The sequence below is a fragment of the Butyrivibrio sp. MB2005 genome, assembly GCF_000424285.1.
Classification (GTDB): Bacteria; Bacillota; Clostridia; order Lachnospirales; family Lachnospiraceae; genus Butyrivibrio.
Genome location: NZ_AUJP01000009.1, coordinates 115,343 through 230,685, shown reverse-complemented (window position 1 = coordinate 230,685; position 115,343 = coordinate 115,343). Strand labels below are relative to the sequence as shown.

General features: G+C 42.3%; 91 protein-coding genes and 1 pseudogene (1 of these 92 cut by a window edge). 25 read left to right on the top strand and 67 right to left on the bottom strand.

The window, feature by feature from the left end; translation table 11 throughout:
* The first annotated feature begins 146 nt into the window (after positions 1-146).
* Positions 147-314, top strand: coding sequence for a hypothetical protein (locus G610_RS23000; RefSeq protein WP_155830968.1), 168 nt, complete (start codon positions 147-149; stop codon positions 312-314).
* 253 nt (positions 315-567) lie between these two features.
* Here the strand turns inward: G610_RS23000 and G610_RS0105635 are convergent.
* The 8 genes and pseudogenes from G610_RS0105635 to G610_RS23995 all read right to left on the bottom strand — a co-directional run.
* Positions 568-891: pseudogene (locus G610_RS0105635) on the bottom strand (carboxymuconolactone decarboxylase family protein); the annotation flags it as partial.
* A gap of 19 nt (positions 892-910) precedes the next feature.
* Positions 911-1,075 carry a hypothetical protein gene (locus tag G610_RS22990; protein ID WP_155830966.1) on the bottom strand — a complete coding sequence of 55 codons (165 nt, stop codon included), beginning with the start codon at positions 1,073-1,075 and terminating at the stop codon, positions 911-913.
* 195 nt (positions 1,076-1,270) lie between these two features.
* A complete protein-coding gene (locus G610_RS19870; RefSeq protein WP_026524007.1) occupies positions 1,271-2,494 on the bottom strand; it encodes a substrate-binding domain-containing protein in 1,224 nt (407 codons plus the stop codon).
* A gap of 101 nt (positions 2,495-2,595) precedes the next feature.
* Positions 2,596-3,816, bottom strand: coding sequence for a sugar ABC transporter permease (locus G610_RS19865; RefSeq protein ID WP_035793555.1), 1,221 nt, complete (start codon positions 3,814-3,816; stop codon positions 2,596-2,598).
* A gap of 27 nt (positions 3,817-3,843) precedes the next feature.
* The gene (locus tag G610_RS0105615; protein WP_026524006.1) at positions 3,844-5,379 is read right to left on the bottom strand and encodes a sugar ABC transporter ATP-binding protein; all 1,536 of its coding nucleotides are present in this window, start codon (positions 5,377-5,379) and stop codon (positions 3,844-3,846) included.
* A 55-nt stretch (positions 5,380-5,434) separates the two neighbouring features.
* On the bottom strand, positions 5,435-6,655 hold the full coding sequence (locus tag G610_RS0105610; protein WP_026524005.1) for an ROK family transcriptional regulator: 1,221 nt from the start codon (positions 6,653-6,655) through the stop codon (positions 5,435-5,437).
* Positions 6,656-7,024: 369 nt separating this feature from the next.
* Positions 7,025-7,471 (bottom strand): Hsp20/alpha crystallin family protein, encoded by a 447-nt coding sequence (locus tag G610_RS0105605; protein ID WP_026524004.1) that lies wholly within the window; start codon positions 7,469-7,471, stop codon positions 7,025-7,027.
* Positions 7,472-7,753: 282 nt separating this feature from the next.
* Positions 7,754-8,014: a helix-turn-helix transcriptional regulator gene (locus tag G610_RS23995; RefSeq protein WP_442855663.1), complete on the bottom strand. Its 261-nt coding sequence runs from the start codon at positions 8,012-8,014 to the stop codon at positions 7,754-7,756.
* A gap of 44 nt (positions 8,015-8,058) precedes the next feature.
* Here G610_RS23995 and G610_RS23885 point away from each other — a divergent pair, with 44 nt between their 5' ends.
* A complete protein-coding gene (locus G610_RS23885; RefSeq protein ID WP_334291306.1) occupies positions 8,059-8,292 on the top strand; it encodes a hypothetical protein in 234 nt (77 codons plus the stop codon).
* Here G610_RS23885 and G610_RS0105600 read toward each other — a convergent pair.
* Positions 8,219-9,511 carry a hypothetical protein gene (locus G610_RS0105600; protein ID WP_026524003.1) on the bottom strand — a complete coding sequence of 431 codons (1,293 nt, stop codon included), beginning with the start codon at positions 9,509-9,511 and terminating at the stop codon, positions 8,219-8,221. The two genes, G610_RS23885 and G610_RS0105600, sit on opposite strands and share 74 nt — an antisense overlap.
* Positions 9,512-10,467: 956 nt before the next feature.
* Between G610_RS0105600 and G610_RS0105595 the strand changes: the two genes are divergently transcribed.
* Positions 10,468-11,397 carry a DMT family transporter gene (locus G610_RS0105595; protein WP_026524002.1) on the top strand — a complete coding sequence of 310 codons (930 nt, stop codon included), beginning with the start codon at positions 10,468-10,470 and terminating at the stop codon, positions 11,395-11,397.
* A 67-nt stretch (positions 11,398-11,464) separates the two neighbouring features.
* Here the strand turns inward: G610_RS0105595 and G610_RS0105590 are convergent, their stop codons facing one another.
* The 8 genes from G610_RS0105590 to G610_RS22985 all read right to left on the bottom strand — a co-directional run bounded on the left by G610_RS0105590 (position 11,465) and on the right by G610_RS22985 (position 21,100).
* Positions 11,465-13,363, bottom strand: a complete 1,899-nt coding sequence (locus G610_RS0105590) for a family 43 glycosylhydrolase (protein WP_026524001.1) — start codon at positions 13,361-13,363, stop codon at positions 11,465-11,467.
* 20 nt (positions 13,364-13,383) lie between these two features.
* Positions 13,384-14,724 carry a carboxylesterase/lipase family protein gene (locus G610_RS0105585; RefSeq protein ID WP_026524000.1) on the bottom strand — a complete coding sequence of 447 codons (1,341 nt, stop codon included), beginning with the start codon at positions 14,722-14,724 and terminating at the stop codon, positions 13,384-13,386.
* Positions 14,725-14,847: 123 nt separating this feature from the next.
* Positions 14,848-15,735, bottom strand: coding sequence for a carbohydrate ABC transporter permease (locus G610_RS0105580; RefSeq protein WP_026523999.1), 888 nt, complete (start codon positions 15,733-15,735; stop codon positions 14,848-14,850).
* A gap of 21 nt (positions 15,736-15,756) precedes the next feature.
* Positions 15,757-16,683, bottom strand: a complete 927-nt coding sequence (locus tag G610_RS0105575) for an ABC transporter permease (protein WP_155830965.1) — start codon at positions 16,681-16,683, stop codon at positions 15,757-15,759.
* A gap of 27 nt (positions 16,684-16,710) precedes the next feature.
* Positions 16,711-18,273 (bottom strand): ABC transporter substrate-binding protein, encoded by a 1,563-nt coding sequence (locus G610_RS0105570; protein ID WP_026523997.1) that lies wholly within the window; start codon positions 18,271-18,273, stop codon positions 16,711-16,713.
* Between the two features lie 101 nt (positions 18,274-18,374).
* A complete protein-coding gene (locus G610_RS0105565; RefSeq protein WP_196809812.1) occupies positions 18,375-19,163 on the bottom strand; it encodes a response regulator transcription factor in 789 nt (262 codons plus the stop codon).
* Positions 19,153-20,925 carry a sensor histidine kinase gene (locus tag G610_RS0105560; RefSeq protein WP_155830964.1) on the bottom strand — a complete coding sequence of 591 codons (1,773 nt, stop codon included), beginning with the start codon at positions 20,923-20,925 and terminating at the stop codon, positions 19,153-19,155. Before G610_RS0105560 ends, G610_RS0105565 begins: the two co-directional genes overlap by 11 nt.
* Position 20,926: 1 nt before the next feature.
* The gene (locus G610_RS22985) at positions 20,927-21,100 is read right to left on the bottom strand and encodes a hypothetical protein (RefSeq protein WP_155830963.1); all 174 of its coding nucleotides are present in this window, start codon (positions 21,098-21,100) and stop codon (positions 20,927-20,929) included.
* 176 nt (positions 21,101-21,276) lie between these two features.
* Between G610_RS22985 and G610_RS0105550 the strand changes: the two genes are divergently transcribed.
* Positions 21,277-22,395: an AraC family transcriptional regulator gene (locus G610_RS0105550; RefSeq protein ID WP_026523994.1), complete on the top strand. Its 1,119-nt coding sequence runs from the start codon at positions 21,277-21,279 to the stop codon at positions 22,393-22,395.
* A 16-nt stretch (positions 22,396-22,411) separates the two neighbouring features.
* On the opposite strand, the gene G610_RS0105545 is transcribed toward G610_RS0105550, so the two are convergent.
* The 3 genes from G610_RS0105545 to G610_RS0105535 all read right to left on the bottom strand — a co-directional run bounded on the left by G610_RS0105545 (position 22,412) and on the right by G610_RS0105535 (position 29,467).
* A complete protein-coding gene (locus tag G610_RS0105545; RefSeq protein ID WP_026523993.1) occupies positions 22,412-24,862 on the bottom strand; it encodes a glycoside hydrolase family 2 TIM barrel-domain containing protein in 2,451 nt (816 codons plus the stop codon).
* Between the two features lie 38 nt (positions 24,863-24,900).
* Complete coding sequence (locus G610_RS0105540) at positions 24,901-27,678, bottom strand: family 78 glycoside hydrolase catalytic domain (protein WP_026523992.1); 2,778 nt, start codon at positions 27,676-27,678, stop codon at positions 24,901-24,903.
* A 376-nt stretch (positions 27,679-28,054) separates the two neighbouring features.
* The gene (locus G610_RS0105535) at positions 28,055-29,467 is read right to left on the bottom strand and encodes a sensor domain-containing diguanylate cyclase (protein ID WP_026523991.1); all 1,413 of its coding nucleotides are present in this window, start codon (positions 29,465-29,467) and stop codon (positions 28,055-28,057) included.
* Between the two features lie 189 nt (positions 29,468-29,656).
* Here G610_RS0105535 and G610_RS0105530 point away from each other — a divergent pair, with 189 nt between their 5' ends.
* A complete protein-coding gene (locus G610_RS0105530; RefSeq protein ID WP_026523990.1) occupies positions 29,657-30,580 on the top strand; it encodes an ArsR/SmtB family transcription factor in 924 nt (307 codons plus the stop codon).
* A 163-nt stretch (positions 30,581-30,743) separates the two neighbouring features.
* Here G610_RS0105530 and G610_RS0105525 read toward each other — a convergent pair whose 3' ends face one another.
* The 5 genes from G610_RS0105525 to G610_RS0105505 all read right to left on the bottom strand — a co-directional run bounded on the left by G610_RS0105525 (position 30,744) and on the right by G610_RS0105505 (position 37,131).
* Positions 30,744-31,634 carry a carbohydrate ABC transporter permease gene (locus G610_RS0105525; RefSeq protein WP_035797013.1) on the bottom strand — a complete coding sequence of 297 codons (891 nt, stop codon included), beginning with the start codon at positions 31,632-31,634 and terminating at the stop codon, positions 30,744-30,746.
* Between the two features lie 13 nt (positions 31,635-31,647).
* A complete protein-coding gene (locus tag G610_RS0105520; protein WP_026523988.1) occupies positions 31,648-32,565 on the bottom strand; it encodes a carbohydrate ABC transporter permease in 918 nt (305 codons plus the stop codon).
* 95 nt (positions 32,566-32,660) lie between these two features.
* Complete coding sequence (locus G610_RS0105515; RefSeq protein WP_026523987.1) at positions 32,661-34,190, bottom strand: ABC transporter substrate-binding protein; 1,530 nt, start codon at positions 34,188-34,190, stop codon at positions 32,661-32,663.
* Positions 34,191-34,443: 253 nt separating this feature from the next.
* Entirely contained in the window at positions 34,444-36,162 is a 1,719-nt protein-coding gene (locus G610_RS19860) for a glycoside hydrolase family 43 protein (RefSeq protein ID WP_051197684.1), read from the bottom strand.
* Positions 36,163-36,174: 12 nt separating this feature from the next.
* Complete coding sequence (locus G610_RS0105505) at positions 36,175-37,131, bottom strand: glycoside hydrolase family 43 protein (protein ID WP_026523986.1); 957 nt, start codon at positions 37,129-37,131, stop codon at positions 36,175-36,177.
* Positions 37,132-37,456: 325 nt separating this feature from the next.
* Here G610_RS0105505 and G610_RS0105500 point away from each other — a divergent pair, with 325 nt between their 5' ends.
* Together G610_RS0105500 and G610_RS0105495 are read left to right on the top strand one after the other, a co-directional pair.
* Positions 37,457-38,884, top strand: coding sequence for an APC family permease (locus G610_RS0105500; protein WP_026523985.1), 1,428 nt, complete (start codon positions 37,457-37,459; stop codon positions 38,882-38,884).
* 189 nt (positions 38,885-39,073) lie between these two features.
* Positions 39,074-40,789: a leucine-rich repeat protein gene (locus G610_RS0105495; protein WP_026523984.1), complete on the top strand. Its 1,716-nt coding sequence runs from the start codon at positions 39,074-39,076 to the stop codon at positions 40,787-40,789.
* A gap of 120 nt (positions 40,790-40,909) precedes the next feature.
* Here the strand turns inward: G610_RS0105495 and G610_RS0105490 are convergent, their stop codons facing one another.
* The 7 genes from G610_RS0105490 to G610_RS19855 all read right to left on the bottom strand — a co-directional run bounded on the left by G610_RS0105490 (position 40,910) and on the right by G610_RS19855 (position 46,734).
* Positions 40,910-42,412, bottom strand: coding sequence for a mannitol dehydrogenase family protein (locus tag G610_RS0105490; RefSeq protein ID WP_026523983.1), 1,503 nt, complete (start codon positions 42,410-42,412; stop codon positions 40,910-40,912).
* A 2-nt stretch (positions 42,413-42,414) separates the two neighbouring features.
* Positions 42,415-43,491 carry a mannonate dehydratase gene (uxuA, locus tag G610_RS0105485; protein WP_026523982.1) on the bottom strand — a complete coding sequence of 359 codons (1,077 nt, stop codon included), beginning with the start codon at positions 43,489-43,491 and terminating at the stop codon, positions 42,415-42,417.
* 200 nt (positions 43,492-43,691) lie between these two features.
* Positions 43,692-44,516, bottom strand: coding sequence for a hypothetical protein (locus G610_RS0105480; protein ID WP_026523981.1), 825 nt, complete (start codon positions 44,514-44,516; stop codon positions 43,692-43,694).
* Positions 44,510-45,208, bottom strand: coding sequence for an ABC transporter ATP-binding protein (locus tag G610_RS0105475; RefSeq protein ID WP_026523980.1), 699 nt, complete (start codon positions 45,206-45,208; stop codon positions 44,510-44,512). The genes G610_RS0105480 and G610_RS0105475 overlap by 7 nt, the downstream gene beginning before the upstream one ends.
* A gap of 4 nt (positions 45,209-45,212) precedes the next feature.
* Positions 45,213-45,575, bottom strand: coding sequence for a GntR family transcriptional regulator (locus tag G610_RS0105470; RefSeq protein ID WP_026523979.1), 363 nt, complete (start codon positions 45,573-45,575; stop codon positions 45,213-45,215).
* A 147-nt stretch (positions 45,576-45,722) separates the two neighbouring features.
* Entirely contained in the window at positions 45,723-45,965 is a 243-nt protein-coding gene (locus tag G610_RS0105465; protein ID WP_026523978.1) for a hypothetical protein, read from the bottom strand.
* A 25-nt stretch (positions 45,966-45,990) separates the two neighbouring features.
* The gene (locus G610_RS19855; RefSeq protein WP_051197682.1) at positions 45,991-46,734 is read right to left on the bottom strand and encodes a DUF4886 domain-containing protein; all 744 of its coding nucleotides are present in this window, start codon (positions 46,732-46,734) and stop codon (positions 45,991-45,993) included.
* 177 nt (positions 46,735-46,911) lie between these two features.
* Between G610_RS19855 and G610_RS0105455 the strand changes: the two genes are divergently transcribed.
* Positions 46,912-48,228: an MATE family efflux transporter gene (locus G610_RS0105455; RefSeq protein ID WP_026523977.1), complete on the top strand. Its 1,317-nt coding sequence runs from the start codon at positions 46,912-46,914 to the stop codon at positions 48,226-48,228.
* A gap of 46 nt (positions 48,229-48,274) precedes the next feature.
* Here G610_RS0105455 and G610_RS0105450 read toward each other — a convergent pair whose 3' ends face one another.
* The 6 genes from G610_RS0105450 to G610_RS0105425 form a co-directional block, all read right to left on the bottom strand.
* Positions 48,275-49,285 (bottom strand): HD-GYP domain-containing protein, encoded by a 1,011-nt coding sequence (locus tag G610_RS0105450; protein ID WP_026523976.1) that lies wholly within the window; start codon positions 49,283-49,285, stop codon positions 48,275-48,277.
* Between the two features lie 37 nt (positions 49,286-49,322).
* Entirely contained in the window at positions 49,323-50,093 is a 771-nt protein-coding gene (locus tag G610_RS0105445; RefSeq protein WP_026523975.1) for a response regulator, read from the bottom strand.
* Positions 50,094-52,916 (bottom strand): response regulator, encoded by a 2,823-nt coding sequence (locus G610_RS19850; protein ID WP_051197681.1) that lies wholly within the window; start codon positions 52,914-52,916, stop codon positions 50,094-50,096. It lies immediately after the preceding gene.
* An 88-nt stretch (positions 52,917-53,004) separates the two neighbouring features.
* The gene (locus G610_RS0105435) at positions 53,005-54,291 is read right to left on the bottom strand and encodes an ABC transporter substrate-binding protein (RefSeq protein ID WP_026523974.1); all 1,287 of its coding nucleotides are present in this window, start codon (positions 54,289-54,291) and stop codon (positions 53,005-53,007) included.
* Between the two features lie 204 nt (positions 54,292-54,495).
* Positions 54,496-54,888 (bottom strand): pyridoxamine 5'-phosphate oxidase family protein, encoded by a 393-nt coding sequence (locus G610_RS0105430; protein ID WP_026523973.1) that lies wholly within the window; start codon positions 54,886-54,888, stop codon positions 54,496-54,498.
* Between the two features lie 150 nt (positions 54,889-55,038).
* Positions 55,039-56,019: a glycoside hydrolase family 43 protein gene (locus G610_RS0105425; protein WP_035797011.1), complete on the bottom strand. Its 981-nt coding sequence runs from the start codon at positions 56,017-56,019 to the stop codon at positions 55,039-55,041.
* A gap of 316 nt (positions 56,020-56,335) precedes the next feature.
* Here G610_RS0105425 and G610_RS0105420 point away from each other — a divergent pair, with 316 nt between their 5' ends.
* Positions 56,336-57,202 (top strand): AraC family transcriptional regulator, encoded by an 867-nt coding sequence (locus G610_RS0105420; protein WP_026495606.1) that lies wholly within the window; start codon positions 56,336-56,338, stop codon positions 57,200-57,202.
* Position 57,203: 1 nt separating this feature from the next.
* Here G610_RS0105420 and G610_RS21995 read toward each other — a convergent pair whose 3' ends face one another.
* From G610_RS21995 to G610_RS0105400, 4 genes are all read right to left on the bottom strand, one after another.
* The gene (locus tag G610_RS21995) at positions 57,204-59,033 is read right to left on the bottom strand and encodes a sensor domain-containing diguanylate cyclase (RefSeq protein ID WP_081667251.1); all 1,830 of its coding nucleotides are present in this window, start codon (positions 59,031-59,033) and stop codon (positions 57,204-57,206) included.
* Between the two features lie 193 nt (positions 59,034-59,226).
* Positions 59,227-60,648, bottom strand: a complete 1,422-nt coding sequence (locus tag G610_RS21990) for a CapA family protein (protein ID WP_051197677.1) — start codon at positions 60,646-60,648, stop codon at positions 59,227-59,229.
* Between the two features lie 2 nt (positions 60,649-60,650).
* On the bottom strand, positions 60,651-62,999 hold the full coding sequence (locus tag G610_RS19835; protein ID WP_051197676.1) for a DUF3160 domain-containing protein: 2,349 nt from the start codon (positions 62,997-62,999) through the stop codon (positions 60,651-60,653).
* 145 nt (positions 63,000-63,144) lie between these two features.
* Positions 63,145-65,145 (bottom strand): right-handed parallel beta-helix repeat-containing protein, encoded by a 2,001-nt coding sequence (locus tag G610_RS0105400; protein WP_026523971.1) that lies wholly within the window; start codon positions 65,143-65,145, stop codon positions 63,145-63,147.
* A gap of 258 nt (positions 65,146-65,403) precedes the next feature.
* Between G610_RS0105400 and G610_RS0105395 the strand changes: the two genes are divergently transcribed.
* From G610_RS0105395 to G610_RS0105380, 4 genes are all read left to right on the top strand, one after another.
* A complete protein-coding gene (locus G610_RS0105395) occupies positions 65,404-66,453 on the top strand; it encodes a LacI family DNA-binding transcriptional regulator (RefSeq protein ID WP_026523970.1) in 1,050 nt (349 codons plus the stop codon).
* A gap of 16 nt (positions 66,454-66,469) precedes the next feature.
* Entirely contained in the window at positions 66,470-67,378 is a 909-nt protein-coding gene (locus G610_RS0105390) for an ABC transporter permease subunit (RefSeq protein ID WP_026523969.1), read from the top strand.
* Between the two features lie 13 nt (positions 67,379-67,391).
* Positions 67,392-68,315 (top strand): carbohydrate ABC transporter permease, encoded by a 924-nt coding sequence (locus G610_RS0105385; RefSeq protein WP_026523968.1) that lies wholly within the window; start codon positions 67,392-67,394, stop codon positions 68,313-68,315.
* A 217-nt stretch (positions 68,316-68,532) separates the two neighbouring features.
* Positions 68,533-70,359, top strand: a complete 1,827-nt coding sequence (locus G610_RS0105380) for a sugar ABC transporter substrate-binding protein (protein WP_026523967.1) — start codon at positions 68,533-68,535, stop codon at positions 70,357-70,359.
* Between the two features lie 153 nt (positions 70,360-70,512).
* Here the strand turns inward: G610_RS0105380 and pap are convergent, their stop codons facing one another.
* The 5 genes from pap to G610_RS0105355 all read right to left on the bottom strand — a co-directional run bounded on the left by pap (position 70,513) and on the right by G610_RS0105355 (position 76,857).
* Complete coding sequence (gene pap / locus G610_RS0105375) at positions 70,513-71,997, bottom strand: polyphosphate:AMP phosphotransferase (protein WP_026523966.1); 1,485 nt, start codon at positions 71,995-71,997, stop codon at positions 70,513-70,515.
* Between the two features lie 275 nt (positions 71,998-72,272).
* Positions 72,273-73,886, bottom strand: a complete 1,614-nt coding sequence (locus tag G610_RS0105370; protein WP_026523965.1) for an ABC transporter substrate-binding protein — start codon at positions 73,884-73,886, stop codon at positions 72,273-72,275.
* Positions 73,887-73,954: 68 nt separating this feature from the next.
* On the bottom strand, positions 73,955-74,878 hold the full coding sequence (locus G610_RS0105365) for a carbohydrate ABC transporter permease (RefSeq protein WP_026523964.1): 924 nt from the start codon (positions 74,876-74,878) through the stop codon (positions 73,955-73,957).
* A gap of 25 nt (positions 74,879-74,903) precedes the next feature.
* Positions 74,904-75,809 (bottom strand): ABC transporter permease, encoded by a 906-nt coding sequence (locus tag G610_RS0105360; protein ID WP_026523963.1) that lies wholly within the window; start codon positions 75,807-75,809, stop codon positions 74,904-74,906.
* A gap of 22 nt (positions 75,810-75,831) precedes the next feature.
* Positions 75,832-76,857 (bottom strand): LacI family DNA-binding transcriptional regulator, encoded by a 1,026-nt coding sequence (locus tag G610_RS0105355; protein ID WP_026523962.1) that lies wholly within the window; start codon positions 76,855-76,857, stop codon positions 75,832-75,834.
* A gap of 329 nt (positions 76,858-77,186) precedes the next feature.
* Between G610_RS0105355 and G610_RS0105350 the strand changes: the two genes are divergently transcribed.
* Positions 77,187-79,619, top strand: coding sequence for a GH36-type glycosyl hydrolase domain-containing protein (locus G610_RS0105350; RefSeq protein WP_026523961.1), 2,433 nt, complete (start codon positions 77,187-77,189; stop codon positions 79,617-79,619).
* A 154-nt stretch (positions 79,620-79,773) separates the two neighbouring features.
* Here the strand turns inward: G610_RS0105350 and G610_RS0105345 are convergent, their stop codons facing one another.
* The 4 genes from G610_RS0105345 to G610_RS0105330 all read right to left on the bottom strand — a co-directional run bounded on the left by G610_RS0105345 (position 79,774) and on the right by G610_RS0105330 (position 83,030).
* Positions 79,774-80,430, bottom strand: coding sequence for a hypothetical protein (locus G610_RS0105345; RefSeq protein WP_026523960.1), 657 nt, complete (start codon positions 80,428-80,430; stop codon positions 79,774-79,776).
* A gap of 162 nt (positions 80,431-80,592) precedes the next feature.
* Complete coding sequence (locus tag G610_RS0105340; RefSeq protein ID WP_026523959.1) at positions 80,593-82,017, bottom strand: MATE family efflux transporter; 1,425 nt, start codon at positions 82,015-82,017, stop codon at positions 80,593-80,595.
* A 73-nt stretch (positions 82,018-82,090) separates the two neighbouring features.
* Complete coding sequence (locus tag G610_RS0105335; protein ID WP_026523958.1) at positions 82,091-82,603, bottom strand: hypothetical protein; 513 nt, start codon at positions 82,601-82,603, stop codon at positions 82,091-82,093.
* 148 nt (positions 82,604-82,751) lie between these two features.
* Positions 82,752-83,030: an HU family DNA-binding protein gene (locus G610_RS0105330; RefSeq protein ID WP_026495623.1), complete on the bottom strand. Its 279-nt coding sequence runs from the start codon at positions 83,028-83,030 to the stop codon at positions 82,752-82,754.
* A 173-nt stretch (positions 83,031-83,203) separates the two neighbouring features.
* Between G610_RS0105330 and G610_RS22980 the strand changes: the two genes are divergently transcribed.
* Positions 83,204-83,356, top strand: coding sequence for a hypothetical protein (locus G610_RS22980; protein ID WP_155830962.1), 153 nt, complete (start codon positions 83,204-83,206; stop codon positions 83,354-83,356).
* A gap of 101 nt (positions 83,357-83,457) precedes the next feature.
* Here the strand turns inward: G610_RS22980 and G610_RS0105320 are convergent, their stop codons facing one another.
* Complete coding sequence (locus G610_RS0105320; protein WP_026523957.1) at positions 83,458-84,423, bottom strand: tRNA-dihydrouridine synthase family protein; 966 nt, start codon at positions 84,421-84,423, stop codon at positions 83,458-83,460.
* 118 nt (positions 84,424-84,541) lie between these two features.
* Between G610_RS0105320 and G610_RS0105315 the strand changes: the two genes are divergently transcribed.
* A complete protein-coding gene (locus G610_RS0105315; RefSeq protein ID WP_026523956.1) occupies positions 84,542-85,912 on the top strand; it encodes an MATE family efflux transporter in 1,371 nt (456 codons plus the stop codon).
* Here G610_RS0105315 and G610_RS0105310 read toward each other — a convergent pair.
* The gene (locus tag G610_RS0105310) at positions 85,909-86,466 is read right to left on the bottom strand and encodes a GNAT family N-acetyltransferase (RefSeq protein WP_026523955.1); all 558 of its coding nucleotides are present in this window, start codon (positions 86,464-86,466) and stop codon (positions 85,909-85,911) included. The two genes, G610_RS0105315 and G610_RS0105310, sit on opposite strands and share 4 nt — an antisense overlap.
* Positions 86,467-86,790: 324 nt before the next feature.
* Entirely contained in the window at positions 86,791-87,444 is a 654-nt protein-coding gene (locus G610_RS19830) for a GDSL-type esterase/lipase family protein (RefSeq protein ID WP_051197674.1), read from the bottom strand.
* 229 nt (positions 87,445-87,673) lie between these two features.
* Between G610_RS19830 and G610_RS19825 the strand changes: the two genes are divergently transcribed.
* On the top strand, positions 87,674-87,919 hold the full coding sequence (locus G610_RS19825; protein ID WP_035792625.1) for a hypothetical protein: 246 nt from the start codon (positions 87,674-87,676) through the stop codon (positions 87,917-87,919).
* Here G610_RS19825 and G610_RS0105295 read toward each other — a convergent pair whose 3' ends face one another.
* From G610_RS0105295 to G610_RS0105285, 3 genes are all read right to left on the bottom strand, one after another.
* A complete protein-coding gene (locus tag G610_RS0105295) occupies positions 87,920-89,125 on the bottom strand; it encodes a replication initiation protein (RefSeq protein ID WP_026523954.1) in 1,206 nt (401 codons plus the stop codon).
* 881 nt (positions 89,126-90,006) lie between these two features.
* Positions 90,007-90,603 (bottom strand): hypothetical protein, encoded by a 597-nt coding sequence (locus G610_RS0105290; protein ID WP_026523953.1) that lies wholly within the window; start codon positions 90,601-90,603, stop codon positions 90,007-90,009.
* A complete protein-coding gene (locus G610_RS0105285; protein WP_026523952.1) occupies positions 90,603-91,388 on the bottom strand; it encodes a ParA family protein in 786 nt (261 codons plus the stop codon). Before G610_RS0105285 ends, G610_RS0105290 begins: the two co-directional genes overlap by 1 nt.
* Before the next feature lie 1,756 nt (positions 91,389-93,144).
* Between G610_RS0105285 and G610_RS0105280 the strand changes: the two genes are divergently transcribed.
* The 3 genes from G610_RS0105280 to G610_RS0105270 all read left to right on the top strand — a co-directional run bounded on the left by G610_RS0105280 (position 93,145) and on the right by G610_RS0105270 (position 95,672).
* Positions 93,145-93,510: a hydrogenase maturation nickel metallochaperone HypA/HybF gene (locus G610_RS0105280; RefSeq protein WP_026523951.1), complete on the top strand. Its 366-nt coding sequence runs from the start codon at positions 93,145-93,147 to the stop codon at positions 93,508-93,510.
* Between the two features lie 406 nt (positions 93,511-93,916).
* Entirely contained in the window at positions 93,917-94,279 is a 363-nt protein-coding gene (locus tag G610_RS0105275; protein ID WP_026495631.1) for a response regulator, read from the top strand.
* A gap of 526 nt (positions 94,280-94,805) precedes the next feature.
* A complete protein-coding gene (locus G610_RS0105270) occupies positions 94,806-95,672 on the top strand; it encodes a methylenetetrahydrofolate reductase (RefSeq protein WP_026523950.1) in 867 nt (288 codons plus the stop codon).
* Between the two features lie 88 nt (positions 95,673-95,760).
* Here the strand turns inward: G610_RS0105270 and G610_RS0105265 are convergent, their stop codons facing one another.
* Entirely contained in the window at positions 95,761-97,524 is a 1,764-nt protein-coding gene (locus G610_RS0105265; RefSeq protein WP_026523949.1) for a methyl-accepting chemotaxis protein, read from the bottom strand.
* Positions 97,525-97,539: 15 nt separating this feature from the next.
* Positions 97,540-98,844, bottom strand: a complete 1,305-nt coding sequence (locus G610_RS0105260) for an ABC transporter substrate-binding protein (protein WP_026523948.1) — start codon at positions 98,842-98,844, stop codon at positions 97,540-97,542.
* A 291-nt stretch (positions 98,845-99,135) separates the two neighbouring features.
* Here G610_RS0105260 and G610_RS0105255 point away from each other — a divergent pair, with 291 nt between their 5' ends.
* Entirely contained in the window at positions 99,136-100,809 is a 1,674-nt protein-coding gene (locus G610_RS0105255) for a M3 family oligoendopeptidase (RefSeq protein ID WP_026523947.1), read from the top strand.
* Here G610_RS0105255 and pdxR read toward each other — a convergent pair.
* The gene (pdxR, locus tag G610_RS0105250; RefSeq protein WP_026523946.1) at positions 100,806-101,891 is read right to left on the bottom strand and encodes a MocR-like pyridoxine biosynthesis transcription factor PdxR; all 1,086 of its coding nucleotides are present in this window, start codon (positions 101,889-101,891) and stop codon (positions 100,806-100,808) included. The genes G610_RS0105255 and pdxR overlap by 4 nt on opposite strands.
* Before the next feature lie 111 nt (positions 101,892-102,002).
* On the opposite strand from pdxR, the gene G610_RS0105245 reads away from it, so the two are divergent.
* Complete coding sequence (locus G610_RS0105245; protein ID WP_026523945.1) at positions 102,003-102,608, top strand: ECF transporter S component; 606 nt, start codon at positions 102,003-102,005, stop codon at positions 102,606-102,608.
* A 156-nt stretch (positions 102,609-102,764) separates the two neighbouring features.
* Here G610_RS0105245 and G610_RS0105240 read toward each other — a convergent pair whose 3' ends face one another.
* On the bottom strand, positions 102,765-104,417 hold the full coding sequence (locus tag G610_RS0105240) for an alpha-glucosidase (protein ID WP_026523944.1): 1,653 nt from the start codon (positions 104,415-104,417) through the stop codon (positions 102,765-102,767).
* 60 nt (positions 104,418-104,477) lie between these two features.
* Positions 104,478-105,971, bottom strand: a complete 1,494-nt coding sequence (locus G610_RS19820; RefSeq protein WP_051197672.1) for a glycosyltransferase — start codon at positions 105,969-105,971, stop codon at positions 104,478-104,480.
* A gap of 192 nt (positions 105,972-106,163) precedes the next feature.
* Here G610_RS19820 and G610_RS19815 point away from each other — a divergent pair, with 192 nt between their 5' ends.
* The gene (locus G610_RS19815; RefSeq protein ID WP_035797005.1) at positions 106,164-108,626 is read left to right on the top strand and encodes an adenosine deaminase; all 2,463 of its coding nucleotides are present in this window, start codon (positions 106,164-106,166) and stop codon (positions 108,624-108,626) included.
* Between the two features lie 44 nt (positions 108,627-108,670).
* Here G610_RS19815 and G610_RS0105225 read toward each other — a convergent pair whose 3' ends face one another.
* From G610_RS0105225 to G610_RS19810, 5 genes are all read right to left on the bottom strand, one after another.
* Positions 108,671-109,462, bottom strand: coding sequence for a transporter substrate-binding domain-containing protein (locus G610_RS0105225; RefSeq protein ID WP_026523943.1), 792 nt, complete (start codon positions 109,460-109,462; stop codon positions 108,671-108,673).
* A gap of 33 nt (positions 109,463-109,495) precedes the next feature.
* Positions 109,496-110,236, bottom strand: a complete 741-nt coding sequence (locus G610_RS0105220; RefSeq protein WP_026523942.1) for an amino acid ABC transporter ATP-binding protein — start codon at positions 110,234-110,236, stop codon at positions 109,496-109,498.
* A 12-nt stretch (positions 110,237-110,248) separates the two neighbouring features.
* Positions 110,249-110,923, bottom strand: coding sequence for an amino acid ABC transporter permease (locus tag G610_RS0105215; RefSeq protein ID WP_035797003.1), 675 nt, complete (start codon positions 110,921-110,923; stop codon positions 110,249-110,251).
* Between the two features lie 103 nt (positions 110,924-111,026).
* Complete coding sequence (locus G610_RS0105210) at positions 111,027-111,905, bottom strand: helix-turn-helix transcriptional regulator (protein ID WP_026523940.1); 879 nt, start codon at positions 111,903-111,905, stop codon at positions 111,027-111,029.
* 52 nt (positions 111,906-111,957) lie between these two features.
* Positions 111,958-112,959, bottom strand: coding sequence for an AraC family transcriptional regulator (locus tag G610_RS19810; RefSeq protein ID WP_035797001.1), 1,002 nt, complete (start codon positions 112,957-112,959; stop codon positions 111,958-111,960).
* Positions 112,960-113,177: 218 nt separating this feature from the next.
* On the opposite strand from G610_RS19810, the gene G610_RS0105195 reads away from it, so the two are divergent.
* A complete protein-coding gene (locus tag G610_RS0105195; RefSeq protein ID WP_026523938.1) occupies positions 113,178-114,428 on the top strand; it encodes an L-rhamnose isomerase in 1,251 nt (416 codons plus the stop codon).
* Positions 114,429-114,518: 90 nt separating this feature from the next.
* On the top strand, positions 114,519-115,343 hold the 5' portion of the coding sequence (gene rhaD / locus G610_RS0105190) for a rhamnulose-1-phosphate aldolase (protein WP_026523937.1). Its footprint extends 24 nt past the window's final position; the window shows 825 of its 849 coding nt (coding positions 1-825); it begins with the start codon at positions 114,519-114,521; its stop codon lies off the right edge, out of view.

The window sequence follows — 115,343 nt, the reverse complement described above, 5'->3', positions numbered from 1 at the left end:
TGTGCATAATAATGTTTCTTTATAATATTTTATAAATCTTTTATCCCAAATCCTAACTTTGTACACATTTTAGGTTTAATATTGTCAAAACCAAAAGACTGAGTAAGAAACCGTCCCAGTCATTTTGGTTTATGAGGGAACGTATTATGGAAAAATCGAGATATATAAACGCTAAAAAGCCAAAAATAATAGATACTATTGAATATAACGGCAGATATACAGACGTTTCTACCATACGGACAAAGATTATCGCAGCAGGCAGCATAATCATAGCCGCCGTTGCTCTCATTTGTGCGCAGTTGTTCTGGATCTGATTATTCGTGGTAAATAGTATGAAGAAACAGATTTCTTATAACATCACCCCGGAGCAGATTGCCTATATCCAGGACCATACTTTCAATATGGTCTATGACAGGACTCTATACTGGCTTTATTCTGATCGCATGAAAATGCTCCTGCCCTTTCTTCAGAAGAAGAAACACTTTTCTTCATACAAATAAAATCCGGATTCTACGTGACAAGAATCCGGATTTCCTCATTAATCCATATTCATTATTCCATTTAGTTAGCTTCATATACTTCCTTTGCCATTCGAAATGCTGCCCAGGCTTTAGGCCATCCTGAATAGAATGCTGCGTGCGTTATCACAGCTGCGATCTCTTTTTGGGTAACACCATTTTTCTTGGCATTCTCAAGATGATGTTTAAAAGAAATATCTGTAAGACCCTGTGCCATGAGCGCAACCACAGTAATGATGCTTCTGGTCTTTAGGTCAATATCCTCATTATTCCAGTTCTCACCAAAAAGGATATCATCATTGAAATGAGCAAACTCCGGAGCAAAACTCCCAAGCTGATCTCTGCCTGCTGTCTGAACAATCTTCTCTGCCATAGCGATTTTCTCCTTCTAATCAGATAGTAAATGTTGCACCAAATGCCATTATAGCTTTTCTGTTACACATATTTACACAGGAAAGTCTCTCCAAAAGCTGTGAATATATCTTCTGAACAGCTGCATCTCTCTGCTCTTTTCTTACTTCTGCTTTTCTTGTATCCTGAACATCGTTAAATCTCATGGCTCTTCCTCCTCGCTTAACTGGTGTATGGTTGTTTGTGTTTTCCTTATGTCTGTATTATGCTTCTTTTCCACCATCTCTAACACAATATTCATTTGGTTTTATGTTTATTGATTTGTTTTTAGGAAGAGATTCAAAAAAAATGGTACAGGCATTTACACACCTGTACCACTCATATTTTTATGACAAAAACTATTAGTCCATAAGGGCCATACGATCAGGATCGTTTGCGAAAACTTCCTTAGCGTTGTCCTTTGTAACAACTGTAGGATCAAGCTCGTAGATCGGAACTTCCTTCTTGCCGTTGTCTGTTGTTACATCTGTAGCGGGCATTCCCTTACCATCTCTAAGGTCGTTGATGATCTCGATTGACTTAGCAACAAGATCCTGTGTAGGCTTAGCAACTGTGCAGTACTGCTTGCCCTGCCATACCCATTCAACTGACTCGTTCTCTGCATCAAGACCTGTAACTACAGGATTAGGCTGACCTGCATCCTCACAAGCTGTTACGATTGCTCTTGCGATGCCATCGTTAGGAGAAAGAACACCGTCGATCTCTTTATCAGAGTAGTTACCTGCAAGAAGTGAATCCATACGCTTCTGAGCTTTAGCATTGTCCCAGTCCTCTGTAGCACACTGTGTGAATTCTGTCTGACCGGATACTACAACGATATTACCTGCATCAATTTCAGGCTGAAGAACTGACATAGCACCTTTGAAGAAGTTAGGAGCATTAGGATCAGCAGGGCCGCCACCGAAAAGCTCGATGTTGTAAGGGCCTTCGCCTTTTTCTTTCTTAAGACCGTCAAGGAGTGCCTGTCCCTGTAATTCACCGGTACGAACACTACCGAACTGAACTACGCCGTCAACTGCTTCTGTGTTCTCGATGAGGCGGTCATAACCGATTACATAAACGCCTGCATCCTTAGCCTGCTCAAGTACGCTACCAAGCTGTGTTCCATCGATAGGACCTACAACGATAACCTTAGCGCCGTTCTCGATCATTGACTCGATCTGCTGTTGCTGCTGAGGAACCTTCTGGTCAGCTGCCTGAACTAAAGGCTTATATCCTGCTTTTTCAAGCTCTTCTTTGAACATTGTCTCAGCTTCTTTCCAGTTCTGAGTTCCAAGCCAGGGAAGTGAAACGCCGATGGTAGCACCTTCCTCAAAGCCCTCTGTAGCTGCAGGAGTTGCCTCTGCCTCTGAATCTGAAGCAGTCTCTTCTGTAGATTCTGTAGCTTCTGTTGTATCAGCTGCTTCCTCAGTTGACTCAGCTTCAGTAGCTGTTTCTGTTGTAGCTTCTGATTTCTTTTCATCAGATGAACTTGATGAGCCCTCGCGAGCTGAACTACATGCTGTAAGTGTAGTTGCTGTAAGAACTACAGACAGCATCATTGCCATAATCTTTTTCTTTTGCATAACTTTCCTCCTTGGTAAATATAACCTTTTTTCTATTTAAGGCCGGCAGGCAGCGCTACCTGCCGGATACGCCTTACAAATTTACAGATTCCTGTTTATCCTCAGTTCTTTGCTGCTTCCTTTGAAGGGAAGAGTCTTCCTATAATAGAAGCTTTTCCTACCTTCTTGTTGTAAACATCAAATGCTACGGCAATAAGAAGGACAAGGCCTTTTATAACCTGTGTCTTATCAGCACCTACGCCCATGAGCATAAGTCCGTTGTTAAGAACTGCCATAACCATACCACCGACCATGGTTGCAATGATGGTTCCAACACCACCTGAAACAGCTGCACCGCCGATGAATACTGATGCAATAGCGTCCATCTCCCACTGATTACCATCTGCAGGACCTGCAGCTGTAGATCTTCCTACGAAAAGAATTCCGGCAACTGCTGCAAGCATGGACATGTTCATCATTGTAAGGAAATATGTGCGGCTCACATTTACACCTGAAAGAGCTGCTGCACTCTTATTTCCACCTACTGCATAGATGTGGCGACCAAATCTGGTTTTCTGTGTAATAATGTGATAAACGATAACAAGAATAAGGAGAATCAGTCCCGGTATCGGGAAGGAAGTTCCCTCTCTTCCTGTTCCATAGAGCCAGGTAAAGTAAGCTATTATCAGAGAAATCAGAACTGTTCTTGCTACTACAACCCATAAAGGCTGCTTTGCACCGGCGATCTGTCCGGAATTTTTGTACTTTCTGACTTCAACGATTATAAGAGCGATAATACCGATTATTCCCAAAACAAGCGTTGAATTATTCATTCCCGTAGATTTGGGTCCCCACTCAGGCATGTAGCCTGCTCCGAAAAATCTGAGTTCTTCAGGTGCAGGAACTGAGATGGACTGAGATATCCAGATAACTGCACCTCTGAACATCATCATACTTCCAAGTGTTGTGATGAATCCCGGAATACCGAGCTTTGCAAGGAAAAATCCGTTCCAGGCACCAACAAGTGCTCCGATTGCAAGTGCAATGAGCACTGCCAGATACCAAGGAAGATTTAATTCACTTGCTGCCTTAGCCATTACCATTCCGGAGAAACCGGCAACACTACCAACTGACAGATCAATCTGACCTATTACGATAACCATCAGCATGCCAAGCGCCAGAATAAGGACGTAAGCATTACCTGATAAAAGATTCTGGAAATTGGAAGAAGTGAGCATTCTTCCATCAGATATAACATTGAATACAACAATCAGCACAGCCAGTGCCAGAACCATGGTGTACTGACGAAGGTCTTCCCCTAAAACCTGCTTAATATATTTCATGACTTTAAACCTCTTCCCTATTTGTTGTTAAGCGGATGTAACTGTCATTCGCTTCATTAGTGCTTCCTGATCAGCTTCCTCAGCTCTCAATTCCCCTGTGATAGCTCCTTCAAAAATTGTATATATCCTGTCTGCTACCCCTAATAGCTCAGGAAGTTCTGAAGAAACCATTATGACTGCCTTCCCCTGATCGGCAAGTTCATGTATCAGCTTGTAAATCTCATATTTTGCACCTACGTCAATACCTCTTGTAGGCTCATCAAGTATCAGCACATCCGGCTCTGTAAACATCCATTTTGATAGAACTACCTTCTGCTGATTACCACCTGATAAAGTGCTTACTCCAACTCCTACGTCCTTGCATTTGATTTGAAGCGCCTTTCTGTACTCCTCAGATGCCTTAAGCTCTTTTGTCGAATCCAGAAGTCCGTTTGTCAGAATCTTGTCCATGTTAGCTGAAACTATGGTTTTTCTGATGCTGTCCAAAAGGTTAAGTCCCAGATTCTTACGATCCTCAGGCACATAAGCTATTCCATGCTTTATGGCCTCCTGAACGGTCTTCAGCTTAACTTTCTTTCCCTTTATTTTGATTGTTCCTGATTTATAGATTCCGTAGTTTTGCCCGAAAATTGAACGCATGAGCTCTGTTCTTCCTGCTCCCATGAGTCCCGCAAATCCTACGACTTCACCTGAGCGTACATAAAATGAAGAGTTTTTGCAGACCATCCTGCCCTTGACAGCAGGATCCTCAATATTCCAGTTTGATACTTCGAAAATGACCTCTCCCGGATTGGACTTGTGCTCCGGATATCTGTTTTCAATCGAACGACCTACCATCGACCTGATGATCTTGTTCTCATCCACCTGTCCGGCTACTACTTCATAGCTTTCAACAGTCTGTCCGTCACGGATAACCGTAACCGCATCAGATATCGCCGCAATCTCATTAAGTTTGTGAGATATCATGATACAGGTGATGCCCTTCTCCTTAAGACCTCTCATGAGTTCAAGAAGATTGGCCGAATCATCCTCATTAAGTGCTGATGTAGGCTCATCAAGTATGAGAAGCTTAACATTTTTGGAAAGTGCCTTCGCTATCTCAACAAGCTGCTGCTGTCCTACACCCAGGTTCTTAATAAGCGTATCAGGACTGATATTCAGCCCTACCTTGTCAAGAAGCTCCACTGTCCTTCTTCGCTGCTCTGTCCAGTCGATAAGTCCGCCATTTGTCAGCTCATTTCCCATGAAAATATTCTCTGTGATTGACAATTCCGGAATCATCGTAAGTTCCTGATGAATAATTGCAATTCCTGTCTGCTCGGATTCCTTGATATTACGGAATTTCATCTCCCGCCCGTCAAAGATGATCTGACCACTATATGTCCCATAAGGATATACACCGGACAATACCTTCATCAACGTGGATTTACCGGCACCATTTTCACCACATATCGAGTGAATTGAGTCTCTTTTGACTTCGAGTGTTACATCTGAAAGTGCCTTAACCCCGGGAAACACCTTTGTAATTCCTCGCATTTCAAGAATTAAAGGATTTTCTTTCATTGCCGCCTTTAACCTCCCCTTATATCGCTAAAATATCAGGAATTCATATCCTGAATTATTTTGCCGTAAGATATTCACTGGGTTTTCCCAGTACTCTGTCAGTAGCAATCGCTGCTGCTCCATAAAGTGTAGGGTCAACACTTAATTCGGACATCATAATGTCGACCTGTGAAAACAGCTCAGGAATGGTTCTCTCCTCAACTATTCTTTTTATCTGCGGTAATAAAATATCACCCGCTTTCGAAATGACATCGCCTATTACTATGATGTCGGGATTATATGCATTTATTAAGGTAACGCAGCCATAGGCTATGTACTGGGCCATTTCCTTCATGATATCGAGTATGGCGCCATCGCCTTTTCTTGCAGCCTCGAATATCACATCGTAATCATCAATTCTCTTGTGCTTTTTATCAGTAAAAATTGATGGCAAAGCTTCCTTTGCTCTTGCAAGCATTACCCGTGTAGAGCAGTAAAGCTCAAGGCATCCGTAATTGCCACATTCACATCTGGGTCCACGATAGTCTATACTAATATGTCCAACCTCACTTGCTGCACCCTGTTTTCCAAATAAAAGCTTCTCATTCTCAACTATTCCGGAACCTACACCCTCTCCCATTAGGAAGTATGCAAGTGTATTCATGGGCTTTTTATGATTACCAAACCACCACTCTGCCATGGCTCCGGCGTTTGCATCCTGTTCTATGAAAAATGGCTTATCGAATTCATTCTCAAATTCCTTAAGGAAATTTACATCGTGCCACGACATCATGTGTGACACAACAGCTATGTGCCCTTCATTTTTAAGATAAGGCCCCGGAACCGCCATCCCTATTGCCACAACGTTCTCGTTTTTATCAAGATACTCACGGATCAGCTTCTTCATATCCTTAAGGACTATCTTCGGATCATCCGTAATGTCAAACTCGACTTCACTCTGTTTGTAGAACTTACCTGATATATCAAACAAACCAACTGTGTACATATATCTTGAAAACTTGACCCCAATCACACAGTTCTTCTCAGAATTAAGCTTAAGTCCGATCGCACGCCTGTTTCCGCTCCCCTTGATAATACCCGTCTCTAACACAATTCCACTCTCAATAAGAGATGCAACTATCTTGGTTATGGATGCCTGGGTGAGTCCCGTCATTTTCGCAAGCTCTGCCCTGGAACATATTTCGTTTTGTAATTCCTTTTGATGAATAATCTTCAATAACTGCGCTCTGTGAGCTTCATTCATATCGCTGTTATTGATTATCGGATTGTTATCCAATTCACTAACGCCCCCATTGATTTGTTTCTGTTGTTAATGTATTAACTTTGTTAATATATTATGCACATTTATTGCTTGGGTCAACCAAAAATTGCTATTCATTGTATGTTTTGTATACTTGCACTAATCGAATATTAAAATTTTGTGAACTTATTACACAAAGAATTTTGGTTTTCATTCGTTATGTTAACCAAATTACCGTGCAGATATTAATTCCAGACAGAACAGATATTAAGAATTTAAACTTAAAACAAAAAAGATATGTACATTTCTAGTACATACCAAAATTAAAAAAATCCAGAACCGACTTCCTGAAACGAAAGTGGTTCTGGATTTAGGAGTTTATCTATGAGAAGATGCCTTATCTTTTCATGCTATCTGAATATGCTTCTTTTCAGGAAGCTTAGGCTGTTCCTTTTTAGGAATCATCAGCGTGAGAACTCCGTGTTTGAAGGATGCCTTTACATCATCTTCTGTGACCTGCTCTCCAACATAGAAGCTACGCTGCATGGATCCTGAGTACCGCTCCTGCCTTATTAGTCTGCCCTTCTTATCACTCTTATCATTGTTCATGTCCTTCGAAGCGCTGATGGTAAGATATCCATCATTTAATTCAAGGCTGATATCCTCTTTGGCAAAACCAGGAAGGTCGATGCTTACTTCATACTGATTGTCCTCTTCCTTAACATCAGTCTTCATCAGCCTGTCGGCATGTCTTCCATAGAGCTTACGCTCCATGTTATTCTGTTCTCTGAAATCAGGGAAATTAAAAAGATTGTCAAATAGATTTTCTTCAAAAATACTTGGTGCTAACATAGTTTTTTCCTCCTTTGCATCAAAAACATTTATTTTTGAGCATTGGGACGGAGGGAGGGAGCCACCTCAGCAAAGCTGTTTCTCATGTGGCGACCGATATGCCGCCGACCATTGTGAGGGGGCGATTCCACTCTTTGGATCATTGGAATTCATAAGTCCTAACGGTCTTCTCTGTTCCTTTGTTCTATATATGGTATAACACCAAATTAGCACTCTGTCAAGCAGAGTGCTAATTATTTTTCAGTTATTTAACCCTTCCAAAAACAAATATCATACTCCGTCTTATTCTTCTATGCAGTTGTGCTTTTTTCGATATTTCGAGGGCGACATATTATATATTTTCTCGAATAACCGTATAAAAGACTCCGGATTTTCATACCCTGTGATACTGCTTATATCTGCTATGGTAGTATTTGTATTTACTAAAAGTGACTCAGCGTGTTGGAGCCTTATATTTCTCACAAAAGAAGAAAAACTCTCTCCTGTCTCTTCCTTGATAAGTCTGGAGCAATGCGCCAGCGAATAATTAAAATGCTCTGCCACTTCATTTAATGTGACTTTCTTATAATTATCGATTATAAAGCTCAATTGATGTAACCGGGCTAATAGAAAGTCAGAACAAAATAGAGATAACTGTGGCAAACGGATGGTTTAAGGGTATTCTCGGTTTCTATGGTCAGGGCTGTCATTATGGCAACAGGACCGCACTCATTGCTCTGTTCATAAGAAAAGCTCTAAAGAATACAGTTAATTGCTCCTGCGATAGATTATGCTCAGTTCAGACCAGGGAAGCTTTATGTTCGGAAGCTCCAGCTTATTAACATCCTGAAGGTCGTATACAATTCCGTTGTCTTCCAGCTCCTTCAGAAATGCATTTACAAAGACAGGGCTCGAAAAAGTCTGTAGAAAGTCGAGGGTGAATCGTCCGTTTACAGCAGATATTTCAACTGTCAGACCATTTGCCGCAGAAGAAGTCCACACCCGGAAATCACGAATGTACTGCTCGGCTTCCTTGTAGTTTGCCTTACCCACATAGCTGACCGTCGCCGTAATAACTCTGTTCGCCAACGAATTGATATATCCCGCTGCCCCCTGTCGTTCCTGATCACTTTCTTTGGATAGGATCATACGCGTAATTCCTGCCTGCGAAGCCACTCCCATCAGCACATTCTCCTCCTGGCTCTGGACAAAAACCATCCCGCGGTATGCGGTACTCTGCCTCTCCAGGGACCAATCGCGCATTTTGTCCTTGTACTCCAGCATTATTCCACCAACCAGGCTCTGATGCGCCAGTGGCGTGTGAAGGGCGTTTCTCTGGTTCACACAAAGGGCGATGCGAACAGGATCTTTGGAATCAGGATACAGCTTTGCAATGGCTCGGCTTAGGAGCAGAGAAACCATTGTACCGGGACTGCCGTCATTGTCCAGATTGAATCTCATAAATTCGGATTCCGAGATGGAGATACTGTATACGGTGTGCCGGTGATCATACTCAAGGCCCGCAGAAGCGATGAGATTCAGAGCTTTGGGCATTTCATTGCGAGGAGGAATCGGAAGATCGGTCCTGTTTACCACAGGGTCTATCCACTCTTCTGAGATCACATCTCCAACCAGACGAATGCCCTCGTCATTCAACTTGACCTGATACCGCTCAGAACAGTAATAATACAACAATGTCCGAAGCACTTCATACGCGCCTGTTCCGTCCGTCATGCCATGAAATACATCCAAAATGATCCAGTTATCCAGAAAACAAAACGCGATCATATGGAAATTGGAATCCTCTGAATTCAGATCCACCCCGTGAAGAGAGTTTGTAATAACCACAGGTCGATGGTTTTCCGCAAAAAAATATTGCTCACCCTTTTTCAGCAATTCAACGCAGAAATAAGGATATCTTTCCATAGTGGAATCCACAGCATGACGAAGAACATCTGAATAGATCAGGTCACGCATACGAATCCTAATCCTGATCTCATTGGGGCTTTCTTTGCTTGTCGTATATAAAGGCCGTAATTCTGTAAACAGCTTCTGTTCCATTTCCTCCTCCACAAATTCCGATTGGGAATGGTTCATTCCCAAGGACGTTATAACTCATTATTATTTGTCGTTTCATCTGCTATATACAAGAGCCATCTTGTCACCCTTGATAATGATAGCTCTGGCTGATGGCCATCGGAAAACAGAATCCGTTTTTTTATAGTCTTTTAAATCTATTTCAAATAGTCTTTTCATACTCTTTTAGTTCTGTATATTCGCGTTTGTATAATCCATAAACAGCAACTTTCATGTTGGCATCTCCTTGTATAGCGGTAATCAATGGTCTTTCTCATTGTAACATCCAGCACATAAGTACATAAAGAAGCTTTTTTGAAGCCAACGCATCACACATAAAGTTTTTTATTTCATTTTAATAGCCTGTTTACCTCTTCCAGTTTCTATAGCAATGGTTTCTAACTTCTTACCTCTGTAGCTGTCACCTTTTAAATCACTGATTATCTTTCTCAAATATGAAATACCAACTTTTTTGTTTTTTTAAAAAATAACTCTCTTTTTACAAGAGTGTTCCTAAAATATTTATAACGCGTCTTTTTGCACAACATATATAAGAAAAGCTCTTACGTCAAATTTATATACCTATTTCTCCCGTAACTTCTCCGTTCGGTATATAAATTGAAAATGATAATTTGACTTATATACTTTTTCGATAAGCATTTCCTGTAACACTCACCCCTGGTACTTATAAAGCACAGAAAAAAGTATATAAAAGTGCATCATATTTCTATCCTTATATACCTGCCTCGCTCAGTCGCTTACAAAAAGATATATAATTTCTATGTATATTTCTATCTTATATACCTGTCTCCAAGTATTCGTTTTTACAACAACACAAATGTAAAATGGGATAAAAATAAAGTGATTTTTTTATCCTGAAATAAATTGAAAAGGAATTCTGATTGTGTTATATATGTTTTCTGTCAAGGAGCAGTAACACAATGAAAAGAAATTTAAAAGGAATAATATTTACACTACTTGGAGCATCTTGCTGGGGATTGTCCGGATCAATGGGCCAGTACCTTTTTACCGTACAGCAGATGGATAGCAGGTGGCTCGTGCCTATAAGACTTGGTCTTTCAGGAATACTTATCCTTTTGTATTGCCTGATAAGACATAAAGATATCGTGTTCAAGCCATGGAAATCTGTAGAAATGGCAAAATGGATGATTATATATGGAGTTGCGGGTGTAAGTATCTGTCAGTTCCTATATTTTCTAACTATCGAACTTTCAAATGCAGCCATGGGAACAATACTTCAGGATCTATCACCAATATTTATACTTATCTTTACATGCATGACCTCAAAGAGGTTGCCCAGATCTTTTGAAATCATATCCATACTTTTAGCAATAACCGGTGTTTTCCTGTTAACAACTCACGGTGATCTAAAGCACATCTCATTACCACTTCCTGCACTTATTGCCGGTATCGGAAGTGCTTTCTGCGTGATGATATACAACGTACTTGCACCGAAGATTACAAATATCATTCCTGTCATCGTGGCTCAGGGATGGTCATTTTTACTTGGCGGTGCACTCTTGGGAATAGCTTTTAGAACCTGGAAAATATATTACATTCCAAACCTTATGGGAATATTTGGAATACTCTTTGTTGTCGTTATCGGTAATATTTGCGCATTCACACTATACATTAGCGGAGTATCAAAAATCGGTCCGCAAAAAGCAATTCTTTACAGTTTTGCTGAACCAATAACAGCTGCCCTTATCTCAACATTTGTTTTAAAGAGTAGATTCACCATCTACGATGCCATAGGTTTTGGACTCATCTTTATGATGTTATTCTTCATTACCTTTGGTTCAAAAGAAAATACCGTTACATCAAAAGAGACTGCGAAGAATCCTGTATAAGCATTCTTCACAGTCTTTCTTTAAATTCAGATTTTAACGTCAGTTATTTCTCGGTCGCTTCTTCGCATTATTTGAGCTTCCTGACCTTGCCGCAGGTTATGCCGTTCTCATTGAATGCATCAACTCTTACATATACATCCTGTCCGGAAATGAGTGCGCCAATGATGCGCTCAGCCTTGTCAGCGCCTTTCGCAGGGTAAAACATGCAGCTGTGATAGAGCTTATCAGCAGCATGACCCCAGCAGATATTGTAGCCATCTGCACCCTGAGCCTGCATGGATACACGCATATCAAGGTCATCGAGTCTCAACGCTTCAAAGCTCACTTCCTGAGGCTTTTTTCCATTGCCCTTACCGAATACACGAAGGCCTGATATGGCAGCATTTTGATCAAAAGGTGCCTCAAGAATAGTCAGTCTGATATAGCGAAGCTTTTGACCTTCACCATCATTCAAAACTATAAAGTCATGAGGAAGGTTTGTATCCGCATCGGACTTATCCATCAAAACAGCAAAGGTCTCACCGTCCAAGGAGCCTTCCAAAGTCCATCTGGTATGATGTGTCCTGCCGTCTATCTGTCTTGCGCCCATACCCTGACCCGTTATCTCTGTCTCCGGCTGTGCATCTACTCTGTCATCAGCAAAATTGATCTGAATACCACGCACATCCTTCACATCGCCAAGGTCCATCATAAGCCATTCACCGGCGTCCTTCCCGGCAGCTCTCCACCAGGTTCTGTCATCTTCCTCTGAAGCTCTTGAAGGAGCATTGTCCGGTGCGGTTGATATGCTGTCCCATACTGCTACTTTCGTATCTCCTTCGCCGGCGCCGCTTCCCTCGCCTACGCAGTAAGAAGATGCTGTCATCTTCGCGCCGCGGCTAAGCAGGTACCATTCCGGCTCCTGCCAGGGATCAAGCTTTCCTCCATCCACGTACTGAGGCCAGTCACTGTAACCTGTATTACAGAAAAGCTCTCCGTCCTTGTCAAAGCCTGCACGCCAGATGCCACATCTTCTCTCCATGTTATCATTGAGGCTTATGCGACTTGTTGAGGTGTGCCAGAAATTACCGTTTGCATCCTCCATTGTCGAACCGTGGCCTGCCCCCGGCATGAAGCCGCCCGGCTGATAGGAATAAGGATTATTTTCAGCAAGCTCAAAGGGTCCCAGGGGTGAATCCGACACATATACACCGTCACAGTAAACATTGTACTCAGCGCCCGTTGCTGCATACTGAAGATAGTATTTTCCGTCATGCTTATTCATATAAGCGCCTTCAATAAACGGATTATTACTTAGCATGCTCTTGAAAAAAGCCTTGTCCGTATCTGAAGCATTGGCCAGCATCTCTTGACCCATGTTTTTAATAAAGCCCTCAAAAAGTCTGTCCAGCTCTTCACCTTCAATCAGAGGCTTACTGTGGTCCTCTCCCACTCTCTCATAGCCAAGCTCCCTGGGTCTTCCGTGGACAAGCTCCACTCTGTCCGAAAGAGGCTTCATCGTCTCGGGATCCAGCTCTACGCCCCATATGGGAGTCATATTTGAGCAGCCCCAGTATAGATAAACCTTCCCATCATCATCCCAGAAAAGATCAGGATCCCAGAAATCAAAAGTACCCGGGATTTCTTCATAGGGTCCGTTCTCTATGTCCTTGGTGCGGTAGAAATTACAGATCTCGCCCCTTTTGGATGCGCTGAAGTAAACATAATCACCAATCACCCTCACATCAGGTGCATAGTCATTAAGCGGCAGATTATCAGGAAGTCTCACACTCTTCCAATTCGCAAGATCCTCAGACACCCACACAGAGAGATTCATGGATGCGAAAATATAATATTTTCCTTTCCAATATAAAAATGTGGGGTCAGCTGCCTCTCTTGAGATGTGAAGTTCTCCACCTCTAAAACTGTCTTTGATAAACTGATAGTGATAATCGATGTTTATCGGGTTACAAAAATACTTTTTCATTGCTATACTCCTTCCGAAATCTACTCAAATACCCTGTAATAAGGTTCGCTCTTTATGCACCTCTTCCATTCATCATCCCCAAATTGACCTTGTTTCATGAACGTGGTCCAGGCATCCATCATCTCATCAGATAGCTCATAGTCATGCTTATCCATCGGTCTCCAGCATCTGCCAAGTGTTCCGAACATATACCACAGCTCCGCTGAGTGGAAGGCTCCATGATCATCCCCCGGAAGCTTCCTGTTAAAAAAGTACACATAGGCAGGCTGATTTCCCGTCTCCTCAAGTTTTAAGCTATAAGCTACACTTCCTTTATGAAGCGGCTGCTTTTTGGCTATACCGCTCTTATCTTCATCCTGAAGTATATCATCTGCATTTGATCCGATCAGGCATGGCACGTCGGGCATTTTACCCTCATCCATAAGTTTATAGTAGCCATCTTTTAGTACATATCCATCAATTGTCGGAATAAGGAATAAACCGTTAAAAGAGGCTATTCCCTTGCCAATAAATGCTCCCATCTTTCTGATTATTGTCTTTGCATCAAGGCTTCTCATTTCCTCAAGACCGGCTGCGCCAAGTACCTCCGGCAGCATTCTTCCTATTTTTTCCTGTTCCTCCAGGGTTATATCCCTGTGAAGCCCATATTTATAGGAGCCGCCGCTCTGCATTATGGCTTTCGAATAAAGGCCATTTGCAAGCTCACTCGACAGAAGTGTCTGCACGCTCATCGCTCCCGCACTCTGTCCAAAAATAGTAATGTTATCAGCATCACCTCCAAAAGCTGCAATATTATCATGAACCCATCTAAGTGCTGCTATCTGGTCAAGTATCCCGTAATTGCCGGATATCTTTTTCTCATTCTCCTCTGTCAGCCAGGGATGTGCCCAAAATCCAAATACATTGCACCTGTATTCAACACTTACAAGCACCACGCCTCTTTTGCAGTAGGCCTCACCGTCAAACTCCATCTCACTGGCATAGCCGCCCATAAACGCCCCGCCATGAATCCAGAAGGCAACAGGATAGCGCTTATTTTCTGCAGAACCGGGCAAATCCCGCTCGTCTTTTGCTGTCAATGGCGTCCATATATTCAGGTACAGACAGTCCTCGGACATGGTACAGTTGTACTCATTGTTACTGTAGAATTCCTTCGTGTAAAGATCATCTTCGATAATCTCCTGCATGCATCTGTTCCCGAAAGCCGTAGCCTTCCTTACACCGCTATAGTGCTCAGGTTCCACAGGTGCCTTCCATCTGAGATCTCCCACAGGTGGTTTCGCATAAGGTACTCCCAGGAAGCAGGAATACCCCTCCTTATCAAGCCCTTGTATCTTTCCGTATTTTGTATTTATTATCATGATCGCTGCTCCTCAATTAATCTTAATCCTCTACTGTCGGCACATCAAGCCATTATGACTCTTCTTCATATACAAATCATGCCCGAGCCGTAGCCCGGGCATAAAGTATAGTCCCAAATCCTATTATCCCTTCACAGCGCCCATTGTAAGACCTTTTGCAAAGTATTTCTGGAAGAAGGGATATATTATCAGCACAGGAAGTATTCCAACCAGTGCAATAGCCATCCTCACTGTAGTTGTCGGAAGATCTCCTACGTTAACACCGCCTGTCGCATTGGATGCAAGAAACTGGATATTCTCATTTATGTTGTTGAGAATGTTCTGTACCGTATAGAGTTTTGCTCCCTTGGAATCAAGATAGTACAATCCGTTCTGCCAGTCATTCCAGTATGCAAGTCCCGTCATAAGTCCGCTGGTGGCAAGTATCGGAACAGACAGTGGAAGGGCTATATGGAAAAAGTTGTAAAACTCACCTGCCCCATCTATCCTCGAAGCCTCATAGAGTTCTTCGGGAATGCTGTTTTCAAAATAGTTTCTCACCAGCATTACCATGAAACCGCTCAGCATGAGGTTTGGCACTATAAGTCCTCCTATGCTGTTTTTCAGATGAAAAGTTCTCACGTACATGATATAGGTGGGAACGAGGCCTCCGTTAAACAGCATGGTGAATACTACAAGAAAATTCAAAATCTTTCTTCCCGGAAGTTTCCTCTGAGAGAGCATATAGGCCAGCATTGCTGTCATTACAACGCTTGCACCGGTTCCAATTGCTGTGACAATAATCGTCATCAGATATGCTCTTCCTATCATCGCCCACTGCTGTCCAATATACCCGAAGGCTGCCATAGACAGCTTTGCTGGCAGGTATGAAAAGCCGTCATTCATGGCAACTTCCTCATCAGTAAATGAAGCAATCACCAACAGTATGAACGGCAGTATTGCCAGAAGTGAGCTGATTGTCAATATGATATTCGCTGCTAAAGACCAGCGTTTTTGTGTCTTTGTTTTCATATATCCTGTATAGCCCCTTTCTTAGAATACCGAACTGTTTTCATCAAGCCTGCTTACAATCTTGTTGGCAACGACGATGAATATAAAGCCTACAACTGATTGAATAAATGATGCCGCAGATGACATACCCACGTTGTTGAGCTTAAGCAGCGCCCTGTACACATAGGTGTCAATAGTCTGTGTCGCAGGCATAAGCGCACTCTGCATCATGGGAACCTGATAGAACAGACCAAAGTCGGATCTGAAAATCTGCCCCATATTTAATATCAGGAGCATGAGAATAGTCGGCTTTAAGAGCGGTATCGTTATCAGGCGGATTTGCTGCCACTTCGAGGCTCCGTCCAATGAGGCGGCTTCGTAGTATGCGGGATCTATTCCCAGCAGGCTCGACAGATACAGGATCATTCCAAAGCCTATGCCTCTCCACTGATTCACAAAGGTCAGGATAAACGGCCAGTATTTTGGCTCCTGATAAAACTGAGGTATGCTTCCTGTAATTCTCCCGATCATTTTTGATATAAGGCCTGATGTGGGTGATAAGTAAGCATATACAAGGTATGCAATTACAACCATCGACATCAGATAAGGGAGAAGAATCACCGTCTGATAGAATTTCTTTGCCGCAGCATTTTTTACCTCATTTAAGAGAATAGCCGCTCCAACCCCCAGTACCATCCCAAGGAAAATCCATAGGATATTGTAAAGCAGGGTATTTCTGATCATAACGAATGCATCATTGCTCTTAAACAAAAACTCAAAATTCTTTACCCCATTCCAGGGACTCTCCCACATGCCCTTAGCGTAGTTAAAATCCTTGAAAGCTATCTGCAGACCCGCCAAGGGCATATAGTTATTTATAAAAAGATAAGTCATTCCGGGAAGTCCCATAAGATAAAACGGAAGCCAGTGCAGAAGCTGTTTCCCGAGAGATTTTTTATTACCTTTCATGCTCATGCTCCTTCAAAACTCCTGCTCTTAATTACCTGCAAGGTAAGCATCAAGCTGTTCCTGATTGGCTGCTATTACCTCATCAATTCCTGCTGTCTGAAGATCACCGACAAGCTTCTCGATAGCTGCATCCACATCCTCGACCTGTCCTGCATTTAACAGAGGAAGCTGCTCTGCAAGTACTGCAGATATTCCGGCTGCCTGTGTGCTGTAAGCCTCTGCGTCAAATGCATATCCAAAAGCCTTGGAAACAACTGCAGAATCATTGAATGCCTCAAGATCATTCACATACTCATCTGTAAGAGGAGCCACAATATGTCTTGTTATGGGATTACCAAAGTGCATAAAGGATGTGTAATATCCGCTGTGATCTGCATTGGCTGTGCCGTCATATGTGATAACGTTATCCGTTCCATCAACCGCAACATAATCTGTACCCTCAATACCGTAATTAAAGAGGTTGGCAACATCTGCATCAGAGTAGATGAGGTTGATAAGATCCATACATTTGTCAGGTCTCTCTGATGTTGCAGCAATGCCGAGCATCATCTCCTGGACAAAGGATGTCTGGATAATAGGATTATCCATAGATACTATTCCTGTCTCAAAGTCAGGGTTTGTCCATACAGCTATCTGATCAGGTGTATATGCAGTAGATGTTCCAAACACTTTCTGATTGGCAAAATGCTGCTGAACAGAAGTTGTATCTGTCATCTGATCCTCCGGAAGATATCCGTTGTCAAACCATGTCTTTACTGTCTCGCAGTAATGCTTAAATTCATCTGTGGCAAATATATTCTCTACTGTAGTATCATTGGAAGGATCCATAACTACGCCATAGTCTCCCGAAGCACCGTAAACATCTACAGAATTCATAAATTTGAAATTGAGCTGTGCGGAATTGGAAAAGCTTGTAAGATACATGCCATTTTCTTTCAAAGTCTCTCCCACTGCTGTCAGATCGTCGATTGTCATTCCATCATGCATATCGAGTCCGAGTTTATCGGCAACAGTCTTGTTATATACGAATCCTCCTGACACTGCCGGATAAGGGTAGCCTGAAACCGCATAGGTTTTGCCGTTTATTTTCTGAGCTGCCTCAACATTTGAACATACCTCTGAGATAGCGCTTCCTCTCTCTGCGATAAGATCATCAAGCTCAAGAAGCACCCCATCCTTCACTGCTGAACTCATGGCGTATACCAGGCCGACAGTCACAATATCCATCTTCTCACCACCGGCGATACCCATGGAAGTGGTTGTCCCCATATCCCCAATAAAAAGAGGCTGAAGGTCAACCGTCGCATTTATCTTCTCAAGAGTAATCTCATTTATAGCAGCCTCAACTGCCTCCAGATCATTGTTAGACTCATTAAGTCCTATGAACTGAACCGCGATCTCGTAAGGCTCTTCGCTCATATCTATAGCCGCATCAGATGTGCTATCTTCACTACCTGCAGTGCCCTCAGAGGTCTCAGCTGATGCTGTCTCTTCCTCACCTGTTGCAGTATTTGAAGATCCTCCGCAACCGGCAAGAGTCATTGTTGCAACAGCCCCGGCTGTAAGAATACTGACAAGTTTCTTCTTCATAATTTTTGTTACCTCCCATTTACAACTTTGATGTTTGTTACTGCTCAAATGATAACAGGTAAGGATTTTTCAAAATAGAAAAATCCTTACCTGTTATATGTTCAAAAATGACTTTTTGCATTTTCATTCCTATAGCCTTTTGGTCCAACTCCAACGGATTTCTTGAAGATTTTGGTAAAATACGAATAGTTTGGGTATCCCACAAGTTCCGCCACTTTGGTGACCGGATAGTCAGTGGATAAAAGTATCTCCTTCGCAAGCTTTATCCTTTCATTCGTGATATACTCAAGAATCGAAACCCCCGTTCCTTTCTTGAAGGTCCTCATGAGATAACTGGCATTTAGATGTACAGTCATAGCTATATCATCCACGCAGATATCCTCCTGAATATGCTCTAATATGAACCGTTTGGCATCATGGACAGACTGATTATGATTTTCCTGTGATTCCTGCACTGCAACACGTATGACTATATCCCCAGGGATTTCCTCCTTTTCTCTCTCACTTTGGAGCCTCTCCACGAGCTTAGTCAGTATCTCATCAAGTTCACTGTAGTCTATTGGTTTCAATATATAGTCGACACTTCCGAGCAGCATCGCTTTTCTCATGTAGTCGTATTCCGGGTGGCAGGTCACATATATGCACTCTGTTGCAGGGTAGTGAAGCTTCACCCATTCGAACAGTTCAAGCCCCGAGCCCTGCGGCATCTCCACGTCAGATAGCATAAAATCTATATGTTCCCTCTCAAATATCTCCTTAGCTATCGCCATTGAACCCGCTTCATATACATTTTCCACGCCGTATTTATCCCACATGATCCTTTTTTTCATGGAATTTAATACAACAGCTTCATCATCAACGATCAGCGCATTAAGCTTCCTATTCATCATCTTCCTCATCCTCTGCCAGCTTGAGCGGCAATATTATCTCTATTCTTGTTCCGTGAGGCTCATCCCTCATTATCTCCAGTCTGGTCTCTACGCCGTAGAGGATTTTCAGCCTCTCTATGGCGTTCTGAATGCCCACGCCCAGCTGGGATTCCCTGACCCCTGTATCCTGAAATCTGTGAATTACTTCGAGGGTCTCCTCATTGATTCCTTTGCCTGTATCGAGCATAAGCACCTGAACTTTATTCGGGTCCTTATCGTATCTCCTGGCTATTATGATAATCTGAATCTCCTCTCCTATCCTGATAGAGTGTTTTATGGTATTCTCTGCAAAATTCTGGATAAGAAGCGGCGGAATCAGGCAATTTGCCACCTCATCTTCCCACTCTATGATCGTGGAAAAAGTATCGGGATATCTGACTTTTTGGATAGCGAAATAGTTTTGAATATGTTTCATCTCCTCCTTGAGAAGCACCTCATCCCTGCTGGCATTGACTATGTATGCAAAATATCTTGAAAGATTTATCAGCATCTTCTGTATAAGGGGATATTCGTCCTGCTCATAGCTGTATAGGATATTTAGAGTGTTCATGATAAAATGTGGCTGAATCTGCTGGCTTAGAAATTTCAGGCGAACATTCTGCTCCTTGAGACGCTCCTCATAAACTCCCTGCTGGAGACGCTGCACATCATCCATCATCTTGTTAAACTCATGGTTTAGCTTCTCGAATTCTCCTATTGCACCGCTTTCCTTAATTCTGTAGTCCACATTTCCCGAGCCTATCTCATCCATCGCCAGGTTAAGATCTGTGATAGGTCTTACCATCCACTTATTAAGAACATAGATAACGGCCGGGACCATCAGTATAGACAGGACAGTCAGAATAACCAATATCCATATGAGTGACGGAACCCCGCTAAGAACTGAATTTAGAGGAATCAGCTGAGCAATCTCATAATCGGCAACAGCAGATTCAACCCGTGCAACCTCATAGAGAAATCCTTTGGAATTACTCCAGCTGTTTTCCGAAGGGACCTTATCCGGGAAGTTATCCGCAAGCCTGTCAGTCGGCCCTATTACCGTTCCTTCTTTGTCACAAAAAACGCTGATATTCGCCATATCGGTATCATAAAAAGAGAACTCTTTTGCGCAGTTATCAATGTCGAACCACGCACCATAATAAGCATTTCTGAATTGTCTTACATATACCAGAAGCTTCATTTCGCCTGTATCCACAAATTTCCAGGCTCCCTGCGCCTCATCGCTTTTTTCTGTATCCCTGACATACTCTTGCAAGACGACCATGCTGTTTCCTGTTGAATCATTATTGCTTACCAGAAACATATCAATATCCGGATAATCAATATATACTCCTGATACCAGGCCATTTTCCGTTCTGATGTCATCCATTTTGTGCCGGACACTGACAACACTTTCCATCATCTTGTAATAATTTTCTCTTGCAACATCAGCATCATTCAGATATGAAAAATCGTAGTTCTCGGAGGCCTCCTTGGCAATGCGCTTTGTGACCTGCAATATGGAATTGTCCAGTTCAGACACATACACCTTTATGGCAAACTCAGCATTATTTTTCTGCTGGGTATACAATCCATTCATAACAGTAACTACAAGAAAGATTGTGATCATGCATATGACAACCACAAATCCCGACACAAAAAACAAGGCTCTCACGGTGTACATCGAAAGAGCCTTGCGAAAGCTTCCCATATTTGATATAGCTTGTCCTCGTTTTACTTTCACATTAAACTCCTTGGAACGATAATACCCATTCCAATTTACTAATCTCTCCGGTTTTGCTCTTTTTCCCGGGAACAGAATATTCACTCTCTTCAACGGCTCTATATATTGTATCTACAATTTGTAAATAGCTCTGAGCTTTCCTTATCTCTTCTCCCGGACCCTCTCTGTAGAGCATCCCTCCGTATAAACGTTTGCGCTGTGTCCTTATATTAGAGCTATTTTAAAAAAATTCACACAGCATTACCGAACTCCAATCCGACATTTTTTAAGATTATGTAGTACAATTGATAGAAGAAAATACAAACCTGCCCCTTCGGCAGGCGACAGGTCAATTATCCGGCGGAGGAGATCATGGAACAATATATCAGTATCGGAGAATATCAGAGGTTCATGACGGAACGCTACCACAAGATGGGGGAGCGTATGCAGTTTAATGAACTCATCAATTATCTATCCGTTAACCATCTTCTGTCGAATCAAAAGCCAAAGATGCCAAAGCCGGTGTGGAATGAGTCCACCTCAACCGCAGATTTCAACAAAATAATCGACTCTTTATATCTCGTGGTCACCCCTTCTCCCAGCAGATACACTGTGACAGAGAATGAGATCATTCCGCCCAATCGCGATGTATTCATCATAAGGCATCCCAGGTATACGAGACCTTCATCCCATATGCACAACTACTTCGAGCTGGACTACGTTGCAGAAGGCAGCTGCAGCTTTTTCTTCGACGGCGAGACTCACAAGATGGGCGCAGGGGAGATGTGTATAATTGCGCCATCTTCCGAGCATGACATAACGATAGATGATGATTCCTCCACAATATTCTGCATAATGCTCAGAAAAAGTACCTTCAATACCAACTTTTTCTCACTCATGTCAAGAAAGGATCTTTTATCGCAATTCTTCAGGACCATCCTTCAGGATGAATCAAAGGAGAACTATCTTCAGTTTTTTGTCGGGCGGGATACAAATATAGAGAATTACATAAGACATGCAATGATAGAGTGCTATAAGACGGATGATTACAGCAACAACTGCTGCATTAACTGGATAAATCTGATGATGACAGAGCTCCTTCGCAATTATTCAAGTACCATTCAGTTCCATGACTACAAGGTTGGGACGGATTTTTCACTTGTTTTACGATATATAGAGCACAACTACCGAACTCTCACCTTGAAGTCCCTGTCAGAGTTCTTTCATTACAGCGAGCCCCACTTAAGCAGCCTTATCAGACAGAATACGGGCTATAACTTCACCACACTGATAAAACAGCTAAGGCTCTCCGACGCAAAGGAATACCTGCTAAATACAAATATGAAAATCAGCGAAATCGCAGACCGTGTGGGCTACAATTCCGCCGACCATTTTTCAAGGGTTTTCCGTGGTGAATATCATATGTCACCTCAGAGCTACAGGCACAGTAACAGCCATGGAGACAGGCTCATTCCTTTCAGGGAAGAGTAAGCCCGGATTCCCATTTTTATAGCATGAGCTCACCTGTAAGTCCAGACTTTGAAGAGACCTTTACACTGATCTCTTTGTCAGCCTCATCTTCAAGAAGGATTATCTGTGCCCTTCCAAGGAAAGAGTCCGTTACCTTTTCATCATAGTTATGGGAGGGTTTGTGATCTCCGCTTCCAAACCCGAGAACCTCAGCGCCCTCACAGGTAACTGTCAGTTCCTCATCTGCATTTTGGACAAGCTCTCCGCTTTCATCTTCAAGAAGCACGTTCAGGTATATCAGCTTTCCATTGTCGCAAATGGGCTTTAATGTCTCTCCTGCGAAAAAGCTCTCGTCTTCTCTTACTATCGCGAGTTTTGCTGCTTCTTTTGTTGTTTTAAGAGTATTTCTGCCAATCTCTTTTCCGTTCTCATAGCATACGGCTGTGAGCTCACCGGGTTCATATTCCGTCTCGAAAACTGTTATGTAGCCTGCGGCCTCGCCTGATTTCTTTCTTCCAAGAGATTCACCGTTTCTTAATAGTTCCACTTCATCTCCTGCAGCATAGACTTCAACGATGACAGGTTTATTCTCAAATCCCGGATAAGTCCAGGAAGGGATACTGTCACTTATAACCCATGCGGTTTTTATTACTTCCTCACCGTAATGAGAAGGGCTCTGAACCGTAATATAGGGATCTTTTCTAAGACCGAATACAGCCTCCCTGAAATAGGATGCAGGTCTTCTGTAGCCTGTTATGTCAAAATCACCGCAATATGCCAGCTGGCAGGGGAACTGGGCTCCAAAGCCGCCCTCTCCGAATTTATAGGCCGGAATTCCGACTCCGGCTTCTCCTATATAATCCCATCCTGTCCAGGTAAAATCACCGATGACGTGATGATACTTTTTGATTTCTGCCCAGTTTCTTGCGATTTCCGGAGGATAGGTCTCACTTCCGACTATCACTCTGTCGGGATATTCCTTCCCGTCCGGCTCATATCTGGCTGTCATATAGTTGTAGCCAGCAACGTCCAAAGATGCAGTGGCAGCATCAAGTGTTTCCGATATGGCCCTGTGCTTCACTATTTCGTCCATGAAATCATGCATCACACTCATAAAGTCATTGACGTTTCCATCAACTTTTCCATCCTTTTTGAGGTCTGACATAATCTCAGGAATGCGATCGCTTGCTGCAAAAATGCCGTTAATTCCTGCTGTGGTATATCTTGTGTCATCAAGTTCATGGAAAAGAGAGCTTATCTCGTAAGCTGTGCGCGAGCCGTGCTCAAGGCCTATTTCAGGTATCTCATTGCCTATGGAGTAAAGAATAACACAAGGGTGGTTGTAATCCTTTTTTACCATAAGCTCAAGGTCATGTCTCCACGAATCATCAAAGCTCATTCCGTAATCGTACTGGCCCTTGCCGTGATTCCACATATCGGTGAGCTCATCCATAACATAGATGCCAAGTTCATCGCAGGCTCTAAGCATAGCAGGAGACATGGGATGGTGTGACATTCTGATGGCATTAAAGCCCGCTTTTTTCATAAGATATACCCGGCGATACTCAGCCATCTCATAGGTCGCAGCGCCGATTATACCGTTGTCATGGTGTATGCAGGCTCCTCTGAGCTTCACCTCTTTTCCGTTTACACGAAGGCCGCGCTTTGAATCAAGGGAGATGATTCTGATACCGAATGCGCCTTCTTCGCGGTCAATCTCCTTTCCCTGACGGTCAGAAATTGTCATTTCGTAGCGATACATAGCCGGAGATTCATCACTCCAGAGCTTCGGCTTCATCACGGTTATTCTGCGACTCACATCTCTCTTTTCACCGGTCATGAACGTCATAGTAGCAGTGTCTGATGCTACTGCACTTCCATCCGGATCGTAAATTTTTGTGGTTATGAATATTTTCTCTCTTAAGAACCTTCCGTTTACGATACTGCTTCTGACATTGATGACTGCCTCATCCTCATCCGCATTTTCTGTGCGGATCTTCACACCGTCAGGTTTTATGCACAGTTTTTCAGAAGTCAGAAGATATACGTCACGATAGATTCCGCCGCCCGAATACCACCTGCTGTTGGGCATATCCCCGTTATGGACCTGAACCCGGATCTCATTTGTTCCTTCCTTCAGAAAATCACTGATATCCACGTTAAAGGTGGTGTAGCCACTGTGCTCTTTTCCTGCAAATTCCCCGTTAACAAAAACGAATGCATCCTTATAGACTCCTTCAAATTGGAGGATAACATTCTCTCCTGTCTCCGCCGGAGAGTAATTAAGCTCTTTCACATAAGTGTAGTAGTCCCCGTCGCGGTAGCCTGTCATTCCGCTGTTTGGGCTTTCTTTATGAGCCTTCTCATGAATCATGGCATCATGGGGAAGTGTCACGTCCTGCGCGTCCTCCGGCACGCTCCAGATAAGAGCGAATGCATCCCCGCCCTTCCAGAATTTCCAGTTATCGTTAAAAAGCTGTTTTTTCATTTGTTCACTCTCTTTCCTGTATTGTTATTATCTGTCATTCACAGTGCAATAACTTCCTCCAGCTCTGCCACTGCTTTTTTAAGTCCCTCAGGGTCAATCGGCAAAAATCCCATATGGGAAAGCTCTCTGAAGGTATTGCATGCTGTCTCAGGGTCATGCATCATTCCCGCAAGGGGCGGAACATACTTTTTGAGAATGTTCTTAGCATCTGCATTACCTGCAAGTCTTGAAAGTCTGCAATCCCATCCAAAGGGCTTCCTGTAATCTCTGTCAGGTGTGTAGGTAATATCATACACTCCGCTTTCAAGCTCCTTTACCGGTTCGGATGAATTCCCCGGAAGATGAAGAGTTGCATGGGTTCCGAAGGGGATCTCCACATGGAGGCTGATATCTCCATCATCACGAATCTTCCACTCGCATACAATCTTTCCTCTGACACTGTTGTAGGAAGCATTAAGGAACTTTAGTCTCACGTCCGGATGCGGATCTATAATTATCTCTCTGTATCCTGCGGTTTTAGGTCTTATTCCCGCAGCATAAGCGTACATGAATTCCTCGACAGAACCGTAGGAATAATGATTTAGCGAGTTCATGCCTGTAGGAGATATTGTGCCGTCCTCAAGGACAGAGTTCCATCTCTCCCAGATGGTAGTTGCTCCAAGATTCACCTCGTAGAGCCATCCCGGGAAGCTCTCGTTAAAGAGAAAATCATAGGCAATGTCTGACATATCATTCTCACCAAGAACGGTGCACATCATGGTAGCTCCGACAAAGCCTCCCTTGATCTTGTACATATCCTTTTTAAATCTGGCTTTAAGCTGCGATATGAGCTTCTCCCTGTCTTTGCAGATGCCAAACTTAAGTGCCACAAGAATCCCCGTCTGTGAATCCATTGCAAGACGTCCGTTGGGGGTGAAATACTCATTTAAAATTGCCTCACGGATTTTTTCGGCATGGGCTCTGTATTTCATCTCATCCTGCTCATACCCCAGTATTTTCGCCGCATCAGCCACTATGACCGCAGATCTGTAATCATACACAGTACTTAGATATGCATCCTCTGTGCTGCCCTTGAAGCTGGTTTCAGTAGCCCCGTCCAGTGCAAGCCAGTCACCGAAAGTGAAGGAGAAATCATTGATGTATTTTCTTTCACCCCTCTTTGCATCCTCTCTGTCTATATAATCAACCCAGTCCTTCATCATCGGATAGGCTGATCTCAAGAATTCCTTATCCCCATAGGCATTGTAGAGATTCCAGGGTTCAATTGTACCCACATCTCCCCATATAGGACCTGCATCCTTCTTATGGCCTATATTAGGCACATAATTGGGGATTGCACCGTCTATAAGCTCCTGTTCATCCCTCAGGTCTTTGTTGAACTTTCTGAAAAAAGCAAGGGTATCAGTGTGGTAGGTTGCGGTTGCAGAGAATACCTGCGCATCGCCTGTCCAGCCCAGCCTCTCATTTCTCTGGGGACAGTCGGTCGGCATGTCTATAAAATTGGAATACAGGCCCCACAAAGTGTTTTCATAGAGTCTGTTTATCTTTGCATTGCCTGTCTCAATAAACCCGGTTCTTTCTACATCAGAGCACAATACTTTTCCGGTAAAATATTTGGTGCTAATCTCTCCCGGCCACCCTGAGACTTTCATATATCTGAATCCGAAGAAGGTGAAATGTGCTCTTACCGTCTCCTTCTCTCCCCCGGAGACATAAACGTATTCAGATTTTGCCTCTCTGTAATTATCATTGTAGAAATTGCCCTTCTGGAGGATTTCACCGAAGTTAAGTACAATTCTTGTGCCCTTGGGGAAATCGGCCTTAAATTCGACGAATCCTGCGAAATTTTGGCCAAAATCCACCACACTCTCCCCGGAGGGTGTGGCAATAACTTCTTTTGCATTTATCTCTTCTCTGACAACTACGGGGATGGAGAGTCTGTCCCTGAGGTTCTTTTTTACAAGGTTAGCGGTGCCCTTGTCATCCTGAGGTTCAGAAATTACCGACACACTCTTCCATTCGTTTTCTTTTCCATCCCATAGTGTTCTGTTTAATACTTCACCGTCATATATACCTGTATCCTCAAAATCAGAGCCCCTGTATTCCCAGGAACCGTCAGTTTTTATCAGTTCACTTCCGGCTTCATACTCAATGTGAAGCTCAGCGATGGCTGCCATCTGATTCCCGAAGTTTTCTTTTGTCCCTTCAAGGCCAAAGGTTCCCATATACCATCCCTTTGCCAGATATATTTCCAAGGCATTCTCTCTGCCGCCCTGCAGGTACTTTTCTACAGGAAAAGTAATGATCTGAATCCCTTTTTCATAATTGGTCACATAAGGAGTAAGATACTCATCCCCCACCTTCTCACCATTTAGGTATGCCTCAAACAGGCCTACACCGCAGATATAGAGTCTGGCACGTTTTACATCCTTCTCCGTGGTGAAGGTCTTGCGAAGTATGGGATGAAGGTCACCCTTCCCTGCTGTTATCCAGTCCGCAGCCCATTCATCTTCCATTTTACCTGTCTCAAAAAAGGATATTCCTGTCGCCTCATCTCCCATATCTCCCTTGACATAGGCGCGGAAGAAATAACGGCTTCTTGGCTTTAATTCGATATTTATAGCTGTCCCTATAGGGCTGGCATTATCTTCTGTGAAAATGATATCATCAAAATTCTCGTCCTGCGCTACCTCCAGCCTGCATATATCCGCCTTGTGAGATTTAGTATCCGTGATCTTAAAGGTCGCAGTAAGGTATTCTGTAAGGTATCCTATGGGCTCTTTTACCCCATTTATTTTCATCTCTTTAATCAGCATGTTCAGTCCTTTCCGGAATTAGTTCCTATACATTTTGCGGTATCTGTCACCATGACAGGTACACGCACCTCTTATCATACTCTTATCACTTAATGGTACATAAAAACCACTCCTGCTTTCCATAGGTGCTTTTCAGTAAAACCCGACATTTTTTAAGCCGGTTTATCTCATATATTCATTTGAAAATATCAAAAACCATTTTCAAAATATAAAAAAGGAACCTCAGCATCGTGAAGCTCCTTAAAACTCATTTCAATTCAGTTGTGTTGCCATCTGTGACAAATCCCATACATGCGCACACGTTTCCCATGTGGGCTTTACGGCACTCTTGTCCGTTATGTTGGCGTTTATGCTGCCGCCTGCATCCATCGTGACATCACTGCCTTGCCTTTTTCGAAGCTACCTTGTCTTTATACATAGCCTCATCTGCCCGCTTAAATACGTCATTCATCGTCTTATCGGTTGTAGCATCAAATATTGAAACACCGATAGCTGCCGAATAGCAATCCCACGGCTCTCTCTTCGAATCATCTGCAGATTTGGCAAAAGCGTCTTTAAGAGCCTTTATAAGCTTTTCTCTGTCGTCGTAGTCACGATTTTCAAGCAAAACTACAAACTCATCACCGCCAACTCTGAAAACAGGCGAATGATCGAAAATTATACATATCTGGTGGCAGGATCCGAAAATATACTCGTTTCCATGCTCGTGACCATAGGTATCATTGATCTGCTTAAGGCAGTTAAGGTCCACCATAACAATGCCAAACCGGGCTGTGCCATTTTCTATATCATTATTCACACGAGACTCAATCTTGTCATACCACGCCTTGTTTTTTACATGGGTAAGAGCATCCTGATAGGCCACTATATCCATGTGGCTTACCTTGGTCCTCATTACCTGAACCTGACCCTCGGCATCGAGAATATTCTTCGCATAGAGCTGCATGTCATTTGACATCTGATTAACTGCGTTAGCCAGAGATTCAACCTCGTTATGGGAGTGAATATGCGGATCATCATAGCTAAGAAGCTCCGGATTCTTCTGCTCATGACTCCTCATGGCAAAGGAAACCACGCTCTTTTCAAGCTGACCGATAGGCTCTGTAACATTGTGATTCATCCACACGATAAATATGATCATGAAAAGAATACCTAGCGTAACAATCAGAATAATATTAATAATTGTGTAGGTCTGGATTGCTCTCTCCACGTCCTCAACACCAATATCGACACAAAGAAGAGCATAATGCTCGCCCTTACTGTTTATAAGCGGCATTGTGGCTGTATATTCATATCCCCAGGTGGAAAAGTTCTTAAAATATGAGATTGTATCCCTCTGTAACGCATCATTGTATGTGATGATATCCTTTTCCTCATATACATCATCTAATATGAGACCCAAATAATACCCGTCGGGATCTGTTGCCCTGCCTTCAGCCGTATCGGCAGAGAAAATATTCATAACAGTGATAGGATCCCTATCCATCATAGGGCGCACAATATAAAGAAAATCGATTTCAAAGTCTTCCATTATGGAATCCATGAAAGTCATCATCTCTTTAAATTTTTCAGACTCTACACTGGTTTCCACACATACAGACAGATCCTCAACATCAATATTACTGTACACATAATTGAGGATATCCGTCATACGCCTGTCATAAGACTCATAAATGGAAGTATTAAAGGTGCGATATGTCATAACGCTGAGGACAAGGCATAGTAAGGTTATGAATCCAAGAATAAAGAGAAATATGCTTCTTTTCAAAGGTTTTTTTCTAAAACCCATAGAATACCTCTAAGATAAGAAAACATAGAATCTACATCATGTACCACTATAAGTTTATCATAACCGACTTTTCTTCCGTTAATAAACAAATTCTTAAACGTTCATTATATGATTATGTAATGGACGCAAAAGACCCTATATGTTATTATATTTATGTTAAATATTTTACATTTATGTAAAGGAGTTATCATGCTTCACATTAAATCCCTGTCAGAAGGCCTGGATCTTTTTAAGGCTCTTGGGTCTGATGTACGAATTGAGATTATCAAGATATTACTTGAAGATAACGGCATGAACATGAACGAGCTTGCCAGTCGCCTGAACATCACTAACGGCGCTCTTACAAGCCATATCCGCAAGCTTGAAGAATGCGGCATGATTACTGTCAGCAACGAGACAAACGGCCACGGTAATCAGAAAATATGCTCTGTGCACGTTGATAAGATTCTTATAGATATTCAGGATGAGACTAAGGATGAAAACATCTATACTGCAGACATAAAGGTTGGCCAGTTCTCTGACTACCAGGTCTATCCTACCTGCGGTCTCGCCTCCTCCACAAGACTCATTGGAGAGGTAGATGACACCCGTTATTTTTCACATCCCGATCGCTACGATGCAGATATACTCTGGTTTACCAAGGGTTACGTGGAATACGTGGTTCCCAACTTCATTCCCTTCAACCAGAAAATTGACGAGATATGCATCTCCGCCGAGCTCTCAAGCGAGGCCCCCGGAGTTAACAATGTATGGCCCTCAGACATTCACTTTTATCTAAACAATGAATTTCTCGGCACATGGGTTTCACCCGGCGATTTCGGCGATGTAAAGGGCATTTTCACCCCTGATTGGTGGTTCCCCAACTGGAATCAGTACGGTCTTCTGAAAATGCTTGTAATCAACCACCGCGGAACCTTCATCGATGGCCTTCAGATCTCCGATACCACCATCGATCAGTTCCAGCTTACCAGCAAGAGCAGCATTAAATTCAAGATCGCTGTTCCCGAGGATGCAGCTCACGTGGGCGGTCTTACTATCTTTGGCAAGACCTTCGGCAATTACAGCCAGGATATAAATGTTAAGATAGCATACAGCCCTATAGAGCAGGGATGATGAGGTTTCTTACGTGGATAAATATTGTTTTTCACGATACCCACGTAATTCAAAACAGCAACTGTAAAAAACTAAAAAGGTATTTGCACATTTACCTTTATAACGTAGAAAAGGCCATGCACATCATATAGTGCACGGCCTATCGTATTTTTCAATCTGATTTTTATTTAATTCCACTAATAGCAATAGACTCGATGATGACTCTCTGGAACAGGAAGAACAGTACCAGAGTAGGCAGCATTGCTATAACCGAAGCCGCCATGATCAGCGCGTAGTCACTCTGAATTGCATAGTAATGGTTGAAGGAACGGATAACCACCTGCAGTGTCCACTGCTTCTCACTTCTAAGGAAGATTGTGGGTGCAAGATAGTCGTTCCAAATTCCCATGAACCACAGCATCAGCTGAGTTCCAAGGGCGCCCTTCATAAGGGGCAGGAAAATCTTGTAGTAGATTCCAAAATAGTTACATCCGTCGATTTTGGCTGCATCCATCAGCTCTGAAGGAATGCTGTACAGGTTCTGTCTGAGGAAAAAGATCATACCTACGTTACCAAAACATCCCGGAATGATCAGCGGAGCAAGTGAATCCGTCCAACCCAGCTTTGTGAAAAGCACGTACTGAGGGATCATAACTACCGCAAAGGGAATCATGATTGTAGCAAGAAGTGCCAGGAAAAGCACGTTCTTACCTCTGAAATTCATCTTTGCAAAGGCAAAAGCTGCAAGAGATGAAGTGAAACCACCGATGAGCAGAACCGGGATCTCGACGGTAACGGTGTTGATGATACCGCTTATAAACTGGCCCTTACTCAAAACCTGGCTGTATTTTCCAATAAGAATCGGGTTCGGGAAAAGTGTTAATGTGCCCGAAAGAATCTGATTCTTGGTCATAAAAGATGTTGCCACCATGTAAACAAGCGGGAACACCATTGTTATCGCAAATAAGAAAAGCAGTACAAAAACTATAATATTAAAAGTCTTCTCCTTAGAGGACATGACACGGTCTGTCTGATAGTCTTTTGCACTTGTTTTCGACTTTAATGCTAATTCCATGTGCCATACCTCCTTAATCTATAGTCTTAACCCATTTATCCTGACCCCAGAAATTGATGGCCGTGATAATGAATATGATAATCGCAAGAATAACTGCTACTGCACTACCGTATCCGAGCTGTCCGTTGGTGAATGCCTTCTCATACAGATAGAATACAACGGTAGCTGCACTGTAGTTTGGTCCGCCGGAGGGTGTCATAACCTGAACCTCTACGAATACCTGGAAACCACCGATAAGTGATGTGATCAGGATGTAGAATGTAACAGGTGAAAGAAGCGGAAGCGTAATATTTCTGAACTTCTGCCAGCTTCCGGCACCATCGATCATGGCTGCCTCGTAGTAGTCGCGAGGAATGTTCTGAAGACCTGCCAAATACAGGATTATTGTACCTCCAAGGCCCTTCCAGACCATAAAAATAATAAGTGATATTTTAACCATGACCTCGTCGCCAAGCCAGTTAGGGCCGTGCAATCCGGTCAATGCCTTGTAGATTCCGTTAAGTAAACCGTAGTCATAGTTGAAAACCCATGCCCACAGAATTGAAACCGCAACAAGGGATGAAACAACCGGTACATAGTACATGGTTGTAAGTAATCTTTTACCGGGGATTTTTCTGTTAAGTCCCATGGCTACAAGTATTCCAAGGATCATACCTATCGGAATACCTATCATATAAATAATTGTGGTGCCCATTGCCTTCCAGAACTTTACATCATTTATGATCTTGATGTAGTTCCTAAGTCCGACAATATTGCCCCATAATGAGTTAATACCTGTCCATTTGCTTGTGCTGGCAATAAGAGCAAATACAATGGGATAAGCCATGAAAAGCATGAATCCCACAAACGGAGCGGCTATGAAAAGCCATGCCCATCTCTCTTCTCTCTTTGCCATCGCAGACATATGGGTCTTTACTTTTTTAGATGACATACTCAATTCCTTCCTATTGAAGTCCTGCTATTAAATGGAGTCCCTCCGCGTTGCGAAGGGACTCCGCTAATAATTACTTTATAACGCCTGGCAGCTTAGTTTGTAGCTGAGTTCTGAAGCTCGATTGCCTCATCAAGAGCTTCCTGCATCTCAGGCTCTACCTGCTGTAAGAAATCTTCTACAGAGATGTCGCCGTTCTTGATGTTGAATACGCCTGACCAGAAAGGTGTCCACCACTCTGCGTTGTAGGTGTAGTCAAACTCCTGAAGAGCTGCTGCATAGTGATCGTTGCTGTCGAAGTATCCAAAGATAACGTCTAAGTTTGAAGCATAAGGAACTTTGCCACTGTTTACAGCATCCTTGAACTCGCCATATGCAAGCTCTGTGATGTTAGGAAGCTGGATTGACTCACCAGTGGAGATACCTGAAACAGCCTTCTGTCCATTTTCATCTGTTGAAAGCTTAGAAATAAGCTGTGCTGCAAGATCAGGATTCTCAGATGTTGCAGATACGCAGTAACCAACTGAACCCATCCATGTGTGTGATCTTCCGTCACCGGAAGGTCCTACAGGCCATCCGCAAAGGTTCCACTTGTAAGGGAATGTAGCATCATCCATGAATGCTGCAACGTCCCATGTACCACATGCATAGAAACCAACCTGGCCATCAAGCCATCTCTGATATCCGCCAAGAGCTGTATCCTGCTCAACTGAAGGTGTAAGACCGTTCTTTGTAAGGTCTGTGTAGAATGTAAGAGCTTCCTTGAGCTGCTCGTTGTTTGCTACGTTAACCTTGGTCATATCATCGTTAAGGAACTTAACGCCATTAGAATAAAGGAAAGGAGTCATGCCCCACTGATCAGCGTTTGCAACGCCCCACTGGTCGATCTCGCCGTCGCCGTCCTTATCGATTGTAAGAGCCTTACAAACCTCAACGAACTCGTCGTATGTATAAGGCTTCTCAGGATCGGGATAATCAAGGCCTGCTGCATCGAAAAGGTCCTGGTTGTAAGCAAATGCGAAGCAGGAAAGATCCTTAGGAAGTGCATAGAGTGAACCTGATCCGATGTTCTTTCCGTCGTATCTGTAAATCTCCTGTGTTGTTCCCCAAACGCTGCCGATTGTGTCAGCATCTACATAATCGTCAAGAGGAAGAACATAACCGTTATCTACATAAGAACGAACTGCTGCAGGTCCTACATAGAATACGTCAGGCATATCGTTTGCTGTCATGTTAGCGATCATTTTCTGGTTGTACTCATCCTGAGTAGTTACTTCGAAAACAACCTCTTTGATCTCATCCTTGTGCTCATCTACGAACTCTTTTACGAGATCCTCGTAGATCTTCTTCTCATGCTCCTGCATGTAAAGGAAAACATGAAGCTCTTTGTCACCGTTACCTGTAAGTGAATCTGTTGAAGAACCATCTGTTGTCTCTGCTGCATCAGCTGTCTCTTCGGTAGCTTCTGCTGTTTCTTCTGTAGCCTCACCTGCATCTTCTGTTGCTGCTTCTTCAGCAGGAGCTTCAGCTTCGCCGGCTTCTTCAACAGTTGTTGTAGCACAACCTGTCAGGGTACTAAGACCCATGACTGTTGCCATTGCCATACCCATAAATTTCTTTTTCATGTCAAATCCTCCTAAAAAAGTTGTCAAAGTGATTAACTTATATAGCAATTCTAACCAAGGTATTTTACAGCGTCAATAATTATTTTAGATTTTTGTAAAGCATTTTACATTTTTGTCGATTTTAATAAAAACTTAAAATACTTTTTGTGTAATTAAACAAAAGTTATCAATTATTGCTGCATAGTATTTACAAATTGCTTTTTCTGTGTTCTCCATTGCGATAAAGCGATATAAAACAGTGCCATTTTATCTGTCATTTAAGGTACTTTACAGCCCAGACAGTCTCGTTATTGCTGCCCTTGGCTGAAATACACAGGGTTTTGTTGCCTGCTTCATCTGTCATGGAAAATACGCAGCCATCATAGCTCTGTCCATCAATTGTGAGCGTAACGAATGATGTACCTTCCTTAAGCTCATAGCTGCCGCTAAGGCTCTCTTCGCCCTCAGCTGATGCAATATTTCCGCCACTGAAGCTGCATTTTACAGGCTTATTTACTATATTATTCACAGCAAGGCCGTGATTTAACACATAAAAAGTGCCTTCAATGGACGTAACACCTTCAGCCTCGCTATCACCTGATTCTTCAGAAGCCGCACCGCTTCCACTTATTGAGGCGATACTCTCATCTCCCGTATACTCAAAAGGTGCTGCCGTAAACCAGCCATCCTCTGTCATGAAAAGCTTGTGAACTCTGGGCTCATGGAACTCCTGGCCGTCATCGAATCTCTGATGATATACGATGTAGTAATCTCCCGCTTCATCCTGGAAAATAGACTGTCCGCCGGGGGCCATGTATGTCACTGAAAGGCTTGGAAGCGTATAATTTCCCATCATTTTAAGACCGTAATTCATGTAATCTTCTTCATCGCCAAGTCTGTTGCCTGCCGCATCCACGTAGGGGCCTGTGGGATTTTCGCTTCTAAACTGCCTTATCTGATAACCGCCGTCACTGGTAAGCCCGCCGTATGACAGGAATAGATAGTAATAACCTGTCTCTTTGGAATAGGTCAGATAGGGACCTTCTATAGCATGATGTCCGCCTCCAACCAGCCTGTAACCGTAGTAGGGATCCGGCGCATCCTCCGTGCCTGCCTTAGCCTCTTCGATAGGATGAATAGGCTTTCCTGTTGCCGGATCAAGCTCAAGCAGGAAAATTCCGCCGGACCAGGATCCGTATACCATCCACATTTTGCCATCTTCATCAGTGAAAACAGCAGGATCTATGCAGTTAGGCCACTTTTCATTGTCATATCCGCCGTATTTAAGATATTCTGACAAATCCGCATCCTGCCCCAGTACATCTTTAATATCCGTCTCATCCACATGCGAACCGGTAAATCCGGAATACAGGATAGTATCTGTATATGAATACTTTCCGCCGGGCTCATCCGCCACAGCCATACACAGATTCGACTTAATATAAGAAGAAGTGGTACAAAAATACATCACGTACTTCTGCATGGTCTCATTGTAAAAAGTGTTGGCAGCCCACACAGAATAGCCGCCCTCCTCGTTTTTACCTACAAAATCAAAAGCGGGGAGACTTCCTGAAAACAGGTTGTCAAATACGTTGTTGCCATTTCCGATATAGCTCCAGTCCTTGAGATCATCGGATTTTGCCAGTACCTGATGGCTTCCTGTCATGTAGTAGGTGCCATCAGCCAGGATTACCTGCGGATCATGGCAACAAACAGCATTTTTATAAACGCCCTTTTTTATCTCATCTGCGCTAAGTTCATCTGCTCCCATGGATTCCTCCTGTTCTGCGAGTTCTTCGGATTGGGCATCTTCTGCGCCTGAATTTTTCACGCTATCTGCCTCATTGCCTGTTCCTTCTGCATCATCAATGCCGGAAACCTTCTCTCCGGTTTCGGCAGATGAACATCCGGAAGCCATTCCATATAAGCCGAGAGCTGTTCCAATACAGGCAGCCGTCATAAAAGCCCTTTTTATTCTATTTTTATTTACCATTACCGATCATCCTCATCTGCACTTGAAAACAGGATATCCTCTGTCGTCATACTGAATCTTCATGAGCATTGCGTGACGATTGGGGTTGTAAAGCGGATCTCCTACAATCTCTGTCTCAGTTCTTGCATGATAGACCATGATGTCCTGACCATTCTCATCTACAGTAAAAGAGTTGTGTCCGGGGCCGTAAACCACCGCCTCTGCGTCACTGGCAAGCACGGGATATCTCTCCTTGCTCCAGGATCTAGGATCAAGAAGATCTGCATTCTCATCAGCTGTGAGCATTCCAACGCAATAGGCGATTCCTGTCTCACTTGCTGAATATGTCATGAAAATCTTGCCGTTTCTCTTAAGGATTGCAGGTCCTTCATTTACCCAAAAACCAACTCTTTCCCAGTCATAATCGGGAGTTGTGAGAAGTACCTGTACTGTTTTCAGTTCATAAGGGCTCTTCATCTCTGCTATATAAAGGTTGGAAATCTGCTTACCTACGCCAACCTTCTCAGCCCAGATGTAGTACCATTTTCCATTGTTCTCAAAAACTGTGGCATCCAGGGAAAATGCTCTAAATGAGAATTCATCATCCTCTGCGCACTTCATTTTGCCCTTTTCAACCCAGCTGTCTGCTATGGGGTCTTCGCCCTGACACTCGATAACATAAGGACGGATCTTCCACTTATCCTCTGCTTCGCCCCCTGCAAAATAGATGTACCACTTACCCATCACATAATGCAGCTCTGGTGCCCAGATGTGGTCGCCCATAACTCCGGTGTCATGCTTTCTCCAGATTACATGCTCCTCTGCGTCAGCAAGGCCTGCCACTGTATCTGAATGTCTAAGAACGATCCTGTCATATTCAGGAACGGATGCCGTAAAATAGTAAGATCCATCCGGCGCTTTTACCACGTAGGGATCGGCGCGCTGCAGAATCCACGGCTCGTTATATTTAAGTTCTTTTTCTTTATCCATAAATCTGCTCCATATTTAATTTTCATATTCACTCTATAGTTCAGCTCATAAGTTAATCACAAAAAATCACCGGTTTCATAAGTTAATCACACTTTACAGTTCCATAAGTCAATCACTGTTTTTCATTGTTACCTGTAAAAATCACCAATATTCAATTTTATATTATGCTGAACTATTTTATATTTATCTAAATTATATACACAATGATTACAATTTTCAACCATTTGATATTTGGAAATTTAGGGTGTAATATAGATAAGTTGTCCCAAAAACGAATCTATTTTTGGAAGGAATTGAAGAATTAGTATTTAGGAGGTATTAAAAAATGGATTCAAAACGCATGAAATGGACCACTTTGGCATTCATGGCATTCTCAACCGTTTGGGGATTCGGTAATGTACTCAATGGTTTCGTCTATTTCAATGGTATTCAGGTTATTTTCAGCTGGATACTCATGTTCGCACTTTATTTTGTGCCCTACGCACTGATGGTTGGTGAACTTGGTTCAGCCTTCAAGACATCAGGCGGCGGTGTAAGCTCATGGATTCGCAGCACAACCGGTCCCAAGCTTGCTTATTACGCAGGTTGGACTTACTGGGCTTGCCACATCACTTACATCGCTTCTAAGTCATCAGGTGGCCTTAAGGCTCTTAGTTGGGCTGTTTTCAGGAATGGTGAGACCTACGACACATTCCCTACACTTGCAGTACAGCTTGTTACTCTTGCTATCCTGCTCTTCTTCTGCTGGGTTGCTTCAAAGGGTCTTAATCCCCTTAAAAAACTAGCTACACTTGCAGGAACAAGTATGTTTGTAATGTCCATTCTCTACATCATCATGATGTTCGCTGCACCTGCAATCAACCCTCAAGGCGGCTTCGTATCAATGGACTTCAGCATGAAGAACCTCATCCCTCAGTTTGATGTTAAGTACTTCACATCTCTGTCCATCCTTGTATTCGCAGTTGGTGGATGTGAGAAGATCTCTCCTTATGTAAATAAGGTTGAGAACCCTAGCAAAGGCTTCCCCAGATCAATGATAACACTTGCTATCATGGTTGTAGTCTGCGCTTTCCTTGGCACAATCGCTATGGGTATGATGTTTGATCCCGCAGAGATCAACGCTTCAACAGAAAGTTTCAACTCTTACAACTCAAACGGAAGCTACTGGGCATTCCAGAAGCTCGGTAACTACTACCACATCGGTGACAGCCTTCTGATCATCTATGCTATCTGCAACATGATCGGACAGCTCTCAACACTGGTAATCAGTATCGATGCACCTCTTCGTATGCTTCTCGACAACGAGGACGCAAGAGCTTACATCCCTTCTGGTCTTCTTAAAAAGAACGAATCCGGTGCTTACATTAACGGAATTAAGATGGTTGCTATATTATCCGGTTCAATCATCCTCATCCAGTCATTCGTACCCGGTGCTGCAGCAGTTCTTAAGCAGCTCACCAAGCTCAACTCTGTATGCATGCCTCTTCGTTACCTGTGGGTATTCTTTGCTTACATGGCTCTTCGTAAGGCAGGCGAGAAGTTCCAGCCCGAGTATCGTTTTGTGAAAAACCAGGGCCTTGCTCTGTTCTTCGGTGGTTGGTGCTTCCTTGTAACAGCAGCAAGCTGCATACTTGGTATGTATGATACAGATCCTTTCACTTTTGCACTTAACGTAATAACTCCTCTTGTTCTCACAGGTCTTGGCGTTATTCTTCCTATCATTGCCAAAAATGAAAAGGGTTCAAAAGCCTAAAACCTAATATTCAGCTATATGAAGGCGGCATTCCGTATGGGATGTCGCCTTTTTTGTCGTCTTCGCCCTTCATATTTCTGCCCTTTCAAGAATCTGGAAAATCTTCTTTCTTATCGAAATCCCGATAGAAATTTCCCGAAGCAAATAGTAAAATATAGATACAATTATTAGAAAAAATGGAGGTTAGTTATGAAGAAGTTTTGCAACACCTTTCGCAGAATAAGTACTTTCATTCTCGCGATCGTATTATTTGTGACCATTTTGCCCGTAGCGACACTTGGCACAAACACTATTACGGCAGCTGCCGCATCTGACAATATCAGAAGCAATCTCAATGAAAACGAGCAGAAAATCTATGATGCATACGTGTATCTGGATTCAAAGATCATGGGCTATGGCTCAGAGATCACTGCTTCCAACATGAAGGAATACGGCACTTCCAATTTCTTTACAATGTACTCAGGTTTAGAATCCAAGAAAAAATACGCAGATTCCGATCTGAAATACGCAAGACGCGCCTACATCTACGCTAATCCTTTAGAGCTTGACGGCGCTATGGCTCAGATCAAATTCCTCTATGTGAAGGCTGAATCAGGCAAATACAGCTGTTTTGCTTATCTTCAGAGAACCGATGAGGATGAATACTCCTATCAGCGTAAGAGACTGAAGAACGCCATCAAGAGAATCAAAAAGAACTTTGATGAGGACGATGAAGAGTTTGATAATGAAGTAAAAATCGCAAACTACTTATTAAACAACACAACCTACAACAACATCAAAATCGACAGCTATGACCTGAGAAATACCGCTTATGGCGCACTTGTATGGCACAAAGCATCCTCACAGGGCTACGCTGCAGCCTTCTCTCTTCTGCTTGATGAGGTCGATATCGACAACAACATTCTATTCAGTGCAACAAAGTGCTGGAATCAGGTAAAGATCGGAAGCAGCAGATATGAGACAGATCTTGTGAACTGCGATCAGAGTAAGATTAACCTGGTAAACTCAAGATTCAACATTTCTTCAAGGGAAATGAAGAGCGATGGTTTAACCAGAGTTGATTATTGCACAGAATTCTCTAATTCTACAGGCACAGCCAAGAATACACGCAGTAAGCTCAAGAAATACAATCATAGCCTGCTTGGTAACGCAGCAAACCTCGGCGTTGCAGTTCTTAACTCCGATAACACCGTTACCCGTACAACACTGACTCAGGATGAGCAGACTGTAAATATCGTTCCTGTATTTAAGTACAACAACGAGCTTAAGAACCTTAGCGGCATACTTAAGTCAGCTACAATCGCTCCTGACGATAACAGTGCATTTACATGGACCGAGTGGTCAAAGAGCACACCATACTTCACTCTCACCAAGAACGGCAAGGGCACAAGCAGAGCTTTGACCATTACTCTTGTTTATAAAAAGAGCACAGATCTTGATGAGACCACAGTAAACTACAGCGTTACATTAAATGACATTCCAAAAGACACAAAGAACTATAAGTACAAGGTTACAGGTACAAACACCGTTACGCTTGTAAAATGCACCAAGACAAACATTAAGAACGCTGTAATCCCTTCAACAGTTACAATAGACGGAAAAGTCTACAATGTAACCAAAATCGAGAAAAATGCTTTCAAGAAGTGCAAGAAGCTGGAATCCGTAACAATCGGTTGTTATGTTAAAGAGATAGGCGCAGAGGCCTTCTCCGGCAAGACCAAGCTCGTTTATGTTGAAACTCTTGGCAATAAGATCAACAAGGTTGGCAAGAACGCATTTAAGTCCGCAGATAATGGTACAATGTTCCTTCTTAGATCTACCGGCAAGTCAAAGTACAACAAGCTGGTTAAGAAGATTCAGAAGGCCGGCGGAAAATTCTCTGCTTTCAAGATGAGAACTGCTTAAAACCTATAGTCCTACGCCGTAAGGCGTACCTATATAAAAACTCCGGCGCCAGCGCCGGAGTTTTTTAGTGAAATTTTGCGATTTTTTACGTTTACTGCCCCTTTTTAGCGTTTTTAGGGGTTATACAATACTTTTAATAGTTTTTCTAATGTTTCCTGCACCCTGCATCTGCTTGTAGAGCTCCATTGCTCTCTCTGCAAGGTCATCTTCGTAAAGATTTACACCAAATACATCTTCTCTCTTAAGAACTTCCTCGGGAGAAAGTGCCTTAAGCTCATCAAGAAGCGGATCAGGACTCTGCTCGAAGGCATTGCCTTCATCATCGATTCCCTCAAGATATCTGAGATAACCTGCTATAACCAGGGCAACCACCTTAAGGTCTGCTGTATTAAGGGAAGAATCCTTCCTGTAGGCCTTTATTGTCTCGCCAAAGCGGATAGGTAGCTTCTGTGAAGTGTCGCAGGCAATTCTCTGAGGTGTATCAGGCATGAAAGGATTGGGAAGTCTCTTTGTGAGGACTGCATCCAGGAATTCCTGAGGTGAAAGCACCTTAGGATCAACCACAACTTTCATTCCCTCGTCTTTTCCAAGGGTTGTAACCAGCTTCTTAAGGTCTGCGTCGTCCATTTCATCATGAATTGTCTTATAACCAAGCATGCAGCCGAAAATAGCAAGGGCTGTGTGAAGAGGATTAAGGCATGTGCAAACCTTCATTCTCTCAGTTTTATCAACAGTCTCTCTGTCTGTGAAAATAAATCCGCCCTTCTCATAAGCCGCTCTGCCGTTGGGGAATTTGTCCTCGATAACAAGGTACTCGGTCTCCTCAGCATTTACAAAAGGAGCAACGTAGGTGTGCTTGGAAGTAACGATGGGCTCTGCGTTTTCAAGGCCGTCAGCCTTAAGCATCTCCTTAACTGTATCATCCGGACGGGGTGTGATCTTGTCGATCATTGTAAGGGGAAATGCCACAAGAGAAGCATCCTGAAGATATGCGGAGAAATCAGCATCGCATTTTCCTGCAGCTGCCCACTCTCCTGCTATCTCAAGAACAGCCTCCTTAAGCTTATCGCCGTTGTGTGAGCAGTTATCCATACTTACAACGGAAACAGGGAGCTTTCCTGCCTTGTATCTCTCAAGGAGAAGGCCTACAACCTTATCCATGTAAGCTCTTGTCTTATAGCCCTTCTCAGTGATGGTAAAGCTTACGATCTGAAGGGAAGGAGCTCTGAAAATCTCACGAAGTCGCTCGATTTCCTTCTCATTTTCCTCATCAAGGATGCAGGACTCTGCAATAGAACCGATTACCTTCTTCTCAACAGTTCCGTCTGCCTTAAGAGTAGCAAGAATGCTGAGATCATCAGAAGGTCTGTTGTATTTTTCAATGATCTCGTAGTCGTAGCCCTCAGCCACGATAAGTCCTGTGTCTATAACGCCTTCATCAAGGAGCTTTTCGCATACATTTGCCTGAAAAGCCCTAAAAATATTGCCGGCACCAAAGTGAATCCAGGTGGGATTTTTCCTGGTATTCTCTATCATTTTTTCTCTGTCATAGGAAGGGAGCTTGTAGCCCTTCTCTTCCCATGCTTTTTTATCTTTAATTCCTTCATTTGTGAGCTTTAACATCTTCAAACACCTCTCTCGTGACTTTTCTCGATTGCTTCCCAGAGACCGTTGATGTATGTAGCACCAAGCGCTCTGTCGTAGAGACCGTAGCCGGGCATTGCCTTTTCGCCCCAGATCATGCGGCCGTGGTCAGGTCTGATGGGGCCTGTAAAGCCGATATCGTAAAGAGCCTTAACAATCTCGTACATATCAAAGCTTCCATCTGATGAAAGATGAGCAGCTTCCTCGAAATCCGTAGGTGAGTTGAACTTAAGATTTCTTACATGTGCAAAATGAATGCGTCCCTTGAGGCTTCTGATCATGTCAGGAAGGTCATTTTCAAGGTTTGTGCCGTAGGAACCTGAGCAGAATGTAACGCCATTGTGCGGATTATCAACCATCTTCATCATGCGATGAATGTTTTCCTTGTTGATGATGATTCTGGGAAGTCCGAAAACGGGCCATGCGGGATCATCGGGATGAATAGCCATGTTGATGTCGTATTTATCGCAAACAGGCATGATTCTCTCAAGGAAATACTTAAGATTCTCGAAAAGATCCTCATCTGTAATGTCCTTATATTCCTCGAAAAGCTCCTTAACGTGAGCAAGTCTGTCGGGCTCCCAGCCGGGCATGATGCTTCCGTTGGTATCTGATGAGATTGAGTTAAACATCTCCTCGGGAACCAGAGCATCTACAGCCTCCTGAGTGTATGCAAGAACTGTTGAACCATCTGCTCTTTTTCTTGCAAGCTCTGTTCTTGTCCAGTCAAACACAGGCATGAAATTGTAGCAAACCATGTGAATGTCTTCTTCACCAAGGTTCTTAAGTGTCTCGATGTAGTTATCAATAAGCTGGTCCCTTGAGGGCTTGCCAAGCTTGATGTCCTCGTGAACATTAACGCTCTCGATACCTGCAACCTTAAGGCCTGCAGCCTCTACCTCGTCCTTCATGGCCTTAATGCGTTCTCTTGACCATACTTCACCGGGCTTAGTGTCATATAAAGTAGTGATAACGCCCTTAACGCCGGGAATCTGACGAATCTGCTCAAGAGTTACGGTATCGAACTCTTTTCCGTACCATCTAAGTGTCATTTCCATAAAAAAAGTACCTCCAACTTTGTATATCTGAAAATATCAAATCTCGTAGTGAGTTTGTCTTCTGCAAATATACTAAGTCTTTGGCACTTTTTTTCCAATTGAAAGGATTGTTATCAACCTTGCAAATCTTGTTATGTATGTAGTTTTATTCCTGTTCTCATAAAATCCGCATCAAGCGTGGATTTCTGGAATAAATGCAATTAGTCAAGATTCAGCTTTTTGTCGGTGATCCAGATGCTGGCAACGTACATTATCACAGATGCCACAACACTGATAAACAGGCTTACTATCGTAGTATGTGAGAAGTATTTGCCGGGATCCGTAGCACTGTCATATAACATACTGAAAGCTCCGGACATCATATTTACTGCGAATCCGAATATTCCCATTACGAAGCGTGTAGTGAAAAACGCGATAATGGAGCCAAGAATCTTATGCTTCTGCCACAGCTGTCCAATGCTGATAGCAAAGAAGAATATCAACATGTTAAATACTATCGTCATCAGAACGTTGAAGAGATAGCGAAGTGTACCCCAGAAGCCTATAATTCCAAGCATTTCCATGAAACTGTACACGACCCCATCCAGGAACTCCTGGATATCAAATAGATCATGAATGCTGCCATACAAAAGGAAGCTTCCAACCAACAGGGAAATGCTTATGAAAAGGCTAAGGGCCATGATAAACTGCCAGATTATAGCTACCAGCATCTTGGCAGACAATATCTCAGTGGTAGTAGCCGGAAGGGTAAATGTCAGATAACCCTCTGCTGTGTAAAGGCTGCGATAATAGCGCACTACATTCAAAACTGTAGTAAGGACTGCCGCAGAAACCAAAGCAAATACATATCCCGCAAGTCCAAGTGAAAGAAGAATTATCATGGTGGCCGGAAGATCGTCTATATTACCGGCAACCCCGTATCCCACGATGGCTGCAATAAAACCTACCACAATAGCGATGGCATCTATGGCTACAAAGTATTTCCAGGTAGCCTTAAATTCGTGTTTTATAAGTTTTCCTAACATCTGTATACCTCCCTAAACAATGCATCTACCGACTTACCTTCTCTGCTTCGGATCTCATCAACAGAAGCATGTAATGCGATCTGTCCATACTGCAGGAAAATAACATCATCAAGTATGCTCTCGACATCTGAAATAAGATGTGTGGAGATCAGAATCGTTGCGCTGGGATCATAGTTGGAAATAATAGTGTTCAGGATAAAATCTCTGGCTGCGGGATCTACACCTGCAATGGGCTCATCCAGCACATAGAGCTTAGCGCGGCGGCTCATTACCAGAATCAGCTGAACCTTCTCCTTATTACCCTTCGACAGTGTCTTCAACTTGGCGTCAGGATTTATCCTTAAAACATTCAGCATATTATATGCACGATTTATATCAAAATCTCTGTAAAAATCCACAAACAGCGCGAAAATGTCGCGAATTGTCATGTTGCCGTCAAGATAAGTCTGATCCGGCAGATATGAAACTACGCTTTTGGTCTCTACGCCGATGTTGTGTCCATCTACCTGTACAAGTCCTGATGTGGGCTGTAAAAGTCCGCACAGTATCTTGATAAGTGTGGTCTTACCGCTTCCGTTAGGTCCAAGAAGTCCCACGATATGACCGCTTTCCAGCTCAAGATTTACATTGTACAGAGCAGTAATGGATTCATAGTTCTTGGTTAACCCCTTAATATCAACTAATTTGCTCATACTGTTACTCCTTCATGCTTTCTTTAACAAGTACCTGGATCTCATCGTTACTAAGTCCAAGTCTCTTCATGGTCTCCAGAAAAACTTCAATCTGCGCTGTTGCCAGCTGCTTTTTCAGTTCATCAATCATGCCTTTATCCTCCGTAATAAATCGACCACTGGTACGTTCTGAATGCATATATCCATCTCTCTCAAGTTCGCTGAGTGCCCTCTGCATCGTGTTGGGATTCACCGCCGCTTCTGCAGCAAGATCGCGAACACTGGGCAGTCTCTGCCCCGGCTGATAATAGCCTGAAACAATATCATATTGAAGATGCTCCACAATCTGTATAAAGATCGGGCGATCCGAGTCAAGATTCCATGGCATGGCATTTGCTCCTTTCATGTATTATTGTATTAGCTGTATAGTACAATAATACACTTCGCATTCATTGTCAACTGTTTTTCGTAAATTTTTTCACATGAAAGGTTTCTGCCTGAAAAATTAACGCACATAAAAAGCCCGGGAAGCCGCTTAATTGCAGCCTCCCGGGCGAAAATAAAATTTTATCGATACTACAACCTCCCTGATAAACGCTTCTCTCTCCGCGCTGTCAGCTATATCCTGAACACTGACCAGTTCAGGATACAGTTTTATGGTTTTATCAAAAAACGGACGTGTCTTATTCTCAGATTTTTCCTTGCTGCAATAATTACAGATAAATCCGGCATTTGTCTCAAAATCTATTATAGAAACCTTTAGCTCTGGTATATACATATTCAGCAACCCCGAAAGTAAGTGACTAGATTATCTCACCCTTCACAATAGCAAGGAGTTCCATATCAACCTCTTCGTCAGTATCGAAGCACTTCGGCACATAGGTGCAGTCACTAACAGGTGCATTCAGAAGATTTTTCGCCCAGGTGCAAGCAAGAGCATATCTTCCATAGAGATAATGCATGTGGAAGCCGTCCCTGCAGATGGATTTTCCGCCCTTTGCTACGTCAAACTCAGGATGTTTTCTGATATTCTGGATCACATCTCCGCAAGGAATCAGCTGAATGCCGTATTTATCAGCTATGGCATGATAATTAGCCCTGGAACGGTTGTACATTTCCTGCTGATCGCGGTTATATCTGATAAAGCAGCCATGATCACTGTCAATCTCGTATGCCCAGGTCTGCTGCATGCAGATTTTGGCGCCGGGAACTTCTTTTTTAATATAATCAAAAATAAGTCCTGCAAACGGCTCGTAGGTATCAAGCCATCCGCTGTCATGGCTGGACTGCTGGGTCACAATGTAGTCCCATGGCCTGCTGCGCAGAATTTCAGAAATGCTCACATATCTGTCAGTGCAGATCCCATTTTCCTGGTACTGATATGCCTTCTCATCCCTCTCGATGTTGCTCCAATGGCGCTCCAAGGAACATCCACCGATATAAAGATTCACCACATGTACTGAAAGCCCCATGTTTTCACAGATATCATACAGATATGCTGTGGCATCCCTTGAAAAACTGTTACCGATTGCCAAAATATTAGTCATATTTATATTCCCCATATCACTTTCTAAAAATAGTTTTTTGTTAGCATAATTGCCTGACAGCTTCGTGTCAACAAATATCCGCTATTTTCCGCAAAAAGATTGCACAAAATAGAAAAAAGTGATAGAAAGAAATACTGTGTCCCTAAATCGGACGCAGTTAAGGATGGTTAATTTTTCATGACTAAAGGTTCTATTACCAAGAATTTAATAATGTTCGCTATTCCGCTGTTTCTCGGGCAGCTTCTTCAACAGTTATACAGCATTGTAGACTCCGTTGTTGTGGGAAATGTCCTGGGTAAGGAGGCTCTGGCAGCTGTCAGCACCACGGGAAGCCTTATCTTTTTAATGGTGGGCTTTATAAACGGCTTGTTCATGGGTAACAGCGTTATTATAGGCAAAAGCTACGGCGCTAAGGACTACAAAGAGGTTTCAAAAGCAACCCATACGGGAATTACATTTGCGATACTCATGGGAATTGTGATGACTGTGTGGGGCTATTTCTTCACGCCTATCCTTCTTAGGTGGATGGGAACACCGTCTGACGTAATGGATAATTCTGTGTTGTACTTCAAAATATACTTCCTCGGAGGCCTTGGCAATATTCTGTATAGCGCCTGCTGCGGAGTATTTCAGGCTGTGGGAGATTCCAAAAGGCCGCTGTATTACCTTGTTGTCAGCACCGTAGTAAACACTATTCTTGATATTGCATTTGTTAAATACTTTGGCCTTGGAATCGCAGGTGCAGCGCTTGCCACCATAATCGCACAATTTGTCAGTGCCATTCTGGCCTTCGCCAAACTGCTTAAAGTCGACGGACCTCATAGAATTTTCCTAAGTAAGCTTAAGATGGATATGAATCTTCTGTGGAAAGAGCTGAAAATAGGAATTCCGACAGGAATACAGAATAGCGTGATCGCAATAGGAAATGTGGTTGTACAGTCAAATATCAACGCCTTCGGCTCAGCAGCTATGGCAGGCTGCGGCAGCTATTCCAAGCTTGAAGGCTTTGTCTTTTTGCCGATAACCTGCATCTGCATGGCTTTGACCACATTCGTCAGTCAGAATCTTGGTGCAGGTGAGATCAAAAGAGTCAGAAAAGGTTCAGTTATTGGCTGTGCTATCGGTGTTGGATGCGCAGAGCTTATAGGCGTGGCCATTTTTGCCTTCGCACCGCTTTTCCTAAGGATCTTCTCAAGTGAGCCTGCCGTACTTGCAATCGGTACTACCCAGGCAAGAACAGAGAGTCTTTTCTTCTTCCTGTTGGCACTTAGCCATTGCCTCGCGGGAATATACAGGGGTGCCGGAAAAACCACAGTTCCTATGATTGTCATGCTGTCCAGCTGGTGCCTTCTCAGAATAACCTACATAACCATAATTGTCAGACTTATCCCGGTAGTTAATGTGATTTTCTGGGCTTATCCTCTGACCTGGTCTGTCAGCACAGTGATTTTCGTAATCTATTACTTCAAGGGAAAATGGATTAAAGCAGCATAAAAAAGGCCCGGAAAATCCGGGCCTTTGAACTGCCATAATTTCTAATTCACTCATGCATTGTATATTCTGTATCCTCTGCGATCATATCAAGCATGATACGGGCAAATCTCTCATCGAACTGAGTTCCCATTCCATTTTTTATCTCACTTATCACGTGGTCCTGAGGAATTATGTTTCGATAGCTTCTGCGGCTGGTCATGGCATCATAAGCATCCGCAACGGCTATAATTCTTGCTTCTTCAGGTATATCCTCACCCTTTAAGCCGTCGGGGTAGCCTGTTCCGTCGTACCTCTCGTGATGCCACCTGGCGCCCTTTATGAGGTTAGGCATCTCGGCGATATTACTCAGTATCTTGGCACCCATAACAGGGTGATTTTTAATCTTATCAAACTCTTCATCGTTGAGCCTTCCGGGCTTATTTATCACAGAATCCGGCACTCCGATCTTACCTACATCATGGAGCAGGCCTATCATGTATATCTCTTCCTGACGATCCGATGAAAACCCGCATCTACTGGCGATTTCTTTGGAATATGCTGCAACCCTTCTTGAATGGCCGTTTGTGTAATTATCCTTGGCATCTATGGCATCCGCCAGAGTCTCAACGATATGAAGGGACATGCTCTCCAGCTGCCTTGTCTTAAGCACAACCTGACCGTGAAGATCCTTTTGGAAGGCTATAAGCTCTAATAGATGAGTAACACGAAGCCTTAGAACCTCAGCATGAAAAGGCTTCCTGATGTAATCCATCGCTCCAAGGGATAATCCCGTTGTCTCAGATACATCATCATCATTGGCTGTCATGAAAACCACAGGTATTTCCTCGGCTCCGGTCTTCTTTTCCCATTCTCTGAGGAGCTTCATGGTCTCATATCCATCCATCTCGGGCATACGGATATCCATCAAAATTATGTCCGCATCATTGGCTTCAAGATATCCAAGGAGAAGCTTTCCGCTCTTTAGACAGGTCACTCTGTACCCGCATTTGGATAAGATAGCATCTGAATTTTTTAAAATCACAGTGTCATCATCGACAACTACTACACGTTCGTTCATCCATGATCCTCCACCCTCAAATCAGTTTAGATCAGTATTACAGCTTGTTATTCCATTTTCTGTTCTCGAAAAAATCATCAATAGATGCGATTATGTCTTTTCTGGACATGGTCTTAAGAAGGTAGCCCTGGGGCTTTAGCTTCATGACCTTCATTATGCTCTCCCTGTCGGATTTTCCCGTAAGGAATATTATCGGAATCTGCGCAGCACTGACTTCGCTACGTATCATCTCCATTACCTGGGGACCGGGAGTAATGGGCATATCATAATCAAGCAGTATCAGATCCGGCGAGTGATGTGCAATGTAAGTGATGGCCTGCATTCCTGATTTTACCGCGGTTACCCTGTATTTTTCAGAAAGCCACCCCTGAAACATTCTAAGAGATGTAGGATCGTCATCAACGAGAAGAATGTGCTTCCCAAGCTTTTTCTCCTCGGCAATTTGGGAAACATCCTTGAGCTCCTCCGAGACATTTTTGGCATCAAAGGGGCGGGTAAACTCCTTAATTATGAATTTTTCCGGAATGTAGCGCTTGACCTCTTCCATCTCAATTTCATAGCCTATAAGACAGACAGGAAGCTCCTTGTCCTCGCACAGATCCTTTAGATAAACAAGGGCATCCGCGGATTCATATATGTATTCATCCGCAAGTAATAAGACGATATCAACATTCTCTTTTACCATCTCTATACTCTTAACCAAAGGTTCTGCGTGGACGGTTTCGAAGCCACTTTCCATAAGATTGGATTCAAGTGCATAAATCATAAAACCTGCGCCACGGCTAATTATCATTATCCTGGTTGCCATTTACTGCTTCCCCCCATCTAGTATTCCCGGAATAAGATCATAATCATAGTTATCAACTGCTTTTACCAGCTCATCATATTTTGCAGCTTCACTTTCAGGCATTCTGTAAGTGCCAAGCTTCTTCACCACCTGCGCCACAGAGTCAAAATCGTATGATGCGCAGAATTCTGAAAGTGTAGTATATGCTTCCTTTAGTGATTCATCAGTTATAATCGGCCTCGTATCCTCCTTGGAACTGTTCTCATCCTTGTCATTAAGGGTCTTAAGCGAAGATGTCAGCTTTCTGTATTCTTCCAAAAGAACCGGCAATTCCTTCTCCAGCTTCTCTGTATCCTTCGCATCTCCTGCTTTTTCCAGCGCTGCTGCATGATCTCCAAGAGAAAGTGCTCCGATCATTCGCGATGTACTCTTTAGCGAATGAACACGGATGGTCAGATTCTTCAGATCTCCATCATTCCATAATTTCTCAAGTTCCTCAGCATTCTTAGCCGCAGCATCATTATACAGCTTAAGGGTCGACATATATGAATGCTTGGATCCGCAATGGCTTATGCCGGAGTTGACATTCAGTTCCGGAATATTATAAATAAACTTCGGAATTACGGTTTTATCTTCGTCATTTCCTTCATCCGGAGCTTCAATCTTTTCTTTTGGAATGTACTCAAGTAACAGGTTTTCAAGACTCTCCGGATTGATGGGCTTAGTCATATAGTCATCAAAGCCAGCCTTTATGTACATCTCACGCATGCCCGAAATAGCATTTGCCGTAAGACAGATAATAGGCGTATCGGCATTTGGTGAATCAGCGATACCATGCATTTCTGCCAGGGTCTCGATACCGTCCTTTTTAGGCATCATGTGATCCAGGAAAATAACATCATAATGTCTTTCTTTGTACAGAGAAATGGCTTCATCACCGCTCTCTGCTGTATCGATATGCATTTTTGTGCGGCTCAAAAGATTGGCAAATACCTTAAGGTTAACCAGTGTATCATCAACCACCAGAACTGCCGCATCAGGAGCCGTGAACTTCTGCTGATAGCCCCGTCTTTCATTGATGGAGCGCTTGAAGGCTTCCTCAAAATTACCGATGGGATCCCATTTAACTACCTTCTGTTCCAAATTAAAGGAAAAAACTGAGCCCTCGCCGTACTTACTTTCAACCTGAAGCTGACTTCCCATCATGGCAAGGAAGCTCTGTGCTATGGTCATGCCAAGACCTGTGCCTTCGATATTGCGGTTTCTTTTTTCCTCGATTCGCTCAAATGCCTTAAACAGGCGGTCCATATCCTCAGGTTTTATGCCAATTCCAGTATCGGCAACCTTTACCTTCAGGATGATAGAATCGTTCTTGTACAATGGCTTTTCATAGCCCACAGTAAGGGTTATGGAGCCTTCTTTTGTGTATTTAACCGCATTGGAAAGGACATTGGTAATGACCTGCTTAATCCTTATCTCATCGCCGTTAAGGATAGTGGGAATTTCTCTGTCAATATCAAGCTTAAAAGCAAGACCCTTGTCAGCTGCTTTCTTCTGAACCATGTTTACAAGGTCGTTCAAAAGGGATACAAAGCTGTAATCCACATTTATTATGTCCATTCTGCCGGCTTCTATCTTCGAGAAGTCCAAAATGTCGTTTATGATTCCCAAAAGAGTATTTCCTGCGGTCCTTATACTCTCAGAATAACTAATGATATTTTCATCCTTACTGTCCCTTAGCACCATTTCGTTGAGTCCCAGGATGGCGTTCATGGGAGTACGAATGTCATGTGACATGGTGGAAAGGAAGTATGACTTGGCAGCATTGGCCTGATTGGCCTGCTCCGCTGCTTCCGACAGCTTATGGTTATAATTCATTAGTATCAGGAAATTGTAGACCAGCAAAATAATTAGGGCTACAGAAACCGTACCAAGCAAAATCCAGTCAACTACGCGGCTTACCGCAAGGTCTTTTTTGGGAATGTATGCTAGCAGATACCACACCTTCAAAGCCTCCAGAGGGGTATGGGATATCATACAATCCTCGCCCTTTGAGTTTTTCATTGTTATTGAGCCGACCTCGCCGATTACCTCCTGTTTTATGCGCTGAAAATCCTCAATGGGCACGTTATTGTAGGACTTGAAATATTCAAAGAAATTGCTGTTTTTCAGGGATTTTCCATGGAAAATATAGTTACCGTCCTTATCAATAAGGCTTATCTCAACGCTATCATACTCTCCCTTCAAAAAAACCAGCTTCTGCTCAAGATGGCTTAAAGGGACCACCCTCATCAAAAGACCGGTCTTTAATTCCTCTGTGTCCGGATCCAGAACCTGCACATAATTCATGAAAGCAATGGACTGTATTCCGTTCTGAGGATTGGTATAAGACCTTGTGAGATTAACCACGCCATTGACGTTGCTCGCACTGTCGAGATTGTCGAATATAGATATATTCTTGTAAGAAACCGCATAATCACCGGACCCTGACGGATTTTCCGCAGTTGAAATACCGGACCGCTCCGGATCATCCATGAAAATCAGATGACCGGAAATCTCAGGAAATACCTTGGCCTTTCTGATAAAAGAAATGGCCTCCTCGGGAGTCATGGGAGTACCTGCCTCCGCTGACCGGTTGACATAATTTGACCAAATGTCGCACAGATGCTGCTCATCTTCAAGATAGTTCGTGATGATCAGATTAACTGTGACAGTCATCTTCTCATATTCATCTATGACGTTTTGATTGCTCTCTTCTACTCTGGTATTCGCATATAGAACGATGAAAATAAGTACGAATCCTATTATGAGAAGATTGGGAATAATGACCAGCGCTTTCTTCACGCGACATCCTCCAAGGCATCCCAATTGTCAAATTCTTGCCAGACAATTATATCATAACAGTAGGTTCTTCCTTGCATTTGCGCTATTTTCACTCAAAGGTTCCATACATGGAAACAGCATCATCAATGGTGATCTCGCCTTTTCCAACCTGATAAGCCGCACCTTTAATCTGTACTGTAAGCGGATCTGTGACACCAATTACCTCAGGGGAAATTGTGCGATCAGCAGGTACCTGTCCAAAAGGCGCATAAACCGCATCAAAAGACAGATCAGATGTAGGCGTTACAAGACGCTTCACAGAAGCCATCTCATCAAGCTCCTTATTTGTTATAAGGAAACGCATAAACTCATTGGTCATGTCCAGGTTTTCGCATTCCTTATTTACGGAAAACTCTACAGAAGGACTGTCAATAAAGTATCCGCCCTTATCTGTCAAAGGTATAGGAGAAAATGTGTAACTAAAAGGATTCTGGGAAAAGGCCTCAGACTGGGTCTCACGTTTCCTGGTTCCGGACACGGTATCCCCACTGCAGATCATCATAGGTACATCGCCTTCGAAAAAGCGCAGAATTACCTCAGTGTAGTTGTCCTCGATCTTATCGCATTCAGCAATATCGATGCATCCGCTTTGAACCAGGTTATCAACAGCTTCCAGAGCAGGACGCATGTATTCTCCTGCTGCGGGATCGAGATTATTGGCAAGATCAAGGGCTTCCTGCTTTTCTGCAAGGCTGGCTACAAACATGGGATAAGCAACTGTGTACATGAAACAGCTGGATGACCCTGCACTGTAACCCATCATAGGGTTTGCATAGCCCTTACTTTTAAATTTTTCACACACATCTAAAAGCTCATTCCATGTGGTGGGAACTTTTAATCCTTCTTTTTCAAAAAGATCGTTGTTCACCAGCATGCCATAGCTTCTTGAAAAAACCGGCACCATCATTACATGGTTTTCATCATCATGGTAAATAAGGCCTTCGCGAATGCAGCCAAGATTAAGGCCAAGAGCGGAGTCCGACAAATCCTCAGTAAGAGTAAAAATGTGACTGTATTTTTCGTCGTCCACCATCGAGGCAAAGGTAAAGAAAATATTGGGCTTGTCATCGCCTTCCAGCGCTGTGTCCAATACATTGTTATAGTCATCAAGCTTCACATAGCTAAGCTGAACATTTGGATATATCTCGTTGAATCTGTCAAATTCGGCCTCTAAGGCCTCGAAATTATCGTAGCTTCCGGCCACAGTAAGACTGCACTCAGTGTTTGTATCAAGCGACGGGCTGAACTCTCCCTTTGCTTCTTCCGGTGCTTTACTGCCACAAGCCGTCAGCGACAAAACGCTTAAAACTAAAATGCTGCAGATAATCTTTCTCATGCTTTATAGCCCCCTCAATTCTGCAAATCTCTTTTATGTCTCAACGTAGTAATTCACTGATATTATTTTTTCATTAATTATATGAAAATAACGCTTTTTCATCAACAAGTGCACTTTTACGCAAAATGAGGGTGTAAAGGCAGTAAATACCTAAAAAAACGGCGCAGGTTTACGTAAACCTGCGCCGATTCTTTAGAAACTTTATTAAAATTTAACTACTTTGGGCTCTCCGCCAAATGATGCGAAGGTTGCAACAGCATTCTTGAAATACAGAACCTCTGTATTGTCATCCTCTGCTGAATACATGCCCTGAAGTGACGGATAAGCGTCAAGCATGTGCTTTTTAGCTTCTACTCTGTCATCGCGAACAAGCTCGCCTGCAACTCTTACCCACTGTCCCTCTGCGAATCCGCAGATCTCAACCTTGGGATTCTTCTGAATCTGCTTGGAAACATCCTTAGCCTTACCGGTCTGGATATAAAGCTTATCCTCGAAAATATCAACGGTTCCGAAAGGACGAACCCTGGGCTGATCCCCATCAACCGTTGCCAAATAGTAAGTTCCGCACTTTTTTAAGAATTCATATACTTCCTGCATCCCCAATACCTCCTCTTTTGCATGAATTAAATTGTGCATAACGTAATTATACGCTTCGAAGAAGTTATTAACAAGGAAGTATCTTATAGGTTTTACCTAAATAGGTGTGCTATGACCACAAATTGAAGTGACTATCTCTCCCTAAGTTCTTCAATTCTTGTGGTCATAGGGATGGATTGTCTGAATAGTGCCATCCTCATTGTAGTGAAGCTCAGTATATTTCACACATCTTCTGTGGTTGATACCGCCTGACAGCTCACAGTCATGGTAGAAGAGGTACCATTTTCCCTCAACCTCAACTACTGAGTGATGAGTTGTCCAACCGATAACAGGCTCCATTATGCGTCCCTTATAGGTAAAAGGACCATAGGGCTTATCGCCGACTGCATAGCAGATATAATGGGTTGTTCCTGTAGAATATGAGAAATAGTACTTGCCGTTATACTTGTGCATCCATGGGCCCTCGAAATATCTGCGGCCCTCATCTCCTGCAAGGAGCGGATTGCCGTCCTCGTCAAGAATCTGGATATCTACTGGCGTTTCTGCAAATGACTTAAGATCATCGCTCATAAGTGCGCATTTAGGGCACACAGCGGGTTCATTTTTCTCAGGCTCTGTTCCCTCAGGATTGAACTTGCCTGTTCTGTACTTCTCAAGCTGTCCTCCCCAAAGTCCGCCAAAATATACATAAACCTTGCCGTCATCATCCATAAATGAGCAGGGATCGATACTAAAGCTTCCCTCGATGCAGTTCTCCTCAGGTGTGAAGGGGCCTTCCGGCTTGTCGCTTACAGCAACTCCCAGTCTGAAGTTGCCTTCCTTATCTCTTGCAGGGAAAAACAGATAGTATTTTCCATCCTTGCAAACTGCATCAGGAGCCCACATCTGGTCTCTGACCCAGGGCACATCATGCATGCTGAGGGCTACGCCGTGATCTGTAACCTCTCCTCCAATCTCATCCATGGAGAGAATGTGATAATCCTCCATCTGATATTCATCACCGTTGTCATTATCCTCGCCGTTATGCGGAACGTCATGTGAAGGATACACATAGATCTTGCCATTAAAATAATGAGCTGAAGGGTCAGCTGTGAAAATATGTGTAACTAAGGGCTCTCTTTCTTTGCTCATATTTGTCTCCTTAAAATGAATCAATTCTTTGGTAATAACAAAATAACACAGCTTAAAATCTTAATCTTTTCAATGCTTGTTAATTAGCTACTAATTATTGCTCGGATTTTTGGGCAAAATATCGAAATAGTGGCAATAAATAGCAATTATTAATCATTAAACAGCAATTTTTCATTGTTGATAGAGCATCTTTTTGTAATAAAATAGTACATATCAATTAATAATTCTTGCGCTTTTTGGAGGGGGAATCCGCAGGGAGTTTTAAGAGTTATTGCGCCATAAACATGGATAAACAGGCGCATAAGAGGTATTAAATATGATCGAAACATTAAATGGACTGGTTGAAACCGTCAATTATAAGCAGAGCACATCTCTTAAGCTCTATGACAATGATGAGTATGAGGATTATCCCCCGCACTGGCACGCTGCAATTGAGATTATTATGCCCATTCGCAGCTGCTATGACTTAAACTGCGCAGGGGAGAACGTAAGCCTTCGCGAGGGTGATATCATCATAATCTGCCCAGGCTGTATTCACTCTATTAAGGCACCGGAGGAAGGTCAGCGTATTATTTTCCAGCCCGATACCACTGAGCTGAGATTTATGCACGAGGTTGAGACGCTTATCAGCATCATGTCCCCTTATATAGTGGTTACCCCTGAAGATTATCCTCAGATTTATAATAAAGTGCGTTCCCTTTTGCTGGAAATCACCGAGATTTACAAAGAAAATGCCTCTTTTTCAGAGGTGGACATATATTGTAAGCTTCTTGAATTCCTATCCTGCATCGGCAAGAATTTCGTAAAGAGAAGCGTCGAAGATGACCCTGTGGAGCATGTCCGCAGAGACGAGTATTTCGAGAGATTTATTGAAATCTGTGATTATATTCAGGAGCACTGCTCCGAAGATTTAAGCCTTGATGAGATTGCCGGAAAAAGCGGATTCAGTAAGTTTTATTTCTCCCGCAGATTTAAGCAGTTTACCAACGTTTCTTTCTACAAATATGTCAATCAGAAACGTATAGCCAAGGCAGAAACATACCTGATAGATCCAAGGAACTCCATTACCGACGTAGCCCTTAACTGCGGTTTCCCGTCTCTGTCCTCATTTATCAGAATGTTTAAGATCATCAAAAACTGCACACCTACCGAGTTCAGAAACATGTACTGGACTTCAAGATAGGCTATTTAAAGGATATGAAGTTTCCTTCATATCTCTTGCTTTCGTATGCGCCTTCATCTGCGCGCATATATAACAGGTCAAATGTATCCACGTTGGACGAAGGATAGAAAGCGGCACCGACACTGATGCTGACTTTTCTATCCCCAAGTTCCGGGATACTCATATTGTTAATTGCTTCAAAGAAACGTCCTATTACCAGACGTCCTACGCTCTCATTTTCTACGCCATCTGCAAAGGCAGCAAATTCATCGCCTCCAAGTCTGAATACCACATCAGAATCTCTGAAGGCAGACTGCATGCACTTTGCTATCTCAATGATCACCTTATCTCCAACCTTGTGACCATAATTATCATTAATAGCTTTAAAATTGTCCGCATCCATTACACAGAACATGCCGCTTTTTCCTTCTGCAAGCCTGCTCTTTATCATGGATTCTCCGCTTCCGCGGTTTCTTATTCCTGTCATTCTGTCTGTTTCAGACAGCTTTTTGAAGGCTTCCTGCCTCTTTTTGTCCTCATCAATGGACTCAAAGGCCAGAATGACCTGTTGCAGTGATCCCTTTTCGTCTCTGCCTACAACAATAAATCTGATGCGCATCCATCTGTTGTTATAATCTATAAATTCCTGGGAGATTGAATTAATTCCCTCCAGACGTTTTTCCAGCGTATTGGGGTCCATAAACCGTTCCAAAAGCGCCTTAAACTGACCTGATGCTATCTGATCAGCCATTTTAAGCGCACTATGCCTGTAGTTCTTGAAACTGCTCTGAAAACTTCTGGCATCGCCTTTATTAAAACGCAGAGTCTTTACCGTATCCCGCACCAGATCGATCTTTAGGACGATCATATAAATATCAGCTATAGCCTCAACTTCCCTGCTAAGCTCCACATTTTCCCTGTGCTTCTCATTCAGATACATAAACAAAAGGATCAGCGTCATGGCAATGGCAAAAAGGACTGCTCCCGACATAACGTAGATGGATTTAAGAGATGAAAACGTATCTCTTTTATCCAAAACCACCACGGTTTTCCATACACCGTTCACATCCTCGATGAAAACGATGTTACTTCCGTCGGAAGACGAAAACTCAACATAATTGCGATCCTCTTTTTTAAGAATCTCATAGAGCTCTCTATCCGTTTCATTGCCGTCATAACTGAGGTGAACCGCTATCTTATTACTATCTGTATGGGCCACAATAAATCCGTTTTTGTCGATAACAAAGGCTTCCTGTATATGCTTGTCTTCAGAGATATCCTCTATCATTTTCTGGACGCCATCTATGAAAATATCCATAGAAACCACGCTCTCGCCATCATCAAGAAGCTGTGAAACAGACATCATCATAGTAAATGTCTGCAAATTCTTATATGGCTTAACCGTGACAATTTCACCATCGCCCTTGACCGCATCAATGTACCAGGGCCTGCTGGTTGGTTCATAATCCTCCGGCGGTGTCCATCCGCTTCCATCGAGATAGGTTCCTCTGTAATATCCGTAAATACCGGTGGTATTATCGCTGATTATGGTTGAATAAACCTGGGTTTCGTCTATCAGATAGCGCCCAACTTCATTTTCCGGAACATTGTCCTTAAGCATCTCATTGACCTTGATGGCTGAAAATGAAACAGCATCCATGGGCATTTTTATGTAATAACTGAATTCCTGCGCGATTTCTTTTGTTTTATTGCGCCATGAACCAATGATGCTCTGCTTAGATGCATCATATAGTTTATAGAATATGCCAATCATGACCCCCGCTGTGATTGCCATTATCAGTAAAAAAATGCCAATCCTGCGAAGATATAACTTTTGCTTGGATCTATGCATAGGCGTTCCCTGCGCTGTATGACTACAAAAAGACTCTCATTGCACAGCTACATAAAATAATTTTAAACAGCAAAAAGCTCAAATTCCATTAACAACCTATAAATTTAAAATTAATAAAATAGTGCGCCAGGAGGTAATTGGTTTCTCCCGGCGCACATCATGTTGCTTTGTTGTATTGATGTCATGACATCAACTATTTGTAAAAAGTATTTATCTCCTTCATTTCATAGTCTTTAAGGCCTACACCGTCGAATGTGTGCCACACAGTAAAGACCGCTTCTCCGCCGATATCCGCATTTCTGTCCTTCATTTTAGCCGACCTGAAATTCCCCAGCGAATAATACACAAGCATTTGTCCGCCGTCAGGTCTATCCATCATCTTCATCTCCTGAACCACATGAGGATGAGCACCGATTACCACATCAGCCCCGGCCTCAGCCAGAAGCTCTGTCACATGCTTTTGGTCTTCTGTGACTTCTGTATTGTATTCCTCTCCAAAATGCACGAAAACAACTGTAAAATCCGTATCTTCCCGGGCCTTTCTTATCTCTTCCACAAACCGGGTCTCTTCTTCGGTAGTTTTTGGGAGGTAATGTACCGCCGCCGGATATTTTGCCGGAGCTTCGTTGCCGTTTGTTCCGTATGTATAGGCGAAAAGAGCAAATTTTATGCCATTTTTACTGATGATTTCATAAGGTCTGTACTCAGTATCAGATGTTCCCTGGATCCCCACACAGGTTATGCCGTTTTCCCTGTAAAAATCTGTGCTTACATCTATACCATACATTCCTTTGTCCAGACAGTGGTTATTGGCACAGGCAGCTACGTCAAAACCCGCGTTTTTTATGGCTTCTCCCACTGCTATGGGGGATCCGAAGGCAGGATAGCCGCTTACAGCCTGATCCTTATCTACAAGAACTGTTTCCGCCTGAATCGCAGCTATGTCAGCGCCTTGAATCTCGCCTATAAAGGGCTCGTAAAGAAAGTCAAAATTCCCCTTCTGCCGCTGATAAGCATATTCATAGACATCCTTGTGGATTAAATTGTCCCCAAAAGCTACGAACTTAACCCCGTTATCAAAGTTCTTTAACCCAAATGAACTCCACCTCCACAGGGTATTGTCACCGCTCTCATCCTCCACCAGGAAAAAGGCATTTTCTTCGCTTACTACCTTCATCCTTGTGACTATGCGGCCTATGTCTGAGGCAAACCACTTCTGTTTTATACCATCTTCCGTAATGTCATAGATAAAAATATGCTGGGACAACCATATCTCGTCGCTTTTTACCCAGAATGGTCTGTGTTTGCCGTACTTTCCTCTTTTCCAGACAAGCAAAACCAGCTCTTCATCACCGTTTCTATCCACATCCTCAATAAAAGCATCCTGAACCCGGAGCTTTTTCTCACTGTGCCAAATCGGGCTGCCATCAGAAGCTTTTAAAGTGACTCTTTTCGCTTTAAGCTCAAGAAATAAGCCCTGTTTTGATGTAAAGGACTTATCCTGCCACTTAACCCTGAAATATGGGCTTTTAGAGGCGTATATGCAGCAAATGGCTGCCACTAATAAAAGCAGCAGCCATACTGATTTTTTAATTATTACGGCTCTTTTTTTCATAATCAGTCAATTCGATAGCTCTGAGTCCATGCGGGCTGTTCCGGCTTATTCTCATCCGGGATCCAGTTCCAGTCTTCGTCATAATGTCCGCCTCTGAGTATGTCTCTCCACTCAGAATCAGTCATTCGGTTATCCATACCTGTTGTGAACTGATAGAAGCTATACACACTTCCTCTTCCCACATGAAGCTTGCCATCAATAGGGAAAACAACATAAATAAGATCTACCTGTCCGCTTCCAACCTCAAGCACACTGCCGTTTGGATCGGTTGCTATATCTGCAATAACAGGACAGGGTGCCTGGTAAGCATAGCAAAGATCCTCAACGTCATCTTTATTTGCCTCGTACCAGAAATGCTCGATATCTCCGCCGTAGCATCTGATGAGCTCATACTCTTCATCTGTAAGTGTCTCGTTTTGGAGCTCCTTTTCAGATATTTTAAGGAGATTCATGGAAATCTCAGTGAGCTTATCAAGTTCTGCCTTGTCGCTTTCACTGATCATTCCAAGATCATCAAGGCCATCCTTGGTCTTTTGGGACAGAAAAGCAAATCTGCTGTATATCTCAGGCTCAGGATCTACGTAACCTCTGTCGTCGATTATCTCTTCATCTTCGCCGCCGCCCATTTCTGCCATAATCTGTTTAGCATAGAGGATGGTGTCATGCTTAAGCTCCGCATAGGATCCTGCGAAGGTTTCCAGATCCTTTTTCTGCCACTCTTCACTCTGCATGTATGAAGGGTATCCCTCGCCCTTTTCTTCAAATAACGGGCGTAATGTATTCAGCCATCCGGAGTACAAACTAGCATTCCAAAGGGCTGGATCGGAATTATTAAAATATCCGTTAAGAAATGTCATATTGTCGGTATAATTCTTGTAGTCGGTGTCACCCTGCTCCTCAAGTATGGAATAAGCCTCCTTTGAGCCAAGGGTTGCAGCCACATCAAGAGTGTCGGGAAGCATACGCCGATTGCCCTTGGAATCCTCCTCAACAGCCCTGTAAACCAGCTGCTGCATAATCGCTGCGTCAATTGTAAATCTCTGTCCCATGAATCTGAAGGATGGTATCACATTCTCCTCATCTTCTCCTACGGGGACTGAGTTGATCTTTGGCGGTTCCACTGTTTTAGAAGCTTCTACAAGCTTACTGAAGGCATCGCTGTTTGAGGCGATTTCTGCAGTTTCAGGTATTTTTCCATAAGAATCCTTTACCATAGTCTCGAATTCCGGGTATCCCACATCATCGGAGGCTCCTGCAAAGAAACTGGTTATAGTGTAGATGCTGTCCCAATCTGAAAGATCCTGCTCTATGGCACTGGTCATAAGCAGCGCACTTCCAACACTCTCTTCACTGCCAAGGATGAATGGAATGCGTCCATACCACATCATACATCTAAAGTACTTCTCAAGTGTGGCGTCACCTTCGTAATAACCCCTTGGTTTATACTGGGTATAATCCTCCATAACTCCGGTAATACTGCAAAGATCGGCGGATTTTGCAGCCTTAATCTTCTGATATTCATCGTCTGATGTACTGATCACTGTAGAATCGCTTACCTTGTCTGCTCCCGGCAGTTCAAGAAGCTTTGCACCTACATTAAAGAAAACCAGATTATCGAACGCAGCCGCCTCAAAATCTGTACCCTTAAGCTCATCATACTGCGCTGATGTCAGATCAAGCATTGTGGTCGTAAGGATCTCAAGCCTTTCTGACAGATAGGATTTCTCCGTGGTTTTCATCAGATGCGCAAAATACAGATGATAGGTATGCATCAGTGAATCAACCGTTATAAAGTTCGGAAACATCATATAGCGATTGGATTCGTAGATATCAAAGAACTCGTCTCCGCCATCACGCCTCACAGCAAAGGAATTCTTTATAAGAGCTTCACGCAATTCATTCACATGGTTATAGCTTGTATCCTCAGCCGGATCAAAGAAATACGAGAATTTATCGGCGTACTCAACATTGGAGAAGTCCTCCGCAACCTTATATGCAGGTACGGAAGGAACAATGTTTTCATCGTAATATTTCTCTTCTGTATCACCAAGCAAAGATACTTTAGTCGCCTTAAAGCCGCTGTCAGCCTGGCTCGAAGCCTCATTGGTACTATCCTGGTCAACCTCGATATTATCGGTATTTTCAGTTTTGTTCTCCGGTATTTCGTCAGTTACTTCAGGAGTCGTCTCACCGGAAGCTGATTCCTCCGCAGAATTTGCCTGATTGACTTTTTCGGTCGCTTTTTTGATAAGATTGCCTGAAGAGCTAGAATCGTTGCCATTACCACCTAATGCGCAACCAGATATGGTCATAGAAATGACGAGAATCAACGACAGAACCTTTCGTTTCATCTTAAGTCCCCCTCTCTTTTATCCACAAAAAGAAATTTGCCCGATAAACATTATACAATAAATAAAGAGGTTTCGCATAGATATCGAAACCTCTTTATTTATGTTATTTTGTATTTTTTATTACGCTACTTCATATACAAAAATCTTATGCCATTTTCCAAACAAGCAGCTCTTTTCCCTTAAATTCAGCAAAAGGTCCGGGAATCGGTGCGTTACTTCTGTGTCCGCCAAAGTAGTCCTTATCAAAGGTAATTGGCGTTCCATCCGTATTCTCGAATCTCTGCTCAGGCTCAAAGGCTGTTCCCAGGGTATCCGTTGTAATGATTCCATCTGTGAAATCACCGAGCTTTCCAAAGAGGTCACTCTGGATGTACCAGCTTCCATCCTTTTCCTTAACCTTCACTGAGACCTTGGATTTCTTGTCTACGAGCTTTTCTTTTTCATGCTTGTAAACCGTAGCTCCGCCAAAATATGCATTTCCAGATACCCATACAGGAAGGTGTCCAAAGTGTGCAGTTGCAAGCGCGCCCATATCGGGATCCTTATCTGACTCGAACTGAGCACTCCATTCCTCATAAGTGGGGAAAATATCGAAGGGAGCTGTACCCACAACCATGTAGTCGGCATCTGCGGCAGTCTTCTTTTTATCATTGATCTTGTGCTGCTGCAGGAAAATGTTGTTGTAAATCCTGTCATCACCGTGAAGAATGGTCATAAAGCCTGCAACCTCTGTGCGGTGACGAATATGGTAAGGTGTGTATCTGGGCTCTCTTTGTCCGTTTATAATGCTGTCTACACCTGAATTGATAAGGCTGAAGCCACCAAGAATCAGGTTGTGGATTACAGCTATGCCCTCACTGGGAATTGTGATAGCCACTGGTGAAAGCAGGATATTGTTGTCGATAAGTGTGGGACCATGGCCTACTTCTATAAATACGTCGGTATTGAACATAGCGCCTCTAGCCTGTTCAACACCTTCGGGTCTTGTATTGTCATGCATGAAGTTCTGGGTAACTCTTGCTCCCTGAGCCTGCCAGTCAAGCCATACACCCATGATGCTGTGATGGATATGGTTTCTTCTGATCGTTACGTCTATAGCTGCATGAAGCTTGATTCCTGCTGTCTCAGCGCCGCCAAGCTGCTGAGATGTACATACATCATGAATCTCGCAGTCCTCAATTGTTGAGAAAACACCGCCCATTCTGCCTACGATACCGGTCTGCTCACAGTGATGCACATGGCAGCGACGGATCAAATGATGACCTACCTTTTCTTTGAGCCATCCGTGGTACTGACCGCGGCATACGGCATCTCTTTCCATCTGTGTAGGGCTCTTTACCTTTTTAACTGTGAAATACATATCATTCTCAGGGTCACAGTATTTTCCTAGAGAAATACCGCAGCACTTGCTACCCCAGATCTCACAGTCCTCGATGATCCAGCCCTTACTCCAGTGGGGGCCGATCATTCCGTCCTGATAAGCTGCCGGAGGCGCCCAGGTTGTAGCAGCCTTGTTGATATTAAAGCCGCTTACAGTAATATAATCTCTGTAATTTTCGTCAGGCATGAAGCAGTTTCTTCTTACTGTAATCTCAACCTTTTCCTTATTAGGATCAAGCTTCTGGAAATTTCCATAAATAACAGTTGTTTCTCCATCCTGCTCGGTGTACCAAAGGTACATAGCATCATCCTTGTTCCAAGCTAAAGGATCAGCTTTTCCCTTCTGACATTCAGCCAGGGATGTGGTCTCATACATCATATGGTCATTGAGGAATACCGCACCTGTATGTCTAATCTCGGGAGAGAAATACCAGTCACCGTAAACTCTTGTGGTGTAAGGGTTATAATCGCCAAACATACTGTTCTTAACAGTAACCTTCCATACATTGCCCTTAACCTTAGTCCAACCGGTTACAAGCTCTGCACCTGTAATAACTGCTCCAAGGGGCTCTTCTGAGCGATATACAATCCTCTTATCTGCGGTACCCGCATTCTTAGGAACAACTCGCTCCCTGTATATACCGGGCTTAACGATTACCTCGTCCCCGGCTACTGCCACTCTGGCAGCGTCATTTATATATCTGAAGGGTCTGTTTTCACTTCCGTCACCATCACGGAAAGCATTGGCATCAACGTAATAAATCATGACAATTCCTCTCTTTCTTAGGTTTAAACAAAGTTAGCTGTGAATCGTTTTACTAATCTATTTCATGTTACGATTGGTCAACCTCAATGTCAATGCCATTTGCACAATAAAATAAAGTATATAGCAATATTTTTATACAAATTGTCAATAATTGTTGTTGACACGTAAACCTCTCGGTTATAAAATTCAACATATAGTTTATCGATTTACTTAATACATTGGCAAGTTTGACGTATAGTCCATAAATTAGGAGCTAAAATGGTTACTCTTAAAGAAATCGCAGAAATATGCAATGTTTCAGCGACTACAGTGTCAAATGTAATAAATGGAAAGGCGAAAACAAGCGAAGAAACCAAAAATCGAATTCTAACGGTTATCAAGGAAACAGGTTATAAACCAAACTACATGGCACAAGGTCTTCGTGCAAAACGTACAAAAGTAATCTCAATTGTTGCAGAAGACATAGCACAATTTACATGTCCCGCCATTATCGAAAGCATAATGGCCCAATGTGAAAAACGTGACTACCATGTTTTTGTACATAACCTTCGTCTCTATGACAGATGGTCAGACACCTGGTACAACCAGGATAAAGCCTATCACTCAGTACTGGATCCGGTTCTTCAGGATGTTTTATCAGCCCGTGTCGATGGCGTAATATATCTCGCAGGACACACAAGGATCATCAATTGCTTCAACGATGATTTTGCTATGCCGGCAGTCATGTGCTATGCATTTTCCAATTCTCCATCAATACCATCTGTTGTGATTGCGGATGAAAAGAGCGCATGTGAAGTAGTTACCCATCTGATTAAAAATGGACACAAGAGGATCGGTTTTGTGGGTGGACGTTCAGAGAACATCCATACAGGTCAAAGACTTCTGGGGTATCAGAGAGCACTGTTCGAGAATGGTCTTTTGTTTGATCCGAACCTTGTATACTACGGAGACTGGAGTCGTGAATCCGGTTATGAAGGTGCAAAAGCCCTTTTACCTCAGGGCGTAACCGCATTTTTCGGAATTTCAGATAAGATGTCCGGTGGCATCTATGATTATCTGATGGAATGCGGGCTTAAGATTGGTGAAGATATCGCAGTTGCAGGTTTTGATAATGAGAGCATCTCGGAATATTTCTATCCGCCCCTCACAACAACCGCTTTGCCGCTTACAGAAATAGGGCGAATATCCGCTGATCTTCTCATTGATATGCTTGAGCAGGAAGATCCAACTGAAAATATACCTGATGAACCTCAGGTAATAAGCGTTCCCTGTTCAATGATTTTCAGGAAATCTGTATCTAAACGATGAAATTTGGAGGTGTCCCGTGTCTAAAAAGAAGTTGTATTCATTCAAACTTTTTCTTCTGGTAGTTCCATTCATAGTGCTGGTACTTCTCTTCTGTTACTACCCGCTTTATGGATGGATGTATGCATTCTACGATTATAAGCCACCGAAGGACCTTGCCGATTGCGCTTTTGTCGGAGGCAAATGGTTCGCATCCCTGGTAAGCAGTGACGTAAAGATCAAACAGCTCATTCAGGTTCTTAAAAATACATTTGCTATGAGCGGACTTACCCTCGGAACCAGCTGGCTTCCTATGTTATTCGCAGTATTTCTCAATGAAATTCACGGAGTTAAATTCCGTAAATTTGTTCAGACTGTTACAACCCTTCCGAATTTCGTGAGCTGGGTTATGGTTTATTCAATAGCATTTTCACTCTTCAACAGCACCGGAATGCTTAACTCCCTGCTTATGAAGGTTGGGTTAATCGATACACCTATTCTTTTCCTGCAGGCTTCAACCCATGTTTGGTTTACACAGTGGTTATGGCTTACATGGAAGAACCTGGGATGGGCAGCTATCATGTATATCGCTGCTATTTCCAGTATCGATGACGAAATGATCCAGGCTGCAAGAGTTGATGGTGCCACCAGAATGCAGATCATCTGGCACATCACAATTCCAAGCCTTCTTCCTACCTACTTTGTACTTCTGGTACTTAACGTAGCGAACTTCCTTAATAATGGTATGGAGCAGTACTACGTATTCCAGAACGCATTTAACAAAGATTATATCCAGGTTCTTGACCTGTATGTTTACAACATGGCTATGGGTAGCGGTGGTTACTCAGTTTCAGTTGCAATCAGTATGCTTAAGAGTCTGGTAAGCCTTGTGCTTCTGTTCATCGTTAACAAAGCATCCAAGGTAATTCGCGGCGAAAGTATTTTGTAATTGGAGGAGAGCTATGAGTCAGGTAAAAACAAAACACAAAATGCATGTAAGTGCCGGTGACAGAGCCGTAGAGATTGTGTGCTATATCATCTTTACAATAGCTGCTTTTCTATGCCTGTACCCGTTCTACTACATAATGATCAATACAATCAGTGCTAATGACATAAGTGCCAGAGGTGATATTCTCTTCCTTCCGCAGAATATACATTTTCACAATTACATCTCTGCATTCAGGATTGAAGGCCTTCCTCAGGCATTCAAGATCTCTCTTATGAGAACTGTTCTTGGAACTGCCCTTACGGTTTTCGCATCCGCTTTCCTGGGCTTCATGTTTACACAGGAAAAAATGTGGGCTCGTAAGTTCTGGTACAGGCTGGTTGTTGCAACAATGTATTTCAACGCCGGAATCATTCCCTGGTACCTGGTTATGAAGACCATGCACCTCACAAATAATTTCTGGGGATATATACTTCCTGCGATAGTATCACCCTTTAACCTGATACTTACCAAAACCTTCGTAGAATCCGTTCCGAAGGAGCTCCAGGAAGCAGCCGAGATGGACGGCGCAGGTGTACTTACTGTATTCTTCCGTGTAATTATCCCTGTAATCAAGCCCATCATGGCTACAGTAGCTATTTTCTCTGCAGTCAGCCAGTGGAATGCATTCCAGGATACACTACTCCTTATGACAGACACCAAGCTCTATCCTCTTCAGTTCGTGCTTTATCAGTATCTGAACCAGGCGAGCTCTCTGGCATCTCTGGCACAGAGTACATCAAGCACAGCGTCTCTTGCAGCCGCTGCAGCTACAACACAGACCACTACGAGTGTTCGAATGACCATCACAGTTATTGTCGTTTTACCGATTATGCTCGTTTACCCGATCTTCCAGAAATACTTCGTAAAGGGAATTATGATTGGTGCGGTAAAAGGCTGAGAGGGCTTAGCGAGGTATTACACGAGCTTAGCCCGAACGTGTTCTGGCGAGGGCTTGCCCGAGAGCAGAACTTCCTTGTGAAAAGCTCAGCGAAAGCGAGAGCGGAACTTCCTTATAAATCTCGTAACGAGAGCGGAACTTCCTTGTGAAAAACTCACGTAAATACCCCCTTAAGGGGGTGAATATAGAACTTCAAATCCAAAAAGGAGGAATGAAAATGAAACTGAAAAAAGTTACATCATTGGCACTCACTACACTGATGACAGTGAGCATGCTTGCCGGTTGTGGCGGAAGTACAGGCGGATCAGCCCCTGAAACCACTGACGGCGGATCTACTGAGGCAGCCCAGACAGAGGCTCCCGCAGAAGAAACATCATCTGACGCAACAGAAACAACAGAAGCTACTGACACAGCAGAGGCTTCAGACGCTGGCGAGGCTCCCGCAGCAAGCCACGACGAGACTTACACCGTTGATTTCTACAATGTAGCTGCTAACTTCCAGGGTATTCAGCCCGGATGGTACGGCAAAATCGTTAAGGACAAGTTCAACATGGAACTCAACATCATCGCACCTCAGGTTGCAGGTGATGGCGCTGCTCTTTACCAGACACGCTGCGCAGCAGGCGCACTTGGAGATCTCATCATCCTCGACAATGCAGATATGCAGGAATGTGTAGAGTCAGGACTTATCCATGACCTCACAGATGTTATCTCACAGTATCCTAACCTCATGAAATATGAAAAGCAGATCAAAGAATTCAACTCCATGATGGGTGACGGATCTAAGATCTATGCTATTCCGCTTGAAATGAACAACAATGGTCCTACAGAGTACAAGCAGCTTCACGTATACTCATACCCTCGTATGGGATGGGATATGTACAACGAAGTTGGTGCTCCTGACCTTCAGAACCTCGATGACCTTCTTGCTTGCTTAAAGTCAATCCAGGATGCTCATCCTACAAACGACAATGGTGATCCGGCTTACGCTATCAGCCTTTGGAAAGACTGGGATAGCCAGTACATGGAGAACGTAGCTCAGCTTACAAAGTGGTATGGCCAGGAAGTTAATGGTTCCGTACTTATCGGAACAGACAACTCCATCGCTCCTCTTACAGAGAAGGACGGTGCTTACTACAAGATGCTTAAGTTCCTCTATCAGGCAAATCAGATGGGTCTTGTAGATCCCGATTCTGCTACTCAGGACTGGAACGCAATCGTTTCCAAGATGCAGGACAAGAGAGTATACCTCTACTGGTATAGCTGGCAGTATGGTTTCTGGAACAGCCCTGCAAGAGGCGAGGAAGGCACAAACTACGTAGAAATTCCTGTTGCTGATACAAACCTTTATCAGGCATCTGATACTTACTACGGCGACGGTCGTGTTCTTGCAGTTGGTTCTCAGGTTAGCGACGAGAACTTTGCAAGACTTATGGAGTTCCTTGACTGGTATGCTTCACCCGAGGGTGTTCAGATTCAGCACGCTGGTACAGAAGGCCTTACATACACAGTTGAAAACGGCAAGTACACACTTACAGAAGATGGTCTTAACAGATTCTCAGCAGAAGTTATCGTTCCCGATGAACTCGGCGGCGGCAACTGGAATGATGGTAACAACCAGATCAACCAGTGGATTGTAGCTTCTTGTGATATTAACCCTGAAACAGGCGAGCCTTATGCTTCTGATATGTGGTCAACAACAATCGAGATGAACCAGACAAAGACAACCAAGGAGTGGTCTGAGAAGTTTGGTGCAGCTGACGACGTTGAGTACCTCAACAAGAACGGCATGATGACAGTTGTTCCCAGCATCAACAAAGCTCTTGCAATCGATACAACAGATATCAGCCTTATCCGTAAGCAGTGCGGCGACCTCATCAAGGATTCTTCCTGGAGAATGGTATTCGCAGCTGACGACGCTGACTTCGATGCTCAGTGGGATGACATGGTAACACAGCTCGAAGGTCTTGGATGGGCAGATCTTACTGCATTTGATACAGATAAGTATCAGCCTATGATCGAGGCTAGAAAGGCAGCTCAGTAATCTGAACTGATCCTTCAGAAAAGCTAAATAATCGTCGTAAGGCGTAAATAACGAAAATCCGGAGCAGAATCAAATCTGTCTCCGGATTTTCTATGTAAAAAAATCTCCTATTTCGCGTTTTAAGCGCTTTTAGTATATTATCGGACAAATACCCTACTTTTTCTCATCAAGAGCCTTCTTAAGCTCTTTAATGACGATTTTCAGTGCTTTTACTCTGGCATACTTCTTATCAACAGATTCCAAAATATGCCACGGTGCAAACTCAGTACTGGTTTTGGCAATCATCTCGTCAATGGCCGTCTCATAGAGATCCCATTTTTCACGATTTCTCCAGTCTTCATCGGTAATCTTCCACTGCTTTTCAGGGGTATTCTGCCTGTCTGTGAATCGCTCAAGCTGTGTTCCGTTATCAATCTGTACCCAGAATTTGATGATAACGGCGCCCCAGTCACTGAGTTCTTTCTCAAACTCGTTAATCTCGTTATATGCCCTTTGCCAGTCGTTTTCAGAGCAGAACCCCTCTAACCTCTCAACCATTACTCTTCCATACCAGGTACGGTCAAATATGGTTATATGGCCGGTCTTTGGAAGTCTTGTCCAGAAGCGCCACAGATAATGCCTGGCCTTTTCATGGGGCTCAGGACTTGCTATAGGCTCAACAACATAGTCTCTTGGATCAAGGGCCGCTGTGATTCGCTTGATATTTCCGCCTTTTCCTGCGGCATCCCATCCCTCGTATGCGATAATTACAGGGATTTTCTTTCGATAAACCTTGTTATTTAATTCTTTGAGCTCCTTCTGAAGTGCCTTAAGCTCTATATCATACTCTTCATCCGACATAACCTTATCCGTGAGCGATATCTCCGAAAGCTTCGGAAGCTTATGCATAGGAAAAGTATTCTGTAAGATCGGCACATTCATGGCGTGATTCTTAAGAGCCGTATCAATCCCCTGATTCAGGAATTGCAAAACCTGCAGCTCAGCCCACTTTTTATCGGTGGCATCAATGATGTACCAGGGTGCCCTGGACTGGTTCGTATCACTTAAATATCTGTCGAAAACATCCATGCACTTGTCATATTGTTTATTCTGAAGAAGGTCATCCTCCTGAACACGCCAGCTGGTATTCTTGTTATCTCTCAAGGCATCGTGACGCTTTTTCTGCTCTTTTTTGGATATATGGAAAAACAGCTTAACCACCAGGTATCCGTTATCGCAAAGCTGCCTCTCGATTACGTTAATGGAATGGACTCTCTTCTGATAGACTTCCTCGGTCAATTTGCCATCCAATACGCCATCAACCACCTCTTCCATCCAGCAGGTGTCGAAAAACCTGAATTTTCCTGCCTCCGGGATTTCCTTAATAAAGCGATAAAGGAAAGGATAACGCTTTTCCTCTTCGCTGGGCTCTCTGTCCATGGTTGCCACACGGAAAAACCTTGGATCTATGTTCCTTATGACTTTTCCGATAATAGCGCCTTTTCCCGCTGCATTCCAGCCCTCAAACAGCACCATTACGGGAAGTCCCGCCTCCTTTATTTTCATCTGAAAAGCCGATAATCTGGCCCTTTCCTCCTTAAGCTTAGCTGTAAGCTCCTCTTCCTCAGGTATATCTGTTTTAACGAAATCTTTAAGCATGGCATAGACTCCTTTCAACCGGCATGTCCCAACTCACAATAGATATGACTTAATCCATAAAAATATACGCAATTTCACTAATATAATCATACCTAAATTCGTCTATTATAGGTATTACCCGAAAATTATATTTTTAGAAAAAATGTATAAAACAGCCTCGTCACAACAAAGAATTTGGACGAGGCTGAAAATTGCCATAAAAAGGAAAAAGCTCCGGCGACTAATTTCGCCGAAGCCTTTCCCGGTTGTTTTAGTTATTAGAGAAATTTTCCAAATTACTTGGAAGCCTTCCACTCGTCATACTGCTTCTGGAACTCAGCAAGAACGTCCTGGTAACCTGCTTCGTCAAGAGCTGCCTGATAAGCTTCGATTGTAGATTCTACATCAGCTGCAGGAACGCCACCGTTCTCAAGGTTGAATCCGTACTCACCGGATACGTTAGCACATGCTGCATACTGGCTCTCTACAGGGCTCTTGTCAAAACGGAATCCAGCTGCGCTAGATGTGTTAGCACCACCGTTGAAGTCCTTGTAAAGCTCAGCCTTGTTTGCAGGCTCGTTGTCAAGAGGTGTTACGATTGTAGCACTAGCAGACTCCCACATTGAGTGGTTGTACTTCTCAGATGTCTGTGTAACCTGGTGGTTAGCATCGTATGTGAAGTCCTCACCCTCGATACCAAATGTGTACATATCAGCAAGTGTTGAATCTGTGTAAAGGAGACCAAGGAAGTCTACACAAGCCTTAGCCTGCTCAGGTGTTGAATTAGCTGTTACGCAGTAGCATGAACCAAGAGCTGATGTTGAATGTGCCCATCTGTTTGTAGCAGGCTGCATTGTTACATCCTGGCCATAACGAGCATCTGCTTCGTCGTTAACCGGGATATCTGTCCACCATGAAACAGCCCAATCCTGTGTCTGAGTTGTTGTATCTGTTGTAACCTTTGTGTAGTCATCTTCTGAGATGTAGCCCTTATCAGCCCACTCACCCATAAGTGTGCAGAACTCTTTATACTCAGGAGTAAGAATTGTGTCTACTACTTCATCAGTCTTTCTGTCTACAGCTACGAAGTTTGTAGCAGAATCAGCTGTGAAGAAATCGAAGTTATCGATGTACCATCTGTAGAACATTGCTGTCTTCTGAGTAAGGAAAGGATACTTGAGGCCATCAGCCTTAGCATCTGCGAGCATGGGCTCGAGGTCCTTAAGCTCTTTTACAGAACTGATATCCCAATTGTGCTGATCGATAAGATCCTGACGGAACATGAAGTCGTAACCTTCTACGTTATCCTTGTATACAGGTACGAAATACATTTTTCCATCATACTTAGCTGCTTCCCACTGACCTTCATCCATTGAATTGTAAAGGTCTGTTCCGGGAAGGATGTCTGAAAGATCATATACAGCGTTTGCAGGAACAAGATCGTTTGTTCCGATTGTGCCTTCCCATGAAGCTGTCCAAAGAAGGTTGATCTCGTTGTTAGCAAGTGCAAGGTTCGCCTTGTCTGTGTACTCACCAGAACCTACGTCTGTAAGTTTGATCTGTACCGGAATCTTGCCTGCGATGTATGCGTTGATAGCATCCTCAACCTTCTGAACCTGCTCTGAATCAGGATTTGCAAGGTTGAATGTACATCTGTAAACGTTAATTGTTGTTGCGCCATCAGCAGCCTTCTCCTCTACAGGAGTCTCAGCCTCAGCTGTGTCCCCAGCAGCTTCTGTTGTCTCTTCTGTAGCAGTTTCTGCTGTCTCTTCTGTAGCAGTTTCTGTTGACTCTGCTGCAGGAGCTTCTGTTGTACCTGCATCAGGTGTACTTGAAGATGAAGAACATCCTGCAAGTAATGATGTTACCATAGCTGTTGCCATGAGTGTTGAAATAACTTTTTTCTTCATTTTTTGCCCCCCTTTTAGGCTAAAATTATTTATATTCATCCCGAAACACTATGTAGCGGGCTAGAATATCATCCTTTAACAGAACCTACCGTCAATCCTTTAATGAAGTATTTCTGGAAGAACGGATATACTACCATGATAGGTCCAATAACTACGAGAACTGTTGCCATTGTTGCTGAGTACTGCGGTATTGTTCCTCCCATAGCTGCTCTTGCGGATGCAGGAACGTTAGAGTTATTAAGAAGGAACTCAATACTCTTCTGAATGTTGATAAGAAGTAGCTGCAAAGGCTTCTTAGCATCAGAATCGATGTAAAGCAGTGCGTTCTGCCAGTCATTCCAGTATGCTGTAGCCATCATGAAACCAACGGCTGCAAGTGAAGGCTTAAGAAGAGGAAGTGTGATCTGGAAGAAGGTTCTGTACTCACCTGCTCCGTCGATCTTAGCAGCTTCCATAAGCTCTCCGGGAATGCTGTTTACAATGTAAGTTCTTAAAATGATTACGTTCATTGTGGATACGCACAGAGGCAAAATCAGAAGCCAGAGGCTATCCTTCAAATGATAGTAACTTGTAAAAATGATGTATCCTGAAAGCGTACCACCATTGAAAAGCATGGGGATAAGCAGGAATACCGATAAAAACTTGGCAAGTCTGAATTCCTTACGGCTGATTGAATATGCGAACATACTCATAAATAAAAGTCCAAGGAATGTACCTGCTACTGTTACGAGAATTGTTATGCCGTATGATCTTGCAAGCTGCTGACCATAACGAAGAACTGTTCCCATACCTGCCAGAGACCACTGAAGAGGCCAGAATCTGAAACCGTTCTGTGTGATACTCTTTTCATCTGTGAACGCTGCCACAAATGTAAGCTCTACAGGTAAAAACGCAAACACTGTGTAAGCAAGAAGTATTATTGCCAATATAATCTGTGCAACTGTTACTTTTTCTTTTTTAGAAGGCTCTAAGTCCTTATTATTTTTTGCCATTTCTCTTTTCCTCCCAAATCTCTAATCAGAACAATGCATTTTCCGGTGCGATCTTACGAACGGAAAAGTTAGCTACAAGCATAAGTAAAAGTCCAACAACTGACTGGAAGAAAGATGTAGCTGCAACGAATCCAAAGTTTGAATTCTTGAAAATAGCATTAAGTACATATGAGTCAATAACCTGCGTTGTGCTGTAAAGCGTTCCGCTGTTACGTGTTACCTGATAGAAAAGACCTGTGTCAGAGTGCATTACTGTTCCTACTGAAAGAAGAAGCATTACTGTGATCATAGGTATAAGTGAAGGAATGGTGATGTGCCATATCTTCTGCCATCCGTTTGCACCGTCGATATCAGCAGCTTCATAAAGCTCTGAATCAATTCCTGCAAGAACTGACATATAAAGAACTGAACCGTAACCTGTATCCTTCCAGATTTTTACTACAAGAAGTATCCAAGGCCAGAGTCCTGCGCTTGAGTAAAATCTTGTTGAAGTACCGAACATGTGGTTAATGATACCTGTGTCTGAACTGATGAATGCATATACGATGAACTGAACTGCTGCATATGAAATGAAAACAGGAATGATCATCAGTGTCTGCATTGTCTTAGCCATCTTCTTGAACACAAGTCTGTCAATCATGATAGCAAGTGTTACGTTAAGAAGTGTTCCTATAACTGTAAACAACAGGTAATACAGAATTGTATTTCTTGTTATGGAAATGAATGTTGCCTTAGACGCTATCAGGAATTTGAAGTTCTCCAAACCATTCCAGGGACTCTTCCATATTCCGTCTGCGTAATTGAAATTCTTAAACGCCATGACAAGACCTGCCATAGGCACATACATAATAAAGAACAAAATCAGGAATACCGGCAATGCCATAACGACATGTGCTCTGTGTTTCCATGTGTTTTCCCAAAAACCTTTCATATCTAACCTCCCACCTTTATGGTTACTCTCTGATCTCTCCTACTGATTCACCTTCATTAAGCTTACCGCTCACAACAACCTGTTCACTGAAGGTTGTCATCGGATTTTCAATAGAATCGATCAATTTCTCTGCAGCTTTTCTTCCAAGACTCTCTGTGTCCTGGACTATGGTAGTCAGCTGCGGACTGTATCTCATAGCAATCTCAATTCCGTCGTATCCGGCAATCGAAATGTCATCCGGAACTCGGAGTCCTTTGCCTCTTATAGCATTAACTCCACCAAATGCGGCAAAATCATCAGGATATAAGATACATGTGGGCCTATCTTTAAGCTCCAATAATTTGTTTGTTGCGTTAAATGCGCCAACTGTGTCTCGATAATCGGCTTCCAGTATATATTCCTCGGGAATCTCAAGCCCCAGCTCCATAGCCGTCTTGTAAAAGCTCTTCAATCTGGCCTGGGTTACTGACGAATCAGCTCCGTGAATATATGCTATTTTTCTGTGACCCTGCTTATATACATATGTAAGCAGATCACTTATTCCCTGTACATTATCAGAAATGATAGCCGAACGATCATTGAACACGTAATCGATCGTCACCAGCGGAATTGCGCTTCTGGCAAGTTCCCCTACCTGCGGATCCATGAAATCTACGCAGGCTATCATCACACCATCGAAATTTCTATATCGAGCATGCTCTAAATATGACATATTTCGGTTGGCCATCACGCCACCACTTATAAACGTCACATCGTATCCACCAGCCTCAACAGTTCTCTTAAAACTGTCCAATACGCTCGAAAAGTAATCGTGTGTAAGTCCGCTTTGCGCTTCATCGACGAACAGTACTCCTATATTGTAGGTTCTGTTTGTCTTAAGAGCTTTCGCTGCGAAATTCGGAAAATATCCCATCTCTGCAGCAGTTTCGCGGATGTGTTTTTTGGTCTTCTCACCAATATCATCCTGATCATTGAGGGCCTTGGAAACCGTAGCCACCGACACATTACAAGCTGTTGCAATGTCTTTAAGTGAAATTCTACGTGCCATAAATACTCCCCTCGAAACTACTAAAACGTTTTCGTGGCTTAAATATATATCACATTTTTCACGAAATCAAGTACATTTTTTAAAATTATTGTGCATTTTGTCATTTTTTGTATTATTTTTACAATTTTTGCCACGAAAATTTTAGTAATTTTCATAAATCTACTTAAAAACGTTAATTTTACTGAGGTTTTACGAAAACGTTTCCTTAAAACTCAGTGATAGCGCGAATAATATTTTTCTTGAAAAAAGCGAGGTTACCCCTTATAATCAGTTTTATCTAATGACTTAATCGTTTAAGATTATCACGCTAATATTGGGAGGAACGCAGAATGCAGTACGGTTTTTTCGATGATAAAAATCGCGAGTATGTTATAACAACGCCCAAGACTCCTTTGCCCTGGATCAATTACCTTGGCAACAAGGATTTCTTTTCGCTTGTTTCTAACACCTGTGGCGGATATTCCTTTTATAAGGATGCTAAGCTCTTAAGACTTACAAGATACCGCTACAACAATGTACCTTATGACAATAATGGTAAATATTTCTATATTAAGGATGGTGAGACCGTTTGGAATCCCGGCTGGCAGCCTGTAAAGACTGAGCTTGATTCCTATGAGTGCCGTCACGGTATAGGATATAGTAAATTCACATCCGTTAAGAACGATGTTAAGGCTTCTGTTCTTACATTCGTTCCTATGAGCGATACATGCGAGATTTCACACGTAGAACTCACTAACAACAGCTCTTCTGAGAAAAAATTACAGATGTTTTCTTACGTTGAATGGTGTCTCTGGAACGCAGATGACGACATGAAGAACTTCCAGCGTAACTTAAGTACCGGTGAAGTTGAGATTGTTGATTCTACTATTTTCCATAAGACCGAGTATCGCGAGAGACGTAATCACTACGCTATATATTCTGTTAATACTAATGTAGATGCTGTCGATACAAGCCGTGACGCGTTCCTTGGTGCATACAACGGACCGGATCATCCGGACGCTGTTTTCGCAGGAAAACTTACCAATTCTGTAGCAAGCGGATGGTCTCCCATCGCAGCTCATCAGATTGATATTACTCTCGCTCCCGGCGAGACAAAGACCTTCAACTTTATCCTTGGATATGTAGAGAATCCTGAGGATCAGAAGTGGGAGTCCCACGGCATCATCAACAAGAAGCCTGCAAACGAGATGCTTGCAAGATATCAGTCAGATGCTGATGTAGACAAGGCTTTTGCTGAGCTTTCTGCTTATTGGGATAACCTTCTTTCTATATATCATGTCAAGTCTTCCAATGAGAAGGTTGATCGCATGGTAAATATCTGGAATCAGTATCAGTGCATGGTTACCTTCAACATGTCACGTTCTGCTTCTTATTATGAGTCAGGAATCGGCCGAGGAATGGGCTTTAGAGATTCCTGCCAGGATCTGCTTGGATTCGTACATCTCATTCCTGACAGAGCAAGAGAGCGTATCATTGATATTGCTTCTACTCAGTTCCAGGATGGTAGCGCATACCACCAGTATCAGCCCCTTACCAAGAAGGGTAACTCCGACATCGGTTCCGGATTCAATGATGATCCGCTGTGGCTGATCGCAGGTACAAGCGCATATATCAGAGAGACAGGCGATATGTCCATTCTCGATGAGACAGTTCCTTTTGATAACGATATGAGCGTTGCTACTCCTCTTATGAACCACTTAAAGAGAAGTTTCGACTACATCGTAAATCACAAGGGTCCTCACGATCTTCCTCTTATCGGTCGTGCAGACTGGAATGACTGCCTGAACCTTAACTGCTTCTCAGCTCATCCCGGTGAATCCTTCCAGACCTTTGGTCCCAGTGAAGGCCCCGTTGCTGAGTCAGTATTTATCGCAGGTATGTTTGTAAAATACGGTGAAGAATATGCTCAGCTCTGTGAGCTTAAGGGCGATTCTGCAGAAGCAGAGCGTGCCCGCGCTGAAGTTAAGAAGATGTATGACGCTGTTTGCACAGCAGGTTGGGACGGCGAATGGTTCGTTCGTGCATATGATGCACATTCTAATAAAGTTGGTTCACATGAGTGCAAGGAAGGTCAGATCTACATTGAGCCTCAGGGCTTCTGCGTTCTTGCAGGTATCGGTGTTAAGGAAGGTCTCGCAGAGAAGGCTCTTAAGAGCGTAAAAGAGCGTCTTGATACCAAATACGGTGTAATGATCCTTCAGCCGGCATATACAGAGTATCACCTTGAGCTCGGTGAAGTTAGCTCATATCCTCCGGGATACAAGGAGAATGCAGGCATCTTCTGCCATAACAATCCTTGGGTTTCAATTGCTGAGACAGTACTTGGACACGGTGACAGAGCTTTCGAGATTTATAAGAAGACCTGCCCTGCTTACGTTGAGGAGATCAGTGATATTCACTGCACAGAGCCTTATGTTTACTCACAGATGGTAGCCGGAAAAGATGCTAAATTCTTCGGACAGGGCAAGAACAGCTGGCTTACAGGTACAGCTGCCTGGACATTTGTTAATATTTCTCAGTATATCCTGGGAATTTATCCTACACACAAGGGATTATCAGTTGATCCTTGTGTACCTGCAGGATTCGGTGACTTCGAACTTGTAAGAAAATACAGAGGTGCTACTTACAATATCAGCGTTAAGACAAATGGCGCTCAGAAGGGCATCCAGAAGCTGATTGTCAACGGCAACGAGATAAACGGAACAGTAATTCCTTACGATCCTTCCGTAAAAGAGTACACCGTTGAAGCAATCATGGGCTAAACAAAGCCCCAATAACTTACGTTTACATCCGATTTTACGATCGGTTGTGAAATAATTGCTAAATACTTTCTTTTTCAATTCCTTCTATTAAGTAATCCCCGCAGGCAAGCCCATGCCAGCGGGGATTCTTATTTTTTCCGTGTGTATTTTTACTTTATCCGTTTATAATAAACGCCTTTATAGTCTCCATGGTGCTTTTTAACTGGTATTTTATCAGAAAAACAGCGTCGTTGTAGATCTTGTCACCATACTTAATGTGCTCAAGTAATGGATACACATATTCTTCGGTTTCTTCAACATAAGAAATTATCTTTTCTCTTGAAAACGCCAGTGACATCAGGCTCACGTTGTTACATCTGTCGAGAGCTTTAACTATGGACGCCGTACTATCAGAAGAAATACCGACGTAATAACGCTTCTTTTCGGCGTCAGTACCGCTGTAATTCTCGGGTTTGGTAAGAAGTGCCACAGAGTGCCTTACAGGCTCGGAAAAGGGCAGATTTTCAGGTTTTACACCACAATCTTCGCATACATCGTGCAAAAGAACCGTAGCCAGAACCTGATCGTTTTTGATACCCATAGCATGGGCATGACACGCCATCATAAGAGGATGGGTGATATATGGGATATGTTCCTGGGTAAAAGGACTCGTTTTACGGGACTGTCCTGCATGCCTGTCCCTGGCATAATAGAGTGCCTCATAGGTCTCTGTGAGGTTCTCTTCAATAGCATTTCCCATAAGACGTGTAAACATGTGATCCTCAGAAAAAATCTTCTCTTTGAGGATCCATGCCGGCTTTTCTGAATCCATATTTTTCACCTCTATAAACATCAGATAATCTGCTTAAAGGGTACAGAAAAAGCATACCACACATTGTAGAAATTTGTGCGGTATGCTTTTATTAAATCTTTATTATCTCAGGGCTGTTTTTTCAATTTTATAAAATCACAGTCGTTATTATCACCGTTTTGTTTATACTTTTTTGACGATATTTCGAACCCAAATTCCTTTTTTAACAAGAACAAATCCTATTGCACTCTTGATAACTTCCAATGCGCAAACCGTGAAATATACTTCAACTACCGGCATTTTTGTGTGGTATGCAAGTATTCTTGCAACTACTACGGAAACAGTCCATACATAACAGCTGTCAAAAAGAAAAGTCACCAGTGTCTTTCCACCGGATCTCAGTGTAAAGTAAGCTACGTTTGCGAAAGCATTAAGGGGCATTACTATCGCAACTACGCGGATAAACTGTGTTGCCAGCTCTTTAATGGCAGGCTCTGTGTTATAGAACCTGGGAACAATGGGCGATACCAGGAATAAAAGCCCGCCCATTACAAAACAGCTTAAAACACTCAGCGTAGCCATTCTCCAGGCATCTCTTCTGGCATTTACAAAGTGCTCCGCGCCAAGCTCCTGTCCGACCACGATCGATGTGGAATTACCAAGGGACAGGAATACTTCGTTAAATATCTGAGCAATGGTGTTTGCTATGTTTAGTGCAGCAATTACCTCGATACCTCTGATGGAATAGCACTGCATCAGCACTGCCTGTCCCATACTCCATAGGAATTCATTTGCAAGCAGCGGCAGTGATTTCGTAACTATTGGCCATATAAGCTCAAGGGGAATAACAAAATGACTGTATAATCCCTCTAAAAATGCATAATCGCTCTTTTTCCTGTGTGCCACGATGGTAACTATTCCCATCTCAACGAATCTGGAAATCACCGTTGCTATGGCTGCACCTGCTACGCCCAACTTGGGAAAACCGAGATAACCGAAGATCAGAAGCAGGTTGAATACAAAATTTACCGCCATGGCTGACATACTTGCGATCATGGGAAGTGTTGTTTTTCCTGATTCCCTGAGTGTACCGGAATAAACCTGCGTAATTCCAAAGGGTAAAAGTCCGATCAGCATTATATGTAAGTAATTTTTAGCTAGATTTAATGTCTGAATCGCATCATCAGGCGTAGTGTCCGCTGCTATATAAAGCTTAATAAGCGGCTCCCCTGCTGTAATGAAGACTATCAGCGCTATCACAGTAATAACAAGTGCTATTATCGTCTTAAAACGCATGGTATAGCGAACACCTTCATAATCCCGGCGTCCAAAAAACTGTGTGCCGTATATGCCGGCACCGGCAAGGGCTCCCCAGATGCAGAGCATCTGAACAAACATAAGCTGATTTACAATAGCCACGGATGACATGGCCAGCGTACCGACCTGTCCTACCATTATGTTATCAAGAAGTCCAACTACATTAGAGAGTGTGTTCTGAATTATCATTGGAACCACAACCATGGCTACTTTACGATAAAATGAAGGCTCTCCCATCACACACTCTTTAAATGAGAGCTTTACCTTTAATGATTCTTCTGCTGTAAGCATTATTCCTCCTAATATCTATATCCACACATATCCGATAAGTAGAGGCCTATAGCTCTCAGCTTATTCGTATATGTTAATTTCCGTCTCCCTTAAGCTCTTTTAAAGCGTCTTCGGAATACTTCTCAAAAATACCCGTAAGCTCTGAATAGTCCTCAGCTGTGAGCTTATCCTGGGCATACTCCATAAGTCCTTCTACGTCTTTATTATCAACATAAGACTGAACATCGCCTATTGAATCCAAAGACATATTATCAATAATAATCTCAGTTACCTTTTCCTTATCCTCTTCGGATACGCTGTCCATTATCTTCTGAACATCCTCGGCTTTATCACCGCCGTACTGTTTAACAGCCTGCTCAACTATGGTCTCGGCTATACCGGCAACTGCTTTTTTCTTAATGTCATTTCCAATCTCGGTCAAAGGATTGGCTATTTTTTCTTCTGAAGCATCTGTGGTCGCCTCTGTACTCTCTTGGCCATTTATCAGCGACGATGCCTTTTTCGCAATATCGGCTCTGTAGAGATATATGCCACCTATGGCCAGAACGACAGCCAACGTTGCCACAAAAGTTTTGACGATTTTCATAATATTCTCCTCTGTTTCTCTTGATCTGCGCGAAAATCCGGTGAATGTCACGCCATATTCTTACCAAATATCCATAATAAACCGTTTCAAGGCATTGAAAAACCCCGGAATACCAAAGTACTCCGGGGCGTTAAGTTCATGATCTTAATTATTTCTTGTTTACAAGATCCTTCAGAGCCTTACCAGCCTTGAACTTCGGAGCGATAGAAGCAGGAATCTTGATGGTAGCACCAGTCTGAGGGTTCTTACCAGTTCTAGCTGCTCTCTTTGTGGTCTCGAATGTACCAAAGCCAACAAGCTGAACCTTGTCCTTCTTCTTAAGTGTCTTAGAAACAACGTCTACGAAAGCCTTTACAGCCTTCTCAGAATCCTTCTTGGAAAGACCTGTTTCCTTAGCAATAGCTTCAACGAGTTCTGTTTTATTCATTTTTTATTCCCCCTTTTGTCTAGGTTTATTATGAAACTAAAGCAATTCTACCACTATGTATTATTATGCGCAACGTTTTTATCGGAATTCTGCTACTTTTTTGTAATTATTTTGTAATTTATGCTTTAATTCTGCTATTATTGTATTAGTAAAACACTTATGGGGGACAAAATATGGCTACAGATAAGAAAAAAAGGGATCCGCTTCCGGATATTCCGGCTCATCCCGAGGAAGCTACAAAAGAGAAAAAATTACGTGCTGCTCCCGATGAAATAATCGCAAAGGCAGTACATGAAATGATGATGAAAGATCACCCGGAAGAGTGAAATATCCTCTTTCTTACTGCTATTTGAGCAGTTTTATTTTTAAGCCCATAATACATCAGCACATCATGATGTCATGATGTGCTGATGTTATGTTGTCTGATTTATACCCCACAACTTCTATATAGATTCCTTACCGCATTGCGATATTCCGAAGGATTTTTTGATACCCTTATTTTGTGAATATATGGCTCTATTTCGCTTCCATCTGTAGTTTTGAAGTTTCCGCCCACATAGAACCAAATCTCCTTCATTTTGTGCATTATAGACTCTTCTGCAGGTATTTCTACCTTATATTCCTTTTCCATGGTCTCTATGAAGCTTCTGAGCTCATCCTGACCCATTGCTTGTCCTGTGACTATCTCTCTTGCAAGTCCCGGATTTGCAACCAATCCTCTTCCAATCATCACTTCCTTGAGATCCGGAAATCCAGAAACTATCCTGTCATAATCATCTTTAGTGAAAATATTTCCGTTGTAGCTTATTGGATTTTTGCTGTTTTCATAAGCCCACTTGAAAATCTCCATATCAGGTTCCCCTTGGTACATCTGAGTCCTGACTCTTGGATGAACTATCACATTACAAAACGGATATTTATTTAAAACAGGAAAAATCTCAAGATATTCCTTTGGGTCCTTTAATCCGATTCTTGTTTTTACAGATAAAGCAGTATGTTTTATCTCCTCGCTTTCAAAAACCTGCGCAAAAAGCTCATCAAGGGCTGCGGGATCTTCAAGCATGCCTGAACCCTTATGTTTGCTCACTACTGTCCCCACAGGACACCCCATGTTAAGATTGACCTCTTCAAAGCCTCTCTCATGCATCTCAGAAAGCGCCCAGATGATTTCATCCGCCTTGTTTGTCATTATCTGAGGAATAAGTCTTCCTTCCACCAAAGCATTGTTTTCCGGGGCAATTTCGCGCATATCGCGCTTTTTAATGGCATGCTGCTTATATACGGATAAAAAAGGCGTATAATACCTGTCTATCCCCTCAGGGAACAATCTGCTGTGTGCATTTCTGTAACAATATATTGTAATGCCCTCCATAGGCGCATAAGAAATCCGCATCTTTTTCCTTTCATTAACGATAAATTATTAAAAAATTATTATTTCGAAACTTACCCTATTGCAAGAAGTACACAATTCATTATAATAGGCATTCAACGACACAAATCTCGGAGGATTTATGGAACTTGATATGACCAAGGGACGCCCGCTCCCTATTATACTTAAATTCATGCTGCCTATCTTTTTGGGCAATATTTTCCAGCAATTCTACAATATGGTAGATACTATCATTGTAGGCCGTTTTGTCGGTGCTAATGCTTTGGCTGCCGTAGGCTCCACCGGTACGATTATGTTCCTGGTTCTGGGCTTTGCTCAAGGCCTTACTACAGGATTTACTGTGCTTACATCACAGAGCTATGGCGCCGGTGATTCCAGACGAGTTAAGCACAGTGTTGCTAATGGTATCATACTTTCAGCAATTGTGATAGTGCTAACTACTTTGTTAAGTGTTATTGCAATTAATCCGCTTCTTCGCATCATGAATACTCCTGATGACATTTTTGCCGATGCTTCAGCGTATATAACAACCATCTGTTATGGTATTGTAGCCAGCGTATTTTACAACCTTTTCTCTGCCTATATGCGCGCAGTTGGAAACAGCAAAACTCCGCTCTATTTCCTCATATTTTCAGCCTGTCTGAACATAGTACTGGACCTTCTTCTTATAGTGGTCTTCAAAATGGGCGTAGTTGGAGCTGCTCTTGCCACCAATATTTCACAGGGAATATCCGCTGTAATGTGTATTTATTACATATATAAGCACATTCCCTCACTCGCACCTGATAAAAACGACTGGCATCTTGTATCTCAGGATACAAGGCATCAGCTTCGCGTAGGTCTTCCAATGGCCCTTCAGTTTGCAATAACTGCTGCAGGAACCATGATAATGCAATCCGCCATCAATCTCTTTGGATCAACAGCCGTGGCTTCATTTACAGCCGCATCCAAGCTCAGCGGTCTTCTTACACAGGAAATGCCTGCAATGGGCGCCGCAATGTCAACTTTTGCCGGCCAAAATTACGGTAATTGTGACTACGCCAGAATAAAAAAGGGTGTTCGCTCATCTATGATAGCCAACACCGTTTACGCTCTTATAGCTGCAGTAGCCGCTAATTTATTGCTGCCTACAGCACTGGGACTGTTCTTCTCAGGAAATACATCCGTGGCTGAACTTTTGCCCTGGGCGAGACCATACATACAAATTTCGTCAGTATTTTATGTTCCGCTCAGCTTTATATTCATATTCAGAAATGCCATGCAGGGATGCGGTTATGGCTTCCTTCCAATGATGGGCGGAGTAATAGAATTATTTGCTCGCATGATATCCGCAATCATAGCTATGAATATCAAGAGTTATCCTCTTGCCGTAGCTTGTGATCCCATCGCCTGGATGGCAGCCGCAGTATTCACCTGCGTATGTTATATCTACGTTATCAAAGATATTCAAAGAAGATTTAGCAATCGCGCAAAACCGCAAAACGCCGTTTAAAATCTCCACAAGTTTTTGGTCATCATGATTTCATCATGATAATTTCCATCCATAGTTTTAAATGCCTGAGGGATTTGTCCACAATCGACAAATCCTTTATTTTTGTACAACCTCAGGGCTCTGGCATTATCTGCGAAAACACTTAATTCTAGTCTCTCATATCCAAGATCTCCTGCACACCGTATGGCCTTATCAAGGAGATGAGCGCCGAGTCCAAGATTCCAGTATTCTTTTCGAACAACTATCTCTGCTGATGCCCTGTGCCTTGTTTTAAAGGTTAATCCTACCGGGCTTACCGAAGTTATGCCGATCACTCTGTCACCGTCGAATATCCCAATCATTATAAGGTGTTCAGCTCTTAAGTAATTTCCGATGATTTCTCCCTCTTTTTCCGGTGAATTCTCTATTTCATAGGGATATCTTGTAAGGTAGATGGTTTCACCTGCCACATCCCTTCTAAAAGCAAGAACTGCTTCTGCATCTTCCCTCTCAGGAGATCTTAAGACATATTCCTGCTCATTTTTTGTTGTGATTTTCTCTTCCTCAACACGCATTATATTTCTCCCCAAAAACTACTAAGAAAGTCCTTTTTGCTATTTGTATTGTCCCCATTTGCTACCTCAAATAGTGTTTTTGATTCATGTAGGACTTAATTGTATTTGTAACAGTGCATATAATAAGCATTTTTCACGTATCCCCAAAAACTACCTGAAAAAATCGACCTGTTTTCGATGATTTTTCTTGTTTTTTCGCTGACCAAATCGGTCAAAATGGCTTATTTAAGGCTTTTGTTACTCTTTTCATATTATAGCATAGAAAAAGGGGCGTCGCCCAGATGATTGAATCATCTAAAGCGACAACCCCTAGAATTCAATTTTTTATGCGAGGCTTGCAAATACATAATCGTCTGCTTCAACTCTCTCTGCTGAAAGATCGATTCCTGTCAGGATATCTGCCATATGTTCAGCAAACTGTGCATGTCCCTCAGCTGATAGATGTACTCCGTCGAATGCAAGATCAAGATCCCATTCACTGGCATCTGCGAAGAATATTCCAAATTCCTGAGCAATTATATCAAGCTCTGTACTGAGTCTCTTGCGCTGTGCCTCTGCTTCTTCCAAGTTTTCTTCCATATGAGGAAGTATTGCAGGAGGTGCTATAAGAAGAAATCCTGTCTTATTATCAACAAATTCTGTTCTGCCCAGCTGTCTCTCGATAAAATCTCTGATTTTTCCGGCAACAACATCTGCGTCCGGTTCTGACATATTGAGGAGATCATTGGTACCAAGCATTACAGCGAATAAATCCAACGGACTATATTCTAATACTGATTTATCCAGTGAAAGAAGCGAATACGGATTATCGGGAACTACTCTACCATTCATACCATCAGCATAGACTCTCCATTCACCATACATCTTCTTTGAAAGGATATCTGTCCATCTTTCATTTTCCGGTAGGCGGCCACCCATCATCCCGCGAGGATCAAATCCATAGGTGTTAGAATCGCCATAAAATAGTACTTTTTTCATTCTGCTCACCTCTTTCTCTCAGTGTTTGTCCTATTCCACACAAACAATATATCATAAAAGCTATAAATAATCCGTATTTTAATAGTTTTTTTATGGTTTTCAGTGTTTTTTCCGAAATTTTTCGTGGATTTATTGATTTATACAATTAAGTGTGATAACGTTGACTACGAATTTTCTTTTTTTAAGAAAAAAATTTTTACAAGGGGGATGCGCTAAGCGCAATAGAACTATGACTAAAGATATTACAGTAAGTCTCGAGGATGCAGATCAGATCCGCAATTTTATCCAGATGAACACATCATCAAACTGTCAGGTAGATGTAAGAAGCGGTCACAGCTACATTGATGGAAAGTCTATTATCGGCCTTCTCTCACTCAATCTACTGAAACCGCTTAATGTTTCTCTTATTGGAGATTCTAAAAAGATCACTGCTCTTATACACCGCTACGAAGAGTGCCATTTATTAGCAGGCTGATCAATTATCAAGTAAGTCTTCTTCACTATAATTGAAGGAGCTTTGAACGTACTTACCGACTATAGAGCTATTGCCCAAACCGGCAGCTTTATAGTCGTTTTTTATTGCTGAAATCATCCAGCCAACAAAATTATCGATATTTTTGGATTTTTTGGATAATTCATAGGCTGCTTTTACCTTATCTATATCGTAATCTGCAGCTTCTGCTATAGCTCTTATCTCAGAAAATTTAATCTTCTGATCGATAATATCCTGAATCTGATCCATTACTTCCATTGAATCAATAACAGTTGTTTTATTTGCTTTTTCTTCGACTATATCAGATTTCTTAACTTTAGGATTAACATCAATAATGAATCTAATATTGACTACTTTTCCACCTCTTCCTGCTTTAACGGGTTCATAATCAAACCAGATACTGGTGGTCTCATTAAGCTCTTTTTGCGCTTTGTCCAGGGCGAATTTCTTAAAATTTCCAAATGTTTTCAATTTTCCGGCGCCGTCAAGCTTATCTGCCTGCTTCTCAATCTTGTCGTAATCAGGATTACCCTTCTTCAAAGCACTGATAATCTCAGGATCTGCCTGTGAATCGATAATTCCAAGTCTGAGCTTAAGATCAGTAAGATGATACTGAACATAATAGGGGCCGGGCCTCTTCGTAATGGCTCTCTGCCTATCCATTTCAGCCTTAAGAATCTCATATAATCTGAATGAATATACACTATTAAGCTGTACAGCCTCTGCAAGGCTCAAAACTGTGTAATTACTCTGAAGATTGGTAAGATATGGGGTTATTTTATTGTTATATCTTACGTTAAGAACACCATTTTTGAAGGAAGCATCCGTAATTACGTTGATTGCTTCGATCTCCTGGGTCTCATCATTGGAATAAATGATTCGCCAATCCAATATAGATGGTTTATTCTTCGCCGGTTCTATGGCGGACTTAATATGTTCATAGAAAGAACCGCCCTTAACTCCGAAGATTTTCTTAAGATCTGTACCATATATATTAGCTTCCAGGGTATTATCATCGGGATTATGCTCCGCTTTCGCTATACTGACAGCAAAAAGCTTCTGAACAAGAAGTGTTGATCTTCCCTTGGAATTAATAAGTGTATTTGCTTTTCTGTACTGTTGTGTGGATAAAAAACTTTGAATAGCAGTTGTTTCTTCTTCCATCTGCTGCTTAGATTTACGCCCCAAAACTATCTCCTTCTCCCTAATAAACAATTATTCATACCTAATTAGTACTAACTTATTATAAGTCCATTCTGACACAAAGTAAACAAAAATCCCTCGTTTTATATATATTATACCTAATTATTTATAATATGTCCCTCTGAACTAATAAGTAATGTAATATTGTGTGTTATATTATTGTAATAACGTAATTTTATGTTGACTATTTAAGTCAAGTGGCAAATTGACCGATGCAGTACTGTCATTATTCTATCCCCAAAAACTACTAAGTAACATTGTAATCGCCCTATTTACTACTAACTAAATCAAAAATATTCCCTTTTTCTACTAAGTAATGGCTTTTTCGTACCTAATTACTACTATCTTTGCCTTTATTGTACGTTTTCCGGTCAATGAGAATATGCGTATTCATGCCTATTAGTTACCTGAAAGGATCTATCTTGCCAATTTACGTTCCCAAAAACTACTAAAATAAAAAAATGGTTCCCTTTTTCTACCTTAAAAAATTCTGGATATTCTATTTCCTCAGTATTTATGCGGCTTCCCTCGTTGAACTACTTTCGCTGAAAAAGTACCCAATTTCTATCATTTAATACCAGATTTCTTACTTACAATCCCAAAAACTACTAAGAAAAACACTAAAAATACCCCTTTTTCTACTTTCTAGCACCATTTCTGAAAAAATAATTATCCTTTTAGGAACCATTTTTCTAATATCTTTCCCCATATCTATGCTGAAATTTAACCCCAAAACTAGATAACTTATACACAATTGCTATATAAAAAGGACCTAAAAACCGCGTATTTATCACGTTTTTAGATCCTCTAATAATAATTAATAATATGTTGTTAATTAATTAATACTGTTTAAACAACAATGTCTGTTAAAAATTTAATTGATCCATAAAGGACTTATATTTAAGGTATAATTCTTTATTTTTCTCGTAATCCTGTTCAATAAGGTTACTAATATATTGCTGATAAGAAATCTTACCTGATTGTGTCATAAAATCAACGTATGATCTAAGCTCTCCCAGTCTGATATGAAGAACACCACTGCTCTTTTCATCAGGTACAAGCGGGATTGCCTTTTTGCTTGTATGTTTAACCGGTGCAGGCTGTTCCTGAACAGGTTCCTCAGCAATAACTACAGGCTCTTCAACAATATTAACGGGTGTATTAATAATCTGTTCCTGAGGTTCCGGTTCTGCTACAACCTGAGGCGCTGTCTGTACTTGCTGAGGTTGCTCTACTACCGGAGCCGGAGCTGGCTGCTCAACTACCTGAGGCTGTGGTGCTACAGGAGCTGCTTCAACAGGCGTTTCAATAACAGGTGTATTTGTAGGAGCCGGCTTAGATGCTGGCTTTGCAGGTGCCTTCTCAACTACTGGCTTGGGTTCATTGACCTCTTCGGTCGACGGTGTTGCACCTACCATATTCTGAAAATTTCTTGCCATTGCATTCTGAAGATTCTTTTTCATTATGCTTCTCCTTTCAGAAATTCATCTACAAATTCATCATAATCCTTAGTTGCACGTGCTGTTGGTGCATAATCAAACAATGACTGATTAAGTGTCTGAGACTCTTCTACTGCTACATTCTGATGAATTTTGGTCTCATATACCTTAATTTCGTACTCTTTGGCCAGCATTTCGATACCTTCGAGCCAAATATTCGCATTGTTGGTATTTCTGGTATTAGTTACAAGAATACCTGCAACATCCAGTTCAGGATTGTTTAATCTCTCAGACATTACTGAAATCCATGAAAACAGCATATTTGCACCGTTTGTAGCAAAAGCTTCAGGTGTCATGGGAACTACTATTTTATCTGTAATAGCAAGGACATTCTGAGTGATTAAAGCCAATGTAGGGCTACAATCGATAATACAGAAGTCATAAGTCTTATTAAGCTTGTTTAATGCCCTTTTAAGCATGAATTCACGTGATGTAACGCCAGAATAGTCAAGATCTGCTGATGTAAACTCAATACCACCTATAATAAGGTCTATATTGTCGCCTACAGGAATGAGTGTTTCGTTGATATCTGCGCCTGCCTCGCCCTTTTCTGTCTTAAATACGTCAGAAAGTGTAGCTGCAGGTATATTATAAAGATCAATTCCGGCTGCCTGGCTAAGATTTTCCTGCGGATCTGAGTCAATCATAAGGACTTTATAGCCTCTTTTAGCCAATCCGGCCGATAACGCATAAGTAGATGTGGTTTTTGCAACTCCACCCTTTTGGTTGCAAAATGCAATTATTTTCATACTTCCTCCCATAAAAACTAAATATTGTTCTGTTACATAGTAACATTGATGAAAAGCTGTGTAAAGATATTTATATCATGATAACAAGAAAACATTGTAAAAAAGTTTCATTATATATAAGTACACAAATATATTTATAAAAATGGATAAGTGTATTTATGTATAAATATATTAGTAAATAAAGATATAAATATAATATGATAATAATCTATCACGATAAAAATATAAACATAGATAATGATATATATTAATAATAGTACAATAATATAATACTACAAAAATATAATGATATAAAGACATCAAATATATAATGATGGCGAAATATCATAATATAAATATACATATATAATAATATAGCGATATAAAATGATGTAATGATACTGAGTATAAATACATCAAAACAACATAACATCATTGTGCTTCGACATCAGTTTTCTAAGGGAAGCGAATGTATAATGACATCATGATGTATAGATGTAACGATTATAGCACAATAAAATAAATGGGCAAAATTGACATGAATGAGCCAGTAAACAAAGCAAAAATACGCCATAATCATGATGTAATGACATCATGATAGATGCAATATAAACGTCAAAATGGATTCAGAAAGTTATATTCGAGCATATATAGTACATATTTGCTGCTCTGCTGTTTTGAGATAAATAAATAGATCAGCGGTCCATCTGGATGCTATAAAGGAGCAAAATTGATCTGTAAACATAGAAATAACTTTACATAATGATGTCATGATGTAATGATGTGTATATAAAATATACTGATAAATTACATCATGACATCAATATGCCATGATGTAATTATGCTATAACAACAGCGAATCATATACATCATGTTATAATGAAGTGGATATATACATATATCAATATATTAATAAATCAGAAATAAATGATGTAGTAATATAAATATAAAATAATATTATTATTTAATAATATAAATATAAAAGTATATAAATATATATATAAAACATAATAGCATGATAAATTAGTATATAAATGAAAATATATAATAATATTATTATATAAAAATATAAATATAGTAATATTTCAAAATAAAAATATATAAGTAAATAAAAATATCAAAATATAATTATAAATGGATATTTTAATATCAAAATATAAATGTATTTATATAGTATTAATTCAAAATACAAATATATTTATATAACAAAATGAATAAATATATTGCGGTTTAAACAACGTGATGATATAATATAAATATATAAATTTATCATTTATATGAGTCAATTATTTGGCTGTAAAAACAGGATAAAATCTGCGGAAAAATCCTGAAAAAAATCACAGGATTTGCCCTGATTTTTAAATAAAATTTCTGGGACCGGGTGAGTTAGATCCAGGGGAGTGAAATTCATAGAGAAAATTTAGAAAAAAATCGTGAATTTTGCCCAGAAATTTATGAAAAAAACAGTATTCAATATTTTCATAATTGCATACAATTAAAACACTTTGTTTTGAATAACGTTAGTTATAATTATATTTAGCTTGAAAATTATATAAGTATCAAAATTATTGTTTTGTGTTTTACTTAACTATGAATAATATTGACTATATCAGACAATGAGTAATAATATCGTATGATATTATTTATACATGGATATAATCTTAAGAAAAGAGTACTATAATAAGGATTAATGCATACATAAATGAACAGTATATTCCATTGACTTTAATAGTCATTGGATTTTTTTATGCAAATATTGTACAAAAGGGGATTAGTGATGCATGAGCTTAGCTACATCCTGGATATCATAAATTCTGTCCAGGAAGTGAAAGAAAAAGAGAATTTATTAGAAATAAAGAAAATCGTAGTCGATGTAGGACAAATGAGCGGCGTGGTGCCGTTTTATTTACATAAATACTATGATGAGGCCATAAAAGGGACCTTTTTGGAGCATACAGAGCTAATTACTAATGAAGTAGAAGTAAAAATATTATGTGAAAGCTGTGGAAAAGAGTATACTCCTGACAAAGAAAATCGATATAGATGTCCTGCCTGTGGTGAACGAAAAGGTAAGTTGATCCAAGGTAAGGGTATTATAATTAAAGAAATAGTAGTAGAAGACGACGATAACATGCATCAATAGAAATAAAAGACATTATTTAATATGAAATAATTGTGGTAAATGACAAAGATAATATAAAGAAACAGCAGGAAAAGGTGATAATAATAATCAGATAGAAAATAAATACATCGATATGACAATAGAGAACGATGAATAGATGTACATATGAAAATATTGATTGGTATATTGTTACATATGTATCATGATTACATGATGTATTGATGTCGTTATATATAGTTACAAAGGCATCATAGTTTAGAAATATTTATGAAATGCAACGAAATTTTATCATTTTTTAATTGTTTGAACGACGATAAGGCGTTTTCTTTTCCGAATTGTATGATAAAATAGAAAATGTATTTAAGAGAATTACCGGAGACGGAAATTACCTAAATCTAATCCGGAATAGAAAATATGGAGGTTCAAAATGGCTAAGAGAATACTTATTACAGATGATGCCGCTTTTATGCGCATGATGCTGAAAGACATTCTGACTAAGGGCGGATACGAGATTGCTGGTGAGGCCGAGAATGGTAAAATAGCAATCGACAAGTATAATGAGCTTAAGCCTGATCTTGTAACTCTTGATATTACCATGCCGGAGCTTGATGGAATCGGTGCTCTTAAAGGAATTAAGGCAGCTGATCCCAATGCTTGCTGCATTATGTGCTCTGCAATGGGTCAGCAGGCAATGGTTATTGAATCAATTCAGGCCGGTGCGAAGGACTTTATTGTTAAGCCGTTCCAGGCAGACCGTGTACTCGAGGCTGTTAAGAAAGCTATAGGCTGAGTACAAAACCAAGTGAAGATTAAGAGCCTAGGATCCTTGTGATTCTAGGCTTTTTGTCATGTTATAAATATTACATAAACACAATATAAACATATAGTTAATTAGCATCTATGCAATATCTTGTGAAAAAATATTTTTGAAACAAAATGGCTTAACAAAGGGCTTTTTGTCAGATGTTAAATATGTTCAAGAAAATAGCACTAATATTTTTTATGTATACACCGATATAATAATTAGCAACGGAAAGCTCCTGTTTCCATGGATGGGAAACGACATGGAAACAGGATTTTTTTGCCCTTTTTTAGGGCCGTTGCAGTGATCAAAGGATGGATCGCAAGCTTGATAACCATAGAGAAGACTGCCAGGCTGCCCCCTGGCAGTCTTCACGTTTATAATTAATTAGATGGCGAAAACCAAGGAATGATACAGAATGTTAAGTGTTGTTTTCATGGAAAAATCGCATAAATAGTGCATTTTTCAGAAACTATGATAGAATATCCTTTAAGAAAAAAGGAGGAGTCAGATAATGGGCAGTATATTAGACAAGTATCAACCCGGAAAAACAGTATTATCCTGTGAAATTTTTCCGCCGAAAAAAGAGGAAGAATTCCTTAATATACAAAGTAAATTAGACAAAATCAGTGAGATCGGACCTGATTTCATAAGTATTACATATGGAGCCGGAGGTTCAAATGCCGGTAAGGCAGTTGAGATTGCCAATTATGCTAAAAATACGGCCAAATTAGAGGTTGTTTCTCATATAACCAGTGTTGGATTCACAAAAGAGAAATTAGACGCCGGATTGGCCAAATTTAAAGAAATCGGTATAGATAATGTGCTTGTACTTCGAGGAGACAGACCTAAGGCCATGACCGATGAAGAGTTCGCTCAGAGGGATTTCCTTCACGCAAGCGACATGGCACAGTACATCAAATTGGCAGGCATGGATTTTACCATGGTTGGTGCATGCTATCCCCACAGACATCCGGAAGCAGCTTCTGATGAGATTGATGTAATGAACACCAAAATAAAGGTTGACTGTGGATGTCAGGTACTTATATCGCAGTTATTCTTCGATAATAGCTACTTTTTAAGGCTTATTGATAAATTACATGACCTTGGTGTAAAAGCGCCTGTATCGGCCGGAATAATGCCAATTACAAGCGCAAAGCAGCTTGGTACCACAGTAACATTATCAGGAACGACTGTTCCTGAGGAATTATCATCTATTATTTCCAAATACGGTGAAAATCCTGCAGAAATGAGAAAATACGGTGTAGACTACGCAATCAGACAGGCACAGGATCTTAAAGAGAGAGGCGTAGACGGTATACATCTGTATATCATGAACAAGCCCGAGCTTGCTGAAGAGATGTTTGCAGCACTCAGATAAAAAGCGAACGCCATTCCCTATAGTTGCTATAGAGAATGGCGTTATTAATTAATAAATCAATACTCTGTCGGGTCGAATTAAATCGTACTTACAGATTTGTAAATTTCTCAGTAGTATCATTAAGCTGCTCAGTAACTTCAGTGTTTTTATTGATAGCTTGTGATATTTTTTTGATACCACCAACAATTTCGTTGGAACTTTCTGCGGACATTGAGATGGCTTTTGAACTCTCACCGATGGAATTAGTAATAGCTTCGATGGATTCTACCATCTCAGTCATAATCTCGTTAAGGTTGTCTGCCTTAGATGAGAAGGATGTCAGCATATCATCCATAATATCAGCTGTATGCTCATATTTTTCTCCTGTATTAACGAATTCATCATAATCATCAAGGACAGTTCCGTTGATGTAATCAAGGGCATCCTGAGCGTTTTTCGCAAGGGCATTAACGGCATCTGTAACTTCATTACTGATATCCTGAATATTTGCAGCTGTCTGTCTGCTGTTATCTGCCAGGGAGCTGATCTCTGTAGCAACAACAGCGAATCCCTTGCCGGCTTCACCGGCTCTTGCAGCCTCGATTGAAGCGTTAAGAGCAAGAAGATTGGTCTGCGATGCGATATCCAGGATAACCTTAGTAAGCTCATTGATCTGACCAACTTTTTCAGAATCCTTAACAGATTTGGTAAGAGTCTCAGAGAGTTGCGACATCTGCTCGCCTGCATCGGATTTTTTGTTGGTTACGCGAAGCTTTAGCTCGTTAGCCTCCTGTTTAATTGTAATGGCGGTTTCAGTACCTTCTGCAGCCTCATCAGTGATTGCCTGTACTGCGTCTTTAACAGAGTCAACCTTTCCGTTGATTGATCTTACTGTATCGGCAAGAGTCTCCATATTTGCGGAAAGCTCTTCAAGAGCGGCGGATGTGCTTGTTACGTTATCATCAGCAACCTGAAGCTGAGAAGCAACTTCTTCTGAAGACGATGTCAGAATCTCGGAACCATTTCGCACATCGCGCATGATTAGCTGCAATGTCTCGATAAAATGATTGATACCGGTTGTTATGAAAAGCAATTCTGACTTGGTCTTAGTCTTGATTCTGGCTGTAAGATCACCATTTCCGGCCTCGATATTTGTAATCATTACGTTAACTTCATCTGCAATATTGCGGATCTTTCTTACAATATTCTTGTAGCTTATTAAGAAGTTGAGGATAAGTAGTACCAAAGTAATGATAATACCGATCATAGCAAGTAAATTACCGCTTTGTAACAGCTGATTCATGGTAGTCTTTGTATTTGATGCGGAATCTTCAATTGCCTGATCCAGAGTCTTGGTGGAGTGGAATATGGCAATTTTCTGAATCTCAGCCTTGTCAAAGAGCACTTTGTACGCTGAATCCTTATCGCCTGCATCGCACTTTGCTATAGCATTGTCGATAAGTGCTATGAGTCTTGAATACTGAACAGTTATTTCATCAATCTGAGCGGTAGCCTCTTCATTATCTTCGTTTGCAAAATCCTGCTTTAATAATTCAATGTCGGCAGTAACAGCCTGCTTTACGGCATCTATCTGAGGCTTTAAAGCTTCTTTTGTTTCATCTGCATCTGCAGAGATATAGCCGGTTGTCTGATCATAGAGTGACATTACGTCTGATTTAAGCTGCGCTTCGTGTTGTGTCAGAGCCATCATCGAGTCAAACATAGAAATACTGCTGGTTGTCGACTTTTTCATGGATGTCATAACAAGTGCTATTACACAGATGAATGATACCAGCATCAGGAGATTCAGAGCGGATAGCTGAAATAAGATAGAATTGAATTTACTGACTTTTACATTTGTATTATTTTCCACAATCCTCACCTCCTCTTATAATTTTGAGTACCATTCGGTAGCTATATCCTTAAGTTCCTGTACAAATCCCGCAGCATCGGTAGTTCCGGATGCGTAATTGAAAAATGCGTAGGAAAAACCGTTCTGCCCAAGGCCCTCAGGCATGTTCATCCAGTGCCAGTTAGAAGTTTTCCCTGCTGAAATATAGCTGGAAATAACCTTTGCGAAAGGATCGGATGCTACATATTTACAATCCTTGAAAGGACTTACAAAACCCGCCTTTTCTACAAGTATCTGCTGAGCGCTGTCTTCTGAGCACCACTGGAGGAAAGCCTTGGAGGTTTCTACATCGCCTTCCTTTATTACAGCCCACCAGGAAGGAGCACTGGTAAGGATTGTGTCCATTCCATCCTGGAAAGCGTAAGGAAGCATTCCTACTTCAAAATTACCTGCTGCAGCGTAGGCATCGGAATCATCGCCGGTCATTGTGGCACCTATCCAGGAACCCTGTGTGACAAAGGCGTATTTTCCTGACGCAAATCCTAGTACCTGATCGTTGTAAGCAGGCTGTGTAAGGACTGCAGAATTAGAATACTGATTGAAAAGACCAATCATTTCTGCATATGCATTTATTCGCTCTTCGTCGAACTGGCCGCCGTTATTTAAAAGATCAATATATGTTGTATCTGTTCTGGCAAGACCTGAATCTATATATGCGCCCATAATGTGGTTTCCTGCGGACCAGCCAACCTCTGTAGGTTCAGCGCAGTAACCGATTACAGCAGTAAGACCAAGCTCACTCTTTTTTGAATCCAAAGTTTCAAAAGCAGCCTTCATACTTTCAGGGCCTGTTATTGTGGCAGGGTCAATACCTGCTTTATTCAGAATGTCAGCGTTATAAGCAAGGCCTATTGCCTCAGTTGTGTAGGGGAAGCCAATAACTCCGTATGTGGAATCGGAATAGGCTGCGTCAGTTCGTGAAGCCCAGTTCTGATCGCTGAGATCAACCAGAAGACCGTCCCAGTTTTCAAATCCTGATGCCTCACAGGCTATAATGTCAGGCATCTGATCTGAGAGGTAGTATCCCTTCAGAGTAGCCTGAGCGTCTACGCCTGACTGAACGCTGATCACATTGACTGTAATCCCGGTTTCTGCCTTATATTGAGCAGCAAGTTCCTCCAGCTGAGAAGAAACTTCGCTTTTGATGTTTAGGAGAGTTATCTCCTGACCTGAATTATCTACTTCTTCTGATACTTCTGACTCTGCTCCTTTTCCGCAGCCAGAAGCCATAAAACATAGTAAAATAGCGGTAATCAGAGCAATTAGTTTATTAAACTTCATTTTCACAAACCTCCGATTCATGAATATACTACGCCTACATAATTATTATAGGTGTCGTATAGTCGTACCACCTAATAAAAAGTTTATTAATAAATAATATAGCGTGAATAAAATGATGACGAGATACAAAAATATAATGATGTCATTACATCAAAACAACACAAAAATAAAAACAAATCGCAACTGAAAAATTTAATCAACACTTGTGTCTAATCCGCATAAATACTATAATTAGACTTGTTTTGCAGAGTGGCAAAATTGAAAGTGTATTAGAAAGTTGAGGACCTGAATATGAAATTATCAGAGATGCCATACAAACGTGTGGATATGGATGAAGTGAAAAGCTTTTTTGATAAACTGATCGCTGACAGCAAGGCGGCAAAAAGCGGAGAAGAGCAGTTTGAGCTTCACAGAAAATACTATGAATTTACCGGAGATGTTTATACTAACATCATCATCGGTGTTTTCAGACATGATATCGATACTACAGAAGAGTTTTATGCAAAAGAAAACGACTATATCGACGAGATTTCTCCTGTAATATCACAGTATGTAAATGAGTATAAAAAAGTGCTTTACGCATCACCTTACAGAGATTATCTGGAGTCAAAGATCGGTAAGGTAGCATTCAAAAACATGGAGTTATCAATGAAATCCATTGATGAGAAGATCCTTCCCCTTATGCAGGAGGAAAATGCACTTATTTCCAGATACGACAAGATCATTGCATCCGCAAAGATTCCTTTTGACGGAGAAGAGTACAATATATCCCTGCTTCGCAAATTCCTGACAAACAGCGACAGAGATACCAGAAAACGTGCATGGAAGGCACTTAGTGAGTACTTCTTATCTGTTACAGACGAGATTGATGATATCTATGATCAGCTTGTAAAAAACAGAACAAAACAGGCGAAAGAGCTGGGTTATGACAATTTCATCGAGCTTGGCTACAACAGAATGACCAGAAACTCCTACAGAAGACCTGAGGTTGAGAATTTCAGAAAGCAGGTTAAGGAATCCTTCGTACCTCTTGTTAAAATGATCCAGGAAAAGAGAAAGGGTCAGATCGGTGTTGATGAGCTTAAATACTACGATAATGACGTATTTTTCAAAAACGGTAATCCGGAACCCACAGGAACACCTGAGGAGATCATGGAAGCCGGACTTAAGATGTATAGGGAGCTTTCACCTGAGACAGCAGAATTCTTCGATTTCATGACTGAAAACGAGCTTTTTGATGTTCTTGGCAGAAAGACCAAGAAGCAGGGCGGTTATATGAATTATCTTCCTAAGTACAAGGCGCCCATTATTTTTGCTAATTTCAACGGAACAAGCGGTGACGTTGATGTTATTACCCATGAGTGCGGACATGCATTCCAGGGCTATGTAACCAGAAATGACGAGATTATCGAACATAATGACCTTACAATGGAGACGGCAGAGATTCACTCCATGTCCATGGAATACTTCACCTATGGCTGGATGGATAAGTTCTTTGGCGACAGATCAGAGGATTATCTCAAGATGCACCTTCAGGATTCAATAACCTTCATTCCTTACGGATGCATGGTTGATGAGTTCCAGCATATTGTTTATGAAAAGCCGGAGATGACTCCCGCTGAGAGAAAGGCTGTATGGAAGGAACTTGAGAAGACCTACAGACCCTGGCTTGACTTCGATGGAGACGAGTTCTTCGATGAAGGCGGTTTCTGGCAGAAGCAGGGCCACATCTTCTGGAATCCTTTCTATTACATCGATTATGTACTTGCAAGCGTAGTGGCAATGCAGTTCAAGGTATGGATGGATAAGGATTACAAAGATGCATGGAACCATTATCTTGAGCTTTGTAAGCTGTCTGTAAGCGACTTCTACGAGACAGAGCTTGAAAAAGTTAACTTAAAGAGCCCCTTCAAGGATGGCACCATAGCTGAACTTGCAGAGATGATGGAGTCAAAACTTGACTAATCTGCACGTTTTTTACGATTTTGACGTCTGACTTTGTTTATATGACGCTCAAAATCACCACTATCCAAAAGATTTGCGATTGCCAGCTGTTCCAACGTAGGAACAGGGCATTCGTAGAAGCCTGTCCTTTCCCCAAACAAACTTAGTAGTTTTTGGGGAAGGACCATATAGGCGCATCGGATATAGCTTCCGATAGTTCTTGTAAAAGTATTTATGTATATCACGCGGCCGTCTTCGTCCAATGAAAATATCGTTTCCTCAGGCTTTCTGCTGGGGGTAAATTCCGATTCAAAGTCATCTTCAATTATTGTCCCGTCACATTTTTTGCTCCATTTGAGGTATTCTCTCTTTTTGGAGGCAGAAGCAGTTACACCGCTGGGAAAGCTTCTGTAAGGAGTAATATGAAGGATTTTCATGTCTCCTGACCATAATTCGTCGCTTTCTATTCCGTCTGAGCCAAGCTTAAGCATTCTGATATTTGCTCCGCCGGCGGTGTAAACCTTGGCAATTTTCTGATAGGAAGGGCTTTCCACCCCATAAACAATGTCTCTGCCAAAGGTCTGAACTATCAGGCTGTAGAGATATTCTGCGCCGGCGCCTATGATGATCTGATCAGGTGAAACCTCTACACGTCGGCTTCTTTCAAGATAATCAGCTATGGCTGTGCGAAGCTGCGGTAGGCCTGTTTTGGGGGATTTTTCCATGATATAAGGACCGTATTCACTCAGAACGCGGCGAACGGTCTTGGCATAAATAGAGTAGGAAAAACTAAGAGGATTATCTTCTGTAGAGCTTACCGGCGGAATATTTTGAGGAAAAAAAGACCTTCCGGAGCCGGGAGAAGCACCCACATAGATGTCCTTATCATCAAAAGTGACAAAATAACCGCTTTTTTCCTGGGGCATGATATAACCCTCTTCAGTAAGAAGTTCATAAGCATGTTCCACAGTGATAACGCTTACTCCGTGGTTTTCAGCCATTACACGTTTAGAGGGCAGTTTTGAGCCTCTTGTGAAGCGTCCCTCAATGATATCATCTTTGACCTGTTCGTAAATAGTTAGATAACGTTTTTCTTTTTTCATAATCTGGTTATATAAAATTTTCCAAAACTGATATTTTTAATGCTACCAGTTTGATGATATATTAGGTTCAATTTATTAGTCAAGAGAGAAGAATACCCGAAGGAGGAGATTATGAAGAACGAAAAGGTATTAAAAATCACATACGCAGGACTCATGGCTGCGCTTTGCTATGTGGGATATGCCATTTTTCCTGCGATTAACGCATCAGGCACAAAGGTTCATGTAGGTAATGCTTTTGTTGTACTCGGCGCATTACTTCTGGGCGGCTTATACGGCGGACTTGCCGGGGCTGTAGGACTGTCAGTTGCTGATATACTCGGTGGTTTTGCAGCCTCCGCGCCCAGGACGTTCATCTGCAAGCTGGTTATCGGACTTGTGGTAGGCCTTGTAGCACATAAGATTGCACATATTTCTGAAGAAAAGAAGAAATCCTATGTATTTAAGTGGTCAATAATTGCAGCAATAGCAGGACTTGGCTTCAACTGTGTATTTGAGCCCGCTCTTAAGTATGTATGGTACACACTTCTTACACCCAACGCTGAGAAGGCTGCATCTGCAATAAGCGCACTTGTAGCCATCACTACTTATGCTACTATCATAAATGCAGTAATTAACTCAGTAATCGCAGTTGTGCTTTACAATGCACTTCGTCCTGCTCTCAATAAAGCAGACATACTTCCCGTTGCAGCACCCAAACAGGTAAAAAAGGCAGGCTGAAAACGGAAAAGCAGTGCTAATAAAATTATCTTTTTAATTTCATAGGAAATTCCTATGAAATTAAAAGTGCTCCGCAGGATGCGCAGCTCGCGGAGATGAAGGATATTGCTTCGCAATACCGCTCGCGCGCGAGGATTTCGCAAGCGAAATCCTATTTTACACCTTAAATCTATACACTCTGCATTCGTAGGGTCTGTATAACTCTCCTGCATGGCCGCGGTAATTACACAGTATAAGCTCACCCTTTTTACCTTCGTATTCCGTGGGAATCCGCACGGTTAACGTCAAACTGGTAAATGAGCATATGATTAAATATCGGATGTTTTTATATGCGCGCTCGTACACATAGATGAATTTATCCTTGGGATAATACTCTTTATAGCTGCCATATAGCAGTGCTTTTGAGTGCTTTCTAAGGTCAAGGCATTTCCTGTAGAAATTCAGAATGCTCAGCTTATCATTTTCTTCAGCGGCCACATTCACCATTTTATAGTTGGGATTTACGTAAAACCAGGGCCGAACCTTGGAAAAACCGGCGTATTTATGGTCGTTCCACTGCATGGGCGTCCTGGCAGAATCTCTGCTGGATAGATGAATACGGTGCATGCGCTTAGAGGTCTTTTCCTTCAGGTGATAGGTATGATAGTTGGTTTTAGAGGAAACATCCACGTACTGATGGATAGATCTAAGACGTATATTTGTCATGCCGATTTCCTGACCCTGATAGATAAAGGGTGTTCCTCGCTGGAATAGGAAGCTTGCTGCCAGCATGGTTCCGCTTTCTCTCCAGTATTTTTCACTGCCATATCTGCTGATAATCCTGGGATGGTCGTGATTTTCCAGGTAAAGAGAGTTCCAGGCTTTTCCTGCAAGGGCGTATTGCCACTTTGAAAAGGCCTTTTTCAGCTTAACCAGGGAAAAAGGACGGTGCACGTATTCGGTATATACACAGTCCGCCATCATGTGATCGAAGGATATCATCATATCCAGGGATTTTGTGGGGCCTGTAAGGTATTTCAGGGCAGAATTCACCGTGGTCATGGGCCCTTCACCGATCTGGAAACAGTCGTATTCATTGCAAACCTTGCGGAACTGCGCCATATATTCGTGAATATGAGGGCCATCCTTGTAGTGGGGCATACCGTTTACTGCAGGGATAAAGGGCAGGCCGTTGGGAAGCCCCTCTTTTTTGGAGATAAAGTTGATGACGTCTTCTCTGAAACCGTCCACACCCATATCAAGCCAGAAGCGCATTATGGATTCAACTTCCTCACGCACCTTTGGGTTATCCATGTTAAGATCCGGCTGCTTTTTAGCAAAAATATGCAGATAGTACTGACCACGCTGCTCGTCATATTCCCAAGCTTTTCCCTCGAAAAGACTATCCCAGTTATTTGGCTCATCGCGCCAGATATAATAATCGCTATAGGGGTTATCTTTGCCCTTTCTGCTCTCCTTAAACCATGGATGTTCGTCAGAGGTGTGGTTTACCACAAGATCCATGATAATCTTAAGGCCCAGAGAATGGGCTTTTTCGAGAACCTTTTTGAACTGATCCAGGGTTCCGAAATCAGGATGAATATCCTTGTAATCTGAAATATCGTAGCCGTAGTCGGCATTGGGGGATGGATAAACCGGTGAAAACCAGATTCCATCCACTCCAAGTGATTTTACGTATTCAAGCTTGTCATAAACTCCATACAGATCACCGATACCATCGCCGTTTCCATCAGCGAAGCTTCGAACCCAGATCTGATAGAAGCTCATTTGCTTATACCAGTCTTTTTTATATCTTTCAGTTTCTCCCATTTAAGCTACCTCCGAATTTAGTCTCCGCAACACACAAAACAGGCATAAAGCGGGCAAATATCATTCTTCGCTATCTTTTTTAGAGAAAAAATCCTCGATATTGTCTCTCATTTCTTCGATGTTTTCTTTGATGCCATCTCTCAGATCATCCATGTTGTCCTTGAAATCTTCGATATTTCCCTTGAGCTCGCCCTTGAAATCTTCGAAGTTCTCCTTCATGCCGCCGTAGATGTTTCTGGGGATGTCAAAAACATGCTCTGTGCCGTTTACAATAAGAGAAGCGGACTCCAGGAAGTAATCAGAGCCATGCTTCTTGCGGCGGGTAATTGTACCGTTTGCCACAAGTTCGCGAATCTCGCCGTAGCGTTCGTATGCAGCTTTTACGCTGTCATCCCAGGAAATATAGATTTCATCCATGGCATGAGTTCCTGCATCACGAAGATAGGGCAGATCTTTAGCTGTTCTTATAAGGAGTTCAGCCATGGATTTGGCGGTTTCGTCAATAAGGAAGCCATTTCTGCCATCAGTTATGCCCTCTGCAGCGCAGGAGCCCTTTATCAGTACACTGGCAAGACCACAGGCCGCTGCTTCGCGGACTACGATGCCGTTGGTGTCATATACGGAAGGGAAAAGGAAAAGATCAGCTCTTGTATTGAAGGCTCTGAGCTTTTCTCTGTCGTGCACGGGACCTGTGAAGATGATTTTTCCTGTGTTGTCGGAATCGCCGTCTTCATGGGTAAGATTCCCCTCTGCATCGTAAATATCAAGAGCAATGCCATGCATTCTGGCTTTTTGCTGCATTTCTTCCACATCAGCTCCGCCGCCCACAAAAAGCATGCGATAGTCGATACCCTTGGCGGACAGGTCAGAAAGAGCGTCAATAATTATGGGAAGACCCTTATATTTCATCATTCTTCCTACAAAAAGATAAACCGGGATATCATCGGGAAGACCGTAAGTTTTGCTGATCTCATCCACGGCGGCCTTCTCAACTCGGCCCTTAGCAAAGTCCACACCGTTGGAAACAACCCTGTAATCCCCTTCATAGCCAAGAGAACGAAGATTTTGACCTGCACCTTCAGAAACAACCCAAACCTCGTCACAGGCCGAAATATTGCTTACCATAGCCTTGATGGTCTCTGTTTTCAAAAAGCCTTCGCCCACAGCCCTTGCAATATCCACATCAAATTTAGTGTGATATGTGAAAACAATGGGAGCTCCGGTCTCATTTTGCAGAATTCTCGCCATTATGGTTGAAGAAGCGGGGCAGTGAGTGTGGATGATATCAGGCGCAAATTCAGCCATCTGATTAATCTCACGCATAGCTAAGGGGTTACCTGCTCTGTAGCCTGCCACAAGATCAGTGGTATCAAGACTTTTATAAGGGATTACCTTATAGGGATAGCCTTCATAATTGGCATTGGGATACTTAGGAGTCCCCACTATTACATTTGCTCCGTGATTTTCCGTAAGAAGTTTGCCGTAGTTCATTACTACGTTAGCCACGCCATCGATAACGGGCGGAAACGAATCGTTCAAAAGACAGATGTCCATAAATATATCTCCCCTAACTCATAGCATTTGCGTACCGGAGACGCACAAAAATCGAAATCGCGTTTAATTCCTTAGCTATTATAAATCAATATTAGAATTAAGTTCAAATCTATGATAGTTTTGGTAAAATATAACGTACAAGGATGCATTCATGATCCCAAACCTGCCGTTTATCTTAAGGAGGGTCTATAAATGACATATTTTACCTGCCTTTTTCTGGATACTGAAAAAGATATCATAGTCAGCCTGTATAAGGAGCTTGATAAGGTATTCTACGTGCTCTCGACGCCCAATCACCACACAGGAAATCTCATACGGAATCTGGCCCGAATATGCGATCTTCCCCTTTCTCAAAACAGAGAAGGAATGCTGGAGATACGCGGAGAAGTGCCTTGTTATGTGGATTCATACAATAACGAGAGTTATATATTTAGGCTTGGCGATGTGGAAATAGCTAATATCGACAAGGATGGAAATGTGCTTATGAAGGCGGCCATACCGGCTATCGCAAAGACCCTTATGAGCCAGACAAAGGACTATCAGCTTGGGCTTCCTAAGACCATTTTCAAGACCAGAGTTCGCAAGGAATATAAATTTAATTCAGATCTCCACACCCACATGAACGGAAATTTACCGGGAGATATCCTTATAGCCCTTGGAATCTATCACCAGATCAGATATCCCCTGTATTATGTGAAAAAACTTGAACTTAAACTCACTGAGGCCCAGTGGGATAAGCTTGAAAGGCAGAGAGCCAAGGTTGCAAGGCAGTTCGTGTCATCGGATCTTAAAGGAAAATACCTGGATCGAAGGATTAACGATAATACCTTCATAAATTTTGCAGATCTGATCCTTAATAATCTAGATAACGCTGAAATGAATATCGTAAAAATCAGAGGGTCTCTTGCTGTAATAAAGGATGGACAGGCCGTATTTACCAATCTTGAGAAGGTTTACCTTTACAGATATGTTTTCACAAAGGGAACTGAGAGCGAAGATAAGATTCCGTTAAATACTGCTTATCTGATTCCTGATGAGGATGTAAAAAAGGCCCTTATGCAGATGCTTCGTGACAGAGAAAATCCGGATTACTGCAACAACACAATTTTCCAGGATAAGCTACTGTGGATAGCAAGAAATTATAAGCGACAGGGCGTTTGCTACGCCGAAATAAGCGACACAACTCTTGTAAAAAAATACGAATCTCTTGAGATGCTAAAGCAGGTACATGCAGTAATGCCAAGCATTTATGGAGAAACAGGTGTTATGATAAGGTTCCTTGCAGCCATGCGAAGGATTCCTCTTACCATCGTCAAGGACGCCATCACTCCGGCCAATTATCTTGAGCAGAATCTTGAGGTTTTAAGGGCTACAGCTCTGGATCCTTATGTGGCCGGCTGCGATTTTGTAGGCGAAGAGATAAATGACATAATCACCCTGAAGCCTGTTTTCAAAGAGCTGGTGAAGATTGCTGCTGCGGATCCATCCTTCGTAATAAGGGTTCACGCAGGAGAAAATGACAGCCTGAAGGACAATATTTCCCATAGCATAGCCTGTGTGAAAGATTGTCTTGCACCGGGACAGGCCATGCCTAAGATGCGTCTTGGTCACGGCTTATATACCTACAGCCCCAGATCGAAAAAGGGCCGCGAAGTGCTAAAACAACTAAAAGAGAATAATATTGTGCTGGAATTCCAGCTTACCAGTAATGTGCGCCTAAATAATCTAAATTCCTTGGACAAGCACCCTCTAAAAGCATACCTGAAGCAGGGAATAAGGTGCGTTCAGGGAACCGACGGAGCAGCGCTTTACGGAACAGATTCTGTAGATGAGCAGCTGTCTCTTGCTAAGATGCTGGAGTTGTCTGAAAACGACCTAAGGCTCATGAAGGAAGCTGAGACCGGTATTATCGAGGAAGGTCAGAAGGCATACTCAGATAAAAAAGCAGCTTTTCTCTCTCTTGTAGGAAAGAGGGACATGGAAGATGTGCTTCTGGAGAAGATGAAGACCGTAAAAATTGGCAAAGGGCTTTCCGGCGGCGTAAAAAGACTTGATGCCAACACTGAGCTTAAGGGCCAGATAAAGGAGATTACATGGGACAGAGTGCCGGTAGTTCTCCTTGGAGGAAGCTTTAATACCGAAAAGAGAGCAACCAGAGTTACTCCCGAGGGAGAAAAACAGCTGGATATGCTTATGAAATACTTAAATCCCGATGAAGTCTGCTTTGTAATAGGTCACAAGCTCTCAGGTTATGAAAAATATCTTGTAGAGCACAACAAAAAAGGATTCAGGATTTACGCTGTGGTACCTGCTCTTATCACCAAGCAGGAAGCGGTTAAGCTTAAGGAAGCGGGAGTTTATATAAGGGTTTCCACAGAAGCTGAAGGAATGGGTATTTATAAGAGCTTCAACTACGAGATATTTGAGAGGCGTCCTTCCATGGTTGTTGCCTTTGACGGAAACAGCGCGGCTGCCAATCTTATTCAGGAAGCCAAGAACGGAAAGGGGCAGTCTGCGATTCTTATTTTCAGTAAGTCCAAGACCCTGCTGCAAAAAGCAACTTCTCTCCACGGATATGTGTACTTTTTCGATGGGGACGCCCCTATAACGCAGAAAATAAAGGAACTTAGTGATAAAACCCTCAAAAAATCGTAAAAAAATCGCTCCGCGAGTAAACTCGCGGAGCGTATTCTTTGTTTTTATTCAGCTGTGATATCAGCACCGAAATACTTGATTGAGATTTCGGAAAGCTTTCCTTCTTCTCTCAGTGCCTTAATGGCGTCATTGATTGCAGCGCGGAGAGAATCGTTGTCTGTGCCCTTTGCAAGGGGAACAGCATACATTGTAACCTCGGGATCTACTGCAGCAACCTTAAGATCTGTAGTACCTGTGGTGTTGAAATAGTCCTGAGCAGAAGTGTTAGCGTTGATTGTAGCATCAACAGTGCCGTTTTGAACAAGGGTCATGGTCTCGCCGAGAGTATCAACGTTTTTAACTGTAGCGCCGTACTGAATGCCCATAGCTTCGTAGGTTGATCCTGCGGAATTAGCTGTTGTAAGGCCGTTTAAGTCCTCAAAGGAGCTGATGCTGTCATTAGAAGCAAGAGTAACAACTACTGCGTGGTCGTAAGCGTAGGGATCTGTGAAATCATAAGTGTTTTTGCGGTCGTCTGTAACGTCAACGCCGTTTGCCATCATATCAAAGGTACCTGTGGAAACGCCTGTAAGGCCTCCGTCAAACGCAACCTCCTGGAACTCTGCTTCAATGCCGAGCTTTTCAGCGATCGCAGCAGCTACCTCTACATCAAAGCCCACAAGCTCATCAGTGTTTTCATCATGATAGGTGAAAGGTGCCCATACACCTTCGGTAGCAATTGTTATTTTACCTGCAGACTTGATTCTTGCAAGGTGATCGTTGCTCTTTGAGCCGCAGCCTGCGATGGTTCCTGCGACAAGAACGCCTGTTAACAGTAAAGACAATAATTTTTTCATAGTGTTCCTCCATTCTGTAAAGAGTATTTTGTATTAGGAATTCGTAAGTCTCAGGAATTCCTTTGTTCTGGGCTGTTTAGGATCATTGAAAAAGGTCTTTGCATCTCCTTCTTCCACTATAACACCATCAGCCATAAAAACCACTTTTGTAGATACATCTCTGGCAAAACCAAGCTCGTGAGTTACTACGATCATGGTCATTCCATCATCTGCCAGTTTTTTCATAACTTCCAGAACCTCTGCGGTAAGCTGGGGATCAAGAGCGGAAGTGGGCTCATCAAAATATAATATGGCGGGATCAGTGGCAAGAGCTCTCGCTATGGCAACTCTTTGCTGCTGACCGCCTGAAAGCTGGCTGGGATACATGTTTATCTGTTCCAGCATGCCGACTTTTTGCAACATGTCTCTTGCCTTGGCTTCTGCCTGCGCCATGGGAATGTGTCTTGCTGAAGTCAGTCCAAGGGTTACGTTGTGCAGAACTGTTTTATTGGCAAAGAGATTGTAATTTTGAAAAACAAAGCCGGTTCTCTTACGAACATCCGAGATCTCGGCATGACTTATTTTGGAAAAAGGATAGGTTTTGCCGTCGAAAGTAAGCTCTCCCTCATCAGCGTTTTCCAAAAAGTTGATACAGCGAAGAAGGGTAGTCTTTCCGGAACCTGACGGGCCAAGGACAGATACCACATCACCTTTTTCAACTTCAATATTTATGCCCTTCAGAACTTCGTTCGTCCCAAAGGCTTTGTGTATATTGTTAACCTTAAGTAAAGACATATTTTTCCTCGATTATTTTCTTACGCCGTAGCTTCCAAGTCGCACCTCGCCTCTCTTTTGCAGATAGGTGAGAACCGTACAAAACATCAGATAAACAATTGCAACTTCGATATAAAGCGGCAGGTAATTATAGGACTGTCCGGCGATCTGTTTGGTTCTGGTGAACATCTCTACAACTGTGATACTGGATGCCAGGGATGTGTCCTTAACCATGCTGATAAGTGCGTTAAACAGCGAAGGGAAAGCCGTTCTGAAGGCCTGTGGCAGGATAATATGCCACATAATCTGCATGTAGTTCATACCTACGCAGTAGCCGGCTTCGAGCTGCCCTGCGGGAACCGCTTCCATAGCGGCACGCATGGTCTCAGCACTGTAGGCACCTTCATTTATGGTGAATACAATAACAGCCATTATGAATGGATTTGAATGTATTCCAAGGAGCGGAAGTCCGTAAAAAGCCACCATTAGCTGAACCAAAAGAGGCGTTCCTCGTATTATCCAAATGTAAAATCTGCAGATCTGTCGCAGAACCGGTACATTAGCGTACTGAACCATTGCGACAAATACTGACAGTATAGTTGATAAAATGAATGCTGCGGTTGCCAGCGGCAGTGTGACCTTCAGTCCGTAAACAAGTATTTTCGGAAAAGAGTCAATAAGCAGCGATAATGTATTCTGATCAAACATAATATTTCCAATTCCGGCAAAAAATTTTGCACAATTTCTTCATAAAAAATATATTAATCCCTAACTGTATTAAGAAGTCAATACCTTTTTTGAAAAGCGAGCGTTAATGCGCTTTTCTGATGATTTCATCCTTGTATTTTTTGGGAGATACTCCGTATTCCTTCACGAAAGCCCGGTAGAAGGTGGAATAATCCGAAAAACCGTAGGATGATGCCACAACGGATATATCCTGGCCGCTTAAAATGGCGTCTCTGCACATTTCCAGCCGCTTCTTTGTTATGTATTTATGTAGCGGCAGGCCGTTTGTCTCGGTAAAAACATGAGAGATGTGGAATTTACTTATGTACAGCTTTTCAGCGATTATATCCAGCGACAGATTTTCATCGATATGGGTCTCTATATAATGGATGATGCTCTGGTAAAGAGAATCTGATTCTGCCTCAGTATTTCCGGGATTCTGAGCCTCATATACCATGCGGTTTATGGATATCATGAAATCGCTGACGGATATAAGAATCTTAGCGCTTTTAGCAAATCTGTCAGAGTGAATCTCATCAATCAGAGAAAAAAGCTTGCCCTGAAGGGTATTGAATTCGATTTCTGTGAATTTGTGGGTAAAAAAGGTGTTTTTCAGCGCCAGATCAGGGAGATATCTGTAATCCTCGGAAATTCCAATAAGGGAACTAAGGAAGCTCTCGCTTATCCAGAACACAAAGCGTCTGTAGGGATGGTTGCTGTCAAGGAGAGTTGCGTGATGCGGGACTCCGGGAGGGATTATGACCATTGTCCCCGGGCGCAGTGAAAAAGATGCATCACCTATATGCATGGTAATATTGCCCTCCAGAAAAAAGTAGAACTCATAGTAGTCGTGGGCATGATGTTCTACGTCGGGAATAACGCTATCACTGTAGTAATAGACTTCAAAATCCCTGGAAAGCATATATTGTCTTGTACTGAACTTGGTTTTCAGATCTTTTTTCATAGAAAAAATGTAGCACAAAGCCGCAAGATTTACAATGCGCCATCACGTGGCGCTAATTCTCATGAGAAAGCCCTGCAGAAGATGCGTTTTGTAACCTGTAATCCCTGGGGCTGCAGCCATAGACTCTGCGGAAGAGCCTGTGGAAAAAGCTGGTGTTGTCGTAGCCTACAGACACAGCGATGTCCGAAATAGGAGCTGCGGAGCGACTTAGAAGATTGCAGGCACGCTCTAAGCGCTTTTGCTGCAGCAATGCTTTGAAGGTCTCTCCGGTCTCTTTTTTGATGATACGGCTTACCGTGTAAACATCTGCGCCTTCCGCCTTTGCGAAATCCTGCAGGGATGCCGTTTTGTAGGAAGTATCTATGTAGGAGAGCACCTTGAGGGTTATCTCCTGCTCAAAGGAATTCGAAGGCACGTGGATAAGCTCTGCGTGATTTGTCAGATTCAAGAAAAGCAGTCCCACTGTGGCCTGATTTATTGTACGGCTGTTTTTATCTGCATTCAGCATGTTCCAGATTAGGTTTTCCATGAGATTTTGCACGGGAACAACGTCTGACACGCTAAAATACAGGAAATTGCTCTGCATATCCTTCCTTGTAAGGCAGCTTACGATGAATTCTCGTAGTGCGCTGGGCTTAGCCCCCATCATTGGAAGAACCACATCGAAAAACTCAGGCAGGATCATGAAATTCACGGCTATATCCTTTTCTCCTGCGGGAAAAATCTCCTGAGTAGCGTGCTGATTAAGGAAAAGCAGGTCCCCTTCCTTAAGGGTTATCTCCTGACCGTCCACTATATGCCTGGTAGAGCCGCTGCACATATAGATAAATTCCACATAGTTATGGGTATGTTTGGGAAAATGAATAAAGCGCACATGGGGGCGCATATCTATAAGACGTCCGTTTTTAAGGACTCTTGCTGAGTCAATTTCATCTGCATCTTTGGACGTTTCTGCGCTGTAATAAAGGGCGCGGTTTATCACCTTTTCACCATTTAAAATGGACTGTTCTTCCTCAGTTATTGTGCTGAGTTTTTGGAGTAAATCCTTGTTCATAGGGGCTTCCTTTCTGCTCTATTACATAAAAATAACATGTTATTTTACACGCTGCAAGAAAGGACGCTTTTTTATTCTTTTTTCGACCTTAAATAAATGGGCGCCATCATTTAATATTAAAATCAGCGAAGAAAATGAGCATAAAACACAGGCAGATGACGCATATAACCCGTGTTTTAGCCAAAATAGAAATTATATAGAGAAGGGAAGGTTACAAAATGACAGTAAAAGAAAGATATGAAGCAGCAAAAGAGCGCTATTCAAAGCTTGGCGTAGATGTAGATAAGGCAATAGACGAGCTCTCAAAGATAAGTCTCTCAATGCACTGCTGGCAGGGAGATGACGTAGTTGGTTTTGACCAGAAGGGACCCCTTAGCGGCGGAATTCAGACAACAGGCAATTACCCCTACAAAGCTACAACACCCGAGCAGCTCATGCAGGATATAGATGAGGTATTTTCTCTTATTCCCGGCAAGCACAAGCTCAATCTTCATGCAAGCTATGCAGTATTCGAAGGTGACGAGTGGGTAGACAGAGATAAATTAGAGCCTAAGCACTTTAAGGCATGGGTTGATTTTGCTAAAAAGCACGGCATCGGTCTTGATTTCAATCCTACAATGTTTTCACATCCCAAGGCTGATGATGCAACTCTTTCATCAGAGGACGAGAGCATCAGAAAGTTCTGGATCGATCACTGCATCGCATGCCTTAAGATTTCAGAGTATTTTGCCACAGAGACAGGTGTTCCCTGCATGATGAACATCTGGATCCCCGATGGATTTAAGGATGTTATCCCCGACAGAATCTCTCCCAGAAAGAGACTTAAGGACTCACTTGATCAGATCCTCGCTACACCCTATGACAGGAGCAAGGTTTACGTAGCTGTTGAGTCCAAGGTATTTGGAATCGGTCTGGAGTCAGTAACCGTAGGCTCTCAGGAGTTCTATCTCAGCTACGCTGCCAAGAACAACATCATGTGCCTCATCGACTCCGGACATTTCCATCCCACTGAGAACGTTGCAGATAAGCTTTCATCCATGCTTCTTTTCAACGACAAGATGGCTCTTCATGTTACAAGACCTGTTCGCTGGGATTCAGACCACGTTGTAATTTACAATGATGATGCAAAAGAGATCGCTCAGGAGATCGTTAAAAACGGTCCCGACCGCTTCTTCATCGGAATGGATTACTTTGATGCCAGCATAAACCGCGTATCCGCTTGGACAAACGGCATGAGAAACTTCTTAAAGGCACTTCTGAACGCTGAGCTTCAGCCCAATGAAAAGCTTTGCAAGCTTCAGAATGACCGCAACTTCACAGAGCTTATGTCCCTTCAGGAGCGCATCAAGATGATGCCCGTAGGTGATGTATGGGATTACTACTGCGAGAAGCAGGGCGTTCCCACAGAAGATGAGTGGTTCGACGTATGTAAAAAGTACGAAGACGAGGTTCTCAGCAAGAGAGCATAAGACAAAAATAAGAAAAAATGTGGCAGAGGGCCTTTAAACAGGCTCTTTGCCTTAAATCATTTTAATTTGATTTAGGAAAGGATTAAGAAAATGAGAGTATTGGATTCAGAATTTGCTAAGGGATTTTGCCGCATGTGTGTTGACGGCTTCTATCAGGGCTGGCATGAGAGAAACGGCGGTAACTTAAGCTATAGAATAAAGGACGAAGAGATCACTTCCGTAAAAGAGGACCTTAAAGAAGACGGTGAGTGGAAGGAAATCGGCACCTCAGTTCCTGCGCTTGCAGGCGAGTACTTCATGGTAACAGGTTCCGGCAAGTATTTCAGAAACGTTGAGATCGATCCTGCAGCAAACATCTGCATTATCAAGGTTGATGATATGGGCGAGAATTATCAGATCCAGTGGGGCCTTGTAAATGGCGGAAGACCCACATCCGAGCTTCCTTCACACCTTATGAACCTGGAGGTTTGCAAAAAGAGAAATCCCGAGATCAGAGTGGTATATCACTGCCATCCCGCTAACACCATCGCTCTTACATTTGTACTTCCTCTTGACGGCGATGTTTTCACAAGAGAGATTTGGGAGATGGCTACAGAGTGCCCTGTTGTATTCCCTGACGGAATCGGCGTAGTACCGTGGATGGTACCCGGCGGCCGCGAAATCGCTGTTGCCACGTCCGAGATCATGAAAAAGCAGGACGTTGCAATCTGGGCACATCATGGCATGTTCGCCTGCGGAACAGACTTTGATATCACCTTCGGCCTTATGCATACAGTAGAAAAGGCTGCTGAAGTCCTTGTAAAAGTAATGTCCATGACAGACAGAAAGCGCCAGACCATCGAGCCTGACATGTTCAGAGCCCTCAACGGACCTTTTGGCATCAAGGTTAACGAAGACTGCCTTTATGAGAAAAAG

Excerpts from the sequence above, each read along its gene's own strand:
- G610_RS19815 (WP_035797005.1), top strand. The coding sequence starts at position 106,164 with ATGACATATTTTACCTGCCTTTTTCTGGATACTGAAAAAGATATCATA.
- G610_RS0105320 (WP_026523957.1), bottom strand. The coding sequence starts at position 84,423 with ATGCGGATTTCTTATGCGCCTATGGAGGGCATTACAATATATTGTTAC.
- G610_RS0105495 (WP_026523984.1), top strand. The coding sequence starts at position 39,074 with ATGAAGAAGTTTTGCAACACCTTTCGCAGAATAAGTACTTTCATTCTC.
- G610_RS0105245 (WP_026523945.1), top strand. The coding sequence starts at position 102,003 with ATGAAGAACGAAAAGGTATTAAAAATCACATACGCAGGACTCATGGCT.
- G610_RS0105310 (WP_026523955.1), bottom strand. The coding sequence starts at position 86,466 with ATGCGTGTTGAGGAAGAGAAAATCACAACAAAAAATGAGCAGGAATAT.
- G610_RS0105445 (WP_026523975.1), bottom strand. The coding sequence starts at position 50,093 with ATGGCAACCAGGATAATGATAATTAGCCGTGGCGCAGGTTTTATGATT.
- G610_RS0105470 (WP_026523979.1), bottom strand. The coding sequence starts at position 45,575 with ATGCCATGGAATCTTGACTCGGATCGCCCGATCTTTATACAGATTGTG.
- G610_RS0105545 (WP_026523993.1), bottom strand. The coding sequence starts at position 24,862 with ATGAAAAAACAGCTTTTTAACGATAACTGGAAATTCTGGAAGGGCGGG.
- G610_RS0105335 (WP_026523958.1), bottom strand. The coding sequence starts at position 82,603 with ATGAAAATCGTCAAAACTTTTGTGGCAACGTTGGCTGTCGTTCTGGCC.
- G610_RS0105385 (WP_026523968.1), top strand. The coding sequence starts at position 67,392 with ATGAGTCAGGTAAAAACAAAACACAAAATGCATGTAAGTGCCGGTGAC.
- G610_RS19870 (WP_026524007.1), bottom strand. The coding sequence starts at position 2,494 with ATGCAAAAGAAAAAGATTATGGCAATGATGCTGTCTGTAGTTCTTACA.
- G610_RS22980 (WP_155830962.1), top strand. The coding sequence starts at position 83,204 with ATGGCTACAGATAAGAAAAAAAGGGATCCGCTTCCGGATATTCCGGCT.
- G610_RS0105550 (WP_026523994.1), top strand. The coding sequence starts at position 21,277 with ATGGAACAATATATCAGTATCGGAGAATATCAGAGGTTCATGACGGAA.
- G610_RS19860 (WP_051197684.1), bottom strand. The coding sequence starts at position 36,162 with ATGGTAAATAAAAATAGAATAAAAAGGGCTTTTATGACGGCTGCCTGT.
- G610_RS22985 (WP_155830963.1), bottom strand. The coding sequence starts at position 21,100 with ATGCTCTACAGAGAGGGTCCGGGAGAAGAGATAAGGAAAGCTCAGAGC.
- G610_RS19825 (WP_035792625.1), top strand. The coding sequence starts at position 87,674 with ATGACTAAAGATATTACAGTAAGTCTCGAGGATGCAGATCAGATCCGC.
- G610_RS0105355 (WP_026523962.1), bottom strand. The coding sequence starts at position 76,857 with ATGGCACGTAGAATTTCACTTAAAGACATTGCAACAGCTTGTAATGTG.
- G610_RS0105530 (WP_026523990.1), top strand. The coding sequence starts at position 29,657 with ATGCTTCACATTAAATCCCTGTCAGAAGGCCTGGATCTTTTTAAGGCT.
- G610_RS0105255 (WP_026523947.1), top strand. The coding sequence starts at position 99,136 with ATGAAATTATCAGAGATGCCATACAAACGTGTGGATATGGATGAAGTG.
- G610_RS0105225 (WP_026523943.1), bottom strand. The coding sequence starts at position 109,462 with ATGAAAAAATTATTGTCTTTACTGTTAACAGGCGTTCTTGTCGCAGGA.
- G610_RS19855 (WP_051197682.1), bottom strand. The coding sequence starts at position 46,734 with ATGACTAATATTTTGGCAATCGGTAACAGTTTTTCAAGGGATGCCACA.
- G610_RS22990 (WP_155830966.1), bottom strand. The coding sequence starts at position 1,075 with ATGAGATTTAACGATGTTCAGGATACAAGAAAAGCAGAAGTAAGAAAA.
- pdxR (WP_026523946.1), bottom strand. The coding sequence starts at position 101,891 with ATGAAAAAAGAAAAACGTTATCTAACTATTTACGAACAGGTCAAAGAT.
- G610_RS0105520 (WP_026523988.1), bottom strand. The coding sequence starts at position 32,565 with ATGTCATCTAAAAAAGTAAAGACCCATATGTCTGCGATGGCAAAGAGA.
- G610_RS0105260 (WP_026523948.1), bottom strand. The coding sequence starts at position 98,844 with ATGAAGTTTAATAAACTAATTGCTCTGATTACCGCTATTTTACTATGT.
- G610_RS0105490 (WP_026523983.1), bottom strand. The coding sequence starts at position 42,412 with ATGTTAAAGCTCACAAATGAAGGAATTAAAGATAAAAAAGCATGGGAA.
- G610_RS0105210 (WP_026523940.1), bottom strand. The coding sequence starts at position 111,905 with ATGAAAAAAGATCTGAAAACCAAGTTCAGTACAAGACAATATATGCTT.
- G610_RS0105535 (WP_026523991.1), bottom strand. The coding sequence starts at position 29,467 with ATGGGTTTTAGAAAAAAACCTTTGAAAAGAAGCATATTTCTCTTTATT.
- G610_RS21995 (WP_081667251.1), bottom strand. The coding sequence starts at position 59,033 with ATGCATAGATCCAAGCAAAAGTTATATCTTCGCAGGATTGGCATTTTT.
- G610_RS0105195 (WP_026523938.1), top strand. The coding sequence starts at position 113,178 with ATGACAGTAAAAGAAAGATATGAAGCAGCAAAAGAGCGCTATTCAAAG.
- G610_RS0105615 (WP_026524006.1), bottom strand. The coding sequence starts at position 5,379 with ATGAAAGAAAATCCTTTAATTCTTGAAATGCGAGGAATTACAAAGGTG.
- G610_RS19810 (WP_035797001.1), bottom strand. The coding sequence starts at position 112,959 with ATGAACAAGGATTTACTCCAAAAACTCAGCACAATAACTGAGGAAGAA.
- G610_RS0105580 (WP_026523999.1), bottom strand. The coding sequence starts at position 15,735 with ATGAAAACAAAGACACAAAAACGCTGGTCTTTAGCAGCGAATATCATA.
- G610_RS0105575 (WP_155830965.1), bottom strand. The coding sequence starts at position 16,683 with ATGAAAGGTAATAAAAAATCTCTCGGGAAACAGCTTCTGCACTGGCTT.
- G610_RS0105285 (WP_026523952.1), bottom strand. The coding sequence starts at position 91,388 with ATGAAAATAATTGCATTTTGCAACCAAAAGGGTGGAGTTGCAAAAACC.
- uxuA (WP_026523982.1), bottom strand. The coding sequence starts at position 43,491 with ATGGAAATGACACTTAGATGGTACGGAAAAGAGTTCGATACCGTAACT.
- G610_RS0105605 (WP_026524004.1), bottom strand. The coding sequence starts at position 7,471 with ATGTTAGCACCAAGTATTTTTGAAGAAAATCTATTTGACAATCTTTTT.
- G610_RS0105420 (WP_026495606.1), top strand. The coding sequence starts at position 56,336 with ATGATCGAAACATTAAATGGACTGGTTGAAACCGTCAATTATAAGCAG.
- G610_RS0105370 (WP_026523965.1), bottom strand. The coding sequence starts at position 73,886 with ATGAAGAAAAAAGTTATTTCAACACTCATGGCAACAGCTATGGTAACA.
- G610_RS0105540 (WP_026523992.1), bottom strand. The coding sequence starts at position 27,678 with ATGCTGATTAAAGAGATGAAAATAAATGGGGTAAAAGAGCCCATAGGA.
- G610_RS0105565 (WP_196809812.1), bottom strand. The coding sequence starts at position 19,163 with ATGATGAATAGGAAGCTTAATGCGCTGATCGTTGATGATGAAGCTGTT.
- G610_RS0105585 (WP_026524000.1), bottom strand. The coding sequence starts at position 14,724 with ATGATAATAAATACAAAATACGGAAAGATACAAGGGCTTGATAAGGAG.
- G610_RS0105315 (WP_026523956.1), top strand. The coding sequence starts at position 84,542 with ATGGAACTTGATATGACCAAGGGACGCCCGCTCCCTATTATACTTAAA.
- G610_RS0105505 (WP_026523986.1), bottom strand. The coding sequence starts at position 37,131 with ATGGATAAAGAAAAAGAACTTAAATATAACGAGCCGTGGATTCTGCAG.
- G610_RS0105570 (WP_026523997.1), bottom strand. The coding sequence starts at position 18,273 with ATGAAGAAGAAACTTGTCAGTATTCTTACAGCCGGGGCTGTTGCAACA.
- G610_RS0105600 (WP_026524003.1), bottom strand. The coding sequence starts at position 9,511 with ATGGAACAGAAGCTGTTTACAGAATTACGGCCTTTATATACGACAAGC.
- G610_RS0105400 (WP_026523971.1), bottom strand. The coding sequence starts at position 65,145 with ATGATTTATTACGTTGATGCCAATGCTTTCCGTGATGGTGACGGAAGT.
- G610_RS0105215 (WP_035797003.1), bottom strand. The coding sequence starts at position 110,923 with ATGTTTGATCAGAATACATTATCGCTGCTTATTGACTCTTTTCCGAAA.
- G610_RS21990 (WP_051197677.1), bottom strand. The coding sequence starts at position 60,648 with ATGAAAAAAAGAGCCGTAATAATTAAAAAATCAGTATGGCTGCTGCTT.
- G610_RS0105360 (WP_026523963.1), bottom strand. The coding sequence starts at position 75,809 with ATGAAAGGTTTTTGGGAAAACACATGGAAACACAGAGCACATGTCGTT.
- G610_RS0105330 (WP_026495623.1), bottom strand. The coding sequence starts at position 83,030 with ATGAATAAAACAGAACTCGTTGAAGCTATTGCTAAGGAAACAGGTCTT.
- G610_RS23000 (WP_155830968.1), top strand. The coding sequence starts at position 147 with ATGGAAAAATCGAGATATATAAACGCTAAAAAGCCAAAAATAATAGAT.
- G610_RS0105430 (WP_026523973.1), bottom strand. The coding sequence starts at position 54,888 with ATGCAGGAAGTATATGAATTCTTAAAAAAGTGCGGAACTTACTATTTG.
- G610_RS0105500 (WP_026523985.1), top strand. The coding sequence starts at position 37,457 with ATGGATTCAAAACGCATGAAATGGACCACTTTGGCATTCATGGCATTC.
- G610_RS19820 (WP_051197672.1), bottom strand. The coding sequence starts at position 105,971 with ATGGACATCTGTCTTTTGAACGATTCGTTTCCGCCCGTTATCGATGGC.
- G610_RS0105465 (WP_026523978.1), bottom strand. The coding sequence starts at position 45,965 with ATGTATATACCAGAGCTAAAGGTTTCTATAATAGATTTTGAGACAAAT.
- G610_RS0105380 (WP_026523967.1), top strand. The coding sequence starts at position 68,533 with ATGAAACTGAAAAAAGTTACATCATTGGCACTCACTACACTGATGACA.
- G610_RS19865 (WP_035793555.1), bottom strand. The coding sequence starts at position 3,816 with ATGAAATATATTAAGCAGGTTTTAGGGGAAGACCTTCGTCAGTACACC.
- G610_RS0105475 (WP_026523980.1), bottom strand. The coding sequence starts at position 45,208 with ATGAGCAAATTAGTTGATATTAAGGGGTTAACCAAGAACTATGAATCC.
- G610_RS0105595 (WP_026524002.1), top strand. The coding sequence starts at position 10,468 with ATGAAAAGAAATTTAAAAGGAATAATATTTACACTACTTGGAGCATCT.
- G610_RS0105435 (WP_026523974.1), bottom strand. The coding sequence starts at position 54,291 with ATGAGAAAGATTATCTGCAGCATTTTAGTTTTAAGCGTTTTGTCGCTG.
- G610_RS19830 (WP_051197674.1), bottom strand. The coding sequence starts at position 87,444 with ATGAAAAAAGTACTATTTTATGGCGATTCTAACACCTATGGATTTGAT.
- G610_RS0105275 (WP_026495631.1), top strand. The coding sequence starts at position 93,917 with ATGGCTAAGAGAATACTTATTACAGATGATGCCGCTTTTATGCGCATG.
- G610_RS0105450 (WP_026523976.1), bottom strand. The coding sequence starts at position 49,285 with ATGAACGAACGTGTAGTAGTTGTCGATGATGACACTGTGATTTTAAAA.
- G610_RS0105290 (WP_026523953.1), bottom strand. The coding sequence starts at position 90,603 with ATGAAAAAGAATCTTCAGAATGCAATGGCAAGAAATTTTCAGAATATG.
- G610_RS0105480 (WP_026523981.1), bottom strand. The coding sequence starts at position 44,516 with ATGTTAGGAAAACTTATAAAACACGAATTTAAGGCTACCTGGAAATAC.
- G610_RS0105280 (WP_026523951.1), top strand. The coding sequence starts at position 93,145 with ATGCATGAGCTTAGCTACATCCTGGATATCATAAATTCTGTCCAGGAA.
- G610_RS0105345 (WP_026523960.1), bottom strand. The coding sequence starts at position 80,430 with ATGGATTCAGAAAAGCCGGCATGGATCCTCAAAGAGAAGATTTTTTCT.
- G610_RS0105525 (WP_035797013.1), bottom strand. The coding sequence starts at position 31,634 with ATGGAATTAGCATTAAAGTCGAAAACAAGTGCAAAAGACTATCAGACA.
- G610_RS0105455 (WP_026523977.1), top strand. The coding sequence starts at position 46,912 with ATGACTAAAGGTTCTATTACCAAGAATTTAATAATGTTCGCTATTCCG.
- G610_RS0105515 (WP_026523987.1), bottom strand. The coding sequence starts at position 34,190 with ATGAAAAAGAAATTTATGGGTATGGCAATGGCAACAGTCATGGGTCTT.
- G610_RS0105365 (WP_026523964.1), bottom strand. The coding sequence starts at position 74,878 with ATGGCAAAAAATAATAAGGACTTAGAGCCTTCTAAAAAAGAAAAAGTA.
- G610_RS0105340 (WP_026523959.1), bottom strand. The coding sequence starts at position 82,017 with ATGCTTACAGCAGAAGAATCATTAAAGGTAAAGCTCTCATTTAAAGAG.
- G610_RS0105350 (WP_026523961.1), top strand. The coding sequence starts at position 77,187 with ATGCAGTACGGTTTTTTCGATGATAAAAATCGCGAGTATGTTATAACA.
- G610_RS0105425 (WP_035797011.1), bottom strand. The coding sequence starts at position 56,019 with ATGAGCAAAGAAAGAGAGCCCTTAGTTACACATATTTTCACAGCTGAC.
- pap (WP_026523966.1), bottom strand. The coding sequence starts at position 71,997 with ATGCTTAAAGATTTCGTTAAAACAGATATACCTGAGGAAGAGGAGCTT.
- G610_RS0105240 (WP_026523944.1), bottom strand. The coding sequence starts at position 104,417 with ATGGGAGAAACTGAAAGATATAAAAAAGACTGGTATAAGCAAATGAGC.
- G610_RS0105220 (WP_026523942.1), bottom strand. The coding sequence starts at position 110,236 with ATGTCTTTACTTAAGGTTAACAATATACACAAAGCCTTTGGGACGAAC.
- G610_RS19835 (WP_051197676.1), bottom strand. The coding sequence starts at position 62,999 with ATGAAACGAAAGGTTCTGTCGTTGATTCTCGTCATTTCTATGACCATA.
- G610_RS0105395 (WP_026523970.1), top strand. The coding sequence starts at position 65,404 with ATGGTTACTCTTAAAGAAATCGCAGAAATATGCAATGTTTCAGCGACT.
- G610_RS0105590 (WP_026524001.1), bottom strand. The coding sequence starts at position 13,363 with ATGAAAAAGTATTTTTGTAACCCGATAAACATCGATTATCACTATCAG.
- G610_RS0105270 (WP_026523950.1), top strand. The coding sequence starts at position 94,806 with ATGGGCAGTATATTAGACAAGTATCAACCCGGAAAAACAGTATTATCC.